Origin of the sequence: Mesorhizobium sp. (assembly GCF_004962245.1) — a bacterium.
Taxonomy (GTDB): domain Bacteria; phylum Pseudomonadota; class Alphaproteobacteria; order Rhizobiales; family Rhizobiaceae; genus Mesorhizobium.
The window spans coordinates 1-114328 of sequence record NZ_SUHQ01000014.1 but is presented as its reverse complement, the minus strand read 5'-3'; the positions used below and the strand labels follow the sequence as shown (position 1 = coordinate 114328).

Below are 114328 nucleotides of genomic sequence, written 5' to 3'. Positions count from 1 at the left end.
CCGCTCACCCGTTCTTCACGGGAGAAGGTCCTTGCAGGAGGGGCGGCGTCGAAATCGAGAATCGGGTGCCTCGAGGCCAGGCGCGTTGACACGGTAGTGTAGCTAGCTACATAATATGAGCTACACTGATTAATGAGGCAAAGGCTGATGACGATCAACATCAACAACAAGGAGGCAGATAGCCTGACGCGCACTTTCGCCAAGCTCGAGGGCGTCGGCATCACCGAGGCGATTGTGATCGCCATGCGTGAAGCCCTGGAGCGCCGGCGCAACCGCGAGACGCCGCTGGAGACGGCGGCACGGCTTCGCGCGGAGATCGGCATCAAGCTGAATGAACAGGCTCGCCGGCCGCTCCCTCGCGCGGTCTTTGATGAAATGTCCGGGGAGAGCTGATGTTCGTCGATGCGGCCGCGATAATCGCTATCCTGAGCGACGAGGACGAAGCGGAAAGGTGTTCTGACGCCGTGGTTAAAGCAGCAGAACGATTCACATCGGCGATAGCGGTATGGGAAGCGGCGGTGGCTCTTGCACGCCCGGACAAGTTTGCGATTTCCGTTGATGACAGCACGCGTCTAGTCACCACATTTTTGGAGCAACGAGACATCTCGGTACGTGACTTGCCCAATCCGTCAGCCTCGGTCTCGCTGTCTTTGGGCGCTGCTATGCGATTTCGATCCGGATCAAATCGCCTCAACCTCGCGGATTGCTTTCACTACGCATGCGCGCGCCACTATGGCGTTCCGATGCTTTCGACGGCGGACGAATTCCGGTTTACGGATCTGGAGACTGTTCCCTGACGGGCGGCGACCCCTTCCGCCTGATATTGCGCCGGATCATGCCGAAATCGGCGCCGCCTGTGGCGAAGGCTGCGACGAAGTAGAGCAACGCCCCGCCGGCGACCAGCGCAAGAAGCGTCGTGGCCTTGGTCACCAGCGGCGAGCCCGAGGCCAGTTGGGCGGCGAACCAGTGCTCGGCGAAATAGAGCGCCGCCCCCATTACCGCCGCCGACAGCACCAGCCGTGGGATGCGTTTCATGAGCGGCACGTCGCGGCCCCAATGACCGCGCCGGATCAGCACGCCGAGCAGCATCAGCGCATTGACCCAGCCGGCAACGGCCGAGGCGACGGCGATGCCCGGCGCGCCCATCGACGGAAACAGCGTCAGCGCGGTGGTGACATTCACCGCCACCGAGATGGCGGCGAAGATCATCGGCGTGCGTGTGTCCTCGCGGGCGAAATAGCCGGGCGTGAACGCCTTGATCAGCACGAAGGCCGGCAAGCCCAAGCCGAAGATCGCCAGGATCGCCGCCACGCTTGGCGTCGAGCCGTTGGCGGCAAACGCGCCACGCTCGTAGACCAGCCGCACGATCGGCTCGGACATGACCAGCAGTGCCGCCGCCGCCGGCAAGGTCAGGAACAAGGTGAACTCCACCGACCGGTTCTGCAGATTGGCCGCTTCGATCAGATTGCCTGATTTCAGCGCCCGCGACAGTTCGGGCAGAAGCACGATGGCGACGGCGATGCCGACGACGCCGAGCGGCAGTTGGTAGATGCGATCGGCATAGGCGAGCGACGACACGGCGCTGTCCTGCGTCGAGGCGATCGCCGTGCCGATCACCTGGTTGATCTGGGTGATGCCGCCGGTGATCGCCGCCGGCAGCGCCAGGACCAGCAGCCGCTTGACGTTGGGCGTCATCCTTGGCCGGCGAAAGCTGATCGAGATGCCGGCATGGCGCACCGCCACCCAGACGATCGCCAGTTGCACAAGCCCGGCGGCCAACACGCCCCAGGCCAGCGCGAAACCGACGGTGCGCGCGTCCGATCCCTGGTACCAGGCATAGGCGAGCACGCCGATCAGGATGATGTTGAGGAACACCGGCGCCACCGCGGCGGCGAAGTAACGCCGCAGCGAATTCAGCATGCCGGCCATCATGGCGCCGAGCGACATGCAGATCAGGTAGGGGAACATGATGGTCGCAAGCCCGACCGTCATCTCGAACTTTCCCGGCGAGTCGGCGAAGCCCGGCGCCACCAGGTAGCGCACGATCAGCGGCATCGCCAGTTCCATGGCGATGGTCAGCGCCAGCAGCGCCGTGAACAGCACGCCGAACACCTCTTCGGAAAAGCGCTTGGCGCCGTCGGTGCCGTGGGTCTCGATCTCCTTGGCGAACAGCGGCACGAAGGCGGCGTTGAAAGCGCCTTCGGCAAACAGCCGGCGAAAGGTGTTGGGAAACTGGAAGGCGGCGTTGAAGGCGTCGGCGATCGGCCCGGTGCCCAGTGCCGCCGCCATCAGCATCTCGCGGCCGAAGCCGAGGGCGCGGCTCATCAGCGTGCCGGAAGCGACCGTCGCGAATTTCTTGACAAGGCTCATTTGTGTGGAGATTGCCTGCGTGATTGGGAAAAATCGAGGACGGCGTTCACTCGGCGGCGGCCTTGGTCTTGCCGCCGCGCTCGGGCGCGGTGCCTTCGAGGGCCGCGATCAGCCTGTGGTGGATGGCGGTTATGCGCGTCGGGCTGTCGATCTTCTGGCCGGTGAGATCGGTGACGTAGAAGGTGTCGATGACCTTTTCGCCGAAGGTGGTGATGTGCGCCGAGGCGATGTCGAGCGACAGGTCGGACAACGCCCCGGTGATCTCGGACAGCAGGCCCGGCCGATCCAGCCCCTCGACCTCGATCACCGAGAACCGGTTCGACAGCGTGTTGCGGATTTCGGCGCGCGGCTGGATGCGGAAGACCTTGGCGCCGCGCCGCGGCTTGGTCCGCTTTTCGATCATCTCCGGCAGCCAGCTCTTGCCCGACAGCACGTCCTCGATCAGGCGGCCGACACGCTCGGCGCGGCGGCGCTCGTCCTCATCAAGGTCGAATTCCCTCGAGATCAGGATGGTGTCCAGCGCGCGGCCATCGGAGGTGGTGAAGATCTGCGCATCGACGATGTTGCCGCCGGCCGCCACACAGGCCCCGGCAATGACCGAAAGCAGCCGGGGATGGTCCTGCGCCAGCACGGTGATCTCGGTCACCGCCTCGAACTGGTGGGTCTTGATCATGGTGGCGAGCTTCTTGCCCGCCGCATCCGCCTCGCGGATGAATTCAGCGTGGCGAAGCTGGTCGGCGAGATCGACCGTCAGCAGATAATTCTCGTAGTGCTTGCCGACATAGCGCTTGCGGGCCTTTTCCGGCCAATCGACGAGCGCCTCGGCCAGCAGCTCGCGCGCCGCCGCCGTCCGCTTGGCGCGCGACACCTCCGAGAACCCGCCGGTCAACAGCAATTCGGTTTCGTAATAGAGCGTGCGCAGCAACTGCCCCTTCCAGCCGTTCCAGACGCCCGGCCCGACGCCTCTGATATCGCAGACGGTGAGGACGAGCAGCAGCTTCAGCCGTTCGACTGACTGCACGATCGCGGCGAAATCCTCGATCGTCTTGCGGTCGTTGAGATCGCGGGTCTGTGCCGTCATCGACATGACGAGATGGTTCTCGACCAGCCAGGCGACCGTTTCGGTGTCGGCTGCCGAGAGCCCCATATGCGGGCAGATGCGCCGCGCGATCCGGGCGCCGGCTTCGGAATGGTCCTCCGGCCGCCCCTTGGCGATGTCGTGCAAAAGCACCGCGACATAGAGCGCCTCACGGCTTTTCTTCAGCCCCGGCATCAGCGTGTGGGCTAGCGGATGGATCTTTTCGCCGTCGCCGCACTCGATCTCGGCCAGCACGCCGATGCAGCGGATCAGGTGCTCGTCGACCGTGTAGTGGTGGTACATCGAGAATTGCATCATGGCGACGATCTTGCCGAAATCCGGGATCAGCTTTCCCAGCAGTCCCGCCTCGTTCATGCGCCTGAGATTGAGCTCGGCATTGCGGTCCGACGTCAATATGTCGAGGAACAGCCGGTTGGCTTCCTCGTCGCGCCGCAGCGCCTTGCCGACGAGGCCGAGCGAACGGGTCAGAAGCTTCAGCGCATCGGGGTGGAACTCCAACCCGTGCTTGTCGGCGAACCAGAACAGCCTCAGGAGATTGACCGGATCGCGCTCGAACACCTGGTCGTCGGCGATGTTGATGCGATGGTTGTCGATGATGAAGTCGCTGGTGCCGGCAAGCTTGCGCTTGCGGCGTGAGAAGGTGAGGAAGATGCGATTGAAGCCCGGCACATGCTTGGCCTGCTCCTCCTCGAGCGCGGCGCAGAAGATGCGGGTCAGATCCCCGACATCCTTGGCGACGAGGAAGTAATGCTTCATGAAGCGCTCGACCGCCGAAAGCCCGGGATGTGTGGTGTAGCCCAGCCGTTCGGCGATCTCGCGCTGGATGTCGAAATGCAGCCGTTCCTCGGCCTTGCCGGTGAGGAAATGCATGTGGCAGCGCACCGCCCACAGGAAGTCCTCGGCCTTCTGGAATTCCCGGTATTCGGTGCCGGTGAAGACGCCCTTGTCGACCAGTTCCTCGCCGGTGCGCACCCGGTAGAAATACTTGCCGATCCAGAACAGCGTCTGCAGGTCGCGCAGGCCGCCCTTGCCGTCCTTGACGTTGGGTTCGACCAGGTAGCGGCTTTCGCCGGCCTTGGCATGGCGCTCGTCGCGTTCGGCGAGCTTGGCCTGCACATATTCAGGCCCGGTCGTGCGCACCACCTCGTGGTCGAAACGCTGCAGGAGCTCGTCATAGAGCTTCTGCTCGCCCCACAGGAAACGTGCTTCCAGGATCGAGGTGCGGATGGTGATGTCGGTGCGCGACAGCCGCAGGCATTCGTCGATGTTGCGGGTGGCGTGACCGACCTTCAGCCCCAGATCCCAGAGCATGTAGAGCATGTATTCGACGATCTGCTCGCCCCATGGTGTCTGCTTGTAGGGCAGCAGGAACAGGAGATCGATGTCGGATCCCGGCGCCAGCGTGCCGCGGCCATAGCCGCCGACCGCGACGACGGCCATGCGTTCGGCCGCTGACGGGTTTTTCACGCGATAGACATGGGTGGCGGCGAAATCGTAGAGCGCGCGGATGATCTCGTCCATGAGATGCGACAGCCGGGCGGCGCAGGCGGTGCCGCTGCCATCCTCCATCAGCATGCGTTCGGCGATCGCGCGGCCGGCGGCCAGCCTGCCCTTGAGAAGCTGGAGAACGCCGGCGCGCGCAGCCTTGCCGGAGCCGTCGCCTGCCGTGGCCGCGGTCAGTGCCGTCATCTCGCGGCGCAAGGCTTCGCCGTCGATCAGTTCATCGAGCTTCAGGGATATTCTTGCCATAAGCGCCGTTCGGCCTCGCCGTTTCGGCGGCGTCTATAGCGCGTTTTCGCGGCGCTGGGTATGGGGCGGGCGGACACGCTCCCCACGGCAATCGAACGGGATGATCTGCTCCCGCCGCAGCCGGGGAGGTCGATGATTTGTCCCGCTATCCGCCTGACCTCGGTTCTACAGGGGCAAGCCTGGCGCGTGACCGATCGAGATCGGCGACCAGACATTTCGTTTTGAGCGAGATCAATGCGATTGCAGGAGGCGGCACCATAGCATGCTGGCGAGTGCGGGAATTTTCCGCCTGAACCGTTCGGCATCGCGCCCACGGCATGAAAATCGAATTTGGCCCTTGACCTTCCAGTTACTGGAAGCACTACCTCCGCCTCAGCATCGAGATAGAGGCATTCCGCATGACGCATTCCGACCACGATCATCACGCCCACACACACGGTTCCTGCTGCTCGGCGAAAGCTGCCCCATCTGTCGCGGGCGCCGTCATTCGCGATCCGGTCTGCGGCATGACCGTCGATCCGGCCGCCGGCAAGCCGACAGCCGAGCATGGCGGCCATCTCTATCATTTCTGCAGCGAGCGCTGCCGTTCGAAATTCACGGCCGGGCCGGAAAAGTACCTTACGGCCGCCGACCCTGTCTGCGGCATGAGCGTCGACCGCGCCACGGCGAAGCATTTTTCCCGGCATGAAGGCCAGGGCTTCTATTTCTGCTCGGCCGGTTGCAAGGCGAAATTCGAGGCGGAGCCGGCAAAATATCTCGGCGACCGGCCGGAGCCGCAGGCGATGCCGAAAGGCACGCAATACACCTGCCCGATGCATCCGGAAATCATCCGCGACAAGCCCGGCGCCTGCCCGATCTGCGGCATGGCGCTCGAGCCGATGGGCGTGCCGACCGGCGACGAAGGCCCGAACCCGGAACTGGTCGATTTCACCAGGCGCTTCTGGGTGAGTGCCGTGCTGTCCGTGCCATTGCTGATCTTCGCCATGGCGCCGATGCTCGGCCTGACGTTCAGCGCCTTCATCGACGATTCCGCGAAGGTCTGGTTGGAAATGGCGCTGGCGAGCCCGGTTGTGCTGTGGGCGGCATTTCCCTTCTTCCATCGCGGCTGGGATTCGGTTCTCAACCGCAGCCCCAACATGTGGACGCTGATTTCGCTCGGCGTTGGTGCCGCCTATCTCTACAGCGTCGTCGCCACGCTGTTCCCGGATGTATTTCCGCACCAGTTCCGCGGCCATGAGGGCACGGTGCCGGTCTATTTCGAGGCGGCCGCCATCATCGTGGCGCTGGTTTTCCTCGGCCAGGTGCTGGAATTGCGCGCCCGTGAAAAAACCGGCTCGGCGATCCGCGCGCTGCTCGACCTCGCACCGAAGACCGCGCGGCTGATTGGCGAGGACGGTTCCGAAAATGACGTGCCGCTCGACACGGTCAAGGCCGGCGATCGCCTGCGCATCCGCCCCGGCGATGCCGTGCCGGTCGACGGCATCGTGCTGGAAGGCCGCTCTTCCGTCGACGAATCGATGATTACTGGCGAGCCGCTGCCGGTCGAAAAGACGCAAGACGATCCGCTCACCGGCGGCACGCTCAACAAGAACGGCTCGCTGATCATGCGCGCCGAGAGGATCGGCGCCGAAACCACGCTGGCGCGGATCGTCGAGCTCGTCGCCAAGGCGCAGCGTTCGCGCGCGCCGATCCAGGCCCTGGCCGACCGCGTCTCGTTCTATTTCGTCCCGGCCGTCGTGGTGATCGCGATCGTCGCGTTCATCGCCTGGGCGATGTTCGGGCCGCACCCCAGTCTGATCTTTGCCATCGTCTCGGCGGTTTCGGTGCTGATCATCGCCTGTCCTTGCGCGCTGGGTCTTGCCACGCCGATGTCGATCATGACCGCCACGGGACGCGGCGCGCATGCCGGCGTGCTGATCAAGGACGCGGAGGCGCTCGAACGCTTTGCCTCGGTCGACACGCTGATCGTCGACAAGACCGGCACATTGACCGAAGGCCGGCCGAGATTGACCGACGTCGTCGCTGCCGAGGGCATGGCGGAAGACGATCTGCTGGCACTTGCCGCCGGTCTGGAGAAAGGCTCGGAGCATCCGCTGGCCGAGGCGATCGTCGAAGGTGCCCGTGAACGCGGGGTAAAGATTCCCGACGCCGGCGATTTCGAGGCGGTCACCGGCAAGGGCGTTTCCGGCACGGTGTCGGGAAAGAAGGTCGCGCTCGGCAACGCCGCGATGATGGCCGATCTCGGTGTCGATACCGCATCCATCTCCACCAAGACCGAGACGCTGCAGGCCGAGGGCAAGACCGTGATGTTCGTCGCTGTCGGCAAGAAGCTGGCCGGCATCGTCGCTGTCGCCGATCCGATCAAGGCGACGACGGCCGAGGCGATCAAGGCGCTGCACGACCGCGGGCTGAGGATCATCATGGCGACCGGCGACAACGAACGCACGGCGAAAGCCATCGCAAGCAAACTCGGCATCGACGAGGTGCGTGCCGGCCTGCTGCCGGAACAGAAGAGCGCGCTGATCGAGGCGTTGCGCGCCAAGGGCGCAGGCGTCGCCATGGCCGGCGACGGCGTCAACGACGCGCCGGCGCTGGCCGCCGCCGATGTCGGCATCGCCATGGGCACCGGCGCCGACGTCGCGGTCGAAAGCGCCGGGATCACGCTGGTCAAGGGCGATCTCAACGGCATCGTGCGGGCCCGCACGCTCGCCCAGGCGACGATCCGCAACATCCGCCAGAACCTGTTCTTCGCCTTCCTCTACAACGTGCTTGGTGTGCCGGTCGCCGCCGGCGTGCTCTATCCGCTCACCGGCGCGCTTCTCTCGCCGATGATCGCGGCGGCGGCGATGAGCCTGTCTTCGGTCTCGGTCATCTCCAACGCGTTGCGGCTCAGGACGTTGAAACTCTGAGCGAAACCCCCAGATAGAACCTCGTTAAAAAAGGAGACGATGGATGACCTTGGCCAAGAAGATCGTATTGCTGCTGATGGCGGCGGGAATGGTGTTGGCTGTTCTCCTCGAGAGCGTTTCGGCGCAGGAGATGAAACACGACATGGGCGCGATGAGCGCGCAAAGCCCTTCGACCGACGGCTACAAGGCGGCGATGGACAAGATGCACACCGACATGACGGCGCTCGAATATTCCGGCAATGCCGATGTCGATTTCGCCCGCGGCATGATCCCGCATCACCAGGCGGCCATCGACATGGCCAAGATCGAGCTTGCCAATGGCAAGGATCCGGAAATGCGCAAGCTGGCCGAAGCGGTGATCGCGGCGCAGGAAGCCGAGATCAAGCAGATGCAGGATTGGCTCGCCGCCCGTCCGGTGAAATAGACATCAGGCGGTTCGCGGGAGGGAAGGACTTTCATCTGGATTTCTCCCGAAGGGTGTGATGCCATCCGGGCCTCGACTGGAGCACGCCATGCCGTCAACGATAAGAACCACCACATTGCTCTCGGGCGAAGCCGTTCCCGTGCTCGGTCAAGGCACGTGGAAAATGGGCGAGGACTCCCGCCATCATGCCGATGAGGTCAGCGCCCTGAAGCTCGGACTTGACCTCGGCATGACGCTGATCGACACAGCAGAGATGTACGCCAGCGGCGGCGCCGAGGAGGTGGTGGCGGATGCCATGGCCGGGCGCCGCGACGAGGTGTTCCTGGTCTCCAAGGTGCTGCCGTCCAACGCCTCGCGCACCGGCGTGCCGGCGGCCTGCGACAGAAGCCTCAGGCATCTGCGCACCGACCGCATCGATCTCTATCTGCTGCATTGGCCCGGCAGCGTGCCGCTGGCGGAAACGGTCGAGGCCTTCGAGGCGTTGAAAAAGGCCGGCAAGATCCGCCACTGGGGCGTCAGCAATTTCGACACCCATGAGATGGAGGCCCTGGTCAGCCTGCCGGCCGGCGACAGCGTCCAGACCAACCAGATCCTCTACAATCTGTCCCAGCGCGGCCCCGAATTCGACCTTGCGCCCTGGAGCCGGCAGCGCGGCATTCCGCTGATGGCCTATTCGCCGGTCGATCAGGGCGTATTGGCGCGCAACGCCAGGCTCGAAGCCATCGCCGCCCGCCACGATGCCACGGCGGCGCAAATCGCACTGGCCTGGGTGATGGCGCAGCCAGGTGCCATCGCCATTCCAAAGGCCGGCAAACCGGAGCATGTCCGCCAAAATGTCGCTGCGTTGGATATCAGGCTCACCCCGGAAGATTTCGCAGACATCGACCGCGCCTTCCCGCCGCCGACCCGCAAGCGCGGTTTGGAGATGATTTGAGGAGTTGGCCCAAGGCTTTAATTTTTAGGGGCCGCATTCCCGCCCACCCCCCGCAAGGGGGGAGATTGGATGTCACGACTACCTTCGCTAATCTCCAACGCTGAAGAAAAGGCGCCTTCGACGAAACTGCCAATCTCCCCCCCTTGCGGGGGAGATGTCCGGCAGGACAGAGGGGGGTGGGAAGAAACGCTAGCCTGAGGCTACTTCCCCACCATCCCCTTCAACCGGTACAGCGCCTCAAGCGCCTCCCTCGGCGTCATCTCGTCGGGGTTGATCGCGCCAAGCGCGGCACCCAGTGCGTCATCCTTGACTGGCCTCGGCGCCTCTCGTCTCACCGCCACCGAAAACAGCGGCAGGTCGTCGACCAGCCGGTTTGCCTTGCCCGAAACCTCGCCCGCTTCCAGCTGGTGCAGCACTTCCCGGGCCCGGCCGACCACCGCTTCCGGCAGGCCGGCCAGCCGCGCCACCTGCACGCCATAGGAGCGGTCGGCGGCGCCCTTGCCGACCTCGTGCAGGAAGACCACGTCGCCCTCCCATTCCTTGACCCGCATGGTGACGTTGTGCAGTCGAGCGAGTTTGCTGGCCAGCGCCGTCATCTCGTGGAAATGGGTGGCGAAGATCGCCCGGCAGCGGTTCTTCTCGTGCAGGTACTCGACCGCCGCCCAGGCGATCGACAGGCCGTCGAAGGTGGCGGTGCCGCGGCCGATCTCGTCGAGGATCACCAGCGCGCGTTCGCCGGCCTGGTTGAGGATCGCCGCCGTTTCGACCATCTCGACCATGAAGGTCGAGCGGCCGCGCGCCAGGTCGTCCGAGGCACCGACACGCGAAAAAAGCCGGTCGACGACGCCGATATGAGCGGATGCCGCCGGCACGAAGGAGCCGGTCTGGGCGAGGATGGCGATCAGCGCGTTCTGCCTGAGGAAGGTCGACTTGCCGCCCATATTGGGGCCGGTCAGCAGCCAGATCGCGCCGTTCCTGGCATTGCCTTCCGGCGACAGGTCGCAATCATTGGCGACGAACGGGCCTTCGCCCGAACGCCGCAGCGACTGTTCGACGACCGGATGGCGCCCGCCCGAAATCGCGAAGGCGAGGCTCGCGTCGACGACGGGCCGGCACCAGGCCTCGCTTTCGCTAAGCAGCGCAAGTGCCGCCGACACGTCGAGCGCGGCGAGCGCTTCAGCGCCGGCGCGGATCCTGTCCGCCTGCCCGACCGCCTCCGCCGTCAGCCTGTCGAAGGCGGCAAGCTCGATCGCCAGCGCCCGGTCGGCGGCATTGGCGATTTTCGATTCCAGCTCGGCCAGCTCGGTCGTGGTGAAGCGCATGGCGTTGGCCATGGTCTGGCGATGGATGAAACGCGCCTTCGCCCCATCGCTGCTCGTCATGATCGCATGGTGGTTGGCGGTGACTTCGATGTAGTAGCCGAGCACATTGTTGTGCCGGATTTTCAGCGAGCGGATGCCGGTCTCGTCGATCAGCGAGCGCTCCAGCCCGGCGATCACCTTTCGCGACTCGTCGCGCAGCGCCCGCATCTCGTCGAGCTCGGCGTTATAGCCGCCACGGATGAAGCCGCCGTCGCGCTTGAGCAGCGGCAGCTCGTCGCCGAGCGCCTGGGTCAGATGCTCGGCCAACGGGCGTGGCAGCGCCGCGATCGCGGCAAAAGCCGCCGCCAGCTCAGCGGGCAGGGTGGCTTCTCCGAACAGTTCGGCGATAGCGCCCGCCGCCTCGAACCCGGCGCGCAATGCGCCGAGATCGCGCGGGCCGCCGCGGTTGAGCGCCAGCCTGGACAAGGCGCGGCGCATGTCGGCGACGCTCTTCAGGCTCGCCCGCACCGCCTGGCACAGGCGTGTCTCGGAGCGGAAGAACGAAACCGAGTCCAGCCTTGCACCAATGGCCGCCGGGTCGGTCAGCGGCGCCATCAGCCGGTCGGCGAGCAGCCGCGCGCCGCCGCCGGTCACCGTGCGGTCGATCGCCTTGAACAGCGAACCTTCGCGGCTGCCGGACAGGGTGCGCAGCAGCTCCAGATTGGCGCGCGTCGCCGGATCGATGAACAGCGTCGAACCCTGCTCCTCGCGTTCGGGCCGCGACAGCGGCGGCCGCTCGGCCTTTTGCGTCTTTTCGACATAGGCGATGGCGCCTGAGATCGCCGACAGTTCGGCGCGGGAAAACGTGCCGAAACTGTCTGGCGTTGCCACCTCGAAGAAGCGCGCGATGCGCCCGGCAGCCGACGCCGAATCGAACAGGCTGGGCGGCTGCGGATTGGCGACCCGCCCGAGCACGTCGAACACCGGTTTCAGCTCGGGATCGTAAAACACCGGCTCGGCGACGATCAGCTCGCGCGGATCGACGCGAAAGACATCGGCGAGCAGCCGGTCGGCCGTGGTCTCGGCGACGCGGAAGGCGCCGGTCGAGATCTCGATCCAGGCCAAGGCGAAGGTGTGCTCAGCTCCACCTTTGACCCGCCCCAGCGCCATCAGAAAACTCGATTCCGACGGCGCCAGCAATTTATCCTCGGTGATGGTGCCCGGCGTCACCAGCCGCACCACGTCGCGGCGCACCACCGACTTGCCGCCGCGCTTCTTCGCCTCGGCCGGATCCTCGATCTGCTCGCAGACGGCGACGCGGAACCCTTGTCCGATCAGCTTCTGCAGGTAGTCGTCGGCGGCATGCACCGGAACGCCGCACATCGGGATGTCGAGGCCCTGGTGCTTGCCGCGCTTGGTGAGGACGATGCCGAGCGCCCGGCTCGCCTTCTCGGCGTCGTCGAAGAACAGCTCGTAGAAATCGCCCATGCGGTAGAACAGCAGCGAATCCGGGTTCGCCGCCTTGATCTCGATATACTGCTCCATCATGGGGGTGGCGCCGCTTGCGGCGGCGGGCGTCGGCGTCATGGCCGCCGGGGCGTCGGTGTCTTTCGGAATGCGCATATCCATGCGCGGCACGCTAGCAGATGTGATCGCGCGGTTTAATGCCGGCGCCTTGAAAATCAGGGGAAGACGACGCGGTCATGCGCGGGAAACTTGCCACGCGCGCCCCGCGCCGGCTCGTACCGCGCCGGAACAGCGTTTGCGCATCGCTTGGCGGTTTACAGCGGCGGCGTGTAGCCTTAATCCGGAAGCTTCAAAAAAACACGCACCCGTCTCAAGCGGTGCCGCACGGGTGAGGAAATCGAAAGCATCATGGCCAGGAAAACTGAAAGCAACGGCCCCTCCGTCAGCGCGCAGGAGGCGCTGGACTTCCACGTCATGGGCCGGCCGGGCAAGCTGGAGATCGTCGCCACCAAGCCGATGGCCACCCAACGCGACCTCAGCCTTGCCTATTCGCCGGGCGTCGCGGTTCCTGTGCTTGCCATCGCCGAGGACCCCAGCCGCGCCTTCGACTACACGACGCGCGGCAATATGGTCGCCGTCATTACCAACGGCACCGCCATCCTCGGCCTCGGCAATCTCGGCGCGCTGGCCGCCAAGCCTGTCATGGAAGGCAAGGCGGTGCTGTTCAAGCGCTTCGCCGATGTCGATTCCATCGATCTCGAGGTCGACACCGAGGACGCCGACGAATTCATCAACTGCGTGCGTTTCCTCGGCCCGTCCTTCGGCGGCATCAATCTGGAAGACATCAAGGCGCCGGAGTGCTTCATCATCGAGCAGCGGCTGCGCGAGCTGATGGACATTCCGGTCTTCCATGACGACCAGCACGGCACCGCCATCATTTCGGCCGCCGGCCTGATCAACGCGCTTAAAGTCACAGGCCGCGACATGAAGACCACGAAAATGGTCTGCAACGGCGCGGGTGCGGCCGGTATCGCCTGCATCGAGCTGATGAAGGCGATGGGCTTCACGCCTGACAACATCATCCTTTGCGACACCAAGGGCGTCGTCTTCCAGGGCCGCACCGAAGGCATGAACCAGTGGAAGTCGGCGCATGCCGTCAAGACCGACGCGCGCTCGCTGGCCGAGGCGCTGGATGGCGCCGACGTGTTCCTCGGCCTCTCCGCCAAGGGCGCGCTGACCACAACGATGGTGCAGTCGATGGCCAAGAACCCGATCATCTTCGCCATGGCCAATCCAGACCCCGAGATCACGCCCGAGGAAGTGGCCGAGATCCGCACCGACGCCATCATGGCGACGGGGCGTTCGGACTATCCGAACCAGGTCAACAATGTGCTTGGCTTCCCCTACATCTTCCGCGGCGCTGGATGTGCGCGCCACCACCATCAACGACGACATGAAGATCGCCGCGGCACGGGCGCTGGCCGAACTGGCGCGCCAGGACGTGCCCGACGACGTCGCCGCCGCCTACCAGGGCAACCGGCCGAAATTCGGCCCCAACTACATCATCCCGGTGCCGTTCGACCCGCGCCTGATCTCGGCCATTCCGATCGCGGTCGCCAAGGCGGCGATGGATAGCGGCGTCGCCCGCAAGCCGATCCTCGATCTTGACCGCTACGCGCAGGAGCTTTCCGCCCGCCGCGACCCGATCGCCTCGACGCTGCAGCGCATCTACGACCGCGTGCGCCGCCAGCCCAAGCGCATCGTCTTCGCCGAGGGCGAGGAGGAGCAGGTCATGCGCGCCGCCGTCTCCTATGTGAACCAGCGGCTCGGCACCGCCATCCTGCTCGGCCGCGACGACGTCATCAAGGAGAATGCCAGGAACGCCGGCATCGAGCTCGACAGGCAAGGCATCGAGATCATCAACGCCAGGCTGTCGCGCCGCAACGGCGTCTACACCGACTATCTGTACGAGCGCATGCAGCGCAAGGGCTTCCTGTTCCGCGACTGCCAGCGCCTGATCAACAACGACCGCAACCATTTCGCCGCCTGCATGGTGGCGCTGGGCGACGCCGACGGCATCGTCACCGGCGTCACCCGCAACTATTCGACGGCGCTCGACGACATCCGCCGCGTCATCGACGCCAAGCCCGGCCACCGCGTCATCGGCGCCTCGATCGTGCTGGCGCGGGGCCGAACCGTGATCGTCGCCGACACCGCCGTGCACGACATGCCGAATGCCGAACAGATCGCCGACATCGCCGAGGAGGCCGCCGGCTTTGCCCGCCGCATGGGCTATGAGCCGAGGCTCGCCATGCTCGCCTATTCCACCTTCGGCCATCCGCAGGGCGAGCGCTCCGAGCGCGTCCAGGAGGCGGTGCGCATCCTCGACAAGCGGCGCGTCGATTTCGAGTATGACGGCGAGATGGCCGCCGACGTGGCGCTCAACGCGCGCGCCATGGCGCAATATCCGTTCATCCGGCTCACCGGGCCGGCCAATGTGCTGGTCATGCCGGCGTTCCACTCCGCCTCGATCTCGACCAAGATGCTGCAGGAACTCGGCGGCTCGACCGTCATCGGTCCGATGCTGGTCGGCCTCAACAAGCCGGTTCAGATCGTCTCACTCAACGCCAAGGATTCCGACATCGTCAACATGGCCGCCATCGCGGCGTATTCAGCGGGGACTTGAAGCGCGAGGCGGATAAGGGGTGTTCCAGCCTGGCACCGCCCGCACTCTGTCCAACACCCCTCATCGATCTCGGCGCTGCGCCGATCCACCTTCCCCACAAGGCGGGAAGGAAGAGTGCGCCGCCTACAGCAGCCCTGCCTGTTCGGCCTCGCGGCGCAAATTCTGCCTTGGCCTTGGCCCGAGCTGCTGGATGACCAATCCGGCCGCCAGCGAGCCGAGATCGCCGCAATCCTTCAGGCTGCGCCCTTGCGTGTAGCCGTAGAGGAAGCCGGCGGCATAGAGGTCGCCGGCGCCTGTGGTGTCGACCAGCTCCCGGATCTTGGTCGCGTTGACGGCGACCGTCTCGTCGCCGCGCACGATGACCGAGCCCATTTCCGAGCGGGTGACGGCGGCGATCTTGCAATCCTTGCGGATCTGGGCCAGCGCCTCGTCGAAAGAGGCGGTCTGGTAGAGCGACTTGATCTCGTGGGTGTTGGCAAAGACGATGTCGACGGTGCCCGAGCGCATCAGGTCCAGGAACTCGTCGCGGTAGCGGTCGACACAGAACGAATCCGACAGCGTCATCGACACTTCGCGGCCGGCCGCATGCGCGAGCTTGGCCGTCTGCCGGATCGCTTCCTTGGCGCGCGGCGGATCCCACAGATAACCCTCGAAATAGGTGATCGCCGCACCCGAAGCCTTGTCGGCCTCGACGTCTTCCGGCCCGAGCTCGATGCAGGCACCGAGATAGGTGTTCATCGAGCGCTCGCCGTCGGGCGTGACGAAGATCATCGAGCGCGCCGTCGGCGGCTGGCCGTTGAGCGGCTTGGTGTCGAAGGCGACGCCCTGCGCATGGATGTCATGGGCGTAGATTTCGCCGAGCGGGTCGTTCGAGACCTTGCCGAAGAAGGCGGCTCGGCCGCCGAAGCTGGCGACACCCGCTGCCGTGTTGCCGGCGCTGCCGCCGGAGGCTTCGATCGCCGGGCCCATGCGGCTGTAGAGCAGCTCGGCGCGCCTTGTGTCGATCAGGTTCATCGCGCCCTTGATGATGCCGTTCGTCTCCAGGAACGCCTCGTCGCACTGGGCGATGATGTCGACAATGGCATTGCCGATACAAAGCACGTCATAATCCGGCATCAATGATGTCTCCGCGAAAAAACCACCGGCTTTCTGCCACGCCGACCGCGGGCGGGTCTAGCGATTTGATGCGGTTTTGCCTACCCAACAGATACAGCGCGCGCAGGATGCGTCATCACGGTTGGACAACGATCGAAGCATTTCTTCCGTGCCTTGCCTATAGGGATGGCGTAGTCGATCAATGTCCCCCGAAGGTTGCGAACCCGCCATGCCCACAAAAATCGATATGAAGACCGAACTGGCGCTCCTCGTTGCGCTGGCGGTGCTGTGGGGCGCTTCCTACACTTTCATCAAGATCGGCGTCGAGACGATCCCGCCGATAACGCTGATCGCCGCCCGAACCCTGATTGCGGGTGGAATTCTTCTTGCTCTCATTCGCTGGCGCGGCTTGTCCCTGCCGCGCGATGCCGCCAGCTGGCGTCGGTTCGCGTTCCAGGCATGCCTCAACAGCGTCGTGCCGTTCACGCTGATCGCCGCGGCCGAGCGCTCGCTGGACGCAGGCCTGGCCACGATCCTGAATGCGACCTCGCCGATCTTCACCTTCCTGCTGACCGCGCTCATCACGCGCCACGAGCCGGTGACCATGCGCAAACTGTTCGGCGTCGGCGCGGGAATAGCCGGAATATGCCTCATCGTCGGCACCCAGGCGCTTGGCGGTCTTGGTCACCAATTGTGGGCGCAGCTTGCCGTCGTCGCGGCGACGGTCTGCTATGCTGGCGCCGCCATTTTCGGCCGTGGCTTCAAGGGCCTCGATCCGATGATTCCGGCCGCCGGTTCGATGCTCTGCGGCGCGGCGATTCTCGTTCCCCTCAGCCTTGTGTTCGACCGGCCCTGGACGCTGGCGCCGTCGACGGCCTCGATCCTTGCCCTGCTCGGGCTTTCGGTCTTTTCCACCGCGCTGGCCTTCTGCATCTATTTCCGCCTCATCCATACGCTTGGCTCCGTCGGCACCACCTCGCAAGCCTATCTGCGCGTGCCGATCGGCGTCGGCATCGGGGCGGTGTTCCTCGGCGAAAGCCTTGGCCCGACGGCGTGGTGGGGAATGGCCTTCGTCGTCGCCGGCGTGGCGGCGATGACCATTCCCGCCGGCAAGCCGGCGCTCGCTCGGTAGGTCGCGCTTGTGGACCGTCGCGTCTCCGCCTATCTCGCGGATGTCCTGTTCGCTACGGGACCGTTCAACATGGAGTTGGAAACGCCGTGATCCCTAGCGCCGCCCGCGCCGCCGCCAGCCGGCTGTTCTCACCCGAATTCCGCTCGGTGTTCGTGAACACGCTGGGCCTGACCTTGCTGGCGCTGGCCGCACTTTGGTTTGCCATCCAGGGCCTGTTCGAATGGCTGGCCTGGCCATGGATCGACGCATGGCTGCCCGGCCTGCCGTCCTGGGCCGGATGGCTGGGCGTCATCGTCGCCGGCATCGGTCTGGCACTGGGGCTGGCGCTGCTCATCGCGCCGGTGACGGCGATCATCGCCGGCCTGTTCCTCGACGACGTCGCCGAAGTGGTCGAGCGAACCGACTATCCCAATGACCCACCCGGCCGCGCCATGCCGGCACTGCGCTCGATGGTGCTGGCGATAAGGTTCTTCGGCGTCGTCATCCTCGGCAACATCGTGGCCTTGCTGCTCCTGCTGGTGCCGGGCATCAACATAGCCGCCTTCTTCATCGTCAACGGCTATCTGCTCGGGCGCGAGTTCTTCGAATTCGCCGCCATGCGCTTTCGCCCGGAGGCCGAGGCACGGGCGTTGCGTAAGAAACATGCCGTCACGGTGTTCCTCGCCGGGCTGGTTATCGCTGCCTTCCTCGCCGTGCCGCTGCTCAATCTCCTGACGCCGCTCTTCGCCGCCGCCATGATGGTGCACCTGCACAAGGCGATCTCGGCGCGGGAGAAAGCGTAAAGCGTTCCCAGCCTCCTTCAGCGCAGCAGAAAACCGCGTCCCAGTTCGTCGTCGGTCTCGACGATGAACTCGGCCCGCCCGCAATAAAAGGCGCGGCCGCCGACGCGGGCGATGATGGCGTCATGCGGGCCGGCTTTCGCGGTCCTCGCCACGCTGCCGGAAAAGCGCGAGCCTGCAATACTCTCGAACAGCCGCGTCTGGCCGGCGATCTGGCCCTTGGCATGCATCGCCGCCAGCCGCGCGGTGACGCCCGAGCCGGTCGGTGACCGGTCGACCTCGGCTTCGGCGAAGACGCAGATGTTTTTGGTCGGGGTATCGGAAAATACGTCCTGTCCGTCGGTCAGGATGGTGCCGTAGAGAAAGGCAAGATCGGCATGGTCGGGGTGCGACAGCGGGAACTCGGCCTTCAGCCTGTCGGTCAGCGCCGTCGCCGCATCGACGAAATCGCGCACGCGGTTCTTGCCGAACTCCAGCCCGAACTGATGGCAGTCGGCCAGCGCATAGAAGGCGCCGCCATAGCCGATGTCGAAGCCGATCGCACCGTAACCCGGCAATTCGACCTTCTGGTCGCGGGCGAACAGAAAGGCCGGCACGCTTTCGAACGACACCGCGCCAGCCATGCCGTCTTGCACCTCGACCGAGGCGACGACCAGCCCGCACGGCGCTTCGATGTTGACTGTCGTCACCGGCTCCTGCCGCGCCACCAGCCCTTCGTCGACGGCGTAGCGGCCGAGCGCGACGATGGCGTGGCCGCACATGGTCGAATAGCCCTCATTGTGCATGAACAGCACAGCAAGGTCGGCACCGGGAAGATCAGGCTCGACCAGCAGCGCGCCGTACATGTCGTAATGGCCGCGCGGCTCGAACATCAGGATCTTCCTGAGATGATCGAGGTGGTCGCGCACATAGGCGCGCTTTTCCAGGATCGTGCCTGCCGGGATCTTGGGATAGCCGCCGGTGACGATCCGCAATGGCTCGCCGCCGGTGTGCATGTCGACGACGGCAAGCGTCATGCGTCGGGTTCGGCAAATAACGCCTGCAGCTTGCCGAAAGGCATGGCGGCGCGGCTGTAGCCGAAGGTGCCGTCCTGCTGGATCTCGCGTGCCGCGGTTTCCAGCATGCCGAAGGCGAGGTTGGTCAGCCCGGATCCGAGCGAGATGCGCTTGACGCCTGCCTGGGCGAGGTCGTCGATGGTGAAGTCGGGCCTCGCCAGGACATTGACCGGCTTGGTCAGCGCCGAGCAGATAGTCTGTACCGTCTCGATGTCGCCGATGCCCGGCGCGTAGAGCACGTCGGCGCCCGCTTTCTCGAAGGCTTGCAGCCGCTTGATCGTGTCGTCGATGTCGGGCCTGCCCCACAGAAAATTCTCGGCCCGCGCGGTGAAGACGAAATCGTGCTTCAGCGCCCGCGCCGCCTCCGCCGCAGCGGCGACGCGCTCGACGGCATGCGAAAAATCATAGATCGGCTTGTCGGGCTCGCCGGTGTGGTCCTCGATCGAGCAGCCGGCAAGGCCCGCAGCTTCGGCCGCGAAGATGGTCTCGGCGGCACTTGTCGCGCTGTCGCCCTTGCCCTTCTCGAGATCGGCCGAGACCGGCAGGGCGGTCGCCGCCGTCACCTCGCGGCAATGGTGGATCATCGCGTCGAAAGTCACCGCGCCATCGGGCAGGCCGCGCGAAAAGGCAAAGCCGGCGCTGGACGTCGCCAGCGCCTTGAAACCGAAGGAGGCCAGCAGCTTCGTCGTGCCGACATCCCAGGGGTTGGGCATGACGAAGATCGAGCTATGCAGGTCGCGAAAGATTTTGCCCTTGTCCATGGATGCTCCCCAGAGTGCGCAGCGCATTTTACCCCGCCACTGCCCGCCGGGCAAACGAATGCGATTGGTTCAGAAGCGTTTGGCGTTCTCTCCTGCCAATTTGTCCAGTGCGTCGGAATCCCTGACGTATGCGGTCCTGTCCCAATGGTAGGTGACGGAGATGTCACGCGAGGAAGCCTCGGGCGCCGCGTCGTCGCAGCTTTCGCCATTCGGCATTGTGGCATCGGTCACCGTGGCCTTGATGGCCGCATAGGGCTGCCCGTCAGCAACGGTCTCAAAGGCCAATTCCTGCGTGCGCCGGTAGGTGCACAGCGACTCGTCGAACGTGTGGATCATGTCGATCAGTTCGAACCTGTCGTCGCGGACCAGGATCAGCGGCGTGCTGACGTAGCCCTGGTTCGAATTGAAATGCGTGCTCAGCGTGATGATGACGTCATCGCCGGGCCCGATCGGCAGCTTGCCCGGATCGCGGAAATAGGTGCTCCGGTCGATGGCGACATTGACGGCGTCGAGCAGTCTCGGCTTGCCGGCAAGATCGTAAAGCGCCAGTGCCGCGAAACCCTCGGCGCTGTCCGAGGAGCCGCCGAGGTCGAACAGCATTGCCAGCCGATCCTTGCCGCCGGCCTTGACGTCGAGCGCGGCGGCGTTGGAAAGGCCCGCCGTTTCGGGCGGTGAGCCGCCGCTATCCGGACCCTCGATATGGCGCATCTCGATCGGCACGGAACCCCGGTAGAAGCCGTCCTTGTCCGCCGCCAGATCGGGAATGATCATCCTGGCGAGATCGAGATAGGTCGTGTCCTCATGGCCGGGTACCGTGCCACCGAGGTCCGGGAAGCTGACGCCTTGCGCGCCGGCCGCGGTCCACAGACACGGCAGCAGCAGACAGGCAAGGATGAAGCGAAGCAGGGTGCGATTCATGCGTTCCTCGAACTGTCGAGCGTTCGCAAGCTAGCACGGACGACTGAGGCGTACAGCCGGATAGAAGGCTGAATATCAGATCAGTGGATCGGCACCAGCCCGGCCAGCGCGCGCATGTCGTCGAACAGGATACCGCCGGCCTCGGCCAGGCCGTCGCGGTCGGAATGCGGGTCGCCGTGATAGGAAAACACCCGCATGCCGGCGGCAATGCCGGCATGCGTCCCGGCGACGCTGTCCTCGATGACGATGCAGTCGGCGGGCGCGAAGCCCATTGTGCTTGCGGCGTGCAGGAACAGGTCGGGAAACGGCTTGCCGCGCGAGACCATGGTCGAGCTGAACAGCGCATGCTCGAACAGCGGCAGCAGCCCGGTCTGGCCGAGCGTGATGTGCATTTTCGACACCCGAGCCGAAGAGGCGACGCACGTCGCGATGCCGGCCGTGCGCACGGCTTCGACGAACTCCCGAACGTAGGGGATCGCTTCGACGCCATGGGCGAACAGGTCCGGCAGGCCGGCGTTCCAGCGCTCGACGAAATCGGTGCCGAGGCTGATGCCGGTCGCCTCGACCTCCTTCTGCACCGAGGCCATGCTGCGGCCGGAGAAATTCTTGCGGCAATATTCGAAGCTCGCCGGAAAGCCGGCGGCAACAAGCCATTCGGCGAGGCGTCGATTGGCCAGGTTCTCGGTGTCGACCAGAACCCCGTCGCAATCGAAGATAACCAACTTGGGTATTTTCATCAGGCCGTGCCGGTCGATCCGAACCCGCCGGAGCCGCGCGTCGTGCCACCGGCCAATGTCCGCTCTTCGACGGCTGCCTGCATCACGGACGCAAAGACGATCTGGGCGATCCGCATGCCGCGCGTCACCGCGAAATCCTCGTCGCCGAGGTTGATCAGCAGTACCTTCACCTCGCCGCGATAGTCGCTGTCGATGGTGCCCGGCGTGTTGAGGCAGGTGAGGCCGTGCTTGAAGGCGAGGCCCGAGCGCGGCCGGACCTGACCTTCCATGCCCTCCGGTATCTCCAGGATCAGCCCGGTCGGCACCAGCGCGCGTTTCCCCGGCAGGATCAGCAGCGGCCGGTCGTCCGGCACCGCGGCGCGCAGATCCATGCCTGCGGCGCCCGGGCTTTCATAGGCGGGAAGCGGCAGGCCTTCGCCATGCGGCAGCCTGACGAAGCCGACGGCCGGACCGATGACGGAGGAGGGGTAGAGTGCTGCGCGCATAAGGTTGATCCTATCGCCGCCAGCGCCGATTCGGTCAACTCGGCGGCAAGGCTATCAACGGCTTTCTTTCAGCGCGGTTCCGCTTCAGCGCAGTTCGACGGGAACGACCGTGGTCTCCTTGATCTCCTCCATGACGAAAGAAGCCGAAACGTCCGACAGTGCCACCTTGGCGATCAGCCGCTGATAGAGCCGGTCATAGGCCTTCACGTCGGCGACGCGGGCGCGCAGCACATAGTCGAGGTCGCCGGACATGCGGTAGACGCCGGTGATCTCGGGAAAACCGGTCACTGCCGCGCGGAATTTCTGCAGCCAGTCCGGATCGTGATTGGAGGTCCGGACCAGGATGAACACCGAGAGGCCGAGGCCGAGCTTGTCGGCATCGACCAGCGCCACCCGGCCGGTGATAACGCCGTCCTCCTCAAGCCGCTTCACCCGGCGCCAGCAGGCGTTGCGCGACAGCGACACTCTTTCCGACAATTGGTCGACCGACAGTGTGCCGTCGCGTTGCAGCTCGGCCAGCAATCTTCGGTCGATTTCATCGATGTTCAGCGTCATGTGGGATGTTTGTCCCAACAATTGATCAGATGCAAGGATGATTTGGGACCGATGAACCGGAGTTTCGTGTCAAGCTGTTCATTATCGGGTCCGCATGGCCGACAGGAGGGAATCGACATGACAGCACGGCTTGCACGACTTTTCACCTCTCACCCGGCGTCGGTGGGCGAAACCTATTTCGGCCACATGGCTTTCGCCGCGTGGTTCTCGTCACGGTTGTTCATGGCGGCATTCGCCGCGCTCGTTCACGCTTTCCTGCCGTTCCTGTTCGATTCCACGGCAAGCCGGATCATCCGCGAACTTTACGAGCGGACGCACAACAGAGGGCGGTGAGCGGTGCCGGTGGGCGGCGCAAACCTGAAGCGATTGCCTCGTTCGCAGGGCCGCCGGGCCTATTAAGCAAACCGCCCCAGCCCATAGGGCTCAAGCAACGGATCGCGTGTGCCGTCCAGGATTTCGCGCGTGGTGAACAGGCCGACGGCAGGCGCCAGCGTGATGCCGGAATGCATGACCGCGACGTAAAGGCCGCTCACGCCTTCAGCGCGGCCGATGATCGGAAAGCCGTCGATCGGCGTCGGCCGGTAACCGACCGTGTGGAAATCCAGTTCCAGCCCGTCGGCGCCGCGCAATGCGCCCTTCATCGCCGCAAACAGCGCGCGGGCGGTAGCTTCGGCATCCATGCCGGGATCGGCGCCGCCGAAATCCGAACCGGCGATGATGCGGCCCTCGGCAGTCTGTCGCATGTGCAGCCGGTCGCCGATCACCAGGCCGTTGAGCAGCTTTTCGTAGGGGCGTGAGTGGACGATCAGGCCGGGCGGCGTTTCGATCGGCAGGTCTATCCCGGCGGTCGCCGCGATTGCCGGAGAGCCGGCGCCCGCCGCGATCACCACCTCGTCGGCGTCAATGCGTCCACTTGGCGTATCCGCGCCGGTCACCCTGCCGTTGGCCTCCACCAACACGGTCACGGCGGTTCCGGCCATCACCCGCGCGCCGCGCCGCTCGGCATCGGCCAGCAGCGCCCGCGTGGCCGCGACCGGCTCGGCAACGCCTTCCCCAGGCACATGGAGGGCGAAATCGGGAAGCTCGGCAAGATTGGGCTCGATGCGTGCGGCCCCCGCACGATCGATGCGCTCGATGCCATAGCCCCAGGACGAATGTTCTGAGGCATAGGCTTCCAATTCGGCCGGCGGCAGGTCCCAGCACAGGCCACCGCACCAGGCGAGTGGAATGCCGGGCAGGTCTTGTGCCAGCCGCGTCCATTCGGCCATCGAACGGGTGCGCAGCCGAAAGTACGGTTTCGGATTGCCCCAGCTTGCATTGATCCAGGCAAAGGAATTCGGCGTGGCGAGGCCGCCGGCGCCGCTATCGGCGACGACGGTCACCTTCGCCCCGACCTTCGCCAGATGCCAGGCGATGGACGCGCCGATGATGCCGGCGCCGACGACGATGACTTGCTTGGCTGCGCTCATGGATGGTCCTTTGTCGAATCGGGTCTTCTGATGTCGTTGCGGCGACCCTATCTCAAGACCGGGCGAGGGCCATCCGCCCAAAATTGTTCGACAGGCCACAAAAGCGCTGCTAGAAGCCGCGCACCACATGGGATTCCATAAATTGGCTGAAGACATCACGCACGCGGTGGCGCGCCGCCGCACTTTCGCGATCATCGCGCACCCCGACGCCGGCAAGACGACGCTGACCGAAAAGCTGCTTCTGTTCGGCGGCGCCATCCAGCTTGCCGGCGAGGTCAAGGCCAAGAAGGACCGCATCCAGACCCGCTCGGACTGGATGAAGATCGAGCGCGAGCGCGGCATTTCGGTCGTCACCTCGGTGATGACCTTCGAGTACGAGGACAACGTCTTCAACCTGCTCGACACACCCGGCCACGAGGATTTCGCCGATGACACCTATCGCACGCTGTCGGCGGTCGACGCGGCGGTCATGGTCATCGATGCCGCCAAGGGCATCGAGCCGCGCACGCTGAAGCTGTTCGAGGTCTGCCGGTTGCGCGACATCCCGATCATCACCTTCGTCAACAAGATGGACCGCGAAAGCCGCGATCCGTTCGAGATCCTCGACGAGATCGAGCAGAAGCTGGCGCTGGATACGGCACCCGTCACCTGGCCGATCGGGCGCGGCAAGACCTTTGCTGGCACCTATCATCTGGCGCTGAACGCCGTGCGCAAGGGCGACGCTGAGAAGGAACGCACGCCGGTCAACGGTCCCGACTCCAACCGCGTCGCCGGCCTGTTGCCGGAAAACGAGCGCGAGGATTTCATCGAGGAGCTGGAACTGGCGCGCGAAGCCTGCCGTCCGCTCGACATCGACGCGTTTCGCGAGGGCCATCTGACGCCGGTCTATTTCGGTTCGGCGCTGCGCAATTACGGCGTGCGCGACCTGATCGAGGCGCTCGGCGCCTACGGGCCGCCGCCGCGTGCGCAGGAGGCCGACACCCGCAAGGTCGAGGCGACCGAGGACAAGATGACGTCCTTCGTCTTCAAGATCCAGGCCAATATGGACCCCAACCACCGCGACCGCATCGCCTTCGTCCGCGTCTGCTCGGGCAAGCTCGAGCGCGGCATGAAGGCCAAGCTGGTGCGCACGGGCAAGCCGATGTCGCTGTCTGCGCCGCAATTCTTCTTCGCCCGCACCCGCGTCACCGCCGACGAGGCTTTTGCCGGCGACGTCGTCGGCATCCCCAACCACGGCACGCTACGCATCGGCGACACGCTGACCGAGGGCGAGGAGATCCTGTTTCGCGGCGTGCCGAACTTCGCGCCGGAAATCCTGCGTCGTGTCCGCCTCGGCGATGCGATGAAGGCCAAGAAGCTGAAAGAGGCGCTGCACCAGATGGCCGAGGAAGGCGTCGTACAATTGTTCTCGCCGGAGGACGGCTCACCGGCAATCGTCGGTGTCGTCGGCGCGCTGCAGCTCGATGTCTTGAAGGAGCGGCTGAACGTCGAATACACGCTGCCCGTCGATTTCGAGATGTCGCGCTTTTCGGTCTGCCGCTGGATATCGGCCGACGACAAGGCCGAGGTACACCGCTTCATCGAGGCGCATCGCGGCGACATCGCCCGCGATCTCGACAACGACCCGGTGTTTCTGGCCCAGCACGCCTTTTCGCTCAACTACGAGGCCGAGCGCTGGAAGGCGATCCGCTTCGCCGCGGTCAAGGATTATCAGGTCCGCGACAAGGCGGCTTGAACTGCGCCCCTTCCCCCTTGTGGGAGAAGGGAAGAGCGCGTTCGATCATCCCTTGGCTGCCTCTTCGATCTTGGCGATGTCGATCTTGCCCATCTGCATCATCGCCTGCATCACCCGGCCGGCCTTGGCCTGGTCTGGATCCTGCAGCAGCCTGGGCAATTGCTCCGGCACGACCTGCCAGGAGACGCCGAACTTGTCCTTCAGCCAGCTGCACTGGCTGGGCTCGCCACCTCCCTCGATTAGCCTGTTCCAGAAATGGTCGACCTCTTCCTGCGTCTTGCAGTTGATGGACAGCGAGATTGCCTCGGTGAACTTGAATTGCGGCCCGCCGTTGAGCGCCTGAAACTGAACGCCGTCGAGCTCGAATGAGGCCACCAACACCTTTCCCTCATGATCGCCGCTGCCCTTGGGCCAGCGCATCACGCTCAGCACCTTCGAATTCTTGAAGATGGAGATGTAGTGGTTCATCGCGTCCTCGGCCTGGTCGTCAAACCACAGGCAGGGGGTGATCTTTTGCATTTGCTTGCTCCTCGGCTGTTGCAGTTGGCTATCACGGTGAAACGGCCTGGCTTGGCGTTGGTGTTATTTGCCCTGCCGTTTGCCCAAGGACGCCCGGGCGGTACGCAATCCGACAGTGTCATCAAATTTTCTTGGGAAAATCTGGCGCAGCGCAAAATTGTGGCCAGACCACACCCTGGCGTCTATAAGGCCTGCGACCCGAATTCCGCTCCGCCGCTCGGCCAGTCCGGCGCGCCAGCCAGCAAGGAAAGACGCATGCCCGCCTATCGCTCCCGCACCACCACCCATGGCCGCAACATGGCCGGCGCCCGCGGCCTGTGGCGCGCCACCGGCATGAAGGATTCGGATTTCGGCAAGCCGATCATCGCCGTGGTCAATTCCTTCACCCAGTTCGTGCCGGGCCATGTCCACCTCAAGGACCTCGGCCAGCTGGTCGCGCGCGAGATCGAAAAGGCCGGCGGCGTCGCCAAGGAGTTCAACACCATCGCCGTCGACGACGGCATCGCCATGGGCCATGACGGCATGCTCTACTCGCTGCCGTCGCGCGAGCTGATCGCCGACTCGGTCGAATACATGGTCAATGCGCATTGCGCCGACGCCATGGTCTGCATCTCCAATTGCGACAAGATCACGCCGGGCATGCTGATGGCGTCGCTGCGTCTCAACATCCCGACCGTCTTCGTCTCCGGCGGGCCGATGGAAGCCGGCAAGGTGGTGCTCGCCGGCAAGACGCAGGCGCTCGATCTGGTCGACGCCATGGTCGCGGCCGCGGACGACAAGATCTCCGACGAGGACGTCAAGACCATCGAGCGCTCGGCCTGTCCGACCTGCGGCTCCTGCTCGGGCATGTTCACCGCCAATTCGATGAACTGCCTGACCGAGGCGCTGGGTCTCTCATTGCCCGGCAACGGCTCGACACTGGCTACTCACGCCGACCGCAAGCGGCTGTTCGTCGAGGCCGGCCATCTGATCGTCGATCTCGCCCAGCGCTATTACGAGCAGGACGACGAAACCGCGCTGCCGCGCCGCATCGCCTCGAAGGCTGCCTTCGAGAACGCCATGACGCTCGACATCGCCATGGGCGGCTCGACCAACACCGTGCTGCACATCCTGGCTGCCGCGCATGAGGGCGAGGTCGACTTCACCATGGAGGACATCGACCAGTTGTCGCGGCGGGTTCCGGTGCTGTGCAAGGTGGCGCCGGCCAAGGCCGACGTCCATATGGAGGACGTCCACCGCGCCGGCGGCATCATGGCGATCCTCGGCCAGCTCGACAGCGCCGGGCTGATCAACCGCGATCTGCCGACGGTGCACACGGCAAGCCTCGGCGAAGCCCTCGATCATTGGGATATCTCGCGCACGTCCAGCCAGAGCGTTCGTGATTTCTTCCTTGCCGCACCGGGCGGCGTGCCGACGCAGGTCGCCTTCAGCCAGGACCGCCGTTGGGATGAGCTCGATCTCGATCGCGAGAAAGGTGCCATCCGCTCGGCCGAACACCCCTTCTCCAGGGATGGCGGTCTTGCCGTGCTGAAAGGCAATCTGGCGCTCGACGGCTGCATCGTGAAGACCGCCGGCGTCGACGAATCCATCCTCAAATTCACCGGCCCGGCCCGGGTGTTCGAAAGCCAGGACGCCAGCGTCAAGGCGATCCTGTCGAACGAGATCAAGGCCGGCGACGTCGTCGTCATCCGCTATGAGGGACCGCGCGGCGGCCCCGGCATGCAGGAAATGCTCTACCCGACCAGCTATCTCAAGTCGAAAGGCCTCGGCAAAGCCTGCGCGCTGATCACCGATGGCCGCTTCTCCGGCGGCACCTCCGGCCTGTCGATCGGCCATGCCTCGCCGGAGGCGGCGGAAGGTGGGCTGATCGGGCTGGTGCAGGAGGGCGATACGATCGAGATCGATATCCCGAACCGTACCATCCGGCTTGCCGTCGACGACGCGGAACTGGCCGCGCGCCGCGCGGCGATGGAGGCCAAGGGCGCTGCCGCCTGGAAGCCCGAGGAAAAGCGCAAGCGCAAGGTGACGACGGCGTTGCGCGCCTATGCGTCGATGGCGACCAGCGCTGCCAAGGGTGCGGTGAGGTATGTGCCGGAATAGGTTCGCTCTTCCTTCTCCCACAGCAAGGGAGAAGGAAGGCCATTCATGGCATCAACTGATACTCATAAAGCTTCTGATAAAGCCCGCCCTGTTTGAGCAGCGTCCGATGCGCGCCGCTTTCCACCACTTTGCCGGCTTCCAGAACCACGATCGTGTCGGCCTGGTGCACGGTCGATAGGCGGTGGGCGATGACGATGGTCGTGCGTCCGACCGTCAGCTGTTGCAGCGCATCGCGAAACAGCGCCTCGGACTCGGCGTCGAGCGCGCTGGTCGCTTCGTCCAGCAGCAGGATCTCCGCATTGCGCAGCATGGCGCGCGCGATCGAAATGCGCTGGCGCTGGCCGCCGGAAAGCAGCGCGCCGTTCTCGCCGACTTCCGTGTCGTAGCCTTTCGCCATGGCGGTGATGAAGTTGTGGGCATTGGCCGCCTTGGCGGCAGCGATCACGTCCTCGTCGCTCGCGTCCTGCCGCCCGAGACGGATGTTGTGCATCACCGTGCCGGCAAACAGGAACGTGTCCTGGCTGACATAGGCGATCTTCTGCCGCAGCGAAGCGAGCGTGGCGTGCGCAATATCCTGGCCGTCGAACAGCACCTTGCCGCTTTGCGGGTCGTACATACGCATGATCAGGTTCAGCATGGTCGACTTGCCGCTGCCCGAAGGCCCGACCAGCGCCGTCATCTTGCCGGCCGCGAAGGTCAGGTCGAAGTGTTCCAGCACGGGTTGGCCGTCCTGATAGGCGAAGCTCACATCGTCGAACCGGATTTCGCCCGGGCCAGGCAGGAGCGGCCTGGCATCGGGCTTTTCGGCCAGCGTCAGCGGCCGGTCGGCCAGTTGGAACATCATGCGCACCCCGACCATGCCGGTCTCCAGCGAGATGCGGACGCGGGCAAGGCGCTTTGCCGGCTCGTAGGCAAGCAGGAGCGCGGTGATGAAGGCCATGATGCTGCCGGGCGTCTGCCCACCCTGCACGACGAGAACGCCGCTGACCAGGATGACGCCGGCGATGGCCAACCCGGCCAGCGTTTCCATGATCGGGCTGGTGCCGGCCTCCAGCGTCGCAATGCTGTTGGCCCGGCGTTCGACATCGGAGACCGCCTTGTGCATGCGCTTGCGCATCGAATCCTCGAGATTGAAGGATTTGACGACGCGCACGCCGATCGTCGTTTCCTGCATCACCTGCACGATCTGTCCGATGGAGCGGAATTCCATCTCGGTGATCTTGCGGATCCGCTTGAGGATGCGGTTGACGAAATAGATCGCCGCCGGTCCGACAATGAAGGAAACCAGCGACAGCGCCGGTTGCTGGATAAACATGACCAGCAGCAGGCCGATGAGCGAAACCAGGTCCCGCACGAACGACGTGACGACGAGGTCGAGCACCCTGCGCGCGGCCTGCGCGTTGTTGGTCATGCGGGTGATCAGGTCGGACGAGGAGGTCGAGTGGTAGAATTCGATGCCTTGCGCCAGGATCCGGTCGTAGATCTTGCGCTGCCGCTCGGCGATGATGCTGTTGCCGACCCGGCTGAGGAAATAGGCCTGGACGAAGGTGGCGACGCCCTTGATGATGAAGATGGCGGCGACCGCGGCCGCGATCAGGTAGATCCGCTTGACGTCCCGCGAGATCATGAACTCGTTGGTGATGTCGCGCATGATCCAGGCGCTGGCCGCGGTCATGCCGGCCACCACCAGCATCGCCACTATGGCGATGCCGTAGCCGAACATGTGTTTGCGGAACGATTCCCTGAGCAGCCTCACGATGAGGTGCAGGTTCTCCGACGAGCGGAAAAATCGAAACAAACGGCTGATCCCTGAAACCGCGACAACGAAAGGCGGCTTATAGAGTGAGTTGCGGCCGGATGGAACCATTGACCGCCGCGGGAGGAAACGGCTGCGGCAACCTGTGCGCCACGATGCGCATGGCTCCCCGTAAATCGGAATCGATTTTCGCTGGGGATCATGCGCAAAATCAAAGTGCCGCAGCGTCCTTGCGCGTCCAAGGGGATGCGCTGCAGTAGTGTGATTCTGAAAAGGGATGACGACAGATGAATTTCGACCTTATCGTTCGCGGCGGCATGCTGCCCGACGGCACGATCGCCGATATAGGCATCGTCGGCGAAACGATCGCGGCCATCGAGCCCGAGCTGAACGTAACCGCGGGCACGGCGATCGACGCCCATGGCAATCTGATCTCGCCGCCTTTTGTCGATCCGCATTTCCACATGGACGCTACGCTCTCCCTGGGCATCCCGCGCATCAACGCGTCGGGCACGCTGCTGGAAGGCATTTCGCTGTGGGGCGAGCTGAAGCCGCTGCTGACGCACGAAGCGGTGCGCGAGCGCGCGCTCGCCTATTGCGATTGGGCGGTGTCGATGGGCCTGCTCGCCATCCGCACCCACGTCGATGTCTGCGATATCAGGTTGCTGGCGGTCGAAGCCCTGCTCGACGTGAAGAAGACGGTCGCCCCCTACATCGACCTGCAACTGGTCGCCTTCCCGCAGGATGGCTTCTATCGCTCACCGATGGCGCGCGACAACACCATCCGCGCGCTCGACATGGGTGTCGACGTCGTCGGCGGCATTCCGCATTTCGAGCGCACAATGGCCGACGGCACGCGCTCGGTGACGGAACTGTGCGAAATCGCGGCAAAGCGCGGCCTGATGGTCGACTTGCATTGCGACGAGACCGACGACCCGCTGTCACGCCATATCGAGCAGCTGGCCTATGAGACGCAGCGCCTCGGCCTGCAGGGCAGGGTGGCCGGCTCGCATCTCACCTCGATGCACTCGATGGACAATTACTATGTCTCGAAGCTGTTGCCGCTGATCGCCGAAGCAGGCGTCTCGGCGATCCCCAATCCGCTGATCAACATCATGCTGCAGGGCCGCCACGACACTTTTCCTAAACGCCGCGGTCTGACGCGGGTCAAGGAGATGCTTGCCCACGGCATCCGCGTCGGCTGGGGCCAGGATTGCGTGCTCGACCCCTGGTATTCGCTGGGCACCGCCGACATGCTGGACGTCGCCTTCATGGGCCTTCACGTCGCTCAGATGTCGAGCCCGGCCGACATGGCGCGGTGCTTCGACATGGTCACCAATGTCAACGCCGCCATCATGGGCCTCGACCATCTCGGCCTGGCGGTCGGCAAGCGCGCCAGCCTCGTCGTCCTCGATGCCGGCGATCCGGTCGAGGCCTTGCGTCTGCGCCCCGAGCGCCTCTGCGTCATCGCCAGGGGCAAGGTGGTGGCCGAGCGGACCAGGCAGGACACGCGGCTCTCGATCGCGGGACGGCCGGGAACGGTGAACCGCAGGCATCGCCCGTTGCACCAGGCCAAGTAGGGCAAAACCCCGCGCGTCGGTAGTGGGTAAGGAAGCCGAGAAGCCAATGGTTCGCAGGCCGTACAAAAGGCGAGAAAAACCGAAGTCATGAGAGCGCAGTACAAGGGTAGCCGAATTTTAGACGTCAATGCAGGCGCGTTCGCACTCGACGAATGGGGGCCGCGCGATGCTACGGACTTCTCCATTACCATCGATTTCTATGCCGGCCCGCAAGGCAGTAACACTGCAGACGCATTTACGGCGACGGTCTGCTCTCCGAATTGGTTCCTTCGGTCGCAAAACGGTAAGGTGTTCTCCGGTGAGAACGTTATTTTCATGCCGAGATTCGACTACGTCGAACTTGAAAGGTTTCTTACAGATCGTTGCGCTGACGCAGAGGGCGAAACTTGGGACGCCGTAGCGGCCCAGCTTACACGGCTGGGGCGTTGGGAATTCGACTATCGCCTTTGAATTTCAAACTGACCCACTACCCGCGCGTCGATCGGATTGATAGGTCTTGATCATAAGTCTACAATTAGCCTCCACTTTTATGTCGAGGAGGATGCTATGTGGCACAAGACGGCGATGGCCGTTGCGTTGGCGGCGATCTGCACAGGCTGCATGACGGCGGAAGACCGCCGTGCCGCGGACGAGGCGAAATGCCGGTCGTACGGCTTCGTCAGGAAGAATGACGCCTTCGCCGAATGTCTGCAGCGCATTGATCTCGCGCGCCGCGCGGACCTGAGAAGCGCGTCGGCGTTCGATCCTTGGGACAGGCCGGTGATCTATCGTCCGATCATCATCCGGCCACGGCCAAAGTAGGCCGTTTAAGCGCCGTTTCGATCATGTTCATGAGTGTAGGCCCAGCCGATTTCCGGCTCTGGTCCGGCCAGTTTCCCGATTTCCGCTCGTCAAAGCGACTGCTTGCGTCTACGAGGCGGCTCACCGAGCTTTCATGCGGGAGGAAGCAAGATCGGCATGGCAGAGCCAACAGCCCAGAATTCGACGATCAGGAACGTGCTTTTGGCCGGCATTCTGCTGATGCTGGCCGGCGATTTCCTGTTTGCGTTGAACGATGCGATGGGCAAGTGGCTGGTCGCCAGCTTTTCGGTCGGCCAGGTCGTGCTGATCCGTTCCATCGGCGCCTTTTTCGTGCTCGGCCCGATGATCGCGCGTCAAGGCACGGCCAAGCTGTTCCGCATGGAGCGCCTGGAACTGCAGGTCCTGCGCGTTGTCATGACGACGCTCGACACGGCGCTGTTCTATGCCGCCGTCGTCTATCTGCCGCTCGCCGACGTCATGAGTTTCTACATGGCGGGGCCGATCTACGTTGCGGCGTTGTCTCACCTGCTGCTCGGTGAAAAGGTCGGCTGGCGTCGCTGGATGGCGATCCTGGTCGGCTTCTGCGGCGTGCTGATCATGCTGAAGCCGTCCTCGGCGGCGTTTTCGCTGTCGTCGACCTTCGCGCTGGCCGGAAGCATTTCATTCGCCTTCGCCATCATCCTCAACCGTCGGCTGCGTGGCACCAGCGACACTTCGCTCGTTACCTGGCAAACCATCGGTACGCTGTTGGTCGGCGGACTTCTCACCATCGGCAACTGGCAGACGCCGTCCTCGCTGGATTTCGGCGCCATGCTGCTTCTCGGCATCGTCTCTTGCGGCGCGCATCTGATGATCACCAGGGCGCTGAAGCTGGCGCCCGCCTCGACGCTGGCGCCGCTGCATTACAGCCTGCTGCTGTGGGCCGTCATCTTCGGCCTGGCCTTCTTCGGCGACATGCCCGGCCCGCGCATCCTGATCGGCTCGGGCATCGTCGTGCTGGCCGGCCTGTTCATCTTCCATCGCCAGAAGGTGGTCGACACGGTGCCGCCGGAAAACGTGCCGAAGGGCGTGAATTAAGGTCAAAACTCGATCAACTGGCTGTCGACAGTGGATGGGGGGTACAAAGTGACCATCAAAGCATGGCTGTTTGCTATTAGGACAAGCTGAACTACAGGCGGACAGTATGCAGAGGTAAGGAGACGCCAAGGCGGTCGAGCATCAATCGGAAGTCTGCGGCCTTGTAGCGCTCCCCCTCGGTTACCAAGCCAAGAACCTTGCCGGTGCCCAATACCGCATGGGGTTTGATCTCTGCTATAGCGTCCTCTAGCGGGTCCAGGAGCGGTCGGCCCGGGCGCGCTTTTTCCAAGTATGACCGCAACCACGGCAGGTGCGTGCTTGATAATGTTGCCGTCGCGACGTTCGGATAGCGTCCGTCTAGGTCATCCAGGAAGGCGTTGACCGCATCCTGGGTCTTCTCAGGTGCGAACAGGAACGTCCCGCTCTCAACGAGATCAACAAGGGGCGAGGCATCGACGAGATGGACCCGGGCCTTGTGCCTCCCAGCTTCGACATCAGCATAGGCACGTAATTCCGGACTCTGAATTATCGACCGAACACCGAGAACAGCAACGTCTTTGGCCCCAGCAACGGCAAGAGCACTCGCGATTGGCGGCCGTACGCCGAGGACGGGAGGCACAATCATCCCCCATGAGTTCACTGAGAACGGTGATGGAGGGGGCGTTCGAGGCAACGAGTACGGCGGCCGGTTCGAACGTGTCGAGGTATAGAAGCGTGCGCCTGAGGACACCAAGGAGTTCTGATCGGCTCTTGCCGCCATAGGGAAAGCTGGCGCGATCCGCAAAGTAGAGGATGTCCTGCTGGGGCAGGAGGCGCTGAATGGCGGCAACCGCAGTATAGCTGCCGATGCCGGCGTCGAAGACGGCGATGGGCCGAACCAGGGTAGGAAGGACTCTCCCATTGGTGGCGGTGTGCATTTGCTCGAATGCCTGAGTATCGAAATATGCGCTCTTGGATAGCCTACAGTGGAGCAGAAGGTCTACAGAGGGTCGAACTCGGTCGTTCAGACCAATTGGGCATGATCTTTCGAAAACCGAAATCCTTCGTTCCGAGATCACCCTCGGCTAATTCCCGTGCACCGCCGCCAGGTGCCGTGAAAACTCCGGCGTCTCCATCAAGGCCTTGCAGCGCGCGAACCGCCCGTCGGCATAGGCGCGGAAATCATCGACCGGGTTGTCGTTGGCGAGCTGGATCAGTCCCCACAGCGTCCACAACAGGTCGCACATCGCCTTGTAGATGACGATGCGGCCGCGCTCCGCCGGCGAAGGCTCGCCGCCGAAATAGGCGCGCATCATCTCTTCGTCCTGCGCCGTGTCGAATTGTCCTTCGACGCTGAGGTCGCCGAGATCCCAGAGCGGATCGTTCATCCCTGAATATTCCCAGTCGATGATCCACATCCTGTCGCCGGTATCGAGGAAGTTCTCGCACAGCGGATCGCAGTGGCAGGCGGCGAGGGGCAGGGGATGCGCGGCAAGGGCCGCGCGCACCGTCCCGGCCTCGCGTACGACATCGTGGTAACCGGCGGGCAGGGCGACATCCTTGGTCGACAGCACCTTCAGATAGTCGTCGATCATCGCAAAAAGCTCGAAGCGGAAGGGAAACGCCGCGCCTGAGCCGTGCAATTTGCGGAAGGCCTTGCCGGCGCGCGCCGGGCTGCCCGGCCGGGCCTTGAATTTTTCCGGCGACATCGTCTCGGCGCCGGCAATGAAGCGCGTCACCATCACGCCCGTGTTGCCTTCGACATGCAGCACGTCGGGGCTGACGCCGGCTTTCGCTGCCTCCCGCGCCGCCACCGCCTCGTTGGCGCGGTTGATATATTCCTCGGTGCCTTTGCCGGGGATGCGCAGGCAGAAGCCGCCGGCCCGGAAGACGAGGTTGGTGAGGCCGCCGAGCCGTTCCAGCGGCCCCTTGTAGCTGGCCAGCATCGGAATGGCCGCAAGCGCCGCGCGTGCCTCGTCCTCCACCATCGCTTCCGCCCCATTATTCGTCGCGACGACGGTTCCACAATTTTCGCGGTTTGGCTATCATCGTATGGCTCGCTACACGCGCCTCCCGTCCTTTCGGACGTGCAAAGGACGCTGTAGCATTTTGATCTTGCGCGTGATCCCGAAAACCGATTTCGGTTTTCGGGATCACGCGCTGGCTGGGGGACGGGAACTGCGAATGACGGACAGCAGACATGAGGGTGCGCTCGGCGCAGTCTATGCGGCGAAACGGCCCGAAGAGTTGGCGGCGCTCTACGACCGCTGGTCCGACACTTACGACGCCGACATGTCTGCGGCCGGTTATCGCCATCCGACCATCTGTCTCGCCTTGCTTGCCCGTCATCTGCCGCACGGCGCAGCCCCCCTTCTCGATGCCGGAGCCGGCACCGGGCTCATCGGCGAATGGCTCGCCATCACAGGCTATCCGCAGGTCGAGGCGCTCGACATTTCCGCGGGCATGCTTGCCCAGGCGGCACGAAAGGGCGTCTATTCAGCGCTTCACTGCCTGGCGCTCGGCGGCCCGCTGCCTTTCGCGGACAATGCCTATGCCGGCATCATATCGGCCGGCGTCTTCACCTCGGGCCACGTCGGCATCGAGGGGCTGGACGAACTGATCCGCATCTGCCGGCCGGGCGGAGTGATCGTGCTGACGGTCAAGAACACGCTGTGGGATGCGGGTTTTTCCGCGCGGATCGCCGAGCTCAAGGCAAAGGGCATCGTCACCCGCGCCGAGGAGACGGCGCCTTATGTCTCCATGCCGGGCGAGGCGGATACCGTACCCAGCCGCGGCCTCGTTCTGCGCGTGAACTGATCCCGAAGGGCCCTAGGCCTTCACCTTTTCTCCCGCCGGGTCGTAAAGCGGCTCGAGATGGATTTTCGCCGGCGTCCGCTCCATCGCCACCACCAGCTCGTATTCGCCGGAGGCGAGGAAATCGTCGCTGACGCCATCGGCGTTGCGCACATAGCCGTAGCCGATGTTCTTGCCGACCGTGTAGCCATAACCGCCGCTGGTCAGGTAGCCGACCGGCTCGTTGTTGCGCAGGATCGTCTCGCGCCCGACCAGCACGATCTCGCGATCGTCGACGGTGAAGCCGGCAAAACGTTTCTTCAGCGCGGTGCCGCTGATCTTTTCCAGCGCCCTTCTGCCGACGAAATCCATATTCTTTCTGAGCTTCACCGCCCAGCCGAGGCCGGCCTCCTGCGGCGTGTCGTTGGGTGTGATGTCGGAGCCCCAGGCGCGGTAGCCTTTTTCCAGCCGCAGCGACTCCAGCGCCCGGTAGCCGACCGGGCGGATGCTGTGCTTGGCGCCCGCCGCCATCAGCGCGTCGAAGATCTCGCCCGTTGCCGCGATCGGCACATGCAGCTCCCAGCCGAGCTCGCCGACATAGGTGACGCGCAGCGCCCGGATCGTGTGGCCGGCGATGGAGATTTCCCGCACATGTCCGAACGGGAAGGCGGTGTTCGACACATCCGCGTCGGTCACTGCCGCCAGCACGTCGCGGGCACGCGGCCCCATCAGCGACAGCGTGCCGAAATCCTCGGTGACATCGGTGAGCGTCACGTCGAGCGCCTTGCCGACATGGTCGCCGATCCATGAGAAGTCATGCGTGCGAAAACCGGTGCCGGTGACGATGTAGAATTTTTCCTCAGCCAGCCGCGCCACGGTCAGGTCGGCCTCGATGCCACCGCGCGTGTTGAGAAGCTGCGTGTAGGTCAGCCGGCCGACCGGCTTGTTGATGTCGTTGGCGCAGATCCAGTCGAGCGCCTTCAGCGCGTCCGCACCGCGCATTTCATATTTGGCGAAGGATGACTGATCGAAGATGCCGACATTCTCGCGCACATGCCGGTGCTCGTCGCCGACCGGCGAGAACCAGTTCTGCCGGCCCATCGAATAGACGTCCTTCGGCTCGACATCTTCTGGCGCGAACCAGTTCGGCCGCTCCCAGCCGAGTTTCGAGCCGAACACGGCGCGGTGCTTTTGCAGCCGCTCGTAAAGCGGTGAGACGATCCGGGGGCGGCCCGTAACATATTCTTCGTGCGGGAAGCCGATCGTGTAGTGCTTGCCATACGCCTCCAGCGTGCGGTCGCGAACCCATTGCCGGTCGCGGTGCAGATCGGAAAAGCGCCTGATATCGACCACCCACAGGTCGAGCGGCGCCTCGCCGTCGACCACCCATTGCGCCAGCACCCAGCCGGCGCCGCCGCCCGACGCGATGCCGAAGGCGTTGAAGCCGGCGCCGACGAACATGTTGGCGCATTCGGGGGCCACGCCGAGAATGAAATTGCCGTCCGGCGTGAAACTCTCCGGTCCGTTGATCATCTGCTTGACGCCGACGGCTTCGAGCGCCGGAACCCGCGCGATCGCCTGGTTCATATGCTGCTCGAAATGATCGTAATCGTCGTCGAACAGCCGGAACTCCCAGTCATCGGGGACGTCGCCACCGGGCAGGTCGGTCGTCCAGGCTTGCGGGTTCGGCTCATAGCCGCCCATCACCAGCCCGCCGACCTCCTCCTTGAAATAGGTGCGGCGGTCGGGGTCGCGGATCGTCGGCGCATCGGTCGCCAACCCGTCGATCTTCTCGGTGATGATGTACTGGTGCTTCACCGGCTGCAGCGGCACGTTGATGCCGGCCTGCCCCCCCACCTGCCGCGCCCATTGCCCGGCACAGTTCACAACCTTGTCGCAGGTGATGTCGCCCTTGTTGGTCTTCACCGCGGTGATGCGGCCATCCTTCATCTCGAAGCCGGTGACGCGGGTATCCTCGAACAGCCTGGCGCCATGCATGCGCGCGCCCTTGGCCAGCGACTGCGTGATGTCGGAAGGGCTTGCCTGGCCGTCGGTCGGCAGCCAGCTGCCGCCGACGAGATCGCCAGTTTCCAGCAGCGGCCACATTGTCTTGACCTCGGCCGGCGACAGCAACTGCATGTCCATGCCGAAGCTTTTCGCCGTCGTCGCCAGCCTCTTGTACTCGATCCAGCGGTCGGCATTGGTGGCAAGCCTGAGGCACCCGGTCATCTTCCAGCCGGTGGCCAGCCCGGTTTCGGCTTCCAGCCCCTTGTAGAGATCGACCGAATATTTGAGCACGCGAGTGATGGAGGCCGACGAGCGCAACTGTCCGACCAGCCCCGCCGCATGCCAGGTGGAGCCCGAAGTCAGCTTGCCCTGCTCCAAAAGCACGACATCGGACTTGTGGTCACGCGCCAGATGATAGGCCGTCGAACAGCCGATAATGCCGCCGCCGATGACGACGATCTCGGCATGGGCGGGCAATGTCATAAGTTCTGTCCGTATTTCGTTCTGTAGTTTTCCAGCGCGGCTTCCAGCCGCGTCAGGTTTTCGTCGGTGTAGGCGACGTAGTCGATGCCGGGCGCGTCGAGATAAAGTTCGGAAACCATGCTCCACATCGCCTCGCGCAGCAGCGATGCGCATTGCATGGCCGCGTGCGAACGGCGGATGGCCTGGTCCGGCTCCTTCATGAAATAGGCGGTCAGGAAGGCGAAGGACTCCTCGTCGTTCATGCAGGCGTTCGAGGCGACGCCGGCAAGGTCGAACATCGCCGTGTTGAAGCCGGCATATTCGAAATCGATAAGCCAGAGCCTGTCGCCGTCGTCGAGAATATTAGCCGGCAAAAGATCGTTATGGCCAAAGACGATCGGCAGCAGTTTCTGCGCCCGTTCGAGTTCGTCGGCCAGAGCCAGCAGGCGTGGCAGCTCGCTCCGCATGCGGCTGCCGCCTTCCTCAAGCGTGCGCGCATAGTCGCGGATGACATGAAACACCCAGAACATGAAGCCGGCGCCCGAGACATGGTTTGGCATTTCGCGGTGGAATCCGCGCATCAGTGCGGCGACGCGGCCGATATTGGCCCGCACATCTTCGGCGACAAAGGTCTTGGCGCCGAGAAATTCCGTCACCAAGATGCCAGGCTCGGAATAGCGGACCGCCGGCGCGAAGCCGGCGGCGTGCGCCGCGCGCGCGGTCATCACCTCGCGCTCGCGAAAGACGTGGTGGAACGGAAAGTCCTGGCCGAAGCGCACGACATGCCGTCCAGCCGCGTCCTCGACCAGATAGTTGGCGTTGCTCAGGCCACCCGGCAACGGCGCGATCTCGATGCTGCCGGTCCAACAGGGCAGGGCGCGGATACGGTCCTCGGCAGTCAAGGGTTCAGCCCTCGTTTCGCGGGAGTCAACAAGGCGCCACGGGTAGCACAAGGATGGCAGCCGGCTGGAGGGGATAGTGCGAAGCTCTCGTCGGTGCGGGACGCCAGGATTGGTATCCCGCACCGCACCGACGAGCCCCTGTGCCGGGTTCTTCGACGCCGGCATCCGCCCCCGCGGATTCGAAAAAATCCTTTTCCCTTGCGCCGGACGATTTTCCAGACGTTCGGGAAGACGAATTTTGGTGCGGCTCAGCCATTGTTTTCCTGTGGCCGTTACGAGCCTGTCACCAAGCCAGTGTCACGCCATCTTGCCTGGCTTGTCAACGAAAACTTGTGGTTTTTTCTGTCTTTTTGCCCGAAGCCACAAGGATTTCTTGTAAGCTGTGGCCGATTTGCCTTAGAAGCGGTCAGCGGCGCAACAATCCGATTGAGCGAAACCCGATGATCCATTCGAAGCGGCATGGCGAAATCCTACGTCTCCTGCAGGAGGAGGGCACCGTCACCATCGCCAGCCTGGCCAACCGGCTGGGCGTCTCGCTGGAGACCGTGCGCCGCGACGTCAAGCCATTGACCAGTGACGGTTCGATCCTGAAGATGCATGGCGCCGTCGGCCTGCCCTCGATGGCCGGCGAGGCGCCGTTCGAGCGGCGCATGCGCGAGAACGCCGATGCCAAGCGCGCCATCGCCCGCATGGTTGCCGCCACCATCCGCGACGGCGAATCGATCATGCTCGACACCGGGACCACCACCTCTTTCCTGGCCCGCGAACTGCTCGGCCACCGGCGGTTGACGGTCGTCACCAACTCTTCCGACATCGCCCGCACGCTGGCCACGGTCAACGGCAACAAGGTCTATATGGCCGGCGGCGAGTTGCGCAGCGATTCGGGCGCCGCCTTCGGCGTCTCGGCCATCGAGTTCGTCAGCCGGTTTTCCGTCAACCATGCGGTGATCTCCACCGGCGCGGTCGATGCTGCCACGGGCGTCATGGACTATGATCTGGAAGAGGCGGAATTCGCCCGCATGGTGCTGTCGCGCGGCCAGCGCACGCTGGTCATCACCGACCACACCAAATTCGGCCGCCAGGGCCTGGTCCAGGTCTGCGGCCTCGACGGTTTTTCCGAACTCGTCACCGATCAGCCGCCGCCGCATGACATTGCCGCCGCACTTGGGCAGGCCGGCGCGCGGCTCAGCATTGTCGGCGACTAGAGCGGGATCTAACCGAAAACCAGCGATTGGTGGGCGCATATACCCGCGAAGGCGCCGCCTGATACGGCGAAGGCGATGTTGTGCATCGATCGTGCCGCGTCTCCGGCGGCATAGACACCCGGGACTGTCGTCTGCTGGCGGTCGTCGACGGTGATCACTGGACCGAGAAGACCTTCCGTGAAGCTGCAGCCGAGCTGTTCGGCAACCGGACTCGCCATGGTGTTGCGCGGTGCGGTGAACAGTGCCTTGACGCCGGCTTTGCGGCCGTCTTCGAGACTGACGTTCAGCCCTCCCGAACCGTCCTTTTCCAGCTCCGCCACGCCGGTCGGCTCGAACCGTACCTTTCGCCTTTCCAGTTCAAGCATCTGTTCCGCGTCAGGCTCGAACATGCCGTTTGCGAACAGCGTGACGTCGCCCCAGTCGGCGATCAGCTGCGCCTGATGCACCGACATCGGTCCGGTTGCCAGCACGCCAAGCGGCCCACCGGCCACCTCGTAGCCGTGGCAATAGGGACAATGCAGCACGTTCTTCCCCCAATGCTCGGCAAGCCCTGGGACATCGGGCAGGATATCGCGCACGCCGGTGGCAAGAACCAGCCGCGCCGCGCCGAATGTCTCGCCGCGATCCGTGGTGATCTCGAAGCCGGCACCGGCGGCAGCGGCCCTGTCCGCCAACCCGGCGACGAGCTTGGCTGTCGGATAGGCCATCAGCTGCCGCTTTGCATCGTCCAGGATTGCGCCGGGCGTGCGCCCATCCTGTCCGAGGAACCCGTGCGAATGCTCGGCAAAGCGGTTGCGCGGCTGGCCCGCATCGATCACCAGGACGTTGCGCCGGGCCCGTGCCGCCTGGATGGCGGCGGACAGGCCGGCAAAGCTGCCGCCCACGACAATCAGATCATACTGCATGGCTGGTCACTCCAATCAACTCGTAACGGCGGCGGAAATCTGCGGCGAGGTCGGCAAGCGTGATGCGACTGAGTTTTTCCGCCAGCAGCCTCTCGGCTTCGACGCGAAAATCATCGAGCGCCGCTATCACCGCTTGTTCGACGAGGCAGCCGGGGCTTTCCGGCTCGGTGCCGAACGGCAGCAGCGTTTCGCCAAGCGCGGCGCTGATCTCGGCCAGCGAAATTTTCTCGGGCGCACGGCCAAGCTGCCAGCCGCCGCCATGGCCGCGCGCCGAGGTGACGATGCCGGCGTCGCGCAAGCCGGCGATGGTCCGGCGGACCACGACCGGGTTCGTATGGATGAATGTGGCGAGTTGCTCGGAGGTCAGCGCGTGTTCCTGCGTCTCGGCCATGTGGACAAGAATGTGCAGGGTCGAGGACAGTCTGCTGTTTCGTTTCATGTAACTTAGTTAGTTACGAATCTTGCGATCGTCAAGTGATACCGATCGCCCACTTCCCAGCGCCGCCTCCGCCGTGTTTAGTCCGGCGATGGCCTTCACCATCCGCCAGCTGCAGTTCTTCATCGCCGTCGCTGAGCAGGGCACCGTGTCGCGCGCCGCGCAGAACCTGTCGATCTCGCAATCGTCGGTCACGGAAGCGATCAAGGAGCTTGAAAGCGATCTCGGCGTCGAACTGTTCGAGCGCCATCCGCGCGGCCTCAACATCACCCACAAGGGCCATCAGTTCCTGCGCCACGCGACAAAGATCCTTGCCGACGTTTCCGACGCGCGCCGCGCCTTCTTCGGCGATCAGGCGGTTGCAGGCGGCCGGCTTCAGCTCGGCGTCACCTCGCTGGTCGCCGGCTATGTGCTGTCCGACCTTCTCGCCCGCTACCGCCGCGCCTATCCGGGCGTCGAAATCTCGGCCATCGAGGACAATGGCGATTACCTCGAACATCTCTTGATCGGCGGCAAGCTCGACATCGCCGTCATGGTCACCTCGAACCTGCGCGACCGCACCGCGCTGCAATCGGAAATCCTCGAAGTCTCGGCCTACCGGCTGTGGCTGCCGCTCGGCCATCCGCTGGCTGGCGCCGACATCATCGGCATCGGCGACATCGCCTCGGAGCCGCTGATCATGCTGACCGTCGACGAGATCGAGGAGAATACGGGAAAACTGCTGGCGGCGATCGGCGCCAAGCCGCATGTCGCCTTCCGCACCCGCTCGGTCGAGGCAGTGCGCAGCCTCGTCGCCACCGGCGCCGGCGTGGCGCTGCTGCCCGACCTCGTCTACCGGCCGTGGTCGCTCGAAGGTGACCGCATCGAATCGCGCGATATTTCGGGCTCCTTGCCGGTGGTCCAGGTCGGCATGGTCTGGCGCCGCGGCTCCGGCCTGCCGCAGGCCGCACGCGACTTCATCGGGCTTGCCCAGTCGCAGCGTATGGTCCGTCAGCGGCCGGAGAAGATTGGCCGCTGATCTATCGGAAAAACCGATATCGCCTTTCTGATAAATGAATTTGCGAAACCGCAAATTTCACAGCACCTTGACGGTCAGGGACCAAGCCGCCGCGAGAGTGCGGCCCCTCATGCGCCAAATGGGAGATCGACGATGAATTCATTCCTGAAGTCATGCACTGCCTTGACAGTCGCGCTGGCCTTCTCCGGCCAGGCCATCGCCCAGGTCACGGAACTCGGCAAGGGCGAAGGCCAGGTCAACATTGTCGCCTGGCCCGGCTACATCGAGCGCGGTGAAACCGACAAGGGCTACGACTGGGTCACGTCCTTCGAGAAGGAGACTGGCTGCAAGGTCAACATCAAGACCGCCAACACCTCCGATGAGATGGTCGCGCTGATGAATGAGGGCGGCTTCGACCTCGTCACCGCCTCCGGCGATGCCTCGCTGCGCCTCGTCGCCGGCAAGCGCGTCCAGCCGATCAACACCGATCTCATCCCGAGCTGGAAGACGGTCGACGACCGCCTGAAGGATGCCCCGTGGTTCACGGTCGGCGGCGCCCATTACGGCGTCCCCTACCAGTGGGGACCGAATGTGCTGATGTACAACACCGAAGTGTTCAAGGAAGCGCCGAAGAGCTGGAACGTCGTCTTCGAGGAAATGAACCTGCCGGACGGCAAGTCGAACAAGGGCCGCGTCCAGGCCTATGACGGGCCGATCCACATTGCCGATGCCGCCAACTATCTGATGGCCCACAAGCCCGAACTCGGCATCAAGGATCCCTACGAACTGACCGAGGACCAGTACAAGGCCGCGCTCGATCTCTTGCGCGTCCAGCGCACGCTGGTCGGACGCTACTGGCATGACGCCGCCATCCAGGTCGACGATTTCCAGAACGAAGGCGTCGTCGCCTCCGGTTCGTGGCCCTACCAGGTCAACACGCTGATCGCCGCCAAGAAACCCGTCGCCTCGACCATTCCCGAGGAAGGCGTCACCGGCTGGGCCGACACCACTATGATGGAGGCCGACGCGGCCCACCCGAACTGCGCCTATATGTGGCTGGAGCATTCGCTGTCGCCGAAAGTGCAGGGTGATGTCTCCGCCTGGTTCGGCTCGCTGCCGGTGGTGCCCGCCGCCTGCAAAGGCAACGAACTGCTCGGCGACGAAGGCTGCAAGACCAACGGCTACGACAATTTCGACAAGATCAAGTTCTGGAAGACGCCAGTATCGAAATGCGCCACCCAGAATGACCAGTGCGTGCCTTACTATCGCTGGGTGTCGGACTACATCGGCGTCATCGGCGGGCGGTGAGTTCGTTTCGCTCGTTCTGAGAGCGCGACGCTGCCCCTCACCCCCGGCCCTCTCCCCGTTCACGGGGAGAGGGGGATCGCCGGCGTTTCGGCCAGCTCCCTTCTCCCTGTCACTATACGGGGAGAAGGTGCCGGCAGGCGGATGAGGGGCAGCGCCATCGCTTGAATTTGATGCGCCTGACAGATCAGGACAGCCCATGACATCAGCCGTTTCCTTCCAAAAAGTCTCGCGCCATTTCGGCAGCGTGCGTGCCGTCGACACCGTCGATCTCGACATCGTGCCGGGCGAGTTCTTCGCCATGCTCGGGCCTTCCGGCTCCGGCAAGACGACCTGCCTGCGCCTGATCGCCGGCTTCGAGCAGCCGACGGCGGGTTCGATCTCCATCTTCGGCGAACGCGCCGAAGGCGTCCCGCCCTATCGCCGCAACGTCAACACCGTGTTCCAGGACTACGCGCTGTTTCCGCATTTCAACGTGCTCGACAATGTCGCCTACGGCCTGATGGTTAAGGGCGTCGGCAAGCCGGAACGGCAGAAGGCGGCGGAGGAGGCACTGTCGCTGGTGCGACTTCCCGGCTACGGCGCCCGTCGTCCCGGCCAGCTCTCCGGCGGCCAGCGCCAGCGCGTCGCGCTCGCCCGTGCGCTGGTCAACCAGCCCAAGGTGCTGCTGCTCGACGAGCCGCTCGGCGCGCTCGACCTCAAGCTGCGCGAAAACATGCAGGAGGAGCTGAAATCGCTGCAGAAGGCGCTCGGCATCACCTTCGTCTTCGTCACTCACGACCAGGGCGAGGCCCTTTCCATGGCTGACCGCGTTGCCGTCTTCAACGACGGCCGGATCATGCAGATCGGCACGCCGGAAGACATCTACCAGCGACCGAAGACCCGCTTCGTCGCCGATTTCGTCGGCTCGTCCAACGTGCTGCCGCCGGATTTCGTCCATCGTTATTCCGGCCAGCATCGTTGGGGCAGCCTGCGCCCCGAATCCATTCGCGTCGGTCGTGCCGCGAAGAGTGACGGCGTTACCGCCCGTCTCGTCTCGACCAACTATCTCGGCGCCACGACAAGACTGGCGCTCGATGCCGATGGGCTGAGACTGCACGCCATCGTGCCGGCCGGTGCTGCCTTGCCGGAGGAGGGGGAGGCAGTCATGCTCACCTTCAACCGCGAGAGCCTGCATCTGATGGACGAGCCGACATGATGGCCTGGTTTGAAGCGGGGTATGCGTCCAAGGTTGGCGCTCTACGGCACCCCCCTCTGCCCTGCCGGGCATCTCCCCCGCAAGGGGGGAGATTGGCCGTAACCACTGGCTCCGCAAATCTCCGACGTTGCAGAACTGGCGGGGCAGACAAGCCGCTGATCTCCCCCCTTGCGGGGGAGATGTCCGGCAGGACAGAGGGGGGTGTGAAGGATCTCGGCCTTTCCGCCATTGATCCAATCAACACGGTAGGCGCGTCATGACAATCGCCGCGCTCAACTCCAATCCTTCGCCCGCCATACTGCCGGGAAGCGGCGGCATGCGTGGCGCCCTGTCCGATCTCTTCTGGCGCCGACCGCAGCTCCTGCTCCTGCTCATGCTGCTGCCGCCGGTGCTGTGGCTCGGCATCGTCTATATCGGCTCGCTGTTCGCGCTGCTCCTACAGAGCTTTTTCTCGATCGACGAGTTCTCCGGCCTCATCAACCGCGAATTCACGCTGAAGACCTATGGCGACCTGCTGCAGGCCGCCAATCTCGACATCATCCTGCGCACGGTGACGATGGCGGCCCTGGTCACGCTCGCCTCCGCGATCATCGCCTTCCCCATCGCCTATTACGCGGCGCGCTATGCGCGCGGCCGCTGGAAGGCACTGTTCTATCTCGGCATCATGCTGCCGCTGTGGTCGAGCTATCTGGTCAAGATCTACGCCTGGAAGCTCATCCTCGCCAAGGAAGGCATCCTGACCTGGCTGCTCGCCAAGCTGCATCTTCTGTGGCTGCTCGATGGCTGGCTGTCGCTGCCGATCGTCGGCGGGAACTCGCTGTCGGTCTCCTTCACCGGCACCTTCATCGTCTTCGTCTATGTCTGGCTGCCTTTCATGATCCTGCCGGTGCAGGCGGCACTCGAGCGCGTGCCGGGCAATCTGGTCGAAGCCTCGTCAGATCTCGGCGCCTCGCCCGGCCAGACCTTCCGCAACGTGCTGTTCCCGCTGGCGCTGCCGGGCATCGTCGCCGGCTCGATCTTCACCTTCTCGCTGACGCTTGGCGACTACATCATCCCGCAGATCATCGGTACCTCGCGACTGTTCATCGGCCAGGCCGTCTATTCGCAGCAAGGCACAGCCGGCAACATTCCGCTCGCCGCCGCCTTCACCGTGGTGCCCATCGTCATCATGGGTTTCTACCTCTGGGGCGCCAAGCGCATGGGGGCCTTCGATGCGCTCTGATCGCGGCCAATCCGCTCCTCTCGGCCTGAAGATCGCTGCTGCCGGCGGCCTGCTGTTCCTGCATTTGCCGATCTTCCTGATCTTCGTCTATGCATTCACGACCGAGGAAAAGAGCTTCGTCTGGCCGCCGCCGGGGCTGACCACTCAGTGGTTCGCCGTCACCTGGAACCGCCCCGACGTCTGGCAAGCGTTGTCGCTGTCGGTCCGGGTCGCAGCCATCTCGACCGCGGTTGCGCTGGTCCTCGGCACGCTCTGCGCGGCCGCCGTGTCGCGAACACGGTTCTTTGGCCGCGAAACCATCTCGCTGCTGGTCATCCTGCCGATCGCACTGCCCGGCATCATCACTGGCATCGCGCTGCGTTCAGCCTTTTCGCTGGCCGAGATACCGTTCTCTTTCTGGACGATCGTCCTCGGCCACGCCACCTTCTGCGTCGTCGTGGTCTACAACAATGCCGTCGCCCGCTTCCGCCGCACCTCCGGCTCGATGATCGAAGCGTCGATGGACCTTGGCGCCGATGGCTTCCAGACGTTTCGCCATGTCGTGCTGCCCAATATCGCCACCGCGCTGCTCGCTGGCGGCATGCTTGCCTTCGCCCTGTCGTTCGACGAGGTCATCGTCACAACCTTCACCGCCGGCCAGCAGCAGACGCTGCCGATCTGGATGCTGGAGGAGTTGATCCGTCCGCGCCAGCGCCCGGTCACCAATGTCGTGGCCATGGTCGTCGTGCTGGTGACGCTGCTGCCTATCCTCGCTGCCTATTACCTGACCCGCGACGGCGACCAGATCGCCGGCTCGGGCAAATAACATCAAGAATCCGCAAGGGAGAGACTGCCATGGACACAAAGATGCTGATCGGCTCGAAATTCGAGAAGGGCACCGAAACCGAGGAGCCGATCCTCAATCCGAAGACCGGGGCGACCATCATCAACCTGCCCGAAGCCAGCCAGGCGCAGATCGAGGCGGCGGTGCTGGCGGCCGAAAAGGCTTTCCTCACCTGGTCGCGCACCACGCCGGCGCAGCGCGCGGGCTATCTCCTGAAGATCGCCGACCGCATCGAGGCCGGCGCGAAGGATTTCGCCGCCCTAGAGGCACTGAATTGCGGCAAGCCGATCAATGCCGTGCTCAACGACGAGATCCCGGCGATCGTCGACTGCTACCGCTTCTTTGCCGGTGCTGTCCGTTCCATGCCCGGCCAGGTGGCCGGCGAATACATTCCCGGCCACACCTCGATGGTGCGGCGCGATGCCATCGGCGTCGTCGCCTCCATCGCCCCGTGGAACTATCCGCTGATGATGATGGCCTGGAAGCTGGCGCCGGCGATTGCCGGCGGCAACACCGTCGTCTTCAAGCCGTCCGAGCAAACGCCGCTGACCTCGCTCAAGCTGGCGAAGATCCTCGCCGAGATCCTGCCGGAGGGCGTCGTCAATGTCGTGCTCGGCCGTGGCGACAGCGTCGGCAACACGCTGATCAATCACCCCAAGGTCAACATGATCTCGATCACCGGCGACGTCGCCACCGGCAAGAAGGTGTTGCAGGCCGCCGCCAAGTCAGTCAAGCGCACGCATCTCGAGCTCGGCGGCAAGGCGCCGGTCATCGTCTTCGACGATGCCGATCTCGATGCGGTGGTCAACGGCCTGCGCGCCTTCGGCTACTACAATGCCGGTCAGGACTGCACCGCCGCCTGCCGAATCTATGCCGGCAAGAAGATCTACGACAAGCTCGTCGCCGACCTCTCCTCCGCCGTCTCGACCATCAAATACAACCGCCCCGACGACACCGAGAACGAGATCGGGCCGTTGATCTCACGCCGCCAGCGCGACCGCGTCTCGAGCTTCGTCGAGCGCGCCTCCGAGCTGAAGCACATCGAGATCACCACTGGCGGCAAGCCGGGCGAGGGTTCTGGCTTCTTCTACCAGCCGACCGTCGTCGCCGGCGCCTTGCAGGAAGACGAGATCGTGCGCCGCGAGGTGTTCGGGCCAGTCGTTTCCGTCACCCGCTTTTCCGAGGTCGACGAGGCGGTGAACTGGGCCAATGACAGCGACTACGGCCTCGCCTCGTCGGTGTGGACCAAGGACGTCTCGCGCGCCATGGCGACAGCCGCGCGGCTGCAATATGGCTGCACCTGGATCAACACGCATTTCATGCTGACCAACGAGATGCCGCATGGCGGATTGAAGCAGTCCGGCTACGGCAAGGACATGTCGCTCTATGCGCTGGAGGATTACACCGCAGTGCGGCATGTGATGGTGGCGCACGGGTAGCATCTTCCCTTCTCCCCGTGAACGGGGAGAGGGTGGCCCTTAGGGCCGGATGAGGGGCAGCACAAGCCATCGCTAAGCTGGCTCCGCCCCTCATCTGCCTGCCGGCATCTTCTCCCCTTGAACAGACGGCTGTAGCCCTCGTCTTCCCAGTGCAGGTCGAGATCGGAAATGAAGCCCGGCACGAAAACGAGATCGAACGAACCTTGGCCGACCACCTGATAGGCGATCCGCACGTCGCCGCTTCGGGCGTATCGAGTTTCGATCGGCTTCACGAGATTTGTCCGCCCGGCCCCACGATTTCCGAACGCTCAACGTAGCAGAGGCGCGTCGCTGCGGCAGCCAAACTTTAGAGGGGCGAAATATAAGACCTTTGGCGACCCATCGGGCTATTTCTGTGGAGCGGCACTCTCGGCCTGTGCAGGCTCACGCCCGGTGTAACCGATGCTCCTATCGGCTTGTTCTGGCGTCTTGGGCCGCTTGATCTTGGTGGAAGCAGCCACGACGAGCTCGTTGAAGCCTTCGCTGCCGGCATCCAGCATTTCGAACAATTGCCGCCGCATCCTCGGCTCCCAGAACTTGTTGATGTGCTCGGCAACGCCGGCAATACCTTCCTCGCGCGGCTTGGAATGGAAGAAGTCGGCGATCTGGTTGGCCATGCGCACCAGCTTTTCCCTGGTGCTCATGATGTGTTCTTCGTCATGCGACATGCTTGGCAACTCCGGAAACCAACCGCTCGGGGTGGGTGAAAATATCGAAATCATCGCCGCGCACCAACGCCACCAGCGTCATGCCGGCCTGTTCTGCCGTGCGGATGGCAAGCGCGGTCGGCGCCGAGACGGCGATGATGAAGGCCGCACCGATCGCCGCCGTCTTCTGCACCATCTCCACCGACACGCGCGAGGTCACGACCACGGCGCCCGATGCGCCGTCGATGCCGGCCCTGGCCAGCGCGCCGGCCAGCTTGTCCAGCGCATTGTGGCGGCCGACATCCTCACGCGCCATGACGATGCCCTTGCCGGGGATGTAGAAGCCTGCGGCGTGGACCGCACCCGTCTCGGCATGCAGCGGCTGCACCTTCGACAGAAGCTTGACCGAGCGGACGATATCGTCGGCTGCAAGCGTAAGTTTTGACGAACCGACCGCCTCCACCGAGCGCATGGCTTCCTCGATCGATTCGATGCCGCATAGCCCGCAGCCGACCGGGCCGGCCAGCCGCCGGCGCCGCGCCTCGAAGCGCGTATTGGCTTGATCCTTCAGCCTGATCTGGATGTCGATGCCGGCGCCGTGATCCTCGACCTCGATCGCCTCGATTTCCTGCGGGTCGGCGATGATGCCCTCGGTCAGCGAGAAGCCGAGCGCGAAATCCTCGAAATCGGCGGGGCTCGCCATCATCACCGCGTGCGTGGTGCCAGCGAAGGAGAACGCCACCGGCGTCTCCTCCGGCACCATGCGGTTCGCGGTCGTGGTGCCGCTGGCGCGGTGCGCCAGCCGCGAAATCTGCGTCGTTGCTTTGCGGCGCGCGGCCAAGACTACTCCGCCGCTTCCAGCGGGGCGATGCGCCGGCTCTGGCGCGCTTGCTCGTTATAGTCCCTCTGCCACTCGGTCGGGCCGTTTGACGGTGCCACCTGCACGGCGGTGACCTTGTATTCCGGACAGTTGGTCGCCCAGTCCGAGAAGTCGGTCGTGACCACGTTGGCCTGCGTGTCGGGGTGGTGGAAGGTCGTGTAGACCACGCCGGGCGAGACGCGGTCGGTGATCAGCGCGCGCAGCGACGTCTCGCCGGATCGGCTTGCCAACCGCACCCAGTCGCCGCCGCGGATGCCGCGGTTCTCCGCATCGTGCGGGTGGATCTCCAACAGGTCTTCCGAATGCCACATCACATTTTCGGTGCGCCTCGTCTGTGCGCCGACATTGTACTGCGAGAGAATCCGGCCGGTGGTGAGCAGCAGCGGGAAGCGCGGCCCGGTCCTTTCGTCCGTCGCTACATATTCGGTGCGGATGAACTTGCCCTTGCCGCGCACGAAACCATCGATGTGCATGATCGGGGTGCCGAGCGGTGCCTTCTCGTTGCAGGGCCATTGCACGGATCCGACACGGTCGAGCAGTTCGAAGGAGACACCGGCGAAGCTCGGCGTCGTCTTGGCGATCTCGTCCATGATCTCGGAGGGATGCCGATAGGTCCAGTCCAGCCCGATCGCGCGGGCAAGCTCCTGCGTCGCCTCCCAATCGGCGTAGCGCGCCTTCGGCTCCAGAACCTTGCGCACCATGTTGATGCGGCGCTCAGCATTGGTGAAAGTGCCGTCCTTCTCGAGGAAGGTCGAGCCCGGCAGGAACACATGCGCGTAGTTCGCCGTCTCGTTGAGGAAGAGGTCGTGCACGACGACGCATTCCATCGCGGCGAGGCCGGCGGCGACATGCTTGGTATCAGGGTCGGACTGCAGGATGTCCTCGCCCTGGATGTAGATGCCCTTGAAACTACCGTCGACGGCGGCATCCAGCATGTTGGGAATGCGCAGGCCGGGTTCGTCGTCGAGCTTGACGCCCCACAGACTCTCATAGATGTCGCGCACGGCTTCGCCGGAGATATGGCGATAGCCGGGCAACTCGTGCGGGAAGGAGCCCATGTCGCACGAGCCCTGCACATTGTTCTGGCCGCGCAGCGGGTTCACGCCGACGCCCGGCCGGCCGATATTGCCGGTGGCCATGGCGAGGTTGGCGATCGCCATCACAGTGGTTGAACCCTGGCTGTGTTCCGTCACCCCGAGGCCGTAATAGATCGCGCCGTTGCCGCCGGTGGCGTAGAGACGCGCAGCACCGCGGATCAGTTCGGGATCGACGCCGGACAACTTGCCGACGGTTTCGGGGCTGTTTTCCGGCAAGGCGACGAAAGAGGCCCAGTCCTGGAATTCCGCCCAGTCGCAGCGTTCGCGGATGAACGCTTCGTCGAAGAGACCTTCGGTGACGATGACATGTGCCAGCGCGGTCAGCACCGCCACATTGGTGCCGGGCTTCAGCGGCAGGTGATAGGCCGCTTCGATATGTGGCGACTTGACCATCTCGGTGCGACGCGGATCGAGCACGATCAGCTTGGCGCCCTGGCGCAGGCGCTTCTTCAGCCGCGAGGCGAACACCGGATGGGCGGAGGCGGGATTGGCACCGATGACGACGGCGACGTCGGTGTAATCGACGGAGTCGAAATCCTGCGTACCGGCCGAGGTGCCGTAGGTCTGGCCGAGCCCGTAGCCGGTCGGCGAATGGCAGACGCGCGCGCAGGTGTCGACATTGTTGTTGCGGAAGCCTTGCCGCACCAGCTTCTGGACGAGATAGGTCTCCTCATTCGTGCAGCGCGAGGAAGTGATGCCGCCGATCGCGGTGCGGCCATACTGGTACTGGATACGGCGGAATTCCTTGGCCGTATGGGCGAGCGCCTCTTCCCAGCTCACCTCTCGCCAGGGATCGGTGACCTTTTCCCGGATCATCGGCGACAGGATGCGGTCCTTATGGGTGGCGTAGCCATAAGCGAAACGGCCCTTCACGCAGGAATGGCCATGGTTCGCCTTGCCCTCCTTGTAGGGCATCATGCGAATGACCTCGTCGCCCTTCACTTCCGCCTTGAACGAGCAGCCGACGCCGCAATAAGCGCAGGTGGTGACGGCCGAGCGCTCCGGCAGGCCCTTGGCGAGCACCGACTTCTCGCGCAGCGCATCGGTCGGACAGGCCTGCACGCAGGCCCCGCAGGACACGCATTCGGAGGCAATGAAATCCTCGTGCATGCCGGCAACCATGCGCGATTCGAAACCGCGGCCCTCGATGGTCAGCGCGAAGGTGCCCTGCACCTCCTCGCAGGCCCGCACGCAACGCGAGCAGACGATGCATTGCGCGGGATCATAGGTGAAATAGGGGTTGGATTCATCGCGGGCGATGTAGTCGACAGCCAGCGAGCCATGGCCGGGCGCTACGCCGTTTTCCGGCTTGACGTGGTTGCGTCCCTCGATGCCATAGCGGTTTTCGGTCAGACCGACCGTCTTGGCGACCTTGTCGAACTCGCTGGCGCCGGTGCCGGCCTTCTCGTTCCAGCCGGTCGGGTGGTCGGAGACGTAGAGTTCCATCACGCCGCGGCGGATGGCGTTGAGACGATCGGTCTGCGTGTGCACGACCATGCCTTCGCCGACCGGCGTCGTGCAGGAAGCAGGTGTGCCGCCGCGTCCATCGATCTCGACCAGGCAGACCCGGCAGGAGCCGAACGAGTCCAGCATGTCGGTGGCGCAGAGCTTCGGGATTTCGACGCCCGCTTCCATCGAAGCGCGCATGATCGAGGTCCCCGCCGGCACGGTCACCGACTTGCCGTCGACCGTCAGCGTCACCTGCTGTTCCGCCTCCGAGGCGGGCGTGCCGTAGTCGATTTCCTGAACCAGCGATTTGATGTCGAATGTCGCGTTCATACCTGTCCGCTCCTATTCCGCTGCTTCGGCGACCGGCGTCGGCCGAAAGTCGTCGGGGAAATGGTTGAGTGCGCTCATCACCGGATATGGGGTGAAGCCGCCCAGAGCGCAAAGCGAGCCGAACTTCATCGTGTTGCAAAGGTCGGTGACCAGCGCGATCTGCTTTTCGGGTTCGATGTTCCGGGCGAGCCGGTCCAGCACCTCGACGCCGCGCGTCGAGCCGATGCGGCAGGGCGTGCACTTGCCGCAGCTTTCGATGCTGCAGAATTCCATGGCAAAGCGCGCCTGCTTCAGCATGTCGGCGGTGTCGTCGAACACGACGATGCCGGCATGGCCGATCAACCCGTCCTTGGCGGCGAACGCTTCGTAGTCGAAGGGCGTGTCGAACAAAGCGCGCGGGAAATAGGCGCCAAGCGGCCCGCCGACCTGCACGGCCTTGACCGGACGTCCTGTCGCGGTGCCGCCGCCGATGTCGTCGACGATCTCGCCCAGCGTCATGCCGAAAGCCGCCTCGTAGAGACCGGGATATTTGACGTTGCCGGCGATCTGGATCGGAATGGTGCCGCGCGAGCGGCCCATGCCGAAATCCTTGTAGAAGGCTGCGCCCTTATCCATGATGACAGGCACCGAAGCCAGCGAGATGACGTTGTTGATCACCGTCGGCTTGCCGAACAGGCCCTTGTGCGCCGGCAGCGGCGGCTTGGCCCGCACCTGCCCGCGCTTGCCTTCGAGACTGTCGAGCAGCGAGGTCTCCTCGCCGCAGACATAGGCGCCGGCGCCGACACGGACTTCCATGTCGAAGGCATTGGGAGAACCCAGCACGTTGACGCCGAGCACGCCGGCCTTGCGGGCGATCTCGACGGCTTTCTGCATCATTGCCACCGCGTGCGGATATTCCGAGCGGATATAGATGAAACCCTTGGTGGCGCCCGTCGCGATGCCGGCGATTGCCATACCCTCGATCAGCACGAAGGGGTCGCCTTCCATGATCATACGGTCGGCGAATGTGCCCGAATCGCCCTCGTCGGCGTTGCAGACGATATATTTGCGGTCGGCCGTGGTATCGAGCACCGTTTTCCATTTGATGCCGGTCGGGAACCCGGCGCCGCCACGACCACGCAAGCCCGACTCGGTCACCTGGCTGACGACATCGGCCGGCGCCATCGCCACCGCATTCTGCAGACCCTTCAGCCCGCCATGCGCCTTGTAGTGATCGAGCGACAGCGGATCGGTGACGCCGCAACGCGCGAAGGTCAGCCGCGTCTGCTTGGCAAGGAACGGGATCTTGTCCGGGGCGCCCAGCCAGCGCTTGTGATAGCCGCCGGTGAGAAAGCCGCAGTCGAACAGACTTTTGACGTCGGACGACTTTACCGGCCCGTAGGCGACGCGGCCGTTGGCCGTCGCCACCTCAACCATCGGCTCGAGGAAATAGGCCCCGCGCGAACCGTTGCGCACGATCTTGGCCTCGATGCCGCGGTCCGCCAATTCCTTTTCGATCGCCTTGGCGACCTTTTCCGCACCCAACGCCAGTGCGCCGGAATCGCCTGGAATGTAGATGCGCGGGATCATGAGCGCACCTCGGTAACGATCTCGTCGAGCTTTTCGTCATTGAGCCGCCCGATCACCTCGCCGTCCAGCATCGCCGATGGCGCGCAGGCGCAAAGGCCAAGGCAATAGACCGGTTCCAGCGTCACCGAACCGTCGCGGGCCGTCTCGTGGAAGCCGATGCCGAGCAACTGCTTGAGCTTGGCGGCAATGGCGTCCGAGCCCATCGACTGGCAGGCTTCCGCCTGGCAGAGCTTCAGCACATGGCGCCCGGCCGGGTGGCTGCGGTAATCGTGATAGAAGGTGACGACGCCGTGCACCTCGGCCCTGGAGATGTTCAGCGCCTCGGCGATGACCGGCAGCGCCTCCTGCGGCACATGGCCGAACTCTTCCTGGATGCCGTGAAGGATCGGCAGCAGCGGGCCTTCGAGGCCCTCCAGCTCCTGGATGATCGCCGCCGTGCGCGACGCGATCTCGGTACTTGCAGGCTGCATCGACATGCAGCGCCCTCCCTGGTCGTAGCGGTATTCCGCTAAGTGGTTAGGAAATCAGAGGAAACCCGCGAAATCAATAAAGCCGATCCGTCGTTCGATAGAAAACTTCTATCGATGCCGTCCAGCCTGCAATCTCTAGCTCAGCGGCGGGCGCGGAAATCGTCTGCCAGCGCCATCGCCTCGTCCAGCAGCGCCGAGACCAGCGGCGTGTGCGGCTCGCGCGGCGTCGCCACCAGCCCGACGGTGTGGCTGGCATCCGGCTCGACGATCGGAATGGCCCGGATCGGCTCGGAAAAGCCGAATGTTTCCGAGAGGTTGAGCGGCATGATCGACGACCATTTGCCGGTACGGATATGGGAGAACAGCACGATCATCGAATTGGATTCGAGTGTCGGCCGCACCTGCACGCCCGCCTCGGCAAGATGCTGGTCGATGATGCGGCGGTTCTGCATATCCGGCGTCAACAGGCAGAGCGGCAGTTGGCTGAGCTCCGCCCATGTCACTTTGTCGCGGTCGGAATAGGGGTTTCCGACCGCTGTGATCAGCTGGTAGCGCTCGTCGTAGAGCGGCACGCTGGTCACCCGTCCCAGCGGCTCGTTGTCGAGATAGGTGATGCCGGCGTCGATGTCGAAATTGCCGAGCAGCGACAGCACCTCGATCGAGGTGCGCGACAGCACCGAGAAGGTGACGCCGGGATGTTTTGCCCGAAAAGGCGTCGTCAGCCGCGCCACCATGGCCAGCGCCGTCGGGATGGCGGCGATGCGGATGCGCCCCGAGAGGCCGTGACGCGCCGCCCGCATCTCCTCGCGCATGGTGCGGGTGTCGCCGACGATGCGGCGCGCCCACACCAGGACCTGTTCTCCCTCCGGCGTCAGCCCCTGAAAGCGTGAGCCGCGCAATACCAGCATCACGCCGAGCTGGCCCTCGAGCTGCTTGATGCCGGCCGAAAGCGTCGGCTGGGTGACGCCGCACACCTCCGCCGCCCGGCCGAAATGCTCTTCCCTGGCCAGCGCAATGAAGAATTCCAGCTTGTCGATCATGCCATCTGTCCGGTGCGTCCCGCACAAGGTCGGGGAAATTGCGTTCCACCGCAAGCCGCGCCTGCAATCGGCTGCATCCACATCTTTCAGCCGGCTTACTATTTCCGATGGCGGCATGCGGCGCTATGTGGATGAAACGACGCCGTGGGGCGACCGGAGGTTGAACATGCTAGGCTGGTTCCGCAAGCTGCTGCCGCGCGAAGATCGCTTCTTCGACCTGTTCGAGCAACATTCCCGTACCGTGGTCGATGGCGCCGAGGCACTCGAGCAGCTTCTTGGGGGCAAGGACATCGATCGCTGGTGCCAGAAGATCATCGATCTTGAAGACAAGGCCGATCACATCACCGCGGAAGTCCTGCTGTCCGTGCGGCGCTCGTTCATCACGCCTTTCGATCGCGGAGACATCAAGGACCTGATCCAGTCGATGGATGACGCCATCGACATGATGCACAAGACCGTCAAGACGGTGAAGCGGTTCGAGAAGAAGGAATTCGACCCGCTGATGCAGGAAATGGGCGGCATCATCGTCATTACGGCCAAGCTGGTCGCCGAGGCCATCCCGTTGCTCAGCAAGATCGGGGCTCACAGCGTTCGCCTCAATGCCATCGCCGAAGAGGTCATGCGCGCGGAAGGTCGGGCCGACGATCTGCACGAGCAGGGACTGAAGGACCTGTTCAAGAAGCATGGCCGCAGCGACCCGATGGCCTACCTGATCGGCAGCGAAATCTATGGCGAGCTGGAAAAGGTTGTCGACCGCTTCGAGGATGTCGCCAACGAGATCAGCGGCATCGTCATCGAGAACGTCTAGACAATGGATGCCGCCATCGCCTTTCCCGTGCTGGTCGGGCTCATCGCCGTTGCGCTGTTCTTCGATTTTCTCAACGGCCTGCACGACGCCGCCAATTCCATCGCCACCATCGTCTCCACCCGCGTGCTGAGGCCGCACTACGCGGTGCTGTGGGCAGCCTTCTTCAATTTCATCGCGTTCCTGTTCTTCGGCCTTCATGTTGCGGAGACGCTGGGAACGGGCATCATCGACGCCAGCATCGTCACGCCGGGGGTGGTCTTTGCCGCCCTTGTCGGCGCTATTGTCTGGAACATCGTCACCTGGCTCGTCGGCATCCCTTCCAGCAGCTCGCATGCGCTGATCGGCGGACTGGTGGGCGCCGGCGTTGCAAAGGCAGGTGGCGGCGCCATCGTCTGGGCCGGGCTCGGCAAGACCGGGGCGGCCATCGTCCTGTCGCCAGCGACCGGATTTCTGCTGGCGCTTGTCTTGATCCTTACGGTCTCCTGGGTGTTCGTGCGCCAGACGCCGTTCGCCGTCGATAGCACTTTCCGCGTCTTGCAGTTCGTTTCCGCCTCGTTCTATTCGCTTGGTCATGGCGGCAACGACGCACAGAAAACGATGGGCATCATCGCCGTGCTGCTCTACTCGCAAGGCATGCTCGGAGACAATTTCTACGTGCCGCTATGGGTCGTCATCACCTGTCAGGCGGCGCTGGCGCTGGGCACGTTGTTCGGCGGCTGGCGCATCGTCCACACGATGGGTTCGAAGATCACCCGGCTGAACCCGATGCAGGGTTTTTGCGCCGAGACCGGCGGCGCGATCACCCTGTTCGCCGCCACCTGGCTCGGCATTCCGGTGTCGACCACGCACACGATCACCGGCGCCATCGTCGGTGTCGGCGCCGCCCGCCGCGTCTCCGCCGTGCGTTGGGGCATCGCCGGCAACATCGTCATCGCCTGGATTGTCACTCTGCCGGCCACGGCCGCGATTTCGGCCCTCACCTACCTCGCGGTCAGCCTGGCGACGTGACGCGGGCGGTGCTTGAAGTCGCATTGGGCGGCAATGCTAAATCTACCTGTCCACAAGGTTCAGTATGTTGCCGTCGGGATCCTTGAACCAGGCGACCTTCATACCGTGACCGACGTGGATGTCGCCTTCCATCGTTGTGTGAGGCATGTCGTAATGTTCGAAAACGACACCTTTCGACCTTAACGCGCTGACAATTTTTTCGATCCCGACGCCGACCGCCCAGGTCACCGCCGTCGCCTTGTTGGTTCCGGCGAACTTCGAGCGGTACACATTGATGCTGGTATCGCCGCATTTGTAGACGATCAGTTCGCCACCCTCATTGTGGACCTCTGTCAAACCCAGGATGTCTTGGTAGAAAGCCTTGGCCTTGGCCAGGTCCTTCACCGCGAGATTGGCCGTTGCGTTGCTGTTTGCGAGCATGGCGGTCTCCTTTCCTTATTGGCTGGCGCCACCGAAAGCTGTGTAGGAAATAGGGCCGCTTCGCCTTCTGGCGACCGCCATGGCACAGCGCGCGTCGTTCCGCCGCTTGGTTCTGTTCGGCAACTGCCTTATCTGAAGCGGAAAGCAGAGGAAAAAGCTGATGCCCGCCGTCCAGGAAAACGTTACCAAGGAAGCCGTCACCGAACGCCTGAAGACGATCAATGGGCCGGATTTCACCGGCAACATCGTTGATCTCGGCATGGTTTCCGAGATTTTCATTGCTGATGCCAAGGTCTTCTTCTCGATCACCGTCCCTGCCGCCCGGGCTCAGGAGATGGAGCCATTGCGTGCCGCCGCCGAGCGTGTCGTCAAGGCGATCCCCGGTGTCGCCGGCGCCGTGGTCGCGCTGACGGCGGAAAGGAAGGGCGGCGGCATGGAGGCCCCTGTTCCGGCGCGACCTGCCCCCAGGCCCGCGCCGCCGGCCGCACCCGCCGCCGCGCCACGTCCGACTCCGCATGCTCCAGCCTCGCACAGCCAGGGTAAGCGCGGCATACCCGGCATCGAGGCGATCATCGCTGTCGCTTCCGGCAAGGGCGGCGTCGGCAAGTCGACCACCGCCGTCAACATCGCGCTTGGCCTCGCCGCCAACGGCTTGAAGGTCGGCGTGCTCGACGCCGACATCTACGGCCCGTCCATGCCGCGGCTGCTCAACATCCATGGCCGGCCGCAGACCGTCGACGGCAAGGTCCTGAGGCCGATGGAGAATTACGGCTTGAAGGTCATGTCGATGGGTTTCCTCGTCGACGAGGAGACGCCGATGATCTGGCGCGGGCCGATGGTGATGTCGGCATTGACGCAAATGCTGCGCGAGGTCGAGTGGGGCCCGCTCGACGTGCTCGTCGTCGACATGCCGCCCGGCACCGGCGACGCGCAGCTGACCATGGCCCAGCAGGTGCCGCTGGCCGGCGCCGTCATCGTCTCGACGCCGCAGGATCTGGCCCTGATCGATGCGCGAAAAGGCCTCAACATGTTCAAGAAGGTCGACGTGCCGGTGTTGGGCATCGTCGAGAATATGAGCTATTTTCTCGCTCCCGATACAGGCAAGCGCTACGACATCTTCGGCCATGGCGGCGCGCGCCGCGAGGCCGAGCGTCTCGGCGTGGCCTTCCTCGGCGAAGTGCCGCTCGAGATGGGCATCCGCGAAAGCTCGGATGCCGGCACGCCGGTGGTGGTCTCGAAGCCCGGTGGCGCCGAGGCAAAGATCTACCGCGACATCGCCGCCAAGGTCTGGGACAGGGTCAACGAAGAACGCGGCATGGCGGCCGCCGTGCCATCAATCGTGTTCGAGTGACCCCCTCCCCCTTGAGGGGAGGGTGCCGTGCGAAGCGGGAGGGGTCGCCTTAACCGCCTCGACCTCTTACGAAGAAAAATGACGGAGCGCGTTGCGGCGGACCCCATCCGGCCCAGCGAGCCACCCTCCAGTTCAGCCGCCGACCTTCTCGCCGAACGACGAAAAAAACTGTCCGGCCAGCTTCTTCGACGTCGATTCGATCAGCCGGCTGCCAAGTTGGGCGATCTTGCCGCCGACGTCGGCCTTGGCCGCATATCTGAGGATCGTCGCCTCCGGCCCATCGGCGGTCAGCGTCACATCGGCGCCGCCCTTGGCGAAGCCGGCGATGCCGCCCTTGCCTTCGCCCTGGATGGTGTAGGAATGCGGCGGGTTGAGGTTCTTCAGCGTCACCTCGCCGTTGAACGTCGCCTTGATCGGCCCGATCTTGAGCACCACGGTCGCTCCCATCTCGGTGTCCGACTTCTTTTCGAGGCTCTGGCAGCCGGGAATGGTTTCTTTCAGAACCTCCGGGTCGTTCAGCGCTTCCCACACCTTTTGCAAGGGTGCGGCGATGCGCTCCTCGCCTTCGATCACCAAAGCCATGAAAATCTCCCCGACAAGACAGTCACAAAGCCGTAGCGCAGGGGCGCTCACATGTCTATCGCACCAAAGTCCGGTTTCGGATCGCGCGTCCCCCTTGCTTGCTCTCGCGCGTTGTCATATCGATTTGTCATACAAATACGGAGACCATGATGGCAGGCGCCCCCACCGGAAAGAAGAAATTTCGCTCGCAGGAGTGGTTCGACAATCCCGACAATCCGGGCATGACGGCGCTTTACCTCGAGCGCTACCTGAATTACGGGCTGACGCGTGCTGAACTGATGTCGGGCAAGCCGCTGATCGGCATCGCCCAGACCGGCTCGGACCTGTCGCCTTGCAACCGCCATCATCTCGAACTGGCCAAGCGCGTGCGCGAGGGCATCGTGTCGATGGGCGGCATCCCTTTCGAGTTTCCTTGCCACCCGATCCAGGAAACGGGCAAACGCCCGACCGCCGCACTCGACCGCAACCTTGCCTATCTCAGCCTGGTCGAGGTGCTCTACGGCTATCCGCTCGACGGTGTCGTGCTCACCATCGGCTGCGACAAGACGACGCCGGCCTTGCTGATGGCTGCGGCCACCGTCAACATTCCGGCCATCGCGCTGTCGGTCGGCCCGATGCTCAACGGCTGGCACAAGGGTAAGCGCACCGGCTCCGGCACCATCGTCTGGGAATCGCGCCAGCGCCTGTCGGCCGGTGAGATCGACTATGACGAGTTCATGGACATCGTCGCCTCCTCGGCGCCGTCCACCGGCTACTGCAACACCATGGGCACCGCCACCACCATGAACTCGCTGGCCGAGGCGCTCGGCATGCAGCTGCCGGGCTCGGCCGCCATTCCGGCGCCCTATCGCGAGCGCGGCCAGATCGCCTACGAGACGGGAAAACGCATCGTCGACATGGTGCATGAGGATCTGAAGCCCTCCGACATCATGACCCGCAAGGCCTTCGAAAACGCCATCGTCGTCAACTCGGCCATCGGCGGCTCGACCAACGCGCCGATCCATCTCAACGCCATCGCCCGCCACCTCGGCGTGCCGCTCGACAATGACGATTGGCAGAAGGTCGGCCTCGAGATACCGCTTCTCGTCAATCTGCAGCCGTCGGGCGAATATCTCGGCGAGGACTATCACCATGCCGGTGGCGTGCCGGCGGTCGTGGCCGAACTGATGAAGGCCGGGCTGTTGCCTCATCCCGACGCCATGACCGTCAACGGCAGGACGATGGGCGACAATTGCAGCGCGGCCGTCAACGAGAATCTCGACGTCATCCGCACTGTCGCCGAACCGCTGAAGGCCAATGCCGGCTTCATCAATCTCAAGGGCAATCTGTTCGATTCGGCGATCATGAAGACCAGCGGCATCTCGCCCGAATTTCGTGAACGCTATCTGTCCAATCCGAAGGATCCCGAGGCCTTCGAGGGCAACGCCATGGTCTTCGACGGGCCCGAGGACTATCACGCCCGCATCGACGATCCGGCGCAAGGCATCGACGAGCACACGATCCTGTTCATGCGTGGCGCCGGTCCGATCGGTTATCCGGGCGGCGCCGAAGTCGTCAACATGCAGCCGCCGGCCCATCTCATCAAGAAGGGCATCCATGCGTTGGCCTGCATCGGCGATGGCCGCCAATCGGGCACATCGGGTTCGCCATCGATCCTCAACGCTTCGCCCGAAGCGGCCATAGGCGGCGGGTTGGCACTGTTGAAGACCGGCGACCGCGTCCGCATCGACCTGCGCAAGGGCACCGCCGACATTCTCGTCACCGATGACGAGATCACGCGCCGCCGCGCCGAACTGCAGAACAATGGCGGCTATCACTACCCCAAGCACCAGACGCCGTGGCAGGAGATCCAGCGCGGCATGGTCGATCAGTTTTCCGAAGGAATGGTGCTGAAGCCGGCAGTGAAATACCAGGATGTGGCGCACACCAGCGGCGTGCCGCGGGACAATCACTAAACGCCGCTCTGCGGCGCTTTCCGCAACCGGCGGCTTGATCCGATCAAGCCGCCGTCAGATGTCCTATGGCGGCATTTCTGCCTTGGCTTGCCTGACTCCGCCGCTCACAAATACCCGGTGATCTCCGGCGCCTGGTCCTGCCGGTCGCGCTTACCATCCTCGTAGACGATTGGTGCCGCGGCCAACTCCTCTTCGGTGACGTCGTCGAGGCAGGCGACGTTCACCGCCCAGAAATTCCCGCCCATAAAGTCAAGATAGCCGCGCGAGAGAAAATTCGCGCCGCAGTTCGGGCACATATAGTGGTTGATGTCGCCTTCCGGCCAGTTGGATGGCGTCGCCTTGTACTCCCGCATTCCGTCGCGGCCATCCGTCACGCGCACGGCCTCATAGGCCGCGAAGGATTTCCGGTAGCCGAGCTTCCAGCAGAAGCTGCAATTGCATTTGCGGATGCCCTCGGCGAGGTCGATATCGGCTTCGAAACGCACCGCGCCGCAATGACAGCTGCCATGATAGGTCTTTTTCATTGTTTTGCCCTCGTGGGTCTTGAATTGTGCTGGCTGCGCCCGAAGGGCTGCCGAGCGAGACTCCCTCTCAAATGCTCGCCAGATAGACGTCGAGCTTGTCCAGGCATTCGCTCCAGCCCTCAATATGAGAATCCCGGGTTTCGATGTCTGCGAACGGCTCTTGCCTGAAGGTCAGTCGTGTGCGGTCGCCTTCGGCGGTGATGGAAACCGTCACCAGGGTCTCGACCCGATCCTGGAAGTCGCCTTCGTCCCAAGCAAATGTGAACACGATGCGCTTTGCCTGGACAATCTCGCGAAAGACCCCCGACATCGCATAGGTCTGGCCGTCGGGCCTGTGGATAAGGTGGCGGTAGCGTCCGCCTTCGCGGAATTCGAGTATTTCCGTAGTCGAGGAAAAATTCTTCGGACCCCACCAGCGCACCAGATGCTCCGGCGTCGTCCACAGCTTGAACACCAGACCCGGCGGTGCATCGAATAGGCGCGAAATCTCCAGTGCGTATTGCGGTGCTTCGGCTGTCTCAGTTCTTGCGGCCATTCGGGTCTCCCTTGCTCTGGATTTCCTTGAGATAGTCGGCCATGCGATCGAAACTGTCGTCCCAGAAGCGGCGATAGTGCTCCAGCCAGCCGGCCACCTCCTTCAGCGGCCCAGCTTCCAGCCGGCATGGCCGCCACTGCGCCTCGCGGCCGCGCTTGATCAGGCCGGCGTGCTCCAGCACTTTGAGGTGCTTGGAGACTGCCGGCAGGCTCATGGCGAAGGGGGCTGCCAGCTCATTCACGGTCGCTTCGCCAAGTGCCAGCCTTGCCAATATGGCGCGCCGCGTCGGATCGGCCAGCGTGGCGAATGTCGTCGAGAGGTGGTCTGTTGGCATATCGATTAGCCTGAAAGTTAATTAACCTATAAGTTAAATATAGGTGACCTATCCGCCTGTCAACCTACGCAAGGTGCCAGTGCAATCGACCTGTGTCCTTTTTTCCCGGACCGCTTGGCGGACAGCATGGGACAAGGGCGACGGATGATGCTTGACAAGCGGGCGCGACGAACCCACGATTATGGCAAGGGGTGCATCGCGACGACCCCGTGAGGCGTCAGCCCAACGTTCGCGTCCAAGCTTCTCTCTCAAGGAGGTGGACGCCATGCCATCGACAACCGCTATCACCGTATCGCAACTGTCCCGTCTGATTGGTCTGCCGGGCGCGCCCGCAATCATCGATGTCCGCATCGAAGAGGACTACAACGCCGATCCGCGCCTGCTGCCAGCCTCAACCCGGCGTGATTTCAAAACCGTCTCGACCTGGGCGTCCGAATTCGTCGGCAGTCGAGTGACAGTCGTTTGCCAAAAAGGCCAAAAGCTCTCGCAAGGCGTGGCCGCGTGGCTGCGGCATGAGGGCATTGCCGCCGAATCCCTCGAAGGCGGGTTCGAGGCTTGGCGCGATGCCAAAGGGCTCTTGGTCCGCACCGACAAGATGCCGCCCCGCGATGAAAGAGGCCGCACCGTGTGGGTGACGCGGGCCCGCCCTAAGGTCGATCGCATCGCCTGTCCCTGGCTGATCCGGCGTTTCATCGATCCGGGCGCGGTCTTCCTCTTTGTCGAGGCGGCCGAAGTGTCGGCCGTTGCGGATCGCTTTCGGGCCGTGCCTTTCGACATCGACAATGTGTTCTGGACTCACCGCGGCGAACGCTGCACCTTCGACACGATGATCGAAGAGTTCGGGCTCGAATCCGAACCGATCGATCGCCTCGCCACGATTGTGCGCGCAGCCGACACCGCAAGCCTCGATCTGGTTCCCCAGGCAGCCGGATTCCTGGCCGCCTCGCTTGGCCTGTCGCGGATGTTTCGCGACGATCTGGAACAGTTGGAGGCAGGCATGCTGCTTTACGATGCGTTTTTCCGATGGTGCCGCGACGCCACCGAGGAAACGCACAACTGGCCAAGCACGGGCAAGCCAGCATGAGCGCCCCTTCTGCGGGAAAAACGGGGGAGGCGCCGGCTGCGCCAACCTTCCGCGAAGGCGTAAGGCTCTGGGCGAAGATCGGCCTGCTCAGCTTCGGCGGGCCGGCCGGGCAGATCGCGCTCATGCACAAGGAATTGGTCGAGGAACGGCGTTGGATCGGCGAGCAACGTTTCCTGCATGCGTTGAACTACTGCATGCTGCTGCCCGGCCCGGAAGCGCAGCAGCTCGCCATCTATATTGGCTGGCTGCTGCATCGGACGCTCGGCGGCCTGGTCGCCGGCATCCTCTTCGTCGCGCCGGGCGCGCTGGTGATGCTCACCTTGAGCATCTTCTATGCGCTGTATGGCGACGCCCCCCTCGTCGAGGCGCTGTTTTTCGGGGTGAAAGCGGCCGTGCTCGCCGTCGTGATCGAAGCGATGATCCGGATCGGACGGCGCGCCTTGAAGAACCGGGTCATGGTGTCGATCGCGCTCGCCGCCTTCATCGCCATCTATGCATTGAACGTGCCGTTTCCGCTCATCATCCTGCTTGCGGGCCTGACGGGCTGGATCGGAAACCGTATTGCGCCAGCCCTCTTTTCCGGCGCGGCGCACGGCAAGGACGCGGTTCACGACATCAAGGGCGCGGTCGATCTGATGTTCGAGCGCGGCGAGCTGACCCACGTCAGCCCGACGCGATGGCATGCGCCGCGCACTTTGGCGATCTGGCTGCCGATCTGGCTCGCCCCCGTCTTTCTGATCTGGGCATTCACCGGATCCGCCAGCGTGTGGACGCAGATCGGTGGCTTCTTCAGCGTCATGGCGGTTGTCACCTTCGGCGGCGCCTACGCGGTCCTGGCCTATGTCGCGCAGGCGGCGGTCGAATCCTTCGGCTGGCTGGCACCCGGTGAGATGGTCGATGGCCTCGGGCTTGCCGAAACGACGCCCGGTCCGCTCATCCTGGTCCTGCAGTTCGTCGGCTTCCTTGCCGCGTTCCGCCAATCCGGATCGTTGAGCCCGCTGCTTGCCGGATCGCTTGGGGCGATGCTCACGCTGTGGGCGACGTTCACCCCTTGCTTCTTCTGGATATTCCTCGGCGGGCCCTACATAGAATCCCTGCGCGGCAACAAGGCGCTGTCGGCGGCGCTGGGCGCGATCACCGCCGCCGTCGTCGGCGTCATCATGAATCTCGCTCTATGGTTCGCCTTGCACGTCATCTTCGGCGAGGTGCGCAACATCGGCCTTGGCATGGATGTGCCGGTGGTTTCATCGATCGACTGGCGCGCGGCGCTGCTGTCATGTGCCGCCATGATCGCCATCCTGAAGTTGAAGATCGGCATGCTGCCGACGCTGGCGGGATCGGCTCTCGCCGGTGTTTTGTTGCTGTCGGCGGGCGGGTAGTGGCTGCGCGACTGCCGCTGCGCCGCGGTTTCGGGCATTCGGATAGGAACATCATGGCGAGACGGCGCTCTTCCCTAGGCTTCCTCGGAATGTTCGGCCGTTCGGGCGACCTCAGGCAACTCGACGCCGCGTTGCGCGGCGTCGACCTTCACCCGGCCCTTGTGCCGGAGGGAGCAAAGCTCACCGTCGTCAATCTGATGAAGGATCACTGGCCCGACGAGCCGCCGCCACAAGCCTATCCACCGGTGGCGCTGCTGCTTGGCTATTGTATTGCCGGGCCGGAAGCGTTCGGATTGTCCAACGGGCATGAACATACGCTGGATGCGGAGCGCCGGATCGAGGCCGCCCTTGAGGCCGGCGACAGCTTCGATGCGCAAATCATACTGATGACGCTGCATGCCAAGCTGATCAATGGCGAGGTCGTCGAGCGCTACGGGTTGAGCACAGATTGACCGTTCCGAGGAGAAGCGTGCTCAGCCGCCCATGCCGCTGCGCGGCAGCTGGATCAGATTGCCGAAGCGAGCGCGCAACTTGTCGTCGACCGGCTTCGGCACATGGCGCGGGAAGCGCTCGGCGAGGATGCGTTTCTTCTCGATGATTGCCCGCTGCAAGATGTCGGGCCTGCCTTTCTCGTTCCATTCCTTCGGAGAAAAGCGATCGCCGACCGCCGGATAGAAATATTCAGTCTGCATCAGCCTGAGCGTCTGCTCATTGCCGAGGTAGTGACCCGGCCCCTTCAGGCAGACATCGGTGATGGTGTCGATCGACAGCGACTCGTCGGTCACCTCGATGCCGCGTACGCAGCGCAGGCAATGGCCGAGCATGTCGTTGTCGATGATCAGGCTTTCCAGGCAGAAGCCGAGCAGCGAGGCGTGCATGCCGGCCGATTCGTAGACAAGGTTGAGGCCGGCAAGGCCGGCCATCACATCGGTGATGCCCTTTTCGTAACCGGACTGAATATCCGGCAATTTCGAATCCGTCATGCCGGCGGCCGAACCGCCCGGCAGATCGTAGAATTGCGCCATCTGGGCGCAGGCCGCGGTCAGCACCGCTTGCTCGGCCGAACCGCCGGACATGGCGCCGGTCCTGAGGTCCGAGACGAACGGCCAGGTGCCGAAGATCGCCGGATGCCCCGGTTTGATGGCGTTGACGTAGACGAGGCCGGCGAGCACCTCGGCCACCGCTTGCACCACCGCACCGGCAATCGCCGCGGGTGCCGTGGCGCCCGCCTGGCCGGCCGACAGCAACAGGATCGGGATGCCGCCCTCGACGCAGGCTTCGAGCACGCCGCAGGCGTCCTCGGCGAATTTCATCGGCGGCACGACGAAGCAGTTCGAATTCGACACGAACGGCCGGGCCCGGAAGTTCTCCTCGCCGCCGGCAATCGCATAGAGCATGTCGAGCGCCGGCTTGACGTTTTCACGCACTGTGAAGGACGTGCCGACATGCTTCGACGTGCCCATCACGCATGCGTAAAGCGTGTTGAAATCCATGTCGAGCGGATCGGGAATATCGCGCGGCACCATCGGCCGCTGGAAGAAATGGATGTTGTCCAGCCCTTCGACGATGCGGGCGGCGTCGTAGATGTCCTGCAGCAGCGACTCGCGATACTCGCGCTTCTCGACATCGACCAGATGCACGGCGGCGCCCGCCGTGCCGTAATGCACGCGCTTGCCCTGGATCACCATGTCGTGCTTGGGATCCTGGCCGTGCAAGGTGAAATGCCGCGCCGCTTTCTTGATGGTGTCGAGGACGAGCGCGCGCGGAAAACGAATGCGGCCGTCCTCGCCGAGGGTGGCGCCGACCTTGGTCAACGCCTCGATGCAGGACGGGATGGCGTTGGCGAAGCCGACCGTTTCCAGGAGCGTCAGCACCGCCTCGTGGATGCGCTCGCGGTCGTTTTCGCTGAGCGGTCCGTAGCTTCCGCCTTCGAGGCCGGCGCGCACCGGCCTGATATCGTCGGCAAGTGGCGCCGCCCGCATAGCGCGGCGCGCTTCGCGCCCGCCGGAACGCCGCGAACGTTGGTCCGAGGGCGTATCCGGCTTCTCAACAGCCACTGACATGGAGGCACTCCACCTTTAGCTGCGAAGCGGGCGGCGGTGGTTGGTCCACCATCGGCCTGCTTCGTCCCCTTATGCCTCGAACTATGCCGCCGGCATTGGTACAGCCTATGAGCCAGACGGTCCCGTCACATATGCCAGGGCGCTAAAGAACCGTGGCCGTCCCTTGCCCGGACGAGGCATCAAGCCGCTGCCGGCCTGCGCCCGGCCGCCGTCGCCAGTTCGCGGATGCCGGGTTCGATGTGCTGCAGCGCGATCGAGGAGATGCCCAGCCGCATGAAGCGCGACGGCTTTTCGGTGCGGTCGAAGAAGCGGTCGCCGGGCTCGATGATGACGCTGCGCGAGGCGGCCGCCTCGGCCAGCCCGCGCGAATCGGTGCCGCGCGGCCCCTCGAGCCAGAGCGATGCGCCGCCGGCCGAATCGGTCGAGCGCCACTCCGGCAAGAAGGCGGAAATCGCATGGATCAGACGCTTGCGCCGTTCGTCAAAGGCGCTCGACAGCCGCCGCACCAGCGCCTCGTGATGGCCGAGCGACAGGAACAGCGCGACCGCGCGCTGGTTGTTGGCCGGCGGATGACGCAGCATGAACCGGCGCAGCGCGCGAAGCTCTGCAATCAGCCCGGCCGAGGCGACGATGTAGCCGAGCCGCAGACCGGGGGCCAGCGTCTTCGACATCGAGCCGACATAGATGACGCGGCCGGAACGGTCGAGGCTCTTCAGCGCCTGCTGCGGCGCTTCGTCCAAAAGCTGGCTGTCATAGCCGTCCTCGATGATGATCTGATTGTGGCGAGTGGCCCGCGCCAGCAGGTCCTGCCGGCGCTCCGCCGACAGCGGCACCATGGTCGGGCAATGGTGGCTGGGCGTCACGAAAACGAAGCCGGAATCATTGGGAATGGAAGCGGTTACGATGCCGGAGTGGTCGACCGGAACCGGTGTGACGTCGGCGCCGGCCAGCCGGAAGATCGAGCGCGCGTCGGGATAGCCGGGGTCTTCCATGGCCACCTTGGAGCCCTTGGTCATCAGCAGCGTTGCCAGCATATAGAGCGCGTTCTGCGCGCCGAGCGTCACGATGATCTCGTCGGGATTGGCGAAGATGCCGCGCCGCGGCAACAGCCGCGCCTGGATCTGCTCGATCAGGAGCGGATCGTCGCGATCGACCATGTCGGATGCCCAGTTGCGGATCTCGAGCACGGCGAGCGCCATGCGGTTGCACTCGCGCCATTCTGCGGTCGGGAACAGCGCCGGATCGAACTGGCCATAGACGAACGGGTAGGACGACTTGATCCAGTTGTCGTGCTTGGCAGGCGGCGGCATGTCACTTGCCGCGATCTGCCGGCGCGCCTTCCAGTCGATCTCGTTGGCCTGGTCGGGCGCCTTCTGATGCGGCCTCGCCGGTGTCGCCAGCACCTCGGGATTGACGAAATGGCCGCGCCGTTCGCGCGCCACCAGGAAACCCTGGTCGACGAGCTGCTGGAAGGCCAGCACCACGGTGCCGCGCGCTACGCCTAGTTTCTCGGCCAGGATCCGGCAGGATGGAAGCGGCATCGAGGCGGCGATCTGCCGGTCGAGGATGGCGGCGACAATCGCCTGACGGATCTGCGCCTGCAGGGTCTGGCCGGATTCCGCCGAAATCCGGAACAGGCCGGACCATATGGCCGTGTCGTTTCGCTGTGGCATGGGATTGTTCCTCGATGGCCAGCCTTTTTCACTTGGCTGGACCAGTCGAATGTACCGGTGGCACAAGGGGTTGCGCCAATCAATTTTTCTGATCGCTGGGATTTATGCCAGTGATCCTTCGCCGCGCTGCGGCATCCCCACCGTGACGCAACGCGTCATTCCGGCGTGACACAGTGCGTCATCGCTGCGCATTGAAACCGGTGGATTTCGTCTAGATAGTTTGCCGCGACGACACGCGCCGGAAACATCCGGTCTGATATGATGGCATCAAAGACTTCGGAGCGAGGCAGTGGATCAATCGTCCTTTCAAAAACAGCTCGACGCCCTGCGCGCTCACCGTGCGGCCAAATCGGGCAGCATGCGCGAAGCTTTCGCCGCCGATCCGCAGCGCTTCGAAAAATTCTCCGCCAGCGACGACGACCTGCTGCTCGACTGGTCGAAATGCGCGGTCGATCGGCAGACGATGGATTTGCTGGAGAAACTGGCCGAGGCCGCGGATCTCGAAGGCCGGCGCGCCGCGATGTTCTCGGGCAAGAAGATCAACGTCACCGAAGGCCGCGCCGTGCTGCACACCGCGCTGCGCAACCTGAACGGCAAGGGCATCGTGCTCGATGGCCAGGACGTAAAGGCGGAGGTTGTTGCCGTGCTCGACGCGATGGGCGCCTTCGCCGATGCGGTGCGCTCCGGCAAGGCGGCCGGAGCCACCGGCAAGAAGATCACCGACGTCGTCAACATCGGCATCGGCGGCTCCGACCTTGGCCCGGCCATGGCGACGCTGGCGCTGGCGCCCTATCACGACGGCCCGCGCGCGCATTACGTGTCGAACATCGACGGCGCCCATATCCACGATACGCTGAAGGGCCTTTCCGCCGAAACCACGCTGTTCATCATCGCGTCGAAGACCTTCACCACGGTCGAGACGATGACCAATGCCGAGACGGCGCGCAAATGGGTGCAGAACGCGCTCGGCGAGGAAGCGGTCGGCAAGCATTTCGCCGCCGTCTCGACGGCGCTCGACCTCGTGGCCAAATTCGGCATTGCGTCCGACCGCGTCTTCGGCTTCTGGGACTGGGTCGGCGGACGCTACTCCGTCTGGGGTGCGATCGGCCTGCCGGTGATGATCGCCATCGGCCCGAAGAATTTTCGAGCTTTCCTCGACGGCGCGCATGCGATGGACGAACATTTCCAGACGGCGCCGCTGGCCAGGAACCTGCCGGCGCTGATGGGGCTGATCGGCTGGTGGCATCGGGTGATCTGCAAATATCCCGCTCGCGCCGTCATTCCCTACGACCAGCGCCTGTCCAGGCTGCCGGCCTATCTGCAGCAGCTCGACATGGAATCGAACGGCAAGAGCGTCACCCTCGACGGCGGCGCCGTGACCACGCCGACCGGCCCGCTGGTCTGGGGCGAGCCCGGCACCAACGGCCAGCATGCCTTCTTCCAGCTGCTGCACCAGGGCACCGACTTCATCCCGGTCGAATTCCTCGCCGCGGCCATCGGCCACGAGCCGGATCTCAAGCATCACCACGATTTGTTGCTCGCCAACTGCCTGGCGCAGTCGGAGGCCTTCATGAAGGGCCGCACACTGGAGGAAGCGCGCGCGCAGATGCTGGCAAAAGGCATGGACCCCGCCGATGTCGACAGGATCGCCCCGCACCGCGTCTTCTCCGGTGACCGGCCCTCGGTGACCATCCTCTACAGACAACTCGATCCGCACACGTTCGGACGGCTCATCGCGCTCTATGAGCACCGCGTTTTCGTCGAAGGCACGCTCTTCAACATCAATTCCTTCGACCAATGGGGTGTCGAACTCGGTAAGGAACTGGCGACCGACCTGCTGCCCGTCGTGGAAGGCAAAGAGGTCGTGGAAGGCAAGGAGAATGCCGCAAAGCGCGACGCTTCGACTGCCGGACTGGTGGGACATATCCACCGATTGCGCGGATCGGAGTAAGCGGCTTGGCCGAGATCAAAGGAATATTGTTCGACAAGGATGGCACGCTTGTCGACTTCAACGCGACGTGGCTCGGCGTCGCCGATTTCATGGCGATGGATGCAGCGGAGGGCGACCGCTGGAAAGCCGACAGACTACTTGCCGCGGCTGGCTTCGATTTCGCCACCAAGCGCTTCAAGCCCGATTCCATCTTTGCCTCCGGCACCAATATGGATGTCGTCGAGCTTTGGTTTCCGCGCCTGTCCGAGGAAGACCAGATGCTTGCGGTCGCTCGCTTCAACGAGATCACCTCGATGCAGGGCTCGGCGATGGCGGTGGCGCTGCCGGGCATCGTCGAGACGCTTGGCATACTTCACGGCAAATCCTACCGGCTTGGCGTCGCCACCAACGATTCGACCACCGGCGCGGAAAAGACATTGCTGACGCTGGGCGTCGCCCAACTGTTCGACGCCGCCTACGGTTACGACGCGGTGGCCAATCCGAAACCGGCGCCGGACACGATCCTGGCCTTTTCGGACCTGACCGGCCTGAAGCCGTCGGCGATCGCCATGGTCGGCGACAGCCGCCACGATCTGGAGATGGCACGGGTCGGCGGCTGCGGGCTGGCGATCGGCGTGCTTTCCGGCACCGGCACGCGTGAATCGCTGTCGCAGGTTGCCGATGTCATTCTGGATTCCGTTGCCGATCTGCCCGACTTTCTTTCGGCGAGGGTCAGGGAGACGACCTGATCTCGCATCGAGGCTGCTCCGGCTCGAACGAGAAGACAGCGCTCGGCTTCATCGCGTTCCCGACTTCGCCGACATCCGGCACGCGATATTCTGCCAGCAGGCGAAGCCGCGAGCGGGGCAGGTAGGCGCGGCCCGGGTCACCGATCAGCACGTTGATGCCGGCGGCCAGACAGCGGTCGAGGAACGGGATGACCCGGTCGGCGAGATCTTGTCCGTAAAACAAGTCGCCGACCGCCGCGACGTCCACCGCCGGCGGCGGACCAGCGGTGATGTCCTCGCCAACCACCGTGATCGTAACGCCATTCGCCGCCGCATTGAGACCGAGCGCGGCGACGCCGTTGCGGTCGATCTCGGACGCGATCACTTCGCTGGCGCCGGCCTTTGCCGCGGCGATGCCGACGAGGCCCGAGCCGGCGCCGAGGTCGAGGACGCGAAGCCCGGCCACGCTCTCCGGCCGATCGAGGATGTAGCGTGCAAGCACCGCGCCGCCGGCCCAGGCATAGGCCCAGTAAGGTGGCTGCGGCTCGGGTCCGTCCTCGTCAGCTTCTTCTTCCGGCTCGGCTCCTCGTCCTTCTGGATGCGTGAGCCGCCACAGACCGCTCGCTGGATGGGCCGCGTAAAGCCGGATTTCGGAAAGCGCGGGAACAGGGGCGATACGCATGTTCGCCTTGATGAATGACAGCGCATCGGGACGGGAAAACGTGTCCGCTGTATCGTCGACAGCAAGGCAATCGCCCAAAGTTGTACCTATCCCCGTAACGCCCGCCGCAGAATCTTGCCCACTGGCGTCTTCGGCAGTTCGGTCCGGAACTCGATATATTTTGGCCGCTTGTAGCCGGTCAGGTTTTCGCGGCAATAGACAGTCAGTATCTCGGCGGTCAGCGATGGATCCTTCTTGACGACGAACAGCTTCGGCACTTCGCCCGAATGCTCGTCAGGCACGCCGATCGCCGCCACTTCGAGCACGCCCGGATGCAGGGCCACGATTTCCTCGAGTTCGTTCGGATAGACGTTGAAGCCGGACACCAGGATCATGTCCTTCTTGCGGTCGACGATCTTGGTGTAGCCGAGCTCATTCATGAAGCCCATGTCGCCCGACTTGAAGAAACCATCCTTGGTCATCACCTTGGCGGTCTCGTCCGGCCGGTTCCAGTAACCGGCCATCACTTGCGGTCCGCGGATGCAGATCTCGCCGACTTCGCCGAGAGGCAAATCGTTGCCGTCGTCGTCGCGAATGGCGATCTCGGTCGATGGCAGCGGCAGGCCGATCGTGCCGGTGAATTTGCCATCGCTGAATTTGTTGGCGGTGGCCACAGGCGAGGTTTCCGAAAGCCCGTAGCCCTCGGTGATCGGGCAGCCGGTCAGCGCCTTCCAGCGCTCGGCAACGCCCTTGTGCACCGCCATGCCGCCGGCCAGCGTCAGGATCAGCGGCCTGAAGTCGAGCTTGCGGAAATCCTCATTGTTGAGCAGTGCGTTGAACAGCGTGTTGAGGCCCGGAAAGATGTGGACCGGGTATTTGCCGAATTCCTTGACGAAGCCGGGAATGTCGCGCGGATTGGGAATGAGTATGTTCTGGCCGCCCATCTGCATGCCCATCAGCGCGTTCACCGTCAGCGCGAAGATGTGATAGAGCGGCAGCGCGCAGATGAGGTTGAGATGCGCCGGCTTCGGTTTGATCGTATAGGCATCTTCGATCCAGAGCGCGTTCTGCGCGACATTGGCCAGCACGTTGCTGTGCAGCAGTACCGCGCCCTTCGAGATGCCGGTGGTGCCGCCCGTATATTGCAGGAAAGCGACATCGTTGGCAGCGACCTTCACCGGCTTGAAACTGACGCTGGCGCCTGCCTGCAACGCGGCGTTGAACTTGACATGGCCCGGAAGCGACCAGGCCGGCACCATCTTCTTCACGCGGCGCACGACGAAATTGACGATTGTCCCCTTCAGGCCGCCGAGCATGTCGCCCATCGCCGCGACCACGACGTGCTTGACCGACGTCCTGGCGATCACCGCCTGCAAGGTGCTGGCGAAATTCTCGAGAATGACGATGGCTTGCGCGCCGGAATCCTTGAGCTGGTGTTCCAACTCGCGCGGCGTGTAGAGCGGGTTGACGTTGACCACGATATAGCCGGCGCGCAGCACTGCCATCATCGCCACCGGATATTGCAGCACGTTCGGCATCATCAGCGCGACGCGCGCGCCTTTCTGCAGTCCCTCCGATTGCAGATAGGCGCCGAAGGCGGCCGATAGCCGCTCGACTTCCGCATAGGTGATGGTCTTGCCCATACAGGTGAAGGCGGGGCGGCTGGCGTACTGCTTGCAGACATCGGCGAGCAGATCGCCGATGGAACCGAAGCGCGGGGCGCCGATCTCTGCCGGAACGACTTTCGGATAGCTTTTGAGCCAAGGCTTTTCAGGCACTCCGGCGGCAGGCGCCTTCGGCGATCTGCTGGCCGGCCCCGGCTTCGACACGGATGAAGCAGGTGTCGGTGCCGCGTTCGCCTCTGGTTTGACGGCGGCGGGTTTTGCGCCGGTCTTTGCAGACACATTGGTTTTGGTGGACGCAGCGGCCGCCTTCGGCCTGGCAACGGCTTCCGCAGACAGCGCTTTTGACTTGTCGCGACCGGCCGGCTTGGCGGCAATCTTGGCGTCCGCCTTCGCTGGCGTCGTCGTTGATGTTTTTGCCACCTGTCCCTCCCTCGGTCGTTCTTGTTATCTCTGCTTGCCCGCCGCGTCGTCTCCGAATGACAGAGACGTCCTCCGCGGCCGGGCACCCAGGAAATCCAGCATTCCACTATGTATTGCGACTATCGGCAGCCGTGCAAGTCTTGCCCCTGCGGCAAGACGGGAAGAAAATCTTCCGCGCCAGCGACAAGCCGAAGGTCGCGGTTCCTCACTATCGGTCGCGTTGAAGATCAATAAAAAAATGCAGTCGTTAATAATACCGTGACCGGCAAGAATTGACAATTCCTTCTATTTTCTCGCATGTGTGCAGAATTAAATTCTGCTTCCCATGGGGTAGGCAAGCGGGGTGTTCCAAAGCCGGAAAAACGGTGCTTATATGCGCGCTTCGCGAGCCTGATAGAGGGGCTTGGAAGAACATCAGGGAGTCCTCCATGAAAAAGAAACTGACTTTTGCGGCCGCGTTGCTGGCCGCAAGCGTCCTCGGCGGCATGGCCAATGCGAAGCAATTGGTCTACTGCTCGGAGGCGTCGCCGGCTGGCTTCGACCCGTCGCCGTGGAGCGGTGGCAACGACTTCGACGCGTCGTCGCGCACCATCTATTCGCGCCTGGTCGAGTTCGAACACGGCAAGACCACCATCACGCCCGGCCTCGCCGAGAGCTGGACGGTTTCCGACGACGGTCTCGAATACACGTTCAAGCTTCGGCCGGGCGTGAAGTTCCAGACCACCGACTACTTCACGCCAACGCGCGATCTCAACGCCGACGACGTGATCTTTTCCTTCGAACGCCAGTGGAAGAAGGAAAGCCCGTGGTACAGCTATCTGGAAGGCACCGGCTGGGAATATTTCACCGGTATGGGCTTCCCCGATCTCCTCAAGGAAATAGTCAAGGTCGACGACCTGACGGTGAAGTTCGTGCTGAACAAGCCTGAAGTCGCTTTCCTGCCGGATCTCGGCATGGACTTTGCTTCGATCGTCTCCAAGGAATATGCCGACCAGCTCGACAAGGCTGGCACCAGGCAGCAGTTCACCCAGAAGCCGATCGGCACCGGTCCGTTCCAGTTCGTCGACTATCAGGTCGATGCGGTCGTGCGCTATGCGGCATGGGACGGCTACTTTGGCGGCCGCCAGAAGATCGACGATCTGATCTTCGCCATCACGACCGATCCGGCCGTGCGCGCGCAAAAGCTGAAGGCGGGCGAGTGCGATATCATGTCGTACCCGGCGCCGGCCGACATCGCCGGCCTGCAGGCCGACCCGAACCTCAAGGTCGACGAGCAGGAAGGACTGAACATCGGCTATATGGCCTACAACACGACGCAGCCGCCCTTCGACAAGGTCGAGGTCCGCAAGGCTCTCAACATGGCCGTCAACAAGCAGGCCATTCTCGATGCGGTCTATCAGGGCGCCGGCCAGGCGGCCATCAACCCGATCCCGCCGACGATGTGGTCCTATAACAAGGACATCAAGGACGATCCGTATGATCCGGACGCGGCCAAAAAGATGCTGGCCGACGCCGGTGTCACGGATCTGTCGATGAAGATCTGGGCAATGCCCGTCAGCCGTCCGTACAATCCGAACGCCCAAAGAGTCGCGGAACTGATCCAGGCCGACTACGCCAAGATCGGCGTGAAGGCCGAGATCGTCAGCTACGAATGGACCGAGTATCGCGAACGCGGCAAGGCCAAGGAGCGCGACGGCGCCTTCCAGCTCGGCTGGACCGGTGACAATGGCGATCCGGACAACTTCCTGTTCTTGCTCGGCTGTGATGCCATCGGCCAGTCCAACTATGCGATCTGGTGCAACCAGGAGTTCGAAGGCCTGTTGCAGAAGGGCAAGGCGACCACGGACGTCGCCGAGCGCACCAAGATCTACGAGGAAGCCCAGGTCGTGTTCAAGCGCGAGGCCCCGTGGCTGACCATCGCCCATTCCAAGGTCTTCATGCCGATGAACAAGAAGGTTTCGGGCTTCGTCATGGATCCGCTCGGCATTCATCGGTTTGACGGCGTCGACGTCACCGAATAACTCCTGAGAAATTGGACGGCGGTGCTGGACTTCCGGCGCCGCCGTTCTATGAAGTACGATGCTCCGCTATCTCCTCCACAAGCTCGCCTTGATCATACCGACCGTGTTCGGCATATCGCTGGCGGCGTTCGCTTTCGTTCGGCTTCTGCCGGGCGACCCGATCCTGGCCCTGGCCGGCGAGCGCGGCGTCAGCCCCGAACGCTACGCGGAGCTTATCGAGCGGTTTGGCTACAACCGGCCTTATGTCATCCAATATCTGGAATATATCGGCAGGGTCCTGACCGGCGACTTCGGCATATCCCTCGCCACCAAGCGGCCTGTGCTCGGTGAATTCCAGGCGCTGTTTCCGGCGACGCTGGAACTGGCGACGATCGCGCTGATCATTGCCGTGCTCATCGGCATTCCCGCCGGCATCTTCGCTGCGGTCAAGCGCGGATCATGGTTCGACCAGGCGACGATGGGCGTGGCGCTGACCGGCTATTCGATGCCGATCTTCTGGTGGGGGCTGCTGCTCATCATCTTCTTCTCCGGCTATCTCGGCTGGACGCCGGTTTCCGGCCGCATAGGCCTGCAGTATTTCTTCAAGCCGACGACGGGGTTCATGCTGATCGACAGCCTGATCTCCGGCAAAAGCGGCGCTTTCAGGTCCGCCGCCAGTCATCTGGTCCTGCCGGCAATCGTGCTGGCGACGATTCCGCTCGCCGTTATAGCGCGGCAGACGCGATCGGCGATGCTGGAGGTGCTGGGCGAGGACTATGTCCGCACCGCGCGCGCCAAGGGCCTTGCGCCGCGCCGCGTCATCGGCCTCCACGCCTTCCGCAACGCGCTGATTCCCGTCGTCACCACCATCGGCCTGCAGGTCGGCACGCTGATGGCAGGCGCCATCCTGACGGAAACGATCTTCTCCTGGCCCGGTATCGGCAAGTGGATGATCGACGCGATCGCCAAGCGCGACTACGTCGTCGTCCAGAGCGGCCTGCTGATCATCGCCCTGATCGTCATGGCGGTGAACCTGATCGTCGACGTGCTCTACGCCGTCATCAACCCACGTATCCGGGTGCAGTGAGATGACTGACCAAACCACGGCAGAAGCCACCGCCGCATCCATTCCGACCGGCGGCCGGCAACGCGCCTTTGCCGAATTCTGGCATTACTACTCGATGAACACCGGCGCCGTCATCGGCCTGGTCGTGTTCACGGCTCTGGTGCTGGTGGCGATCTTCGCGCCGCTGGTCGCGCCGCATTCGCCTGACGAACAGTTTCGCGATGCGCTGCTGGCGCCCCCGGCCTGGCAGGAGGGCGGCAAATCGATGTTCCTGCTCGGTACCGACGCGGTTGGCCGAGACATGCTTTCGCGGCTGATTTTCGGGGCGCGGTTCTCGCTGTTCATCGGCCTGGTCGTCGTCGTTTTTTCGCTGACCAGCGGCATCGTCCTCGGCGTGCTCGCCGGCTATTTCCGCGGCTGGGTCGATACGCTGATCATGCGCATCATGGACATCATCCTGGCCTTCCCGTCGCTGCTGCTCGCGCTGGTTCTGGTGGCGATCCTCGGCCCCGGTCTGTTCAACGCCATGCTGGCGATTGCGCTGGTACTGCAACCGCATTTCGCGCGGCTCACCCGTGCGGCGGTGATGGCCGAAAAGAACCGCGAATATGTGATCTCCGCCAAGGTCGCCGGTGCCAGTCACCTCAGGCTGATGGTGAAGACGATCTTGCCGAACTGCATGGCGCCGTTGATCGTGCAGGCGACACTGTCCTTCTCCAACGCCATTCTCGAGGCTGCGGCTCTCGGCTTTCTCGGCGTCGGCGCGCAGCCGCCGACGCCGGAATGGGGTACGATGCTGGCCACGGCGCGCGAATTCATCCTGCGCGCGCCATGGGTGGTGACCTTTCCCGGCCTTGCCATTCTGATCACGGTGCTGGCCATCAACCTGATCGGCGACGGCCTGCGCGACGCCTTCGATCCCAAGCTGAAGAGGTCGTGAGCACCATGCCTCTTCTCGAGATCAAGAACCTCACCGTGTCCTTCGATACCGCCGCCGGACCGTTCATGGCCGTGCAAGGCATCGACCTGTCGATCGAGCCGCGCGAGGTGCTGGCCATCGTCGGCGAATCCGGCTCCGGCAAATCGGTGGCGATGCTGGCGGTGATGGGGCTTTTGCCGAATACGGCGACAGTGAAGGCCGACCGCATGGCCTTCGACGGCATCGACCTGCTCGAGCTCAGCCCGTCCGAGCGTCGCAAGATCGTCGGCAAGGACATCTCGATGATCTTCCAGGAGCCGATTGCCAGTCTCAATCCATGCTTCACCGCCGGCTTCCAGATCGAGGAGGTGCTGCGCTTCCATATGGGCATGGACCGCGCCCAGCGTCGGGCTCGCGCCATCGAACTGATGAAGCTGGTCGGTATCGCCGATCCGGAAGAGCGGCTGAATTCGTTCCCGCACCAGATGTCGGGCGGCCAGTGCCAGCGCGTCATGATCGCCATCGCCATCGCCTGCAATCCGAAGCTGTTGATCGCCGACGAGCCGACCACCGCGCTCGATGTCACCATTCAGAAGCAGATCCTTGACCTTTTGGTCGGCCTGCAGGCCAAATACGGCATGGGCTTGATCATGATCACCCACAATATGGGCGTGGTGGCCGAGACCGCCGACCGCGTGATCGTCCAGTACAAGGGCCGCAAGATGGAAGAGGCCGACGTTCTGTCGCTGTTCGAGCAGCCGAAGAGCAACTACACGCGCGCGCTGCTGTCGGCGCTGCCGGAAAACGCCGTCGGCGACCGGCTGCCGACCATTTCCGACATGCTGTTCGAACCGGCCCCCTCTGCCGCGGGAACCGGGTCTGCAACGGGAGCCGCGTCATGAGCGTGACGGTTCTCGAGGGCAAAAACATCGTGCGCGACTATCATGTCGGCGGTGGCCTGTTTCGCCCCTCCCGCACGGTGCACGCGGTCAAGGGTGTCTCGTTCAGCGTCGACAAGGGCAAGACGCTGGCCATCGTCGGCGAAAGCGGTTGCGGCAAGTCAACGCTCGCCCGCATCATCACCCTGATCGATCCGGCGACATCGGGCGAGCTCTTCATTGACGGCAACAAGGTCGACATCGCCAAGGACGGCTTGACGAAGGAGATGCGCCGCAAGGTGCAGATCGTCTTCCAGAACCCTTACGGTTCGCTCAATCCGCGCCAGAAGATCGGCGACGTGCTGGGCGAGCCGCTGCTCATCAACACCGACAAGCCGGCCGACGAGCGGCGCGATCTCGCCATGAAGATGCTGAAGAAGGTCGGCCTCGGACCGGAACACTACAACCGCTACCCGCATATGTTCTCGGGCGGCCAGCGCCAGCGCATCGCCATTGCCCGCGCGCTGATGCTCAATCCGAGCCTCTTGGTGCTCGACGAGCCGGTCTCGGCGCTAGACCTGTCGGTGCAGGCGCAGGTGCTCAACCTGCTCGCCGACCTGCAGGACGAGTTCGAGCTGACCTATGTCTTCATCAGCCACGACCTGTCTGTGGTGCGCTACATCGCCGACGACGTGATGGTCATGTATTACGGCGAGGCCGTCGAATATGGCTCGCGCGACGAGGTCTTCGCCGATCCCAAGCACAACTACACCAAGACATTGTTCGCCGCGACGCCGCGCGCCGACGTCGCCAGCATCAAGGCGAGGCTGGCGAAGAAGAAGGCCGCCTGATCCTGCAATCGCGGCCGATCAGGACAGCCGGGCGATGATGGCGCGCAGCGCCTCGCCGAAGCGCCGGACTTCCTCGATCGTGTTGTAATGGACCAGCGAGGCACGGATGGCGCCGCTGTCCATGCTGAGGTTCAGGCGCTTCATCAGTCGCGGCGCGTACATATGGCCGTCGCGGATGCCAATCTGCATTTCGGCCATCGCCTCGACGATCATCTGCGGCGACAGCGTACCGATGTTGAAGCAGAAGGTCGGCACGCGCTCGTTGAGGCGGGCTTCGTCGGCGACGCCATAGATCGTCGCGCCGCAATCCTTGAGCACGGCAAGCATTTCGCGCGCCAGCACCAGCTCATAGTTGCGGATGGCATTCATGCCGGCGACGATATTGTCGCGCCGCGACCGATTGTTCTCAGCCAGGAAGTTGCGGCCGATCGACTCGAGATAGCGCACCGCGGCATCCATGCCGGAGACGTTCTCATAGATGAAGGTGCCGGCCTCGACCTTGTAGGGCGGCTCGTCGGGAATGAAGTCCTCGCGGAAGGTCGGCAGGCGCTTCAGCGTCTCGAAACGGCCCCACAGGAAGCCCATATGCGGCGAGAAATTCTTGTAGCCTGAGCAAACCAGATAGTCGCAGTCCCAGGCCTGCACGTCGATCAGCCCGTGCGGCCCGTAATGCACGCAGTCGAGGAACACTTCGGCACCGGCCGCATGCGCAATGTCGGCCACCGCAGCGACATCGACGATCGAGCCGATCGAATGCGCCGTCACCGTGCATGCGACGAGCCGGGTGCGGTCGCCGACCAGCGGACGAAGGTCGTCGACATGGAGGTTGCCGTCGTCGCGCATCCGCCACCATTTGAACTTGGCGCCCGCGGACGTCAGCGCCAGCCATGTCGCGATGTTGGCGTCGTGGTCCATGTCGGTGATGATGATTTCGTCGCGATCTCCGAGCATCTGGCCGATGCCGAGACTGACGAGGCGGATGAACGAGGTGGCGTTCATGCCGAAGCAGATTTCCGCAGGGCTATAGGCGTTGATCAGCAGTGCCACGCTTTCGCGCGCATCGGCAATCGCTTGATCGACGGCGACGCTGCGGCCGTAGCGGCCGCCGCGCTGCACATTGTGCGCGACAAGATGGTTGGTCACCGCGTCGAGCACGCTTTGCGGGATCTGCGCGCCGGCGGCATTGTCCATGAAGATGAAGTCGCCGGCCTGCTGCAGGGCTGGAAACATGGCGCGGATCGTGTCGACCGGGAAGGCTGCGGAGACGTCGCTGGCATTGTGGGTCTGATGCTTGTTCAAGGTGGTCTCCTGCAAGTGCCTGACAGAGATGAAATTGGCAGATACGAAAATTGACAGATGGGGAAGCTGGCGAGGTCAGCGGGTCTTTTCGGTTTTGAAGCGGCGTTCCAGCAGGCTGACGAGGCGAACCATCGGCCAGAGAAAGATGAGATAGACCAGCGCCGCTCCAATCAATGGCGAGGGGTTGGCGTAGAGCGACTGCGCGTTGGTCGCTTCCTTCAACAGTTCGGGCAGCGCCACGGTTGAGGCGAGCGAGGTATCCTTGAACATCGAGACGCAGTTGCTTGTCATCGGCGGAATGACCACGCGGATCGCCTGCGGCAGCACCACCTTGCGCAAGGTCAGTAAAAACGGCAGGCCGAGTGCCTGCGCCGCCTCGAACTGGCCGCGCGGAATGCTTTCTATGCCGGAGCGGAACACTTCGGCCGAATAAGCCGCCATGATGATGGCGAATGCCGTTACCGCGGAAGTCCAGGACGACAGGCGTATGCCGAGGAACGGCAGCGCGTAGTAGATCAGGATCAGCACGACCAGCACCGGCATCGCCCGGAAAATATCGATATAGCTGACCGCCAGCAGCCGCAGCGGCTTTGGCGCATAGAGCCGCACCAGGCTGATCGCCAGGCCGACGGGGATGCCGATGCCGATGCTCAACAGCCCGAGCAGCAGCGTGTTCAGGAAGCCGCGCAGCAGCGCCGGCAGGCTGGAGATCATGACATCGGCGTTAAAGAAGGTCTCGAGCAGCGACATGGGGAGCATTCCCGAAAGATTTGGCGTCCCGCGACGCTAAGGCATGGCTCCTGGACCCGAAATCGGCCTTCGGAGCGGATCATGCGTGAAAAGTCGAAGGGCTACGGCGGTCCGTTGCGCGTCCAAGAGACACGCGGCGCTGACCCATGAAATTGTGCCGGCGGGGAAAGCCGGCACAATCTAGTCATGAGTTGCCGCTCAGGCCTTCGGCATCGGCATTTCCTTGACGGTCGAAGAATCGGCGGGCGCGTCGCTGCCGAACCACTTCTTGTGGATCGAGGCCAGCGTGCCGTCCTTCTTCATCGCGGTCAGCGCGTCGTTCAGCTTGCCGAGCAGCGGGTGGTCCTTGGCCATCATCAGGCCGTACTGCTCGCCGGTCTTGATACGTTCTTTTACGGTGAGATCCTTCATCTTGGTGAAAGAGTATTCCAGGCCCGGAACGTCGCTGACCGCTGCGTCGACGCGACCGGCGCTGAGATCGAGCAGCAGGTTCTGCTGCGTGTCGTAGCCCTTCACCTCGCTGAAGCCGCTGGCCTCCTGGTGCTGCTTGGTCCAGGCCTCGCCGGTCGAGCCGGACAGCACGCCGATGATCTTGCCCTTGAGGTCGGCCTCGGCCTTGATCGGGCTGTCGGCCTTGGCGGCAATGCCCATGTCGGAATCGTAATAAGGCTGCGTGAACGCCTGCGACTTCAGCCGCTCCGGCGTGATCGTGATCGACGAGATGGCAACGTCGATCCGCTTCGACGTGGTGGCGGCGAACAGGGCCTGAAATCCGAGGTCGGCGATTTCCGTGGTCATGCCGATACGCTTTGCCGCTTCGTTGACGATATCGACTTCGAAGCCCTCGAAGGTGCCACTTTCGTTCTTGTATTCGAAGGGCGGGTTGGTCGGATAGGCGCCGACATTCAGCACGTCCGCGGCATAGGCGGTGGCCGGTCCGGCGGTGATGCCGATGGCGGCAGCGAGAAGAAGCAGATTACGGCGAGTGAAGCTCATTTTCGTTCCCTCTGGTTCGGCCACTCCCTGTGGCGCTTTTCACTTCCACCCCTTTCAGCGCCGTATTTTCCGGACACTGCAGGCGAGGCGGCGCCTGAAGTCAGGACGCGCGGCGTTGCCGCGCGCCAATCAACTGTTGCAGACGCTGCAGCAGTGCATCCACCGCGTCGTCCGTGGTGACCATTCCGGGCGACAGCCTGAGCGTCGCGCCGCGCGCATCGCAATAGAGTCGCTCATCGCGCAGCGTCGACACTGTCTTCACCGGGTCCACGCCTTGCGGCAAGGTCAGCATGACGCTGCCGCCGCGCTCGTCTGGATCGAGCGGCGAGCGAACCGCCCAGCCATTGTCCAGCGCGCAGCCGATGATGCGCTCCGCATGCGCCGTGTTTTGGGCGCGGATGGTATCTACGCTTGTCTCGGCGACCCATTCGAGGCCAGGCAGCGATGCGACGCTGGCCAGGATGGCCGGCGTGCCATGGTCGAAACGACGCGCATCCTCAGCATAGGCGAAACTGTCGAGATCCCACGAAAATGGGTTTGGCTGGCTGAACCAGCCGCGAAGTTCCGGCCGGCAGGCGGACAGCAGATCGGGCTCCACTTGCAGGACGCCGGCGCCTGAAGTGCCGCACAGCCATTTCAGCGAGGTCGAGACGACGAAATCGACCGGCGTCTTCGCGACCGAGAACGGCGTCACGCCGACTCCCTGGGTGATGTCGACGCCGACGATGCTGCCCATCTTCCGGCCATGCGCGGCAAGCCACGCCACGTCGCAACGGTGCGAGGCCGTCGAGGTGACGAAGGTCAAAAGGGCGAGCCCGACATCGTCCTGCCAGCGGGCGATGAAGTCCTCGTCACGCACCCAGCTTTCGCCCGGCCGCAGCGGCACGGTGTCGAGCACGAAGTCGAAGCGCGCGGCCAGACCCGCGAGCAGGAAATGCAGGCTCGGAAAACAGTCGGCCGCGACCAGCAGGCGCTTTCCCGCCAGCCGCTCAGAGGGCAGGGCGCCGATCAGGCTGTAAAGGGCTGATGTAACGTTCTCGGCGGTGGTCAGCGTGCCTTGTGGCGCATCGATCAGCGAGCCCCAGGCATCGATGAAGCGCTGCCGCGCGGCAAGGGCCGCCGGCCACTGGCCGTCATCTTCCGCCGACCAGATGCGCGAGAATTCCGACAGGGCAGCAGCCATGCGCTCCGCCTTGCCGGGAAACGTGCCGATTGAATGGTAGAGAAAATAGCCAGACACTGCGCACTTGCTCCCTGTGATCATGTGATCACAAAACGGAATGCGGATCAATCGCTGCCCGCGAAGAAATGCGATTCAATCGGGAAAATCGGGTGATTGTTTCCGACGCCAAGCGGTCGCGGATCGGCACTTTCCGGCGTCGATTTGGCGTTCGACCGCAGCGGCGCTTCAGGAGGCCTTGCCGAACCCGGCGAATTCGACCGGCCTGGGTTCCGGCACGTCGGGGCAGATGGCGCGCAGCGTCTCCTGCGTCGTCCTGATGTCTGCAACCACCTCTTCGCGGGCGCGGGCAAAATCGCGATCCTTCAGTGCCGCGATGATCGCCGTGTGTCGCCCGGACGGTTCCATCGCGCCGGCGCGCATCAACGGCGCGACATGGTTGGACAACAGCCGCATATAGGGCCCGAAGCGCAGCCACAGTGTCTCGATCAACTGAAACAGCACGTCGGAGCCGGAGGCGCGATAGATGGTGAAATGGAATTGCTGGTTCTTGGCGATCAGCTCGTAGATGCTGCCATTGCGCCCGATCGCCTGCTGGTCGGCGGTGATCTGCTGCAACGTGGCTATGTCGGTAACCGTCAGGCGCGGCGCTCCGAGTTCGGCCGCCAGCCCTTCGACGGCGACGCGCGCCCGGCAGAGGTCGTCGAGCCGCGCGCGGGTGACGACCGGCACGCAGGCCGAACCGTTCTGCGAGATCTCCAGGGCGTTCTCGGCGGCGAGCCGGCGCAAGGCCTCGCGCACCGGCATGTTCGAGGTCCCGAAGGCTTCGGCAAGCGAGGCAATGGTCAGCACCTGGGCCGGATCGAAGCTGCCGACCATCAGGGCATGCCGAAGCTGCTGGTAGACACCATCCTGGACGGTCACACGTCCCGATACAGGTTCAAATCCCAGAGCCACGCTTTCACTTTTCTCCGACAGAAGCTATGTGCAACTTGCACGCTGTGATCGCCCAGCCGAAGCAGGCGTGATCATCTGATCACAAAATGCACGGGGAGCCAAGTCACTCGGTCGACAACGCCGAGGCAATGACGCCTGATCGAGGTCAGATGTCATTCGTTTCGAATGTTGGTGCTGCCCCCTCATTGCCCCGCCGGGCATTTCTCCCCGTGAACGGGGGAGAAAGAAACCGGCCGCAGCCTCGGCACCTGATTCTGCAGCGTTGGCGATCGGCGAAATCGTTGATGAGAGCGCCCTCGCCCCGTTTACGGGGAGAGGATGCCGGCAGGCAGGTGAGGGGCGGCGCCAATCTCTAAAGTTCAAGCTCGCCTCAGTCCGGGATCACCGCTGTCGCCTGGATCTCCACCTTGGCGCGATCCTCGACCAGCGCCACCACCTGCATCGCGGCCATGGCCGGAAAATGCCGGCCGATGACCTCTCGATAGGCCTCGCCGATCCCTCTGAGGTTAGCCAGATACTCGGTCTTGTCGGTAAAGTACCAGGTCATCGAGGTGATGTGCTGCGGCTTGCCGCCGGCCTCGGCGAGCACGGCGACGATGTTGGCAAGCGTCTGGCGCACCTGGCCGACAAAATCGTCGGTTTCGAACCGGCCTTGCCCGGTCCAGCCGACCTGGCCGCCGATGAAGATCAGCTGCCCGCGTGCAGCGACGCCGTTGGCGTAACCGACAGGTTTCGCCCAGCCTTCCGGCTGCAGGATGGTGTGCATATCAAGCCTCCCGATATTCAAATCCGGTTCGCAATATTCAAAGTTAGAAACCGGCCCAAACTGCAATTTCTCGGCCTCAGGCCGCTCCCATCACTTGCCGTGCGATGACCACTTTCTGCACGTCGGACGCGCCCTCGTAGATGCGCAGCGCACGGATCTCGCGATACAGGCTTTCGACGATGTGACCCTTGCGAACGCCGTCGCCGCCATGCAGCTGCACGGCCTTGTCGATCACCTCCTGCGCCTTGTCGGTGGCGAACAGCTTGGCCATCGCCGCTTCGCGGGTGACGCGAGCCGCACCCCTGTCCTTGGTCCAGGCGGCGCGATAAACCAGCAAAGCGGCGGCATCGACGTCCAGCGCCATGTCGGCGATATGGCCCTGCACCATCTGCAACTCGGCCATCGGCGCACCGAACAGTTTGCGCTCCGCCACTCTTTTGATGCTCTCGTCCAGCGCTCTACGGGCAAAGCCGAGCGCCGCCGCGCCGACGGTCGAACGGAACACGTCAAGCACCGACATGGCGATGCGGAAACCGTCGCCCGGCTTGCCGATCAATGCCGAGGCCGAAACACGGACATTGTCGAAGGACAGGCGGGCGAGCGGATGTGGCGCGATCACTTCAAGCCGCTCGGCGATGTCCAGCCCCTTGGTCTCGGCCGGCACGATGAAGGCCGAAAGCCCCTTGGCGCCAGGCGCCTCGCCGGTGCGGGCGAAGACGACGTAGAGATCGGCGATGCCGCCATTGGAGATCCAGGTCTTTTCGCCCGACAGCACATAGTCGTCGCCGTCACGCGTGGCCGTCATCTCCATGTTGGCGACATCGGATCCGGAGCGCGGCTCCGACAGCGCGAAGGCTGAAATCGCCTTGCCGGCGCGTGTCTTCGCCAGCCAGCGCTGCTGGTCGGGCGTGCCGAACAGGCTGAGCGCACCGGTGCCGAGCCCTTGCATGGCGAAGGCGAAATCGGCCAGCCCGTCATGCCGGGCCAGCGTCTCGCGCGTCAGGCACAGCGTGCGCACGTCGAGCGGTCCGGGGTGTTCCGTGTCGAGCGCCGTTGGTTTCAGCCAGCCGTCCTGGCCGAGCCTCGCCACCAGCTCGCGGCAGGCGGCGTCGACGTCGTGGTGACCGACTGGCAGGTTTTTCGCGCACCATGCGTCCAGCTCTTCGGCGAGCGCACGGTGTCGGTCCTCGAAGAACGGCCAGGAGAGGAAGGAACGGTCAGGCATGAAAAACTCCTTCCGCGCCCCGTTCCTGCGCACCCCCCTCTGGCCTGCCGGCCATCTCCCCCGCAAGGGGGGAGATGGGCTGTCTCTGCGGCTTTCGCCAATTATCGGCGTAGCAGAAGGGGCGCCGTGAGTGACGCTGACAATCTTCCCCCTTGCGGGGGAGATGCCCGGCAGGGCAGAGGGGGGTGCCTGGGGAAAGACCGACCATCCTCAATTCCCCTCGAACACCGGCTTTTCCTTGGCGACGAAAGCCTCGTACGCCCGTTCGAAATCGCGGGTCTGCATGCAGATCGCCTGCGCCTGGGCTTCCGCCTCGATCGCCTGGTCGAGGCCCATCGACCATTCCTGGTTCAGCTGCGTCTTGGTGATGCCGTGCGCGAAGGTGGGACCGGAAACGATACGCGCAGCCATGTCGAGCGCGTCGGCTTCAAGTGCCGCGGCATCGACCAGCCGGTTGTAAAACCCCCAGCGCTCGCCTTCCTCAGCACTCATCGTGCGGCCGGTGTAAAGCAACTCGGCGGCGCGGCCTTGGCCGATGATGCGCGGCAGGATCGCGCAGGCGCCCATGTCGCAGCCGGCGAGGCCGACGCGGGTGAACAGGAAAGCCGTCTTGGCCTCCGGCGTGGCGATGCGGATGTCGGATGCCATGGCAATGATGGCGCCGGCGCCCACTGCCACGCCGTCGATCGCCGCAATGATCGGCTTGCCGCAGTTCAGCATCGCCTTGACGAAATCGCCGGTCATGCGGGTGAAGGCGAGAAGCGCCTTCATGTCCATCTTGACCAGCGGGCCGATGATGTCGTGGACATCGCCGCCCGAGCAGAAATTACCGCCATTGGGCAGGAACACCACCGCATCGACATCGTCGGCATAGACGAGGTCGCGAAACATGTCGCGCAGCTCGGCATAGCTGTCGAAGGTCAGCGGGTTCTTGCGCTCCGGCCGATCGAGCCGGATTTTTGCGATCCGGCCTTCGACCTGCCAGAGGAAATGCTTCGGCTTGCGGCCGGCCATGTCAATCATTCCCGTCCCTCCCAGTTGCTGCGGAAGGAATTCAGCATGCCGGTCAGCCGGCGTGCCTCGTCCTCGCTCACATTGCCCAGCAGTTCGCCGATCCAGCTCTCATGCGCGGCGGCAATGACGGCGAAGGTCTTCGACCCTTCCTCCGTCAGCCGCACCATCGAGGTGCGGCGGTCGCCATTGCGCCGGGCGCGGGCGACCAACCCTTCCGAAACCAGCCGGTCGACAATCCCAGTCACATTGCCGTTGGACACCAGCAGGAACCGCGACAGGTCGCTCATCAGCATGCCTTCCGGCGCGCGATAGAGTGCGGCCATCACGTCGAAGCGCGGCAGCGTCGTATTGAACTCCTGCCGCAGGCGCTCGCGCAATTCGGCCTCGATGCTGCGTGAGGCGCGCAACAGCCGCACCCACAGGCGCAGCCGATCCTTGCCGGGTCCGGATGGCGTAGGCAGGGGGCCGGCTACCATGTCTCGCCTCCCGAGATCGAGATCGTCTGCCCGGTGATCGATCGGGCCGCATCGCCGCACAGCCACATGACGGCCGCTGCAACCTCTTCGGGCTGGATGAAGCGGCCTTGCGGGTTGGTCGAGGCAAGGCTCGTCCTTGCGTCCTCGGCCGAGCGGCCGGTCTTTTCGACGATGCGCTGGACGGAGCTTTCCAGCATCTCGGTTTCGACGAAGCCCGGGCAGACGGCGTTGACCGTCACCCCGGATTTGGCCGTCTCGACCGCCAGCGCCCGCATCAGCCCGACGACGCCATGCTTGGCGGCAACATAGGCTGCGACATAAGGATAGCCCTTCAGGCCTGCCGTAGAAGCGACGAAGATGATACGGCCCGCCTTTCTGGCGGTCATGCCGACCAGCGCCGGTTTTGCTGTCAGGAAAGCGCCGGTCAGATTGACGTCGAGCGTGCGCTGCCAGTCCGCGAGCGACGTCCGCTGTGCCGGGGCGCTGCCGGACATGCCGGCATTGGCGACGACGATGTCGATCGGCCCACGCGCTGCTTCTGCTTCCGCGTAGAGCGACGCCATTGCCGCCTCATCGGTGACGTCGGCGGCGATGCCGAAAATGCGGTCGCTTTCTCTGGCTGTCTCGGCAAGCGCTGCCTCGCGCCGGCCGCAGATGGTCACGTCGATGCCGGCGCCGGCGAGCGCCAGCGCGATCGCGCGGCCGACACCGGAGCCGCCGCCGGTGACCAGCGCGTGCCGTCCCGTCATCGTCGCGGCGGCATTCATACTTTCAGCCCCGCTGCCGCCTCGCGCTCGGCCAGCCGGTAGATCTGGTCGCGGCCCGGCAGATAGGGATCGGGCCATTTGACGCCGCGGTCGCCCAATGTGACAGCCGCATGCAGCGTCCAGTAGGGATCGGCAAGGTGCGGTCTTGCCATGGCAACGAGGTCGGCGCGGCCGGCCATCAGGATCGAATTGACGTGGTCCGGCTCGTAGATGTTGCCGACCGCCATCGTCGCCATGCCGACCTCGTTGCGGATGCGGTCGGAAAACGGCGTCTGGAACATGCGGCCATACACCGGCCGTGCCTCGGCCGAAGTCTGGCCGGCCGACACGTCGCAGATATCGACGCCAGCCTCATGCAGCAACCGTGCGATCTCGACCGCATCGGCTGGCGTCACGCCTTCGATGCCGACCCAGTCATTGGCGGAAATGCGCATTGAAACAGGTTTTTCATCCGGCCAGGCGGCGCGCACCGCATGGAAGATTTCCAAGGGATAGCGCATGCGGTTTTCGAGCGAGCCGCCATAGGCGTCCGTGCGCCGGTTGGTCAGCGGCGTGATGAAGGAGGACAGGAGATAGCCGTGCGCGGCGTGGATTTCGAGCATGTCGAAACCGCAGCGCGCCGCCATTTCGGCCGAGGCGACGAATTGGTCGCGCACCAGATCCATGTCGGCGCGGTCCATTGCCTTCGGCATCTGGTTCTGTGACGACCATGCCACTGCCGACGCCGCCATGACAGGCCAGTTGCCTGATGTCAGCGGCACGTCGTTTCCCTGCCAGCCGAGCCGGGTCGAACCCTTGGCGCCCGAATGGCCGATCTGTGCGCAGATCTTCGCCTCGGTCTCGCTATGGACGAAATCGACCAGTCGCTTCCAGGCCACTTCGTGCTCGGGCGCATAGAAGCCGGTGCAGCCCGGCGTGATGCGGCCTTCCGGGCTAACGCAGGTCATCTCGATGTAGAGCAGGCCGGCGCCGCCCTTGGCCCGTTCGGCGTAATGGGCGAAATGCCAGTCGGTCGGACAGCCGTCGACGGCCTTGTACTGCGCCATCGGCGAGACGACGATGCGGTTCTGCAGCGCCATGTTGCGCAGCCGGAACGGCGCGAACATCGGCGCGCGATGCAGGCTGTTGTTGCCGGCGCCGGCCTGGCGCTGGAACCATTCTTCGGCGCCAGCCAGCCATTCGGCGTCGCGCAGCCGCAGATTCTCGTGACTGATGCGCTGCGAGCGGGTCAGCAGCGAATAGTTGAACTGCACCGGGTCGAGGCCGAGATAGCGCTCCACCTCCTCGAACCATTCGAGCGAATTGCGCGCCGCCGATTGCAGCTTCAGCACTTCGGTGCGCCGCGCATCCTCATATTTGCGAAACGCGGCCTCGAGGTCGGGTTCGGACTCGACATAGTCGGCCAGCGCCACCGCGCTTTCCAGCGCCAGCTTGGTACCGGAACCGATCGAGAAATGCGCGCTCGCCGCCGCGTCGCCCATCAGCGCCAGATTCTTGTAGGACCAGCGTTCGCACAGCACGCGCGGGAAATTGATCCAGGCCGAACCTCTGATGTGGTTGGCGTTGGTCATCAGCGCGTGGCCGCCGAGATGCCTGGCAAAAATCCGTTCACAGACGGCGATCGATTCCGGCTGCGTCATCCTGCCGAAGCCAAAGCGTTCCCAGGTCTGCTCGCTGCATTCGACGATGAAGGTCGCGGTATCCTTGTCGAACTGGTAGGCATGCGCCCACACCCAGCCATGCTCGGTCTTCTCGAAGATGAAGGTGAAGGCGTCGTCGAATTTTTGGCTTGTGCCGAGCCAGACGAACTTGCATTTGCGGGTGTCGACATCGGGCTTGAACACGTCGACGAAAGTGCCGCGTGCCTTCGAGTTCAGACCGTCGGCGGCGACCACCAGATCGTGGCTCTCCATATAGGGTTTGGGATCGTCGATATCGGTCTCGAAGACCAGGTTGACGCCAAGCTCACGCGCCCGCCGCTGCAAAAGGATGAGCAGCCGCTTGCGGCCGATGCCGCAAAAGCCGTGGCCGGTCGAGACCGTGCGCACGCCGTCATGGATGACGGCGATGTCGTCCCAATAGGCGAAATGCTTCCTGATCCAGACCGCGCTGACCGGGTCGTTCCTGGTCAGGTTGTCGAGCGTTTCGGCCGACAGCACGACGCCCCAGCCGAATGTGTCGTCGGCGCGGTTGCGCTCGAACACCGTCACCTCGTGCGCGGCGTCCCTGAGCTTCATCGAAATGGCAAAGTAGAGGCCGGCTGGTCCGCCGCCGAGAACCGCAACCTTCATGCGTGCGATCTCCTCTTCGCTTTCTGCGCCCAGTATCGCGCCTGCAGCAAATTATTTCAAGCTTGAAGTTTCATAATTGAAGCGATTCATTCCGGATGCCTTTCGCGTGCCTGCGACCATGCCCGCAAGCACGCGCCTGCCGGATCATTTTTCCGGGGTCTTCGGGCTCCACAGCACCGTCTCCGCGTCCTTTTCATAGGCCATGCCGTCGGGGTAGCTGATCGCCTCCAGCTGCAGGCCCCACGGCGCCTGGAAATAAAGGATGGTCTGGCCGGCAGCCGGCCCTTCGGTGACCGGCAGCGGTCCCATCCGCGTCTTGACGCCCTTTTCATCGAGATAGGCCTTTGCGGCGGCGATATCGTCGACATAGAAAGCGATGTGGAAGCCGCCGATGTCGCTGTTGCGGGCCTGCAAATCCTTCTGGTCGGGCGCAGTGTACTTGAACAGCTCGATATTCGACCCATGGCCGCAGCGGACCAGCGTGATTTCTTCGATCACCGCCTTGGGATCGACGCCCAGCAGATCCTGCATGAACGTGCCCTTGTCGTCGGCGAACGGGCCAAAGGACATCGCCTTCTTGCAGCCCACGATCTCGGTGAAGAAGTCGACGGCCTGCTTCATGTCAGGCACCGTGACCCCGGTGTGATCGTGCCCGCGCATGCCGGGGATGGAGCCGGCGGAGGCTGTTTCCATGGACGCCAGAACGGCGGCCGCAAGCGTTGCGTTTCGGAGTGCAGTGTTCATCTCAGTCATCCTCTCGCGGGACATGGGTGACTTGCCGGGGTGCACGCCCGAGCCCGCTCTTCGGCGTGCGAATGAGATTGACGGGAATGATCGCTGCGGCCGCTTTCATGTCGGCGCCTTGGCCGCGGGCAGCAGCCAGTCGGCATCGATCTCAGGCAGCGGAATGGCGGCGAGGAGATCGCGCGTGTAGGCCTGTTGCGGGTTGTCGAACAAGGCGTCGGTGGCGCTGGCTTCGACGATCGCCCCTTCGCGCATGACGATCACCTGCCGGCAGAGCCGCCGGATCACCGACAGGTCGTGGCTGATGAAAGCGATGGTCAGGCCCATTTCGGCGGCCAGTCTTTCCAGCAGCGTCAGGATCTGCGCCTGGGTCGAGACGTCGAGGCCGGAGACGATCTCGTCGGCCAGCACGAATTTCGGCGCCAGCGCCAGCGCCCGGGCAATGCCGACGCGCTGGCGTTGGCCGCCCGAGAGTTCGTGGCGGTAGCGGCTGGCGAAGCTTTGCGGCAGGCCGACGCGCTGCAAAGCCTCGGCGACACGCGCCTTCAGATTGTCGCCAAGCCCGTTTTGCCTGAGGGGGGCGGCGATGATGCTGAAAATGGTGCGGCGCGGATTGAGCGACGACATTGGATCCTGGAAGATCATCTGCAGATTGCGGCGCAGCGGCCTGAGCTTCGCCTCCGGCAGATGCGTGATGTCGCGGCCGTCGAAAACGATGCTGCCGGCGCTGGGTTCCAGCAGCCGCACCAAGGCGCGGCCGAGCGTCGATTTGCCCGATCCGGATTCGCCGACGATGCCGGTCACCGAGCCCCTGGGCAGGTCGAAGTCCAGTCCCTTCAGGATATCGGCCATCGGCGCACGGCCGATCAGCGGCTTGCGCGTCATGTCTGGCAGCGCCACCTTCAGGCCGCGCACGGAAAACAGCGGCTCAGCCATGCGGCCGCCTCCAGGCCTGGTCAGCAGCGGCGATCTCCGCGGCCAGTCCGGCCAGCACCGCCTCGTCCACCGGTTTCAGCGAGGCGAACGGATCGGTGTAGCGCGGTGTCGCCGCCATCAACGCTCGTGTGTAAGGGTGCTGCGGCGCGGCAAAGAGATCAGCCGTCTCGGCTTCCTCCACCACCTTGCCGGCATAGAGGACCGACACTTTCTGGCTGATCTTGGCGACGACGCCGAGATCGTGGGTGACGAACAGGATCGCCGTGCCGTGCTCGCGCTGCAACTGCGCGATCAGGCGCAGGATCTGCTTCTGCACGGTCACGTCGAGCGCCGTAGTCGGCTCGTCGGCGACGATCAGCCTTGGCTCGGCGGCGAAAGCGGCAGCGATCAGCACGCGCTGGCGCATGCCGCCCGAGAGCTCGTGCGGATAGCTTTTGGTGACACGGTCCGGATCGCGGATCTGCACCTCGTCCAGCAATTGGCGGATACGGGTCTCGGCTCTCTGCCCGCTCCAGCCGAGGATGCGCACCAGCCGGTCGGTCATCTGTGGGCCAATGCGGCGCGACGGGTTGAGCGCGGTCAGCGGATCCTGCGGGATCAGCGCGGTGCGGGCGCCGATCAGCGTTCGCCTTGCCTTTGGCTGAAGCCGGCCGAGATCCTCGCCCTCGAGCAGCATGTCGCCTTCGACGATGCGCACGCTGGTCGGCAGCACGCCGAGCACCGCCTTGCCGATCATCGTCTTGCCGGCGCCGCTCTCGCCAACCAGCGCGCGGACCTCGCCGGGTTGGACGGAAAGCGACACCGAGCGCAGCACGCGCTGGCCATTCGGCAGCACGGCGCTCAAGGAGCGGATGTCGAGGCAAGGTTTCACAACCGCACTCATCGCAGCACCGGATCGAAACGTGCCTTCAGAGCCTCGCCGAACTGGCTGAACGACAGCACCGTCAGGATCAGGGTGACCAGCGGGAACACCAGCACCCACCACGCCTGATGGATCGACAGGCGACCCTCGGCGATGATGCCGCCCCAGGTCGGATCGTCGGTCGAGATCGACAGATTGACGAAGGACAGGATCGCCTCGACGATGACGGCGATGCCCATCTCCAGCGACAGCAGCGCGACGATCGACGGCACCACATTGGGCAGCACCTCGCGCAGCATGATGCCGATGCGGCCATAGCCGGCGATCCGGGCGTTCTCGACATAGTCCATGCGCGCCTGGCCCATGGTCTCGGCGCGGATCACCCGGCAGAAGCGTGTCCAGTCGATGACCGCGATGGCGATGATGACGGAGCTCAGGCCGGTGCCGAGCACGGCGACCAGCAGGATGGCGAACAGCACCGGCGGGAACGCCATCCAGACGTCGACGATGCGCGAGATGATGCGGTCGGCCCAGCCGCCGAAATAACCGGCGATCAGCCCGAGCGTCGAGCCGACCAGGCAAGCGGCCAAGGCCGCCGCGAAGGCGACGATGAAGGCGATGCGGGCGCCGAAGACAAGCCGCGACAACAGATCGCGGCCGAGGCTGTCGGTGCCGAGCCAGAAGCCCGGCTCTGAACCGCTCATCCAGAACGGCGGCAGGCGTTCGAACATCAGATCCTGCGCCAGCGGATCCTGCGGCGCCACCAGCGGCGCGAAGATCGCGGCAAGAAGCGCGAGCAGCAGCCAGCCGCCGGCCAGCCACAGCCTTGCGCCCGAACCATGTCTTGAGATGCGGGCCTCATCCATGGCGCAGCCTCGGATTGAGCAGCGCGTACATCATATCGACAGCGAGGTTGATCAGCACGAACAGCAGCGCGAAGACCAGCACGATGCCCTGGATCAGCGGCAGGTCGCGGTTGATGACGGCATCGATCGCCATATTGCCGAGACCTTCATAGGAAAACAGCCGCTCGACGATCACCGTGCCGCCGATCAGGAAGGTGAACTGCACGCCGACCAAAGTGAGCGTCGGCAGCGCGGCATTCTTCAGTGCCTCGCGCAGGATGACCTGCGTTTCCGAAAAGCCCTTCACCCGCGCCAGCACGACATAGTCGAGGTCGAGCACTTCCTTCAGCGACTGTTTCAGCAACTGCGAGATGATCGCGGCCAGCGGCAGCGCGAGCGCAATCGCCGGCATCAGCATGTGCCCGAGCAGGTCCTTGGTCAGGTCGAAGCGCAGCCGCGCCAGGCTCTCGAACAGATAGAACTGGGTGACGAAGGGCAGGTCGAGCTGCGGCGAGACCCGGCCGGAAATGTCGAACACCGGCACCAGCACGCCGAACAAAAGGATCAACACCAGCCCCCACAAAAAATCCGGAATGGAAAGGGCCGCACCGCTGGCGATATCGATGCCGGCCTCGACCGCGGTGCCGCGTTCGCGCGCGCCGAGGATCGCCGTCGTGCCGCCGATCGCCAGCGCCATCAAAAGCGCGACGATGGCAAGTTCCAGCGTCGCCGGCAGCCGGTTGAAGACCAGCCCCAGCACATCTTGCCTGAGCGAAATCGAGGTGCCGAAATCGCCTCTGACGACGCCGGACAGCCAGATGAAGAACTGCTCGACGATGGTCTTGTCGAGCCCATAGAGCGCACGCAGCCGGGCGATGTCGGCATCGGTGGCGCCGGGCGGCAGCATCATCGCGATCGGGTCGCCAGGCGCGACGCGGATCACGACAAAGACGACGACGGCCACGCCGAACAGCGTGATCGCCATCGTCAGAAGACGGATCAGGAATCTTTGCAGCAGCATGGTCGCCCGTACGCCTGGCGGAAAATGCGCACCGTCATTGCGGACGGCGCGCGGCAATCCCTGGCCGATATCAGGCCGGAGTCATCAGCGCCGGCAAAAGCGCGCCGGACACATGCTGCACGACATTGACGCCCTTGGCATGCACGATCGGCTGCGCATACTGGATCAGCGGCAGCACATAGGCCTGCTCGGCGATGTATTTGTCGACAGCCTTCCAGCCGGCGATGCGCTTGGCCTCGTCCGCCTCGCCCCATAGCGGGTTGATCATGTCGATCAGATCCTGGCTGTCCCACACCGAATGCGGGCTTGGGCCATAGGTGGCGAAGCCGGTCGAGGTGGTCGGGTCGCCGATGGAGTTGCCCCAATTGTAGAAGGCGGCCGGCGCCAGTTTGTCGGCTGCGCGCAGTTCGTAGTGCTTGGCGATCTCGTAGACCTCGATCGTCGCTTCGATGCCGACCTTGCGCCACATGCCGACGATCGCCTGGACCATCTCGTAATCCTTGGGCTTGAAGCCCTTGGTCGTCTGTATCGTGAACTTGACCGGCTTTTCCGGCGAATAGCCGGAGGCGGCGAGCAATTCCTTGGCCTTTTCCGGATTGTGCTCGACCTTTATCGACGCATCGTAGGCGGCGTATTCCGGCGTCTCCAGCGTATCGATCGGCTGGCCGTAGCCGCGCAGCAGCCGATCGACCAGCAGCTTCTTGTCGACCGCCATCACCGCTGCCTGGCGGACGTTCTTGTCCAGCATCACGTCGATGTCGTTGAAGAAGATCATGCCGATGTCGGAAACGTTCTTGCACGAGCCGGCAAGCCCGTCCTTGGCGATCAGGCGATCATATTCCTCATAGGGGATTTCAAGCGTCACTTGCGAGGAACCCGACTCGATTTCGGCGACGCGGCTCGCCGCGTCGGTGACGAACTTGATCGTCACATTCTCGAAAGCCGGCTTGCCGCCCCAGTAGGTCGGGTTGGCCTTCAGCCGCAGGAAGGCGTTGCGCTCGAACTTGTCGACCATGTAGGGGCCGGTGCCGATTGGAGCCTTTTCGAAACCCTCGGCGCCGACCTTCTCGTAATAGGCCTTCGGCATGATGTAGCCGGTCAGGAACGACATCCATTTGAACAGCGTTGGCTCGAAGGCGATGACGTCGCCGGTGATCTTGTTGCCGTCGATCTTGAAGTTGCCGACCTTCGACCAAACGAACTGAATCGGGTTGCCGGTCTCGGCCTTGCCGGCGCGCTCCAGCGACCACACCACGTCCTCGGCGGTGAATGGCGAGCCGTCATGCCAGGTGACGCCGTCGCGCACCGTCATCATGATCTTGGTGCGGTCGTCGTTCCAGCCCCATTCGGTCAGCAGGCCCGGCGCAAGGGACAGGTCCGGCTTCTGCGGGATGAACTGGTCGAACACCGACTGGTAGAGGCCCTGGATGGTCGGGTTGACCGCCGAGGGTCCGGTGGTCGGGTCCCAGGACGGCAGGTTGACGTTGTAGGCGATGGTCAGTTCGCCGGCTGCCTTGGCTATCTGCGGCAGGCCGATGACGGTGGCGCCAAGCGCTGCTGCGCCATATCCGAGCAATTCTCGTCTGTTGATTGTCATGGTCGTTCCCCTGTTGGTTTTGTCTGCGCGGCGTCGTTGTCGTTCTGTGGGTTCAGGCTCCCTGGGCAACCGCGCCTTGCCCATTCGCAAGTGTCTTGAAACCTACCTCCCGCCAAGCTGTTGCGCGAGCATATAGCCCGAGGCAGCACCAGTGCCGGCGCCCGGCCATGTTGCAGCCCCTGTGAGATGCAAATTCGTGACCGGCGTGTTCCAGCCGGCAAAGCCGCGCGCCGGACGGAAGAGAAAGTTCTGCGCCAGATGATGGCTGCCGCAGATCTGGTCGCCGCCGACGAGGTTGGGGTTCTCGCGTTCGAGGTCGAGCGGCGAGAACACGGCGCGGCCGAGAATCTTCCGGCGAAGACCGGGCGCGTAGCGCTCGATGATATCGAGAACGCGCTCGGCGTAACGCTCCTTGACCTGATCCCAGTGAGCCGGCGCGATTGTGCCCGCCGCATCGCCAAGGATCTCGGCGGGCAGCATGCGCACCTGCACCCACAGAACGTGCTTGCCGACCGGCGCGCGCGACGGATCGACCGCGGTCGGCTGGCCGACGACCAGGACCGGCTCGTCCGGCAGCAGACCCGACATTGCCTGCTGATAGGTCCGCGACATGGCGTCGAGCGACGGCGACAGATGGACATAGGCGAATTGCCTGAGATCGGCGCCGGCGCTCCAGCCCGGCAGATCGTCCAGCGCCAGATGGATCATCATCGTGCCCGGCGCATGACGGTATTTCTTCATCGCACTGTCGAAGCCGGCGTCGCCTGAACCATCAGGCAGCAGTCTGCCGGGCAACGCTCCGGGCGCGACGCCGGCGATGACCGCCTTGGTGGCGGTATGGGTCTCGCCGGAAGCGAGCCGCACGCCGGTCGCCTTGCCGGCGCCAACGGTGATCTCAGCCACCTCGGCCCCGGTGGTGATCTTGCCGCCGGCAGCGGTGACCATGCCTGACAAGGCGCGGATAATGGTGTCGGCGCCGCCCTTGCCGAGCACCATGCCGAAGCACTGGTTGGCCATCGACTCAAGGTAGGGGAACACCGCGCCGCCGGCGATGTCGGGGGCGAAGTCGAGATGCATGCCCCAGGTCGCGAGCGTCGCCCTGACATGCGGCGACTCGAAAGTCTCCTCGAGCCACGCGCGGGGTGAGGACAGCAGCAGGCGACCGGTGCCGAGCGCGCCGGCGGAGCCCTTCTTGCGCCACAGGTTCCAGGCGGTGCCGGCAAGCGCCCGGCCGCTCATCGGCGAGCCCAGCAGCCGGAACAGATGCTCGGCTTCCGCCGGGAAAGCCGCGACCAGCCGGCGCCATGTGGCGGCGTCGGCCGCGGAAAAACCTGCCATCCGGGCAGCGGTCTTTTCGAGGTCATTGCTGACGCCGAACCAGCTTCCGTCCGGAAAGACGCTGGCGAAGCAATCGGCGACCGGCGCGAACTCCAGCCCGTGGGCTTTCAATTCATTTGCATATTTCTTGTGAAAGGCCGAGCCGGCGAACAGGCTCAGATTCATCGCGCCGAAATCGTGCCGGAAGCCGGGCAGCGTGAATTCGCTTGTCTGGACGGCACCGCCGATCGCTCCGCTGCACTCGAAAATCCCGGTTTTCCAGCCCTTGAGCGCCAGATGCGCGGCGCATGCCAGACTGTTGTGGCCGGCCCCCACGAATATGGCGTCAAACTCGCTCACGCCCCACCCAACCCATTTCCTTTATGCTTAAAGATAATTGCAGATGCATATGTTTTCGTCTAGTAGGATATTAAGGGCCGCAACGAGCCTTCAGAGCCATCCAAGAAGAGGGAACAGAGACCATGGACACGCAACAACTCCTCGGCGAGGTCGCCGGCCAGCTTCTTTCAGGCGCCATCCAGGTGGTCGACCTGACGGCCCCGCTCGGGCCCGACACGCCATTGATCAAGCTGCCGCCGGAATTGGCGGTGGACACGCCGAAGGTCGAGATCCACGCGATCTCCGCCTATGACAAGAATGGACCGTGGTGGGCATGGAACTGGCTGAAGCTCGGCGAGCATTCGGGCACGCATTTTGACGCGCCACAGCACTGGATCACCGGCAAGGATTATCCGGACGGCGCCACCGACACCATTCCGGCGCAGAACTTCGTTGGCCCGGTCAATGTCATCGACTGCTCGAAGCAAGCCGCAGCCGACCATGACTTCCTGCTCACCGTCGACCATATCAAGGCCTGGGAAGCCGAGCACGGCGCTATCAACGCCGGTGAATGGGTGGTGATGCGCACCGACTGGTACAAGCGCAACGGTTCGGAAGCCGAATTCCTCAACGCCGACGAGACCGGACCGCACACGCCCGGACCGACGGCCGAGGCCATCCAGTTCCTGATCAGCAAGGACATCAAGGGCTGGGGCAGTGAGACGATCGGCACAGATGCTGGCAAAGCAGGGGGAATGGAGCCGCCATTCCCGGCGCACAGCCTGATGCACAAGGCCAACCGCTATGGCCTCGCCAGCCTCTGCAACCTCGACCGGCTGCCGCCGAAGGGCGCGATCCTGATCGCGGCACCGCTCAAGATCGAGCACGGCACCGGCAGCCCGATCCGCGCGCTGGCGCTTGTGCCACGGCAATAGGACGAGGTGGCGGTCTTCGGGAGAAGATCATGCTCGCAGGCAATGTCGAAGTGATGGGTAGGGGGTGGCAGCTTGGCAAGGCTGCCGCTCTACGGCGCCCCCCTCTGTCCTGCCGGACATCTCCCCCACGAGGGGGGAGATTGGTAGCTTCGGCGCCCGGCTCATTCCTGCGACGTTGGAGATTGGCGAAGGCGGTGGTGACGTCCGATCTCCCCCCTCGTGGGGGAGATGTCCGGCAGGACAGAGGGGGGCACGAAGGAATGCCAACCCGCGCAATTGAATTCCACCTCCTTTCGACCGGGAGCAATCGTCGATGAACGCGGCCGACCACATCATCGTCGGCAGCGGCATCAACGCGCTGGTCTGCGCGGCGATGCTTGGCGGCAAGGGCGCGAAGGTGCTGGTGCTCGAGCGCAACGATCGCATCGGCGGCTGCATGCGCACCGAAGAGATCACCGCGCCCGGCTTCATCCATGACGTGATGGCCACGACCTTCGTCCTGTTCATCACCTCGCCGGCCTATGCGGCGCTGGGCAAGGACCTGGCGCGGCACGGCCTGGAGTTCTGCAACACCGGCACGCCCACGGGCGTGCTGCGGCCGGACGGCAGCCATGCCATCCTGCGCACCGACCGCGCCGCCAATGTTGCGGCGGCCAATGCGCTTGCCGCGGGCGACGGCGACCGGCACGGCAGCGATGTCGGGGAGATCGAGCGCAATGCCGGCCTGCTGTTCGGGCTGCTCGGCGGCAGCCTGTGGTCCTACCCAACGACAAAGCTCCTCGCCGGTGAGGCATGGCGGCGAAGCCCGCGCAATCTCGCCGCCTTTCTCGGCCAGGCGTTGGTGCCGGCGCGCGGCTGGCTGGAAAGCACCTATCAGTCCGAAACCACCCGCGCGCTATGGGCGCCCTGGGTGCTGCATGCCGGCCTCGGGCCCGAAGATGCGTTCTCCGGCCAGATCGCCAGGGTTATAGCCTTTGCGCTCGAAGCTGCCGGCGCGCCGATCGTCAAGGGCGGCGCCAGAAACCTGCTGGCCGCTTTCGAGGCGCTGATCAAGGAACGCGGCGGCGTGATCCGGACTGAGGCGGACGTAGCCTCCGTCATCCAGAGCGGAGGCCGTGCAACCGGCGTGCGGCTGGCGTCGGGCGAAACGGTCACCGCGAAGAAGAGCGTGATCTGCTCGGTCACGCCGACCCAGCTTTACGAGCGGCTGCTCGGTGACGCGGCTCCGAAGGCCGACGTCGAAGCAGCGCAAAAATACCGCTACGGCAAGGGCAATTTCCAGATCCACTATGCTTTGGACAGGCCACCCGCATGGCGCGGCGACGGCCTCGACAAGGTCGCGCTGCTGCACCTGACGCCGGGGCTCGACGGCGTCTCGAAAGCCTGCAACGAAGCCACGCGCGGCATGCTGCCGGAAGTACCGACCATCTGCGTCGGCCAGCCGCATGCGCTTGATCCGTCGCGCTGTCCGGACGGCAAGGCGATCCTGTGGCTGCAGCTGCCCGAGGCGCCACGCATCATCAAGGGCGATGCCGCCGCCAAACTCGAGACGCCGGCCGACGGCCGCTGGACCGATGCGCTGCGCGAAGCCTATGCGAACCGTGCCGAAGCTATCCTCGCCAGCCATATCGACGGGTTCAAGGAGAGCGTCATTGCACGCCGCGCCTATTCGCCGGCCGATCTGGAAGCGATGAACATCAATCTGGTCGGCGGCGATCCCTATGGCGGCTCCTCGACCATCGACCAGTCGTTCCTGTGGCGGCCGTTCAAGACGAGCCGCAATCACGACACCGGGGTCAAGGGCCTCCACCATATCGGCGCCTCGACCCATCCGGGCGCCGGGCTTGGCGGCGGTTCCGGCTTCCTGCTGGCGGGGAGGCTGTGATGGAACAGAAGGTTGAAAAGCGCCAGCGCATCTCCACCTTGGGCCAGATCGGCCTGCAGCAGTTCGCGCCCTATCTGATGAACCGCATCATGGGCCGCTACAACGCCACCTTGCGCGACGATTTCCGCAAGCAGGGCCTGACCATTCCGCAGGTGCGCACACTCGCCGTGCTGTCGGTCACCGACGGCGTCACCGTCAACGATCTCTCGGTCTATACCGTGATCGAACAATCCACGCTGAGCCGGACGCTCGACACGCTGGAAGGGCAAGGGTTTGTGCGGCGGGAGCAGGGAGTCACCGACAGCCGCATCCGCCATGTGTTCCTGACCGACGAGGGTCGTGCCGAGTTCACCCGCGCCTGGCCAGCCATGCATGACGCGTTCGAGGCGATGTTCGACGATGTCGACGATGCCGAATACGCGGCGCTGATCGCCACACTGCAGAAGATGCTGAAGAACATTCGCAAGCACGACATTTGACGATCTCACGCGCCGCCAGATTTCGGCGGTAACGGAAGGAGCCAAAAATGGCCGAACGGTCTTTTACCAAGGAAGTCGAGAAGCTCAGGCTCGGCGCCGGCGAAGAGTTTTCCGGCGAGGGCATCCTCGCCATCACCAAGGCGCTGCTGCAGTGCGGCGTCGGCTATGTCGGCGGCTATCAGGGCGCACCGATCAGCCATCTGATGGACGTGCTGGCCGACGCGCAGGACATTCTGGGCGAACTCGGCGTGCATTTCGAAGCGAGCGCCTCGGAAGCGACCGCGACCGCCATGCTGGCGGCATCGGTGCACTATCCGATCCGTGGTGCAGCCACCTTCAAGTCGACGGTCGGCACCAATGTCGCGTCGGACGCGCTGGCCAATCTCGCTTCCGGCGGCGTCACCGGCGGCGCGCTGATCATCGTCGGCGAGGATTACGGCGAAGGCTCCTCGATCATGCAGGAGCGCAGCCATGCCTTCGCCATGAAGAGCCAGGTCTGGCTGCTCGACCCGCGGCCGAACCTGCCGTCGATCGTCAAGGCGGTGGAGGACGGCTTCGAGCTGTCCGAGGTCTCCAACACGCCGGTCATGCTGCAGGTCCGCATCCGCTGCTGCCATGTCCATGGCCATTTCATCGCCAAGGACAACAAGCGGCCGGCGATGACAGTGGCCGATGCGCTCGACGCGCCGCGCCGCGACACCGGCCGCATCGTGCTGCCGCCCGCCTCCTTCCTGCATGAGAAGGAAAAGGTGCAGAAACGCTGGCCGGCCGCGGTCGATTTCATCCGCAGCAACAAGATCAACGAATTCTTCGGTCCCGAGCACGGCTCGGTCGGCATCGTCATGCAGGGCGGCATGTACAATTCGGTCATCCGGGCGCTGCAGCGCCTCGGCCTCGCCGACACCTATGGTGTGACAGACGTGCCGCTCTATGTGCTCAATGCCGTCTATCCGCTGGTCGATGACGAGTTCCTGTCCTTCTGCGAAGGCAAGGACGCCGTGCTGGTGGTCGAGGAAGGCCAGCCCAACTATATCGAGCAGGCCTTTGCCGCGATGCTGCACAAGGCCGGGCGCGGCACCAAGCTCGTCGGCAAGGAACATCTGCCGATGGCCGGCGAATACACCGGCCAGGTCATGCTCGACGGCATCGGATCGTTCCTGCGCGCCACCATCCCGCATCTGCTGCCAAGCGAGGTCCGCGCGCCGAACAAGATCGGCGACGGGCTAGATACCGCCGACCTGGTCAACGTCGTTCCGGGCCGCCCGCCCGGCTTCTGCGTCGGCTGTCCGGAACGGCCGATCTTCGCCGCCACCAAGCTGGTCGAGCAGGAGCTCGGCAAGCACCACATCGCCTCCGACATCGGCTGCCATCTGTTTTCGATCATGCCGCCTTTCGAGCTCGGCGCCACCACCATGGGTTACGGGCTCGGGCCGGCCTCCGCCTCGGCCTTCAATTCGCCGGATGCCAAGCGCCGCTCGATCTCCTTCGTCGGCGACGGCGGCTTCTGGCACAACGGCCTGACCTCGTCGATCGGCAACGCGGTGTTCAACAAGAACGACGGTGTCATCGTCATCGTCGATAACTTTTACTCGGCCGCCACCGGCGGTCAGGACATCCTCTCGTCTCGCGCCGGCAACAAGACCAAGTCGACGAAGCACCCGATCACCGAGGCGGTGAAGGGCATGGGCGTCAAATGGCTGCGCCACATCGACCGCACCTACGATGTCACCAAGATGCAAGCCACGCTGCGCGAGGCGCTGACGACGGAGGAGAAGGGGCCGAAGGTCATCGTCGCCTCGTCGGAATGCATGCTCAACCGGCAGCGTCGCGAGAAGCCGCTGGTCGACAAGGCGATCAAGGGCGGCGAGCGGGTGGTCAAGCCCAAGTTCGGCGTCGACGAGGATATCTGCACCGGCGATCACGCCTGCATGCGGCTTTCCGGCTGCCCGTCGCTGTCGGTCAAGTCGCTCGACGACCCGCTGCGTGACGATCCGGTGGCGCATATCGACCAGAGCTGCGTCGGCTGCGGCAATTGCGGCGAGGTCGCCGATGCAGCAGTGCTGTGCCCGTCCTTCTACCGCGCCGACGTGGTCCACAATCCGAGCCGCTGGGACCGTTTCCTGGAAGCCGCGCGCCGCGCCACGATCAGCCTCTTGCAGCGGCGCCGTGAAGGCCGGCGCTTGACATTCGCCGATGCTTGAGGCCGTCCCCTCAGCGCGCGCGAAAGCCGGTGCTCCCGAAGACGAGCGCGTCATCAAGCTCGCCGTGCTGGCGGTCGGCGGCCAGGGCGGCGGCGTGCTGGCCGACTGGATCACCGACGTCGCCGAGCGCAATTTCTATGTCGCGCAGTCGACCTCGGTCGCCGGCGTCGCCCAGCGCACCGGCGCCACCATCTACTATGTCGAGATGTGCCGCGACACCGGCCGGCTGCCGGTCTTCGCGCTGTCGCCGTCGCAGGGCGACGTCGACATTTTGATCGCCGCCGAACTCATGGAAGCCGGCCGCGCCATCATCCGCGGTTTCGTCACGCCCGAGCGGACCACGCTGATCGCCTCGTCGCACCGCATCGCCGCCGTGTCGGAAAAGATCGAGCCTGGCGACGGCCGGGCCTCGTCCTCAAAGGTGCATGCCACGGCTGAAGCAGCCGCCAAGCGCTTCATCGCCTTCGACATGGAGAAGATCGCCGCCGACAATGGCTCGATGATCTCGGCCAGCCTGCTCGGCGCGCTGGCGGGGTCCGACGCCTTGCCGTTCACGCGCGAGAGCTACGAGCAGGCGATCGGCGCCGGCGGCCGCGGCGTCAAGGCCAGCCTCGCTGCCTTCGGTGCCGCCTATGATCGCGCGCGCGGCATCGCGAGTGCGCCGGCGCCGGGCGACAGGATCGCAGAGCCGAAAGCTGCCGAAACCGGCTCGGGCGCGGCGGCAAAGGTGAGCGGCCCGGAAAGCCTCTTGAAGGGCTGGCAGGCACTGGCCGCCCGGGTCGATGCGCTGCCCGAACCTGTGCGCGACATGGCGCTTCGTGGGCTGAAAAAAATCGTCGACTATCAGGACATCGCCTATGGCGGCGAGTATCTCGACCGGCTCGACCGCGCCGTCGCGCTGGACGATGCCGGTCATAGTTATGCGCTGTCGATCGCTGCGGCAAAGCATCTGGCCAACGCCATGTGCTACGACGACATGATCCGCGTCGCCGATCTGAAGACGCGCTCGACGCGCGACCAGCGCGTGCGCCGCGAGGTCGGCGTCAAGGACGGTTCGATCCTCCAGGTGACCGAATATTTCCATCCGCGCATCGAGGAATTCTGCGGCACGCTGCCGGCCGGCCTTGGCAGCTACATCGAAGCGCGGCCGAAGCTCGCCGCCTTTCTCGACCGCCGCATCAACCGCGGCCGCCGCATCCGCACCGACAGTTTTGCCGGTTTTGCCGCGCTGTGGTTCATCGGCGGCCTGCGCCGCTGGCGCCGCCGCCTGCTGCGCCACAGGGTCGAGACCGAGCATCTCGAGCGCTGGTACGCGCTGGCGCTTGAGTATGTGCCGGCGGACTATGCGCTGGCCATCGAAATCCTCAACTGCCGCCGGCTGATCAAGGGCTACAGCGACACCCATGTCCGCGCCCAGTCGAAATTCGACCGGGTGCTGTCGGCGCTGGATATGGTCAAGGGCCGCGCCGATGCCGCCGACTGGATCAGGCGCCTGCGCGAAGCCGCGTTGAAGGACGAGAAGGGCGACCTGCTCGACGGCGCGCTGAAGACGGTGGCGACGCTGGGCGACGGCTCCGCCTCGTCCAGCTGATCAGTGAGATCGGAACAACTCCGGACCAGCGTCGCGCAGCGTCCCGCACCGGAGGAACGCAACGGCCGCCTCCTCCCGGGCACAAGCGCTTAACAAGTCACAAGGTCCGTGTGGCCGAAGCCCTTGGAGTAATCGAGCACGGAGATGACCGTCGGCGTGACGCGGAATATGCGGACATCCTCCGGGGTCGGCATCGGAACCGGCAGTGGCGCGACCTGCTCGGGATACTTCAGCGGAAGCATACGCAAGATCTTGGCCGCTTCGGCCGGATCAGCCACCTCTTTCGCGTGCGCCGCCATGGACAGGCCGGTAATCGCCATCAGATCCGGAGTGTCGTGATCGATCGTCACCGACACCCGGTCATCGCGCGCCAGATTCGCCGCCTTTTGGCTGTCCAGGCCGCAGAGGAAGTAGAGGGTGAGGCCTTCGTTCACGTAGCCGACGGTCGTCGCCTGCGGCCAGCCATCCGGCCTTAGCGTTGCAATCGTCATGATCCGGTGTTGGTCCAACAGCGTCAGGATCTTCTTTCTGAGCTCTTCGTCCATCGGTCGTCTCCATGATCGCGGGCAATTCAAAGGCGTAGCAATCATCCGGCCACCCAACTGCTTTGGCGTTGATGCAAGTCAAACCATGGAGTCAAACAAACCAGGCACCGTTGACGCGATCGAACACGGAGCCTTCAAACGGCGGCGACTGGGGGGTATCGCCAGTGCGAAAAATCCGCGCCCTTGGCTTTCATCACCCGCGGTCATTTCCCTGGAGAAGTCGAGCCGGTGAGGATTGCGCCGCGCTCGGCGGCCGCAGCGGCGGTGACACCCACAACAATGCGATGGGAGCATTCCTGTCTGTCTGATCACCGGCGCTGCTGCGTTGCCGCCGGGGGACCCATTTCGGTCGCCGGACTTCCTGCGGAACCCTACGGAATGCAGTGCTTCTCGATGTCGCGCACCGTGAACTCTGCGGCTCGTCGCCACGCTTCGTCGGTATCTCCCCGGTAAGTCAGGTATCGATCGCATACAGCCTTGTTGTTGTTCAAATCCAGCACTGCGAACTTCACCCAGCCAACCAGCGTGCTCATCTTGTGCATCTGACCGATCAGGAGATATTTCGCGCGGGCTGTTTTTGCCTGCTTCGAGAGATCGACAAGGCCGGGGTCCTTGATGGTGCACTGTTCTGCCTGACAAGGTAACGCGACGAGGTCGATCTTCTTGTTGTCCGAAAGGGCATCCTGCAACGTAACGCCAAATGCCTTCAGCCGCGCTTGGTGTTCGGCGGTCTGGTCTCTGACTTCGCCGGATGTATCCTTGAACTCGAAATCCGCGACAGCGAGGGTCGCGGGCTCGACGACGTCGGCAAAAGCGGCCGACGCAAGGACACCAGCGCCGATCAGTGTCAGGAGAAATTGTCCGCACCCAAGAAGTCGAAATCGAACTTCCGCGCATTGCACCCTGAGCATCTCGTCCTCCAAGGTTGGGACGATAGCCATCCCGATGGCGGTGCCGATTGCCACTTCGCGTCGTTGGAGGCGCGGAAGCAAGGGCAAGACTACCCGGTTGCGCCGCGACGTCAACGTTCCGCCGTTGCGGTCGATGAGCTCTGGCCGCTGCGCGAGATGCAAGAGCCCGTGGAAACGAGCCGCTTACTGGGTGGGTTCCACCTTCGCGACAACGAGCTTGCCTTCGGCGCGCGAGATTTCGAGTGCCTGGCCGGGGTCTTTGAACGCGCCCGGTACCGAGATCACGACCGCCTGGCCCTCGGTGAGGGTCGCGACGAAGCGCACGGGCAGGGTCTCTTCGCCCGCCGCCATCGTGGTGACCACCCGATAGCCGTCGTCCGCCTCCGTGTAATAGACGACGCCGTGGAAGTTGCCGAGATCGACGGTCCCACCCTGACGGGCCGTGAGTTCGCCGGCAGAAGCCGAACTTGCCGCCACGCAAAGCGCTGCAATAGCTGTGTTTCTGAACATCGTGTTTCTCTCCATCTAGAATTAGGTTCGGTTGGATGGCCGCCTTCGGCTGCACCCTATCAAGTCACGCTGCGAGCTGATCCTCGCGGGCAGCCGCGATCATCACACCCGCGAGCAACCCGTAGGCTGCCTCCCAAGCCTCGCGCACCGGCGGCGTAAAAGCCGTGCCGAGGCCGGCCGCCAGCGTCTCGATGAGCGCTTGTCCGACGATCGGGTAATGATGTTCCTTGACGCCGTAAGTGACGTGACGCTTGGCGAGCACGCGCACCGTCGGGAGGATGGTGTCCGCCCGGTCCAGTCCGTGCACGACGAAGCCCAGGCTCGCCATCAGCTTGGCGCCTTGCTTGGTCATGTCCCTCACCGGAAACAGCGCGCGAAGATCCGCATCGATCGCGAACAGGCGTTCGTAGAACAGAGCGGCGGCGGCCACGCGTATCGGGACGACCTCGCGAAAACTATCCTGGACAAGTCTGATCTGGTCGGGTGTCATCGGCGACGCTCCTGCGTTTCTTGGAGCCCGACCATCGCCCCAAAGCGTTTCGCTTGCATGTCGCCTGCGCGTAGATGTGTTTCAGTTGTGTCTCAGATGGCTTTCATTTCAGCTCATTTGTTTTCAACTCCCCTTTGTGGCCTGTCCTGACGGCGGTGCCTGGAAGTTGTGCGATGTGACCAAACATGTCGGGCGACCGTTCCCGAACAGTCCTCGTCCCGGTGATGGCCGCGTTTGAAATTGAGAAAGGCGAAGGGGCGCCTGCGGCGACGCGAGGCACGGACATACGGCGGACATGGGGATTATCTGAGCTTTTGGTGCCGCTTGCGTGACTCGAACACGCGACCCCATCATTACGAATGATGTGCTCTACCAACTGAGCTAAAGCGGCCCGGGAAGCCGGAGCCTCCAAGATGCGCTGGGTGATAGACGCAACCGGCCGCGAATTCAAGATGGGCAACCGCGAATTCAAGATGAGACTTGGCAATTCATGTCGCGCCCTTGCCGGTCCATAAGCGGCGGCAGCGCAAACCTGAAGCGGTTGCCCTGACCGGCAGGTTGCGCGACGCCACCTTGGCTCTGGGACGGGAAATCGGCGAAATATGTTGATTCCGTTGCCGAAAAACCTCTGAAATAGGCCTTGGATGCACCGGCAGGGCAGAATGCGGCCGCTGGCCCGTTGATTGATTGGTCGGCTGCGGCTAACGATCATGGCAGTGTGGGCGAACGTGCAGAGGGACTTTGCTTGGACGCGATCGAAAAAGCGATCCGGAACGCCTTCGAAAAAGGCAATGCCGACGACCGGGCGTTTCGCGAGAGGGTCTATCGATCGGCCTTCGCCGCACTGGACCGTGCCCTGCAGGCCAACCAGGGCGTGACGGTGGAAGTCGCCATCAAGCACCGCAAGGCAGTCCAGGCCAAGATCACCGAAATCGAATCCGAGTTTCTGCCAGCGGTTCGCGATGTCGGCCTGCAGGCCGATGATGACGCCGCAGCATCGGCGGTGGAGCAGCCGGCTGATAGCGGAACCGAAGCCGAATCTGCGCCGCCGTCTGACGTCGTCGGCGGCGGTCCGATGGAGCCTCAGGCCGATAGCGCGGTCGAAACCGAACCTGCGCCGCCGCCTGAGGTCGTCGTCGACGGTCCGGTGGAGCCTCAGGCCGATAGCGCGGTCGAAGCCGAATCTGCGCCGTCGCCTGACATCGTTGTCGACGGTCCGGTGCAGCCTCCTGCATCCGACGCGCCCCGGTCGCGCGTCTTACCGGTCGTTCCCGATATCATGCCCGAAGCGGTTTTCGCCGGTGTGCCGGAGATCGACATGTCGACCCCTGCATCGGCTGGAGACGACGACGCAGAGGTGATGCCCGACCGCGACGAGAGGCGGGTGAGGGGCCGCCGTCTGCCTCTCACCGCGATCTTCCTCGGTGTTACACTGCTTGCCGCTGCCGGCATCGGCCTCTATTTCGCTGCGCAGACCGGCGTCTTCAAGTCGGCCGCCCAACTCGATACGGCCCCGCCGCAAACGCCTCCGACGGTGGACGACGATGATTTCACGCCGCCAGGCGAAACGGCCTCGCCGCTGAATCCCGGCGAGCCCGATGAGGGTCGCGACTGGATCAACGTGTTTTCGCCGAGCGACCCGACGCTTGTCAGTGCGCCTTCGGATGCCAAGGCCGAAGTCATGCAGGACGAGAGCGGTTCCTTCCTGCGCATCCGGTCGGGCGCCTCCGGCTCGGCCATCAGCTTCGACGTCGGGCAAGGCGTGTTGGAAAGGCTCGCCGGCAAGCACGCCGTGTTCGACATCATCGCCCGCTCCGAGGAAGGCAAGGAGACGCAGATTTCCGTCGATTGCAATTTCGGCGAACTCGGCGATTGCGGCCGCAAGCGCTACGCGGTCGGCCGTGAGAACAACGAATATCTGTTCGACGTGCGCTTTCCCGACAAGCGTCCGGGTGCTGCCGGCACCATCGCCATCAATTCCGACTTCGACCAGCAGGGCAAGTCGGTCGACATCTACGAGATCCGCGTCTCGGTCGTTCCGTAGAGCATCGAACCCAAAAGCATGCCCACGGGCTTGACCCGAGGGTGGAAACCGGTTTTGCGAAAATCCGATGCTCAAACAAAAGGTCTAACTATCGAGCAGCGCCTGCAGCGTCTCGATGCGGTCGGCTTCGGCCGCCGGCTTGTCCCAGCGCAGCCGTGAAATGCGCGGAAAGCGCATGGCGACGCCCGACTTGTGCCGTGTCGAGCGGTTGAGCCCTTCGAACGCCACCTCCAGCACGAGGCCTTGTCTGCGGTCGGCCCGCACCGAGCGGACCGGGCCGAAACGCTCGACCGTGTTGTCGCGGACATATTTGTCGATCTGCCTCAGCTCCTCGTCGGTGAAGCCGAAATAGGCTTTCCCCACCGGCACCAGTTCCTCCGATCCTTCCGGGCCGGACCAGACGCCGAACGTGTAGTCGGAATAAAAACTCGAACGCTTGCCGTGGCCGCGCTGGGCATACATCAGCACGACGTCGACCGTGTGCGGATCGCGCTTCCATTTGAACCATGGGCCTTTCGGCCGGCCAGTGAGATAAGGCGAATCCCAGCGCTTCAGCATGACGCCTTCGATGACCGGGTGCAGCGGCTTGCGGCGCAAATCCTCCAGCGCCTGCCAGCCCTCGAATTCGACCAGCGGCGACAGGTCGAACCGGCTCGGTTCGAGCATCCTGACGAAGGCCTCGAGCCGGCCGCGCCGCTCGCGGAAAGAGTGCGCCCGCAGATCCTCGTCGCCGATCTGAAGCACGTCGTAGCAGCGCATGAACGCCGGGTATTGCTGTTGTATCTTCGGCGCCACGCTCTTGCGGTTCAGCCGCTGCTGCAGGTCCGAGAAGGTGCCCGTCGCCTGCCGGGGATCGCCGACCAGAAGCTCGCCGTCGAGGGTGCCGGAAAAATCCATCGCCTCGGCGAGATCCGGAAAGGCGCCGGAAACATCGTCGCCGGTGCGCGAATAGAGCCGGCGAATGCCGCCTTCCGATACCGCCTGGACACGGATGCCGTCCCATTTCCACTCGGCGGCGTAGTCGGCCGGGTCGAGCTTTTCGAGGTCGCCGTCGCCGACGGGGTTCGACAGCATCACCGGCCGGAACAGCGCCAGCGCCGTCTTTTCGGGCTTTTCGGCCTTGCCTTCCAGCCAGGCGAACAGTCCGGCATAGGGCGGCGTCAGCCCGTGCCAGAGCTCCTCGATCTCGGCGATGTCGACCTTGCCGAGATCGGCCAGCGCCTGCTTGGCCAGCCGCGCCGAGACGCCGATACGCAGGCCGCCGGTGACGAGCTTTATGATGGCGAAGCGCGCCGAGATGCTGGCGCTGTCGAGCAGCCTGGCCAGCACTTTCGGCCCGTCGGAACGGCTCGCCGCCTGCAGCTTTGCCACGACCTCGGCGAGCGTCGGCTCGTGGTTCGCGATATCCGCGGGCGATTGCGGCCAGACCAGCGAAACGGTTTCGGCGAGGTCGCCGACATAGTCGTAGGAATAGCCGAACAGCACCGGATCCATGCGTTCCATGACCAGCGTGCGCAGCATCGCCGGCTTGACCGCCGCGATGGTCAGGTCACCGGTGATGGCGGCCAGCGCCAGGCCGCGATCCGGATCCTCGACGCCGCGGAAATAATCGGTCAGCAGCGTCAGCTTGCCGTTGCGCGACGGCGTCAGCACGAGGCGGTCGAGGAGTTCGGCGAAGCGGTTCATGAGGGTGCCAATGAACGAGGTTTGCGTTCTGTCGCGCCCCCCTCTGTCCTGCCGGACATCTCCCCCACTTGGGGGGAGATCGGACGGCGCCGCCGGTTTCGCCAATCACAAACCTCGCAAAGAGAGCGCTGCTGCTGAAGCTGCCAATCTCCCCCCAAGTGGGGGAGATGTCCGGCAGGACAGAGGGG

99 protein-coding genes, 1 tRNA gene and 1 pseudogene are annotated in these 114328 nt (G+C 64.1%); 43 read left to right on the top strand and 58 right to left on the bottom strand.

Annotation, left to right across the window (positions count from 1 at the left end; genetic code table 11):
- Positions 1 to 147: 147 nt before the first annotated feature.
- Positions 148 to 393 (top strand): type II toxin-antitoxin system VapB family antitoxin, encoded by a 246-nt coding sequence (locus E5X88_RS16660; RefSeq protein WP_292163134.1) that lies wholly within the window; start codon positions 148 to 150, stop codon positions 391 to 393.
- On the top strand, positions 393 to 797 hold the full coding sequence (locus E5X88_RS16655) for a type II toxin-antitoxin system VapC family toxin (RefSeq protein ID WP_292163131.1): 405 nt from the start codon (positions 393 to 395) through the stop codon (positions 795 to 797). Before E5X88_RS16660 ends, E5X88_RS16655 begins: the two co-directional genes overlap by 1 nt.
- Here E5X88_RS16655 and murJ read toward each other — a convergent pair.
- Both murJ and E5X88_RS16645 read right to left on the bottom strand, forming a co-directional pair.
- Entirely contained in the window at positions 772 to 2370 is a 1599-nt protein-coding gene (gene murJ, locus E5X88_RS16650) for a murein biosynthesis integral membrane protein MurJ (protein WP_292163128.1), read from the bottom strand. The two genes, E5X88_RS16655 and murJ, sit on opposite strands and share 26 nt — an antisense overlap.
- A 46-nt stretch (positions 2371 to 2416) precedes the next feature.
- Positions 2417 to 5218 carry a [protein-PII] uridylyltransferase gene (locus E5X88_RS16645; RefSeq protein ID WP_292163125.1) on the bottom strand — a complete coding sequence of 934 codons (2802 nt, stop codon included), beginning with the start codon at positions 5216 to 5218 and terminating at the stop codon, positions 2417 to 2419.
- Between the two features lie 398 nt (positions 5219 to 5616).
- Between E5X88_RS16645 and E5X88_RS16640 the strand changes: the two genes are divergently transcribed.
- The 3 genes from E5X88_RS16640 to E5X88_RS16630 all read left to right on the top strand — a co-directional run bounded on the left by E5X88_RS16640 (position 5617) and on the right by E5X88_RS16630 (position 9485).
- The gene (locus E5X88_RS16640; RefSeq protein WP_292163122.1) at positions 5617 to 8127 is read left to right on the top strand and encodes a heavy metal translocating P-type ATPase; all 2511 of its coding nucleotides are present in this window, start codon (positions 5617 to 5619) and stop codon (positions 8125 to 8127) included.
- 43 nt (positions 8128 to 8170) lie between these two features.
- Positions 8171 to 8551: a DUF305 domain-containing protein gene (locus E5X88_RS16635; protein WP_292163120.1), complete on the top strand. Its 381-nt coding sequence runs from the start codon at positions 8171 to 8173 to the stop codon at positions 8549 to 8551.
- 88 nt (positions 8552 to 8639) lie between these two features.
- Positions 8640 to 9485 carry an aldo/keto reductase gene (locus E5X88_RS16630; RefSeq protein WP_292163116.1) on the top strand — a complete coding sequence of 282 codons (846 nt, stop codon included), beginning with the start codon at positions 8640 to 8642 and terminating at the stop codon, positions 9483 to 9485.
- Positions 9486 to 9685: 200 nt separating this feature from the next.
- Here E5X88_RS16630 and mutS read toward each other — a convergent pair whose 3' ends face one another.
- The gene (mutS, locus tag E5X88_RS16625; protein WP_292163113.1) at positions 9686 to 12415 is read right to left on the bottom strand and encodes a DNA mismatch repair protein MutS; all 2730 of its coding nucleotides are present in this window, start codon (positions 12413 to 12415) and stop codon (positions 9686 to 9688) included.
- A 246-nt stretch (positions 12416 to 12661) separates the two neighbouring features.
- Here mutS and E5X88_RS16620 point away from each other — a divergent pair.
- Positions 12662 to 14939: pseudogene (locus E5X88_RS16620) on the top strand (NADP-dependent malic enzyme).
- A 123-nt stretch (positions 14940 to 15062) separates the two neighbouring features.
- Here the strand turns inward: E5X88_RS16620 and E5X88_RS16615 are convergent.
- Complete coding sequence (locus E5X88_RS16615; protein WP_292163110.1) at positions 15063 to 16055, bottom strand: adenosine kinase; 993 nt, start codon at positions 16053 to 16055, stop codon at positions 15063 to 15065.
- 208 nt (positions 16056 to 16263) lie between these two features.
- On the opposite strand from E5X88_RS16615, the gene E5X88_RS16610 reads away from it, so the two are divergent.
- Positions 16264 to 17166 carry an EamA family transporter gene (locus E5X88_RS16610; protein ID WP_292163108.1) on the top strand — a complete coding sequence of 301 codons (903 nt, stop codon included), beginning with the start codon at positions 16264 to 16266 and terminating at the stop codon, positions 17164 to 17166.
- Positions 17167 to 17252: 86 nt separating this feature from the next.
- Positions 17253 to 17948, top strand: a complete 696-nt coding sequence (locus E5X88_RS16605) for a sulfate transporter family protein (protein WP_292163106.1) — start codon at positions 17253 to 17255, stop codon at positions 17946 to 17948.
- 17 nt (positions 17949 to 17965) lie between these two features.
- Here E5X88_RS16605 and E5X88_RS16600 read toward each other — a convergent pair whose 3' ends face one another.
- The 6 genes from E5X88_RS16600 to E5X88_RS16575 form a co-directional block, all read right to left on the bottom strand.
- Complete coding sequence (locus tag E5X88_RS16600; protein WP_292163104.1) at positions 17966 to 18961, bottom strand: proline racemase family protein; 996 nt, start codon at positions 18959 to 18961, stop codon at positions 17966 to 17968.
- Positions 18958 to 19761 (bottom strand): oxaloacetate decarboxylase, encoded by an 804-nt coding sequence (locus tag E5X88_RS16595; RefSeq protein WP_292163103.1) that lies wholly within the window; start codon positions 19759 to 19761, stop codon positions 18958 to 18960. Before E5X88_RS16595 ends, E5X88_RS16600 begins: the two co-directional genes overlap by 4 nt.
- Positions 19762 to 19830: 69 nt before the next feature.
- Positions 19831 to 20679 (bottom strand): hypothetical protein, encoded by an 849-nt coding sequence (locus E5X88_RS16590; RefSeq protein ID WP_292163101.1) that lies wholly within the window; start codon positions 20677 to 20679, stop codon positions 19831 to 19833.
- An 80-nt stretch (positions 20680 to 20759) separates the two neighbouring features.
- The gene (locus tag E5X88_RS16585) at positions 20760 to 21416 is read right to left on the bottom strand and encodes an HAD family phosphatase (protein ID WP_292163099.1); all 657 of its coding nucleotides are present in this window, start codon (positions 21414 to 21416) and stop codon (positions 20760 to 20762) included.
- A complete protein-coding gene (gene dut / locus E5X88_RS16580; RefSeq protein WP_292163098.1) occupies positions 21416 to 21901 on the bottom strand; it encodes a dUTP diphosphatase in 486 nt (161 codons plus the stop codon). Before dut ends, E5X88_RS16585 begins: the two co-directional genes overlap by 1 nt.
- 84 nt (positions 21902 to 21985) lie before the next feature.
- Positions 21986 to 22456 carry an Lrp/AsnC family transcriptional regulator gene (locus tag E5X88_RS16575; RefSeq protein WP_292163096.1) on the bottom strand — a complete coding sequence of 157 codons (471 nt, stop codon included), beginning with the start codon at positions 22454 to 22456 and terminating at the stop codon, positions 21986 to 21988.
- Between the two features lie 117 nt (positions 22457 to 22573).
- On the opposite strand from E5X88_RS16575, the gene E5X88_RS16570 reads away from it, so the two are divergent.
- Positions 22574 to 22789, top strand: a complete 216-nt coding sequence (locus E5X88_RS16570) for a DUF6356 family protein (protein ID WP_145721838.1) — start codon at positions 22574 to 22576, stop codon at positions 22787 to 22789.
- Between the two features lie 62 nt (positions 22790 to 22851).
- Here E5X88_RS16570 and E5X88_RS16565 read toward each other — a convergent pair whose 3' ends face one another.
- A complete protein-coding gene (locus E5X88_RS16565; protein WP_292163093.1) occupies positions 22852 to 23925 on the bottom strand; it encodes an FAD-binding oxidoreductase in 1074 nt (357 codons plus the stop codon).
- Positions 23926 to 24067: 142 nt separating this feature from the next.
- Between E5X88_RS16565 and E5X88_RS16560 the strand changes: the two genes are divergently transcribed.
- Positions 24068 to 25660, top strand: coding sequence for a peptide chain release factor 3 (locus tag E5X88_RS16560; protein WP_292163091.1), 1593 nt, complete (start codon positions 24068 to 24070; stop codon positions 25658 to 25660).
- Positions 25661 to 25705: 45 nt separating this feature from the next.
- Here E5X88_RS16560 and E5X88_RS16555 read toward each other — a convergent pair whose 3' ends face one another.
- A complete protein-coding gene (locus tag E5X88_RS16555) occupies positions 25706 to 26179 on the bottom strand; it encodes a VOC family protein (protein ID WP_292163090.1) in 474 nt (157 codons plus the stop codon).
- A gap of 255 nt (positions 26180 to 26434) precedes the next feature.
- Between E5X88_RS16555 and ilvD the strand changes: the two genes are divergently transcribed.
- Complete coding sequence (ilvD, locus tag E5X88_RS16550; protein ID WP_292163089.1) at positions 26435 to 28279, top strand: dihydroxy-acid dehydratase; 1845 nt, start codon at positions 26435 to 26437, stop codon at positions 28277 to 28279.
- 43 nt (positions 28280 to 28322) lie between these two features.
- Here the strand turns inward: ilvD and E5X88_RS16545 are convergent, their stop codons facing one another.
- Positions 28323 to 30077 carry an ABC transporter ATP-binding protein gene (locus E5X88_RS16545; protein ID WP_292163087.1) on the bottom strand — a complete coding sequence of 585 codons (1755 nt, stop codon included), beginning with the start codon at positions 30075 to 30077 and terminating at the stop codon, positions 28323 to 28325.
- A 245-nt stretch (positions 30078 to 30322) separates the two neighbouring features.
- On the opposite strand from E5X88_RS16545, the gene E5X88_RS16540 reads away from it, so the two are divergent.
- The 4 genes from E5X88_RS16540 to E5X88_RS16525 all read left to right on the top strand — a co-directional run bounded on the left by E5X88_RS16540 (position 30323) and on the right by E5X88_RS16525 (position 33493).
- Positions 30323 to 31615: an amidohydrolase family protein gene (locus E5X88_RS16540; protein ID WP_292163085.1), complete on the top strand. Its 1293-nt coding sequence runs from the start codon at positions 30323 to 30325 to the stop codon at positions 31613 to 31615.
- Between the two features lie 87 nt (positions 31616 to 31702).
- Positions 31703 to 32065, top strand: coding sequence for an Imm8 family immunity protein (locus E5X88_RS16535; RefSeq protein WP_292163082.1), 363 nt, complete (start codon positions 31703 to 31705; stop codon positions 32063 to 32065).
- A gap of 96 nt (positions 32066 to 32161) precedes the next feature.
- Entirely contained in the window at positions 32162 to 32416 is a 255-nt protein-coding gene (locus tag E5X88_RS16530) for a hypothetical protein (protein ID WP_292163081.1), read from the top strand.
- Between the two features lie 156 nt (positions 32417 to 32572).
- Positions 32573 to 33493, top strand: a complete 921-nt coding sequence (locus E5X88_RS16525) for a DMT family transporter (RefSeq protein ID WP_292163080.1) — start codon at positions 32573 to 32575, stop codon at positions 33491 to 33493.
- 91 nt (positions 33494 to 33584) lie between these two features.
- Here the strand turns inward: E5X88_RS16525 and E5X88_RS16520 are convergent, their stop codons facing one another.
- Both E5X88_RS16520 and E5X88_RS16515 read right to left on the bottom strand, forming a co-directional pair.
- Positions 33585 to 34112 (bottom strand): hypothetical protein, encoded by a 528-nt coding sequence (locus tag E5X88_RS16520; RefSeq protein WP_292163079.1) that lies wholly within the window; start codon positions 34110 to 34112, stop codon positions 33585 to 33587.
- Between the two features lie 445 nt (positions 34113 to 34557).
- Positions 34558 to 35460, bottom strand: coding sequence for a phosphotransferase family protein (locus tag E5X88_RS16515; RefSeq protein WP_292163077.1), 903 nt, complete (start codon positions 35458 to 35460; stop codon positions 34558 to 34560).
- A 196-nt stretch (positions 35461 to 35656) separates the two neighbouring features.
- Here E5X88_RS16515 and E5X88_RS16510 point away from each other — a divergent pair, with 196 nt between their 5' ends.
- Positions 35657 to 36289: a class I SAM-dependent methyltransferase gene (locus tag E5X88_RS16510; protein ID WP_292163075.1), complete on the top strand. Its 633-nt coding sequence runs from the start codon at positions 35657 to 35659 to the stop codon at positions 36287 to 36289.
- 12 nt (positions 36290 to 36301) lie between these two features.
- Here E5X88_RS16510 and E5X88_RS16505 read toward each other — a convergent pair whose 3' ends face one another.
- Positions 36302 to 38755 (bottom strand): FAD-dependent oxidoreductase, encoded by a 2454-nt coding sequence (locus tag E5X88_RS16505; protein WP_292163073.1) that lies wholly within the window; start codon positions 38753 to 38755, stop codon positions 36302 to 36304.
- The gene (locus E5X88_RS16500; protein WP_292163070.1) at positions 38752 to 39636 is read right to left on the bottom strand and encodes a phosphotransferase family protein; all 885 of its coding nucleotides are present in this window, start codon (positions 39634 to 39636) and stop codon (positions 38752 to 38754) included. Before E5X88_RS16500 ends, E5X88_RS16505 begins: the two co-directional genes overlap by 4 nt.
- 440 nt (positions 39637 to 40076) lie before the next feature.
- Between E5X88_RS16500 and E5X88_RS16495 the strand changes: the two genes are divergently transcribed.
- Positions 40077 to 40841 (top strand): DeoR/GlpR family DNA-binding transcription regulator, encoded by a 765-nt coding sequence (locus E5X88_RS16495; protein ID WP_292163068.1) that lies wholly within the window; start codon positions 40077 to 40079, stop codon positions 40839 to 40841.
- 8 nt (positions 40842 to 40849) lie between these two features.
- Here E5X88_RS16495 and E5X88_RS16490 read toward each other — a convergent pair whose 3' ends face one another.
- A complete protein-coding gene (locus tag E5X88_RS16490) occupies positions 40850 to 41746 on the bottom strand; it encodes an NAD(P)/FAD-dependent oxidoreductase (protein ID WP_292163066.1) in 897 nt (298 codons plus the stop codon).
- Positions 41736 to 42185 carry an Rrf2 family transcriptional regulator gene (locus E5X88_RS16485; protein ID WP_292163065.1) on the bottom strand — a complete coding sequence of 150 codons (450 nt, stop codon included), beginning with the start codon at positions 42183 to 42185 and terminating at the stop codon, positions 41736 to 41738. The genes E5X88_RS16490 and E5X88_RS16485 overlap by 11 nt, the downstream gene beginning before the upstream one ends.
- Positions 42186 to 42273: 88 nt before the next feature.
- Between E5X88_RS16485 and E5X88_RS16480 the strand changes: the two genes are divergently transcribed.
- The 6 genes from E5X88_RS16480 to E5X88_RS16455 all read left to right on the top strand — a co-directional run bounded on the left by E5X88_RS16480 (position 42274) and on the right by E5X88_RS16455 (position 49166).
- Positions 42274 to 43200 (top strand): LysR substrate-binding domain-containing protein, encoded by a 927-nt coding sequence (locus E5X88_RS16480; RefSeq protein ID WP_292163063.1) that lies wholly within the window; start codon positions 42274 to 42276, stop codon positions 43198 to 43200.
- Positions 43201 to 43332: 132 nt separating this feature from the next.
- On the top strand, positions 43333 to 44487 hold the full coding sequence (locus E5X88_RS16475; protein ID WP_292163059.1) for an ABC transporter substrate-binding protein: 1155 nt from the start codon (positions 43333 to 43335) through the stop codon (positions 44485 to 44487).
- A 196-nt stretch (positions 44488 to 44683) separates the two neighbouring features.
- Positions 44684 to 45682 carry an ABC transporter ATP-binding protein gene (locus E5X88_RS16470; RefSeq protein WP_292163057.1) on the top strand — a complete coding sequence of 333 codons (999 nt, stop codon included), beginning with the start codon at positions 44684 to 44686 and terminating at the stop codon, positions 45680 to 45682.
- A gap of 256 nt (positions 45683 to 45938) precedes the next feature.
- Positions 45939 to 46904: an ABC transporter permease gene (locus E5X88_RS16465; protein ID WP_292163055.1), complete on the top strand. Its 966-nt coding sequence runs from the start codon at positions 45939 to 45941 to the stop codon at positions 46902 to 46904.
- Positions 46894 to 47709: an ABC transporter permease gene (locus E5X88_RS16460; RefSeq protein ID WP_292163053.1), complete on the top strand. Its 816-nt coding sequence runs from the start codon at positions 46894 to 46896 to the stop codon at positions 47707 to 47709. Before E5X88_RS16465 ends, E5X88_RS16460 begins: the two co-directional genes overlap by 11 nt.
- Before the next feature lie 29 nt (positions 47710 to 47738).
- Positions 47739 to 49166 (top strand): gamma-aminobutyraldehyde dehydrogenase, encoded by a 1428-nt coding sequence (locus tag E5X88_RS16455; RefSeq protein WP_292163051.1) that lies wholly within the window; start codon positions 47739 to 47741, stop codon positions 49164 to 49166.
- Between the two features lie 386 nt (positions 49167 to 49552).
- Here E5X88_RS16455 and E5X88_RS16450 read toward each other — a convergent pair whose 3' ends face one another.
- From E5X88_RS16450 to E5X88_RS16425, 6 genes are all read right to left on the bottom strand, one after another.
- Positions 49553 to 49873 (bottom strand): formate dehydrogenase subunit delta, encoded by a 321-nt coding sequence (locus E5X88_RS16450; protein WP_292163050.1) that lies wholly within the window; start codon positions 49871 to 49873, stop codon positions 49553 to 49555.
- Positions 49863 to 50693 carry a formate dehydrogenase accessory sulfurtransferase FdhD gene (gene fdhD / locus E5X88_RS16445; protein WP_292163049.1) on the bottom strand — a complete coding sequence of 277 codons (831 nt, stop codon included), beginning with the start codon at positions 50691 to 50693 and terminating at the stop codon, positions 49863 to 49865. The genes E5X88_RS16450 and fdhD overlap by 11 nt, the downstream gene beginning before the upstream one ends.
- Positions 50694 to 50695: 2 nt before the next feature.
- Positions 50696 to 53608 carry a formate dehydrogenase subunit alpha gene (gene fdhF / locus E5X88_RS16440; RefSeq protein ID WP_292163047.1) on the bottom strand — a complete coding sequence of 971 codons (2913 nt, stop codon included), beginning with the start codon at positions 53606 to 53608 and terminating at the stop codon, positions 50696 to 50698.
- A 12-nt stretch (positions 53609 to 53620) separates the two neighbouring features.
- Entirely contained in the window at positions 53621 to 55177 is a 1557-nt protein-coding gene (locus tag E5X88_RS16435; RefSeq protein ID WP_292163045.1) for an NADH-quinone oxidoreductase subunit NuoF, read from the bottom strand.
- Positions 55174 to 55653 (bottom strand): formate dehydrogenase subunit gamma, encoded by a 480-nt coding sequence (locus tag E5X88_RS16430; RefSeq protein WP_292163044.1) that lies wholly within the window; start codon positions 55651 to 55653, stop codon positions 55174 to 55176. Before E5X88_RS16430 ends, E5X88_RS16435 begins: the two co-directional genes overlap by 4 nt.
- A 134-nt stretch (positions 55654 to 55787) precedes the next feature.
- Complete coding sequence (locus E5X88_RS16425) at positions 55788 to 56687, bottom strand: LysR family transcriptional regulator (protein ID WP_292163042.1); 900 nt, start codon at positions 56685 to 56687, stop codon at positions 55788 to 55790.
- 166 nt (positions 56688 to 56853) lie between these two features.
- On the opposite strand from E5X88_RS16425, the gene E5X88_RS16420 reads away from it, so the two are divergent.
- Both E5X88_RS16420 and E5X88_RS16415 read left to right on the top strand, forming a co-directional pair.
- The gene (locus E5X88_RS16420; RefSeq protein ID WP_292163041.1) at positions 56854 to 57495 is read left to right on the top strand and encodes a DUF47 domain-containing protein; all 642 of its coding nucleotides are present in this window, start codon (positions 56854 to 56856) and stop codon (positions 57493 to 57495) included.
- 3 nt (positions 57496 to 57498) lie between these two features.
- On the top strand, positions 57499 to 58503 hold the full coding sequence (locus tag E5X88_RS16415) for an inorganic phosphate transporter (protein ID WP_292163040.1): 1005 nt from the start codon (positions 57499 to 57501) through the stop codon (positions 58501 to 58503).
- Positions 58504 to 58545: 42 nt separating this feature from the next.
- Here the strand turns inward: E5X88_RS16415 and E5X88_RS16410 are convergent, their stop codons facing one another.
- A complete protein-coding gene (locus E5X88_RS16410) occupies positions 58546 to 58923 on the bottom strand; it encodes a VOC family protein (RefSeq protein ID WP_292163038.1) in 378 nt (125 codons plus the stop codon).
- A 160-nt stretch (positions 58924 to 59083) separates the two neighbouring features.
- Here E5X88_RS16410 and E5X88_RS16405 point away from each other — a divergent pair, with 160 nt between their 5' ends.
- Entirely contained in the window at positions 59084 to 60274 is a 1191-nt protein-coding gene (locus E5X88_RS16405) for an Mrp/NBP35 family ATP-binding protein (RefSeq protein ID WP_292163036.1), read from the top strand.
- 132 nt (positions 60275 to 60406) lie between these two features.
- On the opposite strand, the gene E5X88_RS16400 is transcribed toward E5X88_RS16405, so the two are convergent.
- Positions 60407 to 60856 carry a carbon monoxide dehydrogenase subunit G gene (locus E5X88_RS16400; RefSeq protein ID WP_292163034.1) on the bottom strand — a complete coding sequence of 150 codons (450 nt, stop codon included), beginning with the start codon at positions 60854 to 60856 and terminating at the stop codon, positions 60407 to 60409.
- A gap of 149 nt (positions 60857 to 61005) precedes the next feature.
- Between E5X88_RS16400 and E5X88_RS16395 the strand changes: the two genes are divergently transcribed.
- Positions 61006 to 62811, top strand: coding sequence for an IlvD/Edd family dehydratase (locus E5X88_RS16395; protein ID WP_292163031.1), 1806 nt, complete (start codon positions 61006 to 61008; stop codon positions 62809 to 62811).
- 104 nt (positions 62812 to 62915) lie between these two features.
- Here E5X88_RS16395 and E5X88_RS16390 read toward each other — a convergent pair whose 3' ends face one another.
- From E5X88_RS16390 to E5X88_RS16380, 3 genes are all read right to left on the bottom strand, one after another.
- A complete protein-coding gene (locus tag E5X88_RS16390) occupies positions 62916 to 63335 on the bottom strand; it encodes a GFA family protein (protein WP_292163030.1) in 420 nt (139 codons plus the stop codon).
- 67 nt (positions 63336 to 63402) lie between these two features.
- A complete protein-coding gene (locus E5X88_RS16385; RefSeq protein WP_292163029.1) occupies positions 63403 to 63870 on the bottom strand; it encodes an SRPBCC domain-containing protein in 468 nt (155 codons plus the stop codon).
- Positions 63854 to 64204, bottom strand: coding sequence for a metalloregulator ArsR/SmtB family transcription factor (locus tag E5X88_RS16380; RefSeq protein ID WP_292163028.1), 351 nt, complete (start codon positions 64202 to 64204; stop codon positions 63854 to 63856). The genes E5X88_RS16385 and E5X88_RS16380 overlap by 17 nt, the downstream gene beginning before the upstream one ends.
- Positions 64205 to 64469: 265 nt before the next feature.
- Here E5X88_RS16380 and E5X88_RS16375 point away from each other — a divergent pair, with 265 nt between their 5' ends.
- Genes E5X88_RS16375 through E5X88_RS16365 form a run of 3 tightly spaced genes read left to right on the top strand, consistent with a single transcriptional unit; the run spans position 64470 to position 67119 of the window.
- Complete coding sequence (locus tag E5X88_RS16375) at positions 64470 to 65288, top strand: chromate resistance protein ChrB domain-containing protein (protein WP_292163026.1); 819 nt, start codon at positions 64470 to 64472, stop codon at positions 65286 to 65288.
- Positions 65285 to 66667 carry a chromate efflux transporter gene (gene chrA, locus E5X88_RS16370; protein ID WP_292163025.1) on the top strand — a complete coding sequence of 461 codons (1383 nt, stop codon included), beginning with the start codon at positions 65285 to 65287 and terminating at the stop codon, positions 66665 to 66667. Before E5X88_RS16375 ends, chrA begins: the two co-directional genes overlap by 4 nt.
- A gap of 53 nt (positions 66668 to 66720) precedes the next feature.
- On the top strand, positions 66721 to 67119 hold the full coding sequence (locus E5X88_RS16365; protein WP_292163023.1) for a hypothetical protein: 399 nt from the start codon (positions 66721 to 66723) through the stop codon (positions 67117 to 67119).
- Between the two features lie 21 nt (positions 67120 to 67140).
- Here E5X88_RS16365 and E5X88_RS16360 read toward each other — a convergent pair whose 3' ends face one another.
- A complete protein-coding gene (locus E5X88_RS16360; protein WP_292163022.1) occupies positions 67141 to 68730 on the bottom strand; it encodes a trimethylamine methyltransferase family protein in 1590 nt (529 codons plus the stop codon).
- A 179-nt stretch (positions 68731 to 68909) separates the two neighbouring features.
- A complete protein-coding gene (locus E5X88_RS16355; protein WP_292163021.1) occupies positions 68910 to 70403 on the bottom strand; it encodes a PLP-dependent aminotransferase family protein in 1494 nt (497 codons plus the stop codon).
- Between the two features lie 289 nt (positions 70404 to 70692).
- On the opposite strand from E5X88_RS16355, the gene pgi reads away from it, so the two are divergent.
- Positions 70693 to 72354, top strand: coding sequence for a glucose-6-phosphate isomerase (gene pgi / locus E5X88_RS16350; RefSeq protein WP_292163020.1), 1662 nt, complete (start codon positions 70693 to 70695; stop codon positions 72352 to 72354).
- Between the two features lie 5 nt (positions 72355 to 72359).
- Positions 72360 to 73082, top strand: coding sequence for an HAD family hydrolase (locus E5X88_RS16345; protein WP_292163019.1), 723 nt, complete (start codon positions 72360 to 72362; stop codon positions 73080 to 73082).
- Here E5X88_RS16345 and E5X88_RS16340 read toward each other — a convergent pair.
- Both E5X88_RS16340 and E5X88_RS16335 read right to left on the bottom strand, forming a co-directional pair.
- The gene (locus tag E5X88_RS16340) at positions 73066 to 73743 is read right to left on the bottom strand and encodes a methyltransferase (protein WP_292163302.1); all 678 of its coding nucleotides are present in this window, start codon (positions 73741 to 73743) and stop codon (positions 73066 to 73068) included. The two genes, E5X88_RS16345 and E5X88_RS16340, sit on opposite strands and share 17 nt — an antisense overlap.
- An 86-nt stretch (positions 73744 to 73829) precedes the next feature.
- The gene (locus E5X88_RS16335) at positions 73830 to 75767 is read right to left on the bottom strand and encodes a long-chain fatty acid--CoA ligase (protein ID WP_292163017.1); all 1938 of its coding nucleotides are present in this window, start codon (positions 75765 to 75767) and stop codon (positions 73830 to 73832) included.
- A gap of 428 nt (positions 75768 to 76195) precedes the next feature.
- Here E5X88_RS16335 and E5X88_RS16330 point away from each other — a divergent pair, with 428 nt between their 5' ends.
- Genes E5X88_RS16330 through E5X88_RS16310 form a run of 5 tightly spaced genes read left to right on the top strand, consistent with a single transcriptional unit; the run spans position 76196 to position 81481 of the window.
- Complete coding sequence (locus E5X88_RS16330) at positions 76196 to 77788, top strand: ABC transporter substrate-binding protein (protein ID WP_292163015.1); 1593 nt, start codon at positions 76196 to 76198, stop codon at positions 77786 to 77788.
- Positions 77789 to 77846: 58 nt separating this feature from the next.
- Positions 77847 to 78854, top strand: coding sequence for an ABC transporter permease subunit (locus tag E5X88_RS16325; RefSeq protein ID WP_029357038.1), 1008 nt, complete (start codon positions 77847 to 77849; stop codon positions 78852 to 78854).
- A 1-nt stretch (position 78855) separates the two neighbouring features.
- Positions 78856 to 79773, top strand: a complete 918-nt coding sequence (locus tag E5X88_RS16320; RefSeq protein ID WP_292163014.1) for an ABC transporter permease subunit — start codon at positions 78856 to 78858, stop codon at positions 79771 to 79773.
- Positions 79774 to 79778: 5 nt separating this feature from the next.
- The gene (locus E5X88_RS16315; RefSeq protein WP_095482975.1) at positions 79779 to 80654 is read left to right on the top strand and encodes an ABC transporter ATP-binding protein; all 876 of its coding nucleotides are present in this window, start codon (positions 79779 to 79781) and stop codon (positions 80652 to 80654) included.
- Positions 80651 to 81481 carry a dipeptide ABC transporter ATP-binding protein gene (locus tag E5X88_RS16310; RefSeq protein WP_292163012.1) on the top strand — a complete coding sequence of 277 codons (831 nt, stop codon included), beginning with the start codon at positions 80651 to 80653 and terminating at the stop codon, positions 81479 to 81481. Before E5X88_RS16315 ends, E5X88_RS16310 begins: the two co-directional genes overlap by 4 nt.
- Positions 81482 to 81499: 18 nt before the next feature.
- Here the strand turns inward: E5X88_RS16310 and E5X88_RS16305 are convergent, their stop codons facing one another.
- From E5X88_RS16305 to E5X88_RS16220, 18 genes are all read right to left on the bottom strand, one after another.
- Positions 81500 to 82780, bottom strand: a complete 1281-nt coding sequence (locus tag E5X88_RS16305; protein WP_292163011.1) for a cysteine desulfurase-like protein — start codon at positions 82778 to 82780, stop codon at positions 81500 to 81502.
- 75 nt (positions 82781 to 82855) lie between these two features.
- Positions 82856 to 83530 carry an amino acid ABC transporter permease gene (locus tag E5X88_RS16300; protein ID WP_292163009.1) on the bottom strand — a complete coding sequence of 225 codons (675 nt, stop codon included), beginning with the start codon at positions 83528 to 83530 and terminating at the stop codon, positions 82856 to 82858.
- A gap of 198 nt (positions 83531 to 83728) precedes the next feature.
- Positions 83729 to 84526: an ABC transporter substrate-binding protein gene (locus E5X88_RS16295; protein WP_292163008.1), complete on the bottom strand. Its 798-nt coding sequence runs from the start codon at positions 84524 to 84526 to the stop codon at positions 83729 to 83731.
- A gap of 100 nt (positions 84527 to 84626) precedes the next feature.
- Entirely contained in the window at positions 84627 to 85766 is a 1140-nt protein-coding gene (locus E5X88_RS16290) for an aminotransferase class V-fold PLP-dependent enzyme (protein ID WP_292163006.1), read from the bottom strand.
- Positions 85767 to 85934: 168 nt separating this feature from the next.
- A complete protein-coding gene (locus E5X88_RS16285) occupies positions 85935 to 86663 on the bottom strand; it encodes a GntR family transcriptional regulator (protein ID WP_292163004.1) in 729 nt (242 codons plus the stop codon).
- A 370-nt stretch (positions 86664 to 87033) separates the two neighbouring features.
- Positions 87034 to 87429: a RidA family protein gene (locus E5X88_RS16280; RefSeq protein WP_292163002.1), complete on the bottom strand. Its 396-nt coding sequence runs from the start codon at positions 87427 to 87429 to the stop codon at positions 87034 to 87036.
- Positions 87430 to 87505: 76 nt separating this feature from the next.
- Complete coding sequence (locus E5X88_RS16275; protein WP_292163000.1) at positions 87506 to 88654, bottom strand: acyl-CoA dehydrogenase family protein; 1149 nt, start codon at positions 88652 to 88654, stop codon at positions 87506 to 87508.
- A gap of 210 nt (positions 88655 to 88864) precedes the next feature.
- Positions 88865 to 89677, bottom strand: coding sequence for an enoyl-CoA hydratase family protein (locus E5X88_RS16270; protein ID WP_292162999.1), 813 nt, complete (start codon positions 89675 to 89677; stop codon positions 88865 to 88867).
- Positions 89674 to 90144: a MarR family transcriptional regulator gene (locus E5X88_RS16265; RefSeq protein WP_292162997.1), complete on the bottom strand. Its 471-nt coding sequence runs from the start codon at positions 90142 to 90144 to the stop codon at positions 89674 to 89676. The genes E5X88_RS16270 and E5X88_RS16265 overlap by 4 nt, the downstream gene beginning before the upstream one ends.
- Positions 90138 to 90911, bottom strand: a complete 774-nt coding sequence (locus E5X88_RS16260; RefSeq protein ID WP_292162995.1) for an SDR family NAD(P)-dependent oxidoreductase — start codon at positions 90909 to 90911, stop codon at positions 90138 to 90140. The genes E5X88_RS16265 and E5X88_RS16260 overlap by 7 nt, the downstream gene beginning before the upstream one ends.
- Positions 90908 to 93202, bottom strand: coding sequence for a bifunctional salicylyl-CoA 5-hydroxylase/oxidoreductase (locus E5X88_RS16255; protein WP_292162992.1), 2295 nt, complete (start codon positions 93200 to 93202; stop codon positions 90908 to 90910). The genes E5X88_RS16260 and E5X88_RS16255 overlap by 4 nt, the downstream gene beginning before the upstream one ends.
- A gap of 144 nt (positions 93203 to 93346) precedes the next feature.
- Positions 93347 to 93946, bottom strand: a complete 600-nt coding sequence (locus tag E5X88_RS16250) for a VOC family protein (protein WP_292162990.1) — start codon at positions 93944 to 93946, stop codon at positions 93347 to 93349.
- 105 nt (positions 93947 to 94051) lie between these two features.
- Positions 94052 to 94882, bottom strand: a complete 831-nt coding sequence (locus tag E5X88_RS16245) for an ATP-binding cassette domain-containing protein (protein ID WP_292162988.1) — start codon at positions 94880 to 94882, stop codon at positions 94052 to 94054.
- Positions 94875 to 95765 carry an ABC transporter ATP-binding protein gene (locus E5X88_RS16240; RefSeq protein WP_292162987.1) on the bottom strand — a complete coding sequence of 297 codons (891 nt, stop codon included), beginning with the start codon at positions 95763 to 95765 and terminating at the stop codon, positions 94875 to 94877. Before E5X88_RS16240 ends, E5X88_RS16245 begins: the two co-directional genes overlap by 8 nt.
- Positions 95762 to 96610 (bottom strand): ABC transporter permease, encoded by an 849-nt coding sequence (locus E5X88_RS16235; protein ID WP_292162985.1) that lies wholly within the window; start codon positions 96608 to 96610, stop codon positions 95762 to 95764. The genes E5X88_RS16240 and E5X88_RS16235 overlap by 4 nt, the downstream gene beginning before the upstream one ends.
- A complete protein-coding gene (locus E5X88_RS16230; protein WP_292162983.1) occupies positions 96603 to 97610 on the bottom strand; it encodes an ABC transporter permease in 1008 nt (335 codons plus the stop codon). Before E5X88_RS16230 ends, E5X88_RS16235 begins: the two co-directional genes overlap by 8 nt.
- 70 nt (positions 97611 to 97680) lie before the next feature.
- Positions 97681 to 99207, bottom strand: a complete 1527-nt coding sequence (locus tag E5X88_RS16225; RefSeq protein ID WP_292162981.1) for an ABC transporter substrate-binding protein — start codon at positions 99205 to 99207, stop codon at positions 97681 to 97683.
- Positions 99208 to 99309: 102 nt separating this feature from the next.
- Positions 99310 to 100884: an NAD(P)/FAD-dependent oxidoreductase gene (locus tag E5X88_RS16220; RefSeq protein ID WP_292162980.1), complete on the bottom strand. Its 1575-nt coding sequence runs from the start codon at positions 100882 to 100884 to the stop codon at positions 99310 to 99312.
- A gap of 122 nt (positions 100885 to 101006) precedes the next feature.
- Between E5X88_RS16220 and E5X88_RS16215 the strand changes: the two genes are divergently transcribed.
- The 5 genes from E5X88_RS16215 (at position 101007) to E5X88_RS16195 (ending at position 107954) form a co-directional block, all read left to right on the top strand.
- Entirely contained in the window at positions 101007 to 101798 is a 792-nt protein-coding gene (locus tag E5X88_RS16215) for a cyclase family protein (RefSeq protein ID WP_292162978.1), read from the top strand.
- A gap of 313 nt (positions 101799 to 102111) precedes the next feature.
- Positions 102112 to 103683, top strand: a complete 1572-nt coding sequence (locus E5X88_RS16210; RefSeq protein ID WP_292162973.1) for an NAD(P)/FAD-dependent oxidoreductase — start codon at positions 102112 to 102114, stop codon at positions 103681 to 103683.
- Positions 103683 to 104162: a MarR family transcriptional regulator gene (locus E5X88_RS16205; protein ID WP_126037474.1), complete on the top strand. Its 480-nt coding sequence runs from the start codon at positions 103683 to 103685 to the stop codon at positions 104160 to 104162. Before E5X88_RS16210 ends, E5X88_RS16205 begins: the two co-directional genes overlap by 1 nt.
- 47 nt (positions 104163 to 104209) lie before the next feature.
- Complete coding sequence (locus E5X88_RS16200; protein ID WP_292162970.1) at positions 104210 to 106363, top strand: indolepyruvate ferredoxin oxidoreductase subunit alpha; 2154 nt, start codon at positions 104210 to 104212, stop codon at positions 106361 to 106363.
- Positions 106356 to 107954: an indolepyruvate oxidoreductase subunit beta family protein gene (locus E5X88_RS16195; protein ID WP_292162968.1), complete on the top strand. Its 1599-nt coding sequence runs from the start codon at positions 106356 to 106358 to the stop codon at positions 107952 to 107954. The genes E5X88_RS16200 and E5X88_RS16195 overlap by 8 nt, the downstream gene beginning before the upstream one ends.
- A gap of 89 nt (positions 107955 to 108043) precedes the next feature.
- On the opposite strand, the gene E5X88_RS16190 is transcribed toward E5X88_RS16195, so the two are convergent.
- The 5 genes from E5X88_RS16190 to E5X88_RS16170 all read right to left on the bottom strand — a co-directional run bounded on the left by E5X88_RS16190 (position 108044) and on the right by E5X88_RS16170 (position 110801).
- Entirely contained in the window at positions 108044 to 108499 is a 456-nt protein-coding gene (locus tag E5X88_RS16190) for a pyridoxamine 5'-phosphate oxidase family protein (protein WP_292162967.1), read from the bottom strand.
- A 371-nt stretch (positions 108500 to 108870) separates the two neighbouring features.
- Positions 108871 to 109464, bottom strand: a complete 594-nt coding sequence (locus tag E5X88_RS16185) for a DUF2380 domain-containing protein (protein ID WP_292162966.1) — start codon at positions 109462 to 109464, stop codon at positions 108871 to 108873.
- Between the two features lie 129 nt (positions 109465 to 109593).
- Positions 109594 to 109920, bottom strand: coding sequence for a hypothetical protein (locus tag E5X88_RS16180; RefSeq protein ID WP_292162964.1), 327 nt, complete (start codon positions 109918 to 109920; stop codon positions 109594 to 109596).
- A gap of 64 nt (positions 109921 to 109984) precedes the next feature.
- Positions 109985 to 110410 carry a globin family protein gene (locus E5X88_RS16175; protein ID WP_292162962.1) on the bottom strand — a complete coding sequence of 142 codons (426 nt, stop codon included), beginning with the start codon at positions 110408 to 110410 and terminating at the stop codon, positions 109985 to 109987.
- Between the two features lie 315 nt (positions 110411 to 110725).
- Positions 110726 to 110801: transfer RNA gene (locus E5X88_RS16170), tRNA-Thr, on the bottom strand.
- A 354-nt stretch (positions 110802 to 111155) separates the two neighbouring features.
- Between E5X88_RS16170 and E5X88_RS16165 the strand changes: the two genes are divergently transcribed.
- The gene (locus E5X88_RS16165) at positions 111156 to 112454 is read left to right on the top strand and encodes a hypothetical protein (RefSeq protein WP_292162960.1); all 1299 of its coding nucleotides are present in this window, start codon (positions 111156 to 111158) and stop codon (positions 112452 to 112454) included.
- A gap of 84 nt (positions 112455 to 112538) precedes the next feature.
- Here E5X88_RS16165 and E5X88_RS16160 read toward each other — a convergent pair whose 3' ends face one another.
- On the bottom strand, positions 112539 to 114140 hold the full coding sequence (locus E5X88_RS16160; RefSeq protein ID WP_292162958.1) for a cisplatin damage response ATP-dependent DNA ligase: 1602 nt from the start codon (positions 114138 to 114140) through the stop codon (positions 112539 to 112541).
- Positions 114141 to 114328 lie beyond the last annotated feature (188 nt).

Coding starts and splice junctions, on each gene's coding strand:
- E5X88_RS16635 (WP_292163120.1), top strand. CDS start 8,171: ATGACCTTGGCCAAGAAGATCGTATTGCTGCTGATGGCGGCGGGAATG.
- E5X88_RS16660 (WP_292163134.1), top strand. CDS start 148: ATGACGATCAACATCAACAACAAGGAGGCAGATAGCCTGACGCGCACT.
- E5X88_RS16260 (WP_292162995.1), bottom strand. CDS start 90,911: ATGAATGCCGCCGCGACGATGACGGGACGGCACGCGCTGGTCACCGGC.
- E5X88_RS16435 (WP_292163045.1), bottom strand. CDS start 55,177: ATGATCCCGCGCATCTACATTCCAGGCGATTCCGGCGCACTGGCGTTG.
- E5X88_RS16365 (WP_292163023.1), top strand. CDS start 66,721: ATGGCGAGACGGCGCTCTTCCCTAGGCTTCCTCGGAATGTTCGGCCGT.
- E5X88_RS16385 (WP_292163029.1), bottom strand. CDS start 63,870: ATGGCCGCAAGAACTGAGACAGCCGAAGCACCGCAATACGCACTGGAG.
- E5X88_RS16180 (WP_292162964.1), bottom strand. CDS start 109,920: ATGTTCAGAAACACAGCTATTGCAGCGCTTTGCGTGGCGGCAAGTTCG.
- E5X88_RS16240 (WP_292162987.1), bottom strand. CDS start 95,765: ATGAGTGCGGTTGTGAAACCTTGCCTCGACATCCGCTCCTTGAGCGCC.
- E5X88_RS16465 (WP_292163055.1), top strand. CDS start 45,939: ATGACAATCGCCGCGCTCAACTCCAATCCTTCGCCCGCCATACTGCCG.
- E5X88_RS16325 (WP_029357038.1), top strand. CDS start 77,847: ATGCTCCGCTATCTCCTCCACAAGCTCGCCTTGATCATACCGACCGTG.
- E5X88_RS16505 (WP_292163073.1), bottom strand. CDS start 38,755: ATGACATTGCCCGCCCATGCCGAGATCGTCGTCATCGGCGGCGGCATT.
- E5X88_RS16210 (WP_292162973.1), top strand. CDS start 102,112: ATGAACGCGGCCGACCACATCATCGTCGGCAGCGGCATCAACGCGCTG.
- E5X88_RS16400 (WP_292163034.1), bottom strand. CDS start 60,856: ATGGCTTTGGTGATCGAAGGCGAGGAGCGCATCGCCGCACCCTTGCAA.
- E5X88_RS16330 (WP_292163015.1), top strand. CDS start 76,196: ATGAAAAAGAAACTGACTTTTGCGGCCGCGTTGCTGGCCGCAAGCGTC.
- E5X88_RS16300 (WP_292163009.1), bottom strand. CDS start 83,530: ATGTCGCTGCTCGAGACCTTCTTTAACGCCGATGTCATGATCTCCAGC.
- E5X88_RS16610 (WP_292163108.1), top strand. CDS start 16,264: ATGCCCACAAAAATCGATATGAAGACCGAACTGGCGCTCCTCGTTGCG.
- E5X88_RS16655 (WP_292163131.1), top strand. CDS start 393: ATGTTCGTCGATGCGGCCGCGATAATCGCTATCCTGAGCGACGAGGAC.
- E5X88_RS16415 (WP_292163040.1), top strand. CDS start 57,499: ATGGATGCCGCCATCGCCTTTCCCGTGCTGGTCGGGCTCATCGCCGTT.
- E5X88_RS16640 (WP_292163122.1), top strand. CDS start 5,617: ATGACGCATTCCGACCACGATCATCACGCCCACACACACGGTTCCTGC.
- E5X88_RS16585 (WP_292163099.1), bottom strand. CDS start 21,416: ATGAAAATACCCAAGTTGGTTATCTTCGATTGCGACGGGGTTCTGGTC.
- E5X88_RS16480 (WP_292163063.1), top strand. CDS start 42,274: ATGGCCTTCACCATCCGCCAGCTGCAGTTCTTCATCGCCGTCGCTGAG.
- E5X88_RS16195 (WP_292162968.1), top strand. CDS start 106,356: ATGCTTGAGGCCGTCCCCTCAGCGCGCGCGAAAGCCGGTGCTCCCGAA.
- E5X88_RS16280 (WP_292163002.1), bottom strand. CDS start 87,429: ATGCACACCATCCTGCAGCCGGAAGGCTGGGCGAAACCTGTCGGTTAC.
- E5X88_RS16205 (WP_126037474.1), top strand. CDS start 103,683: ATGGAACAGAAGGTTGAAAAGCGCCAGCGCATCTCCACCTTGGGCCAG.
- E5X88_RS16420 (WP_292163041.1), top strand. CDS start 56,854: ATGCTAGGCTGGTTCCGCAAGCTGCTGCCGCGCGAAGATCGCTTCTTC.
- E5X88_RS16630 (WP_292163116.1), top strand. CDS start 8,640: ATGCCGTCAACGATAAGAACCACCACATTGCTCTCGGGCGAAGCCGTT.
- mutS (WP_292163113.1), bottom strand. CDS start 12,415: ATGGATATGCGCATTCCGAAAGACACCGACGCCCCGGCGGCCATGACG.
- E5X88_RS16590 (WP_292163101.1), bottom strand. CDS start 20,679: ATGAATCGCACCCTGCTTCGCTTCATCCTTGCCTGTCTGCTGCTGCCG.
- E5X88_RS16540 (WP_292163085.1), top strand. CDS start 30,323: ATGAATTTCGACCTTATCGTTCGCGGCGGCATGCTGCCCGACGGCACG.
- E5X88_RS16265 (WP_292162997.1), bottom strand. CDS start 90,144: ATGGTAGCCGGCCCCCTGCCTACGCCATCCGGACCCGGCAAGGATCGG.
- E5X88_RS16275 (WP_292163000.1), bottom strand. CDS start 88,654: ATGCCTGACCGTTCCTTCCTCTCCTGGCCGTTCTTCGAGGACCGACAC.
- E5X88_RS16485 (WP_292163065.1), bottom strand. CDS start 42,185: ATGAAACGAAACAGCAGACTGTCCTCGACCCTGCACATTCTTGTCCAC.
- E5X88_RS16425 (WP_292163042.1), bottom strand. CDS start 56,687: ATGATCGACAAGCTGGAATTCTTCATTGCGCTGGCCAGGGAAGAGCAT.
- E5X88_RS16320 (WP_292163014.1), top strand. CDS start 78,856: ATGACTGACCAAACCACGGCAGAAGCCACCGCCGCATCCATTCCGACC.
- E5X88_RS16535 (WP_292163082.1), top strand. CDS start 31,703: ATGAGAGCGCAGTACAAGGGTAGCCGAATTTTAGACGTCAATGCAGGC.
- E5X88_RS16360 (WP_292163022.1), bottom strand. CDS start 68,730: ATGTCAGTGGCTGTTGAGAAGCCGGATACGCCCTCGGACCAACGTTCG.
- E5X88_RS16315 (WP_095482975.1), top strand. CDS start 79,779: ATGCCTCTTCTCGAGATCAAGAACCTCACCGTGTCCTTCGATACCGCC.
- E5X88_RS16355 (WP_292163021.1), bottom strand. CDS start 70,403: ATGCCACAGCGAAACGACACGGCCATATGGTCCGGCCTGTTCCGGATT.
- E5X88_RS16395 (WP_292163031.1), top strand. CDS start 61,006: ATGGCAGGCGCCCCCACCGGAAAGAAGAAATTTCGCTCGCAGGAGTGG.
- E5X88_RS16380 (WP_292163028.1), bottom strand. CDS start 64,204: ATGCCAACAGACCACCTCTCGACGACATTCGCCACGCTGGCCGATCCG.
- E5X88_RS16410 (WP_292163038.1), bottom strand. CDS start 58,923: ATGCTCGCAAACAGCAACGCAACGGCCAATCTCGCGGTGAAGGACCTG.
- E5X88_RS16525 (WP_292163080.1), top strand. CDS start 32,573: ATGGCAGAGCCAACAGCCCAGAATTCGACGATCAGGAACGTGCTTTTG.
- E5X88_RS16215 (WP_292162978.1), top strand. CDS start 101,007: ATGGACACGCAACAACTCCTCGGCGAGGTCGCCGGCCAGCTTCTTTCA.
- E5X88_RS16250 (WP_292162990.1), bottom strand. CDS start 93,946: ATGAACACTGCACTCCGAAACGCAACGCTTGCGGCCGCCGTTCTGGCG.
- E5X88_RS16295 (WP_292163008.1), bottom strand. CDS start 84,526: ATGAGCTTCACTCGCCGTAATCTGCTTCTTCTCGCTGCCGCCATCGGC.
- E5X88_RS16575 (WP_292163096.1), bottom strand. CDS start 22,456: ATGACGCTGAACATCGATGAAATCGACCGAAGATTGCTGGCCGAGCTG.
- E5X88_RS16255 (WP_292162992.1), bottom strand. CDS start 93,202: ATGAAGGTTGCGGTTCTCGGCGGCGGACCAGCCGGCCTCTACTTTGCC.
- E5X88_RS16200 (WP_292162970.1), top strand. CDS start 104,210: ATGGCCGAACGGTCTTTTACCAAGGAAGTCGAGAAGCTCAGGCTCGGC.
- dut (WP_292163098.1), bottom strand. CDS start 21,901: ATGCGCGCAGCACTCTACCCCTCCTCCGTCATCGGTCCGGCCGTCGGC.
- E5X88_RS16600 (WP_292163104.1), bottom strand. CDS start 18,961: ATGACGCTTGCCGTCGTCGACATGCACACCGGCGGCGAGCCATTGCGG.
- E5X88_RS16510 (WP_292163075.1), top strand. CDS start 35,657: ATGACGGACAGCAGACATGAGGGTGCGCTCGGCGCAGTCTATGCGGCG.
- E5X88_RS16475 (WP_292163059.1), top strand. CDS start 43,333: ATGAATTCATTCCTGAAGTCATGCACTGCCTTGACAGTCGCGCTGGCC.
- E5X88_RS16460 (WP_292163053.1), top strand. CDS start 46,894: ATGCGCTCTGATCGCGGCCAATCCGCTCCTCTCGGCCTGAAGATCGCT.
- E5X88_RS16405 (WP_292163036.1), top strand. CDS start 59,084: ATGCCCGCCGTCCAGGAAAACGTTACCAAGGAAGCCGTCACCGAACGC.
- E5X88_RS16245 (WP_292162988.1), bottom strand. CDS start 94,882: ATGGCTGAGCCGCTGTTTTCCGTGCGCGGCCTGAAGGTGGCGCTGCCA.
- E5X88_RS16530 (WP_292163081.1), top strand. CDS start 32,162: ATGTGGCACAAGACGGCGATGGCCGTTGCGTTGGCGGCGATCTGCACA.
- E5X88_RS16310 (WP_292163012.1), top strand. CDS start 80,651: ATGAGCGTGACGGTTCTCGAGGGCAAAAACATCGTGCGCGACTATCAT.
- E5X88_RS16375 (WP_292163026.1), top strand. CDS start 64,470: ATGCCATCGACAACCGCTATCACCGTATCGCAACTGTCCCGTCTGATT.
- E5X88_RS16450 (WP_292163050.1), bottom strand. CDS start 49,873: ATGTCGCATGACGAAGAACACATCATGAGCACCAGGGAAAAGCTGGTG.
- E5X88_RS16225 (WP_292162981.1), bottom strand. CDS start 99,207: ATGACAATCAACAGACGAGAATTGCTCGGATATGGCGCAGCAGCGCTT.
- E5X88_RS16390 (WP_292163030.1), bottom strand. CDS start 63,335: ATGAAAAAGACCTATCATGGCAGCTGTCATTGCGGCGCGGTGCGTTTC.
- E5X88_RS16645 (WP_292163125.1), bottom strand. CDS start 5,218: ATGGCAAGAATATCCCTGAAGCTCGATGAACTGATCGACGGCGAAGCC.
- E5X88_RS16615 (WP_292163110.1), bottom strand. CDS start 16,055: ATGCCGGATTATGACGTGCTTTGTATCGGCAATGCCATTGTCGACATC.
- E5X88_RS16230 (WP_292162983.1), bottom strand. CDS start 97,610: ATGCTGCTGCAAAGATTCCTGATCCGTCTTCTGACGATGGCGATCACG.
- E5X88_RS16340 (WP_292163302.1), bottom strand. CDS start 73,743: ATGCGTATCGCCCCTGTTCCCGCGCTTTCCGAAATCCGGCTTTACGCG.
- E5X88_RS16515 (WP_292163077.1), bottom strand. CDS start 35,460: ATGGTGGAGGACGAGGCACGCGCGGCGCTTGCGGCCATTCCGATGCTG.
- E5X88_RS16455 (WP_292163051.1), top strand. CDS start 47,739: ATGGACACAAAGATGCTGATCGGCTCGAAATTCGAGAAGGGCACCGAA.
- E5X88_RS16430 (WP_292163044.1), bottom strand. CDS start 55,653: ATGTCGATGCAGCCTGCAAGTACCGAGATCGCGTCGCGCACGGCGGCG.
- E5X88_RS16270 (WP_292162999.1), bottom strand. CDS start 89,677: ATGATTGACATGGCCGGCCGCAAGCCGAAGCATTTCCTCTGGCAGGTC.
- E5X88_RS16160 (WP_292162958.1), bottom strand. CDS start 114,140: ATGAACCGCTTCGCCGAACTCCTCGACCGCCTCGTGCTGACGCCGTCG.
- E5X88_RS16470 (WP_292163057.1), top strand. CDS start 44,684: ATGACATCAGCCGTTTCCTTCCAAAAAGTCTCGCGCCATTTCGGCAGC.
- E5X88_RS16570 (WP_145721838.1), top strand. CDS start 22,574: ATGACAGCACGGCTTGCACGACTTTTCACCTCTCACCCGGCGTCGGTG.
- E5X88_RS16190 (WP_292162967.1), bottom strand. CDS start 108,499: ATGGACGAAGAGCTCAGAAAGAAGATCCTGACGCTGTTGGACCAACAC.
- murJ (WP_292163128.1), bottom strand. CDS start 2,370: ATGAGCCTTGTCAAGAAATTCGCGACGGTCGCTTCCGGCACGCTGATG.
- E5X88_RS16565 (WP_292163093.1), bottom strand. CDS start 23,925: ATGAGCGCAGCCAAGCAAGTCATCGTCGTCGGCGCCGGCATCATCGGC.
- E5X88_RS16595 (WP_292163103.1), bottom strand. CDS start 19,761: ATGGACAAGGGCAAAATCTTTCGCGACCTGCATAGCTCGATCTTCGTC.
- E5X88_RS16555 (WP_292163090.1), bottom strand. CDS start 26,179: ATGCAAAAGATCACCCCCTGCCTGTGGTTTGACGACCAGGCCGAGGAC.
- chrA (WP_292163025.1), top strand. CDS start 65,285: ATGAGCGCCCCTTCTGCGGGAAAAACGGGGGAGGCGCCGGCTGCGCCA.
- E5X88_RS16490 (WP_292163066.1), bottom strand. CDS start 41,746: ATGCAGTATGATCTGATTGTCGTGGGCGGCAGCTTTGCCGGCCTGTCC.
- E5X88_RS16235 (WP_292162985.1), bottom strand. CDS start 96,610: ATGGATGAGGCCCGCATCTCAAGACATGGTTCGGGCGCAAGGCTGTGG.
- E5X88_RS16175 (WP_292162962.1), bottom strand. CDS start 110,410: ATGACACCCGACCAGATCAGACTTGTCCAGGATAGTTTTCGCGAGGTC.
- E5X88_RS16495 (WP_292163068.1), top strand. CDS start 40,077: ATGATCCATTCGAAGCGGCATGGCGAAATCCTACGTCTCCTGCAGGAG.
- fdhF (WP_292163047.1), bottom strand. CDS start 53,608: ATGAACGCGACATTCGACATCAAATCGCTGGTTCAGGAAATCGACTAC.
- ilvD (WP_292163089.1), top strand. CDS start 26,435: ATGCCCGCCTATCGCTCCCGCACCACCACCCATGGCCGCAACATGGCC.